The sequence below is a fragment of the Nostoc sp. JL34 genome (genome assembly GCF_017114945.1).
Taxonomy (GTDB): domain Bacteria; phylum Cyanobacteriota; class Cyanobacteriia; order Cyanobacteriales; family Nostocaceae; genus Nostoc.
Window position 1 is genome coordinate 1 of the sequence record NZ_JABXKQ010000066.1, and the last position, 115,343, is coordinate 115,343.

The window sequence follows — 115,343 nt, forward strand, 5'->3', positions numbered from 1 at the left end:
AGGTAGCCGTTCTTGAACCCAATTAAATACCCTTGCTAAGTTAAACTCTTAGTAACTAATTATACTCTCATGAGAGTAATAAAAGAGCGCTAACAGATGTAGCTCCTAATTTTTTGAGTTTGATGGAGGTTAGAAGCTTGAAGAACATTGCAATGTTCGTAGAATAATTACCGTTCATTTATGCACTGAGAGTACAGTTTCCTAAAACTTCAATAATGCAGGGTTCCTGATTGGAATATACTCGCCTTTTTCCTCGAAATCGAACAGGCATCACTTTGTTCTTAATTGACCCAAGCTCTAACTCTAAAACATCTTCAACAAGTTGACTCATCTTCAGATAATACACTGCCCATAGCCATGCTTTTGGTAAAAATAATCTCGGTTCTTTTTGAAGCTTTGCCCACAGTTCTGGAAAAATTCCTTTTTTAACTTCTACTGTATGGTTGTATGGTGCAGTGATTTGAGTAGTAGGAAAGAACCGTCCGATATCTTTAGGAAGTGCTTCTCCTAGCAACATTTGACGAATACGCAATTCAGCGATTTCGTCAGCACTGTAGTTATTGAAATTTGCCTCCAATATAAAGCTACTATTCTGCGATCGCTGAATTGGTTTAAGCGTAATGTTAAAGCTGGTTTTTCCCGCCAAGGACTCAGATAACACAGACGAAACTTCCATAATGCCAGCATCGTGCTGATCAGCATAAGTAATCTGCTTTTTATTGTGGAACTCTCCTGGATGAAGAGATTTCAACTCAGCAACCTGTTCCATATTCTTTGGTGACAGTTGAATAATAATGCTTCGATCTGGTTGAGTAGCACTCGATTTAGTTTGGAAAAATTTATCATTCAGCATGACCCAATCTCCTGAGTTTTTCACAGTTCCAGTGCTTCGGGAAGTGCTACTTTTTGAGGTAGGAGTTTTTCGAGGTGTTGCAGATGTGTTATTTGCTGATGTTATTTTCTTGCGATCGCTAGCTACAGGTGAAGATTCAGATTCTGTTTTCACTTCTGGTTTCTTCTTAGTTTGTTTCTTAGCGGCAGTAAGAGGTTGGGACGCTGCATTTGGATACTGGTTTAGCCAAAGAGTTAAATGCTCTCGCAATTGATCGCGAAAGTTAGCAGGAGTTTTATATTCCCGAAATAACCCTTTGCCTCGAAACTTAGCTTTAAACTCCAGCGCCTCTTCCCGTTGTCTCAATTGCTCCTTTGTAGTAAGGTGAGCTGGTGCTTCACGAAAGTAGAACCAAACCTGTGGTTTTCCTTTACGCATTAAACTTCTGACTGCTCGTGCAAACTCTTCTGCCGTTCCAGATTTGGCACGTGGAGTCGGTGTTCCAATCCGATTCCACATAATGCCGATAAAGAGCTCATACTCTTGCATCTTGCCAATTTGTTCATTAAGTATGGCTTGACCATCTTTACCGTAACTGGGAAAAGCGTTTGCTGAACTAACAACTTCAAGCACAATTCCCTTATTTGCCGCAACGGTTCGGTTAATCTCCTCTTTTAGTTTTTCCACATGACGACGCTCTGTAGCAACATCACCTGGCGAGGCGAGAAAAATTTTTATAACGATTCTCACTTGCGGCATTTTCAAAAACACGGGCTATTCAAGGAAGTGGGCAAGATTCTGACTGTTACTATTGTGACAAATAGCTGTAACTCAGATCCTGCTTTACTAAGTTATAACCCATACCTTTGTACTGGTAAGTGGTTAGATTTAAGAAAAAATCAGAGCGCAATTGCGATCGCGCTACTTGCCAATTAGTGTCGTCTTACGGTTTTGTAATTGCATCGGTCTGCAATGTTAATGCATCGGTCTGTTATGCCAATACATTGACCTGTTATACCAATACATCGGTCTGTTATGCCAATACATCGACCTGTTATACCAATACATCGGTCTGTTATGCCAATACATCGACCTGTTATCTTAAACCACCCTTTCTAACCTTGCCCTATCTGAAAATTTCATCTTACTGATAACTTTTTTTGTTGTAATGGGCACATTAAATATACAATTTACTAAGTATGCATGTATGCCTCCCCAAAATACAACAAACCGTTTGCGCCCTCAACTGATTAGTCAAGATATTGACTCATTCCACGGTTTGCAAACCATCAGCACCTACAATACGACTCGTGCTGATGCCTCAACTGCTAAGTTACAGGAAGTTTATCAGGCGATGTTGATTTCTCAACAAACCGAAACCGAGAAACTAGCTTTATACCGTGCTGCTTCTGATGCTGCTCGATTAGCAGAGTGGGAATTTCATAATGCTGTATTGGCAATGAAAGAAGTTGTGCGCGGGCAATATGGTTCAGATAGCGATCAGGCTCAAGCTGTGGGACTGAAGAAAAAATCAGAGCGCAAGCGTCCTTCCCGCAAAAAGCCAGATGCGATCGCAAGTTGATCGACTTAATTGAGTTTGGAAATTAGCGATCGCCGCCCGTGTAATGAGCTTTCATCGTCTCGGCGATCGCAAATTTATCTACAGCAGCTTGTCTAAGGTAATTGGCAAATCACGGACGCGCTTACCTGTGGCATGATAGACAGCATTAGCGATCGCTGCCGCAGTGCCAGTAATTCCAATTTCACCAATTCCTTTGACACCAAGCGGGTTGATATGTGGATCGTCTTCATCCACAAACAACACCTCAATATCAGGAACGTCTGCATTCACTGGTACGTGATATTCAGCCAGATCATGGTTGACAACGCGTCCTCGGTTCGGGTCTGTTATGGTGTCTTCCATTAACGCCATGCCGATGCCATAAATAATCCCACCGATCAGCTGACTGTTGGCTGTTTTAGCGTTGAGGATGCGTCCCCCGCCAAAAGTTCCTACCCAGCGTGATACTCGCACTTCACCCAAATCAGGCTCAACGCGAACTTCGGCAAACTGCGCTCCAAATGAATGCATTGAGAACTTCTTTTGTTCGTCTCCAGGCTTGGCATCTCCACGCGCTTCGAGCATTTTCATTCCATGCCGTGCCAAGATTGCCTCATAAGTTTCGCTGGCGGAAGATTTATTTTTTAAGAAAAAGCTGCCATCTCGCGCAATCACATCCTCAGCCTTTGAACTATAAAGCGGTGATTTTTGATCGGCAAGTGCTAGTTGCAAAAGCTGACTGCGTGCTTGATTTCCCGCTAAATGCACGGCTGAACTGACACTGGCGGCGGTTTGTGAACCACCAGAAACGGGCGTTTCTGGCATCTTGGTATCGCCTAGTTCAAAGCGGACTTTGCTAACTGGTAGACCGAGTGCCTCAGCTGCAACTTGAGTCATGACAGTATAAGTTCCGGTGCCAATATCTTGGGAACCGCTCAATACAACGGCTGTACCGTCTGCCATAATTCGAGCGATCGCTGATGCTGGAGAACGATTGGTAGGATAAGTAGCTGTCGCCATACCCCAACCAATCAAATAATTACCGTCGCGCATTGAACGAGGCTTGGGATTGCGCTTTTGCCAGCCAAACTTTTCTGCCCCCAATTTGTAACACTCTCTTAGTGACTTACTCGACCAAGGCAGTTTTTTACTAGGATCGACTTCAGCATAGTTACGTAGACGCAGTTCCACCGGATCGATATTGAGCGCATAAGCTAGTTCATCCATTGCTGATTCTAAAGCAAACGACCCAGAAGCTTCGCCTGGGGCCCGCATAAAGGTTGGTGTTCCTTCATCGAGTTGAACCAGACGGTGGCTAGTTTCGATATGCGGGCAAGCGTAAATCATCCGGGCGCTTTTACCAACAGGTTCGATAAATTCATCAAAAGTTGAAGTCTGGGAAGTGCCGGCGTGTCGCAAAGCAGTCAATTTGCCATCGCGGGTTGCACCGAGAGAAACCTGTTGAATTGTCTCCGGTCGAAAGCCGACAGGCCCATACATCTGTATACGTCCCAAAACTAATTTTACTGGGCGATTAACCTGCCGTGCTGCCATCGCAGCTATTGGCACATGCGACCAAGCCGACCCTTTGCAACCGAAGCCACCGCCCACAAAGTAAGACATAACGCGGACTTTCTCAGGCTCAATTCCTAATACCCCTGCAACTTTTTGTTGAACCTGAAAGATTCCCTGAGTTGCGTCATACAGCAGCAGCTCATCCCCTTGCGAAACTGCTGTTGTGGCATGAGGCTCCATCGGATTGTGATTTTCTACTGGGGTGGTATAGGTTTGCTCGACGCGGACAGCCGCCGCCGCTAGTCCCTGGCTGACATTGCCATGCGCGGAATCTGGCGGCTCTTCTCTAGGGATTTTACCTTTAGGTAAGTATGCCTTAGCGAGGTTTTCCCGCATATTGATGGTTGGTTTCTCTTCGTCATAGCGAACTTGCACCAGCGAGGCAGCATACATCGCTCGTTCAAAGGTATCGGCAACGACGACACCAATGTGCTGACCGCTATACAGGATAACGTTATCTTGCAGGACTTGTAGCTTGCGACCGCCGCCCTTTTCTCCAGAAGCTTTGGGCGCGTTAAGGTGGGTAATTACTGCTAATACACCCGGTACTTTTTCCGCCGCCTTGGTATCAATTTGGGCAATCTTCCCTTTGGCGATCGCACTTTGAATTGTCACGCCATAAGTCATTTTTGCTACCGGAAACTCAGCCGCATAGCGGGCGCCGCCAGTTACCTTAAGCCGTCCATCAACTCGATTTAACGGTTTGCCGACAACTATATTTTTATCCCCTGTATTCATGCCATCCCTCCCACCGTTGTCAGCGCCTTAACAATTGTGCGTTTAGCCAGTTCGACCTTAAACCCGTTGTATTTTTGAGGTTTAGCTCCGGCGATCGCAGCCAATGCTGCTGCTTGAAATGTTGCCTGGTTTGCCGGCTTGTTCAGAAGCACTTTTTCCGCTTCAAAGGCGCGCCAAGGCTTTGTTCCGACGCCACCAAGGGCAATCCGTGCCGAGCGAATGATGCCATTTTGAATATCTAATGCCGCCGCAACCGATGTCATCGCAAAAGCATAGGAGGCGCGATCGCGGACTTTTAAATAGTGCGATCGCTTTCCAAAGGTTGAAGCAGGTAAGTCAACGGCAACAATTAACTCTCCGTGTTCTAGAACTGTTTCCCTTTCTGGCGTTTCGCCAGGTAGAAGATGAAAATCTACAAGGGGAATACTACGCTCTCCCCTCGGCCCGCGTGTTTGCACAACGGCATCGAGTGCGATCATTGCCACCGCCATATCAGAAGGATGGGTGGCAATACAGCGATCGCTACCGCCAAGAATCGCATGAATGCGGTTATAACCCTCGATTGCCGGACAACCTGAACCAGGAACGCGCTTATTGCAGGGGAAGGCGGTGTCGCGGAAGTAGTAGCAGCGGGTACGTTGCAGTAAATTTCCGCCCACACTTGCCATGTTTCGCAGTTGCGGTGATGCCCCAGACAGCAAAGCCTCTGACAGCACGGGGTAACGCTCCTGAATGAGCGGATTATAAGCAACGTCGCTATTGCTTGCCATTGCTCCAATCCGCACGCCATTACCCTGTACTTCTATCTTGGTTAACGGTAGTGGATTAATGTCAACTAACTGTTTTGGCGTTTGTACATTCAGCTTCATCAAATCAATTAAGCTTGTACCCCCTGCCAAGTAAGCAGCTTGCACCTCTGGAGTAACCAAAGCCACGGCATTCTCTGCTTGTCCTGCTTTGTTATAGCTAAACGGCTGCATCTTTTTTTCCCTCTAAGACATCGCGGACAGCAGCCACGATATTTGGATAAGCGCCACAACGGCAGATATTGCCGCTCATCAGTTCACGAATGTCGGCATCCGATTTAGCGTGTCCCTCGTTCACCAAACCCACCGCCGAACAAATCTGTCCTGGCGTGCAGTAGCCGCACTGAAACGCATCGCGGGACAGAAACGCGGCTTGCATCGGGTGCAGATTGTTTCCTTGCTCCAACCCTTCAATAGTTGTAATTTTTGCATCAGTATGCATAATCGCAAATGTCAGGCACGAATTAATCCGTTGCCCATCAACCAGCACCGTGCAAGCACCGCACTGACCATGATCGCAACCTTTTTTAGTACCAATTAGTCCTAGATATTCTCGAAGTGCGTCAAGTAAGGTCACACGTGGTTCAATTTGCAAACTATGTGCTGTTCCATTCACTTGCAGCGTCACCTTCACAGTTTCAGGTGTCGAAGTTGCCAGCATGGGAGTAGTTTTTTTGACTGGAGTTTGTGCTACAGCTTTCTCTACAAAATTAGCGATCGTAGCCGCTACTGTGCTGACAATCATCAGTTGACCCAACTTACGGCGTCTTAGGAAAAACTTCATTTATTTACTCCATTCTGTTTTTGTTGAGTAATAATATTGAGTAATTCTCTCTGAATCAATTTATTTATATAAAACCACTTTTTATTTCAAGCATTTTCCTCAAAATGACATTGTTAACAGAATACAATTTCATCTTGTTATCGTCTCTCTATCAGAAGTTTTATGCCATAAGTATCATCTATAACTTTTATTATGTTTTATAATAAGAATGCTTTTCCTAGATAAAACAGTTAAATTTTAGAGTAATTATTCAATTAATCTTCTCTACTAATTATGTCTGGAGCTTCAGTAAATAGGATGTTAAAAATACTTAATAAAAGTTCAAAATGCTGACTTTAGACTTGATTTACTAGCATTTATAAAACTTTTAACTATCTTGAAAAATTTAGCCTTTATTTGATGAAAGAAAAGGTTATTAGTCTCTAAACAAATTAGTATAGTTGCCATCTTGTATTGCAGAAGATTGGATTGGCTCAATCCAGATTATCAGCTATTACATAAAATCTGCTAATACTTTTTAGAAAACAGTAGTCCCAGTCATGAAAAAGTAAATTAAAAACTCTTACTCTTTGTCGTCAACATGGCACATTTGCATGAACTTTTGGTTACAGAATGGCTTAATAAAAACACGCCAGAAAGCTCTCTTTTAAAAGAGTAACATCCTATGTAAACTAGTTATAATTATTACCTCAGGATAAATATATTCCTATGTGATCCTGCTACTATAGCGGTTCCCATTCAGATGCGGTACAAAATTATATCGCGAATTGTAGGGGCACGGCAGTGCCGTGCCCCTACGGGTGTACTTCGCTAGATCGGGAAACGCTATAACAAAACAATAGCGGTTTTAAATACAAAGTATAAAACCCCTGAACTGACAATCAATGCAGATATTTATCAAATCATCAGCTACGCCAACACAACAAAATGTAAGCCTTTTTGATATATCCTAAAGACTTGAGACAGCCACTAGATATTAAAGGTGATCAAATCCGAGTCCGCAGCCTCACCTTTTCCCTAGATAAAAATAATAATCTCGATCGCGCAGTTAAAAAATCTTTTTCTTTTCTCCTAATCCCCTCAGAACTCATATCAGGTTTGGTTAAATACTTATAACATCTGTAGGTTGGGTTGAGGAACGAAACCCAACGCTTGATGCTTGTTCATGTTGGGTTTCACTGCCGTTCAACCCAACCTACACTGATAAATTTTATTATTAGTAATCACCCGAACTTGATATCACACTAATTAGTAAAGGGGATAGATGACATTCGCTTACTGCGAAGCACCCATCCCCGAATAGCTGCCCAGATGATCAACCTGGAATCTATAGTCCGGTATCTAATCATCCCAGTATCGGCCGAGATATGGCGATTGTCACTGGGATAGATACTGATTTAGATAGATATATACGAAAAGATAGTTACACAATTACTCTTTTTCACCCCTTCTTCCATCCCTCCATTGCTAACAACGCTGTGCCATAAGCAGCTTCTGTGTACACTGATGCTACGACAGGAACCTGCAAATGACGCGCCCTAATTGCAGTCCAAGTTTTATTCGCCGCGCCACCGCCAGCGGTATAAACACGGCTCAATTTGTCTGCACCCATTTCTTGTAATAATTCATACCCTCGTGCTTCGATGCGGGCAATACTTTCTAATAAGCCATGCAAAAATTCCGTCGGGTGATCTGGGCGTGGTTCCAATCGTGGGGGTAGATTGGGATCATTAATAGGAAAGCGATCGCCTACCTTCAACAACGGATAATAATCTAACTCGCTGGCAATTGAAGCATCAATCTCACAGCTAAGGCTTTCTAACTCAGCATTTGTGAAAAATTGCTTAAGTACTGCACCACCAGTATTAGAAGCACCACCAGTCAGCCACAAATCACCCAAGCGATGGCTGTAAATCCCGTATCGCGCATCTTCTACACGGGTACGGCTTAACAACTTTAGTACCAACGTTGAACCAAGGGAAGTAACGGCTTCACCAGGTAATTTTGCCCCACTGGCAAGAAAAGCGGCAATACTATCAGTTGTACCAGCACACATCAAACAATCACTGCGTAAACCGAACTTATCCGCAATTTCAGGGCGCAATTGGGCAATTGGAGTCCCAGGTGGTAAAACTTTGGGTAGCTGAATCGGTATTTGCAGCAATTCTAGCCATTCTGGGTATTTCAACTCCTCCACGTCATAACCCAGCTTTAAAGCATTATGGTAATCGCTAATACCTAAATACCCATGTAGGAGAAACGCCAGCCAATCTGCTTGATGCAAGAAATATCTAGCTTCATTAAAAGCAGGTAATTGCCTCATCCACATTAGTTTGGCCAGGCTGGAGGTGGCACTCAACACGGTATGATTAGGAGGGGCGATACTCCTCAAATGCTCTAGCACCAATGATCCCCGCGCATCGTTGTACAACAGTGGTGCATCTACAGGATTGCCAGCAGCATCAACCAGCAAGACGGTGGAAGAAGTACCGTTAATTGCGATCGCTTTAATTTCTCGCCGCAACTCTTCAGGTATTTGTTCCACCAGCATAAACAAAGCCTCCTGCCAAATTTTTGGCGTAACAGCCGCTAGAGCATCGTTAAAGGGATATCGCACCTCAGCCTGAATATAGGAAGCTTCCTCGTCAATCACCACGCCGCGTGCGCCAGATGTGCCGAAGTCGATACCCAGATATAAATTCATAATTTTTATAAATTTTTTTAATGGAGAATAACTAAGGACTACTGACTAATAACTGCTTTTGTTGCATCTTGTAACAAGATATTCCACAATCTTGGCAAAACAAGGAAAAGTAGTAAACGAACTGTTCAAAATCTATTCAGGTTAGGAGGTTTTCAGCCATGCCTATCTTAGATACTCTGTATATCGCTCAGATATCTTCCATCTCAGATACTCAAGTCTACATCGCTCTAGTTGTGGCGCTGATCCCAGGAGTTCTAGCTTGGCGATTAGCCACAGAACTTTACAAATAACGCTCCGATGTGACACAGTTGAAAAGCTAATAATCCTGGCAGTACGGGGTGCAATTTCTAGAGGCTTGTGGCTTCATGCCATAAGTAGCTATAAATCTTGCACTTACGTAAGCCAGGTTATTTTTTAACTAGTGCAACACTTGTAGCTATTTCAAAAAAATGAAGTAATATGACAGCTAAATCAAGCATTTAGGAGTGCTGTTAGCAGGGCGTTGAGCCTGTGCTGAGTGCCCAGGAAGAAGTAATGAGTAAAAAGTAGTACTTATGAATCTTCTCACTTTAAGCCAAGGCACTCGCTACTCTGAACTGATTTGATGCTGAGTGCGATTAGTGATTTTTTTACTCAGCACTCAGCACTCGAAACTCAGCACTCTTCATAGTGCTTCCCTTCACTAAGCGAGGTTATCTTTTAGCATCATGAACGCGATTCAACCATCCAGACCACCGTCACAACCTATACAAAAACGTCGGGTTATTCCTCGACCAAAGCGGCATCTTCGTCAACGTTCTTACCAGGTGATGGCACTGGAAAGCACAGCCAAAATAGCAGTTAATCTTGTGATTACAGCGGTTGCAGCCTCTGCCTTAGCACAACTTTTGCCTTATCACTGGTCACAGCAAGAAAAGTTGCGAGAAATTAGTACTGAAGTCAAGCTAATGGAAGAACATGTCAATAGCTTACAGGCAGAATTTAGCCGTAACTTCGATCCTCAGCAAGCTAAAACTATTAGACAACAACAAGGATACCGATTTGATCCCAGCCAGCGGCGGGTGGTGTTGATGAATCAGGATCGCCGAGAAGATGAACAAACAGAGTCATCACCTTAAGATAAATGGCGAATTTGGGATTATTTAGGCTTCTTGTGATTCAAGTTACGTATAAACCGGGTGTTAATTTATATTATTGCTAATAAATAATGGTTAATAGCTAATTTTTGAATAGCTATATAGTTATCATCTATTAGTCATTAGCGATACAGCGTCGCTCCAATTCAAAATTCAAAATGAAGAATCTACTTTTTGAATCTTGAATTTGCAAAAAGAACTAATCTACCAACTAGGACGCTGATTCCGAGAGCAACTCGTTGAGCCGATTTTCGAGTTGTAAACGCAACCGATAACCAGTAAGATCCTTACTGTTGCCCTGAGAGGGCAGTTGAGTGAGGGCGCGACGATAATCAGCGATCGCACAATTCCAGTCGCCCCAAAGATGGTAAGTCCTGCCGCGTTCAGCCCAGATATGACCTTCTAGTTGACCGAAAAGCAGTGCTACCTCAAAATTCTCAATTGCCTCTTCATATTGCCCCAAGTCACGCCAGGTAATGCCTCGGTTAATCCACGCCCGGACATGGCGAGGATTCAAATCAATGGCTTGATCGTAATCGGCAAGTGCTACTGCTAATTCTCCACAAGTCGCGTAGTAATTTGCCCGATTATTATAAGCACTAGCTAAATAGGGATTAAATTTGAGAGCGGTGTTGTAGTCGGAAAGCGCTTTTTGCCTTTCACCACTTTGGTAATAAATCAGCCCCCGGTTGTTGTAATCAACGGCATTGTGGGGATGGCGGGAGATTAGTTGGTTTAAAAGTGCGATCGCCTCAGTATAGTTTCCTTGTTGAGCCAACCTCAAAGCACAAGAACGTAAGTAGCTATCCCCGAAAGTAGATTCGTTGCGATGGCTTGTCCTCTCCTCTTTGACTTTATTTGTATTATTTAACACGTAATTATATTGCTTACTTTGCTGGTCATCATCAGCTAAAAATGAGTGAATATTCATTTTTCCCTGCCTGAAATCCCTGCTTTGTGAAATCAAATTCTAGTTTTTTCCGCTGGTGGTTCTACCACTGTCTCTATATTATTAAGGTATTTATGGTTACTTTCAAGCCATCTCAAGACTGAATTTAAACTACTCACACCAGTAGAAATCTACGCCCTAAAAAAACAATTGCCCCTCAAACCTAATCATGGATACTTGATTCTGAAGGTGAATTCCAGAAATAGCAGATGTCAATCTCAAAGACTAGTCAAGTAGTGAGAGCGACAAATTGGTAGAATGCCAACAAGCCGTTCGTTAGAGAGAGGATTGGGGACTGGAGACTGGGGACTTGGAACTGGGAACTGGGAACTGGGAAGAATAACTCCCCCATCTCCTTTGTTTCTTCATCCATGCCCAATCCCCAATCCCCAGATTTAATTTTTAATTTTTGAGAAATTTTCCGATGACAACTGCAATTTCCTATCCCAATGCCCCTGATTTAGCAACCGATGACTATATTGTTATCGGCTTGGCAACCTGCTTCGTCAAAGAAGATGGAGAAGTTTATCAAATCGAAGTTATAGAACCGATTCCCTCTGCGGCTTTGGAAGCGCTGTTAAAAGGCATTCCTACCTCCTATAAGCTGGCTCATGCCACAACTTTGGGAGCTGTGCTGGATGGCGATTCACAACTCCTGCCAGATGGCTTCCCAGAGTCGGCTCAGTTTGGAGAGGAATTTGTCCCACGGGCATTTGCAGCAGCTCGCACCTACAAGCGTCGTGAATCTGCCAAATCCCTGATTCCCTTAGGTACAAACTACACTGATTTTAAGTATTCTATTGAGCGCAAGCGGGTGTTAAACGCCGCTAGAGTTGTCACCAAAGAAGACAACGTTAAACAGCATTCTCACACTCACAAAGTTCTTTAAGTAATTATGCTAAAACTTTATGGCGGTGTTCGTAGTCGAGCGTCAATTGTTCTCTGGTACTTAGAGGAACTAGAAATTCCCTACGAATTTGTCAAGCTTGATATGCAAGCGGGTGAACATCTCAAGCCTGAATATTTGGCAATTAACCCAGTTGGTAAAGTTCCAGCAATTGTTGATGGGGATTTTCAGCTTTGGGAATCTGGGGCAATTTTGCTATATCTTGCCGATAAGTACGCTAAAACTCCACTTTCACTCCAAGAACGGGCTGTATTTTCCCAATGGGTGTCGTTTGCCAATGCTACCCTTGGGCCAGGGATTTTTGTAGAAGCAAGTCGGGAGCGGGAAATGCCCCGCTTGTTGACTCCGTTAAATGAAATTTTCAGTAAGCAACCTTTTTTACTTGGCAATGAGTTCACTGTTGCTGATGTGGCAGTGGGGTCTATTCTGAATTACATTCCCGTCATGCTGAAGCTAGACCTAAGTTCTTACCCAGCCGTTTTGAACTATATGAAGCAGTTATCTGAGCGTCCGGCATTTCAAAAAAGTATTGGCGGACAGGCTTAATTGTAGTCAATTTAAGCGAAGAAGAAGGTCATTCTCGGCTACACAGAAGAGGAAATTAAGGTTTTTTAACCCGCGCGGGCGGGTAAAGCCTTGTGTAAACAAGCCAGCGCTGTGCAGGGGTTTCCCCAATTGCTCGCGCAGCGTCTCCCCTTCTCCCAAAGGGAGAGGCGACTGGCGTGCGGTTTCTAACTGCCTTTTGAGAATTAAGTTGACTACCGTGTATTACATCCAAACAGAAAATCTTCACACAACGTAGTTTGGATAGGCAATGCCGACTATATAAATCTTTTAACGATAATTTGTAAATTGCAAAGCAACTGGGTAGTCTTCTTGTTTCAACCGCTGCATGACTACTTGTAAGTCATCTTTAGATTTGGCAGAAACCCGTACAGCATCCCCTTGAATTGAGGCTTGTACCTTTTTGAATTCGTCGCGAATCAATTTGGAAATTTGTTTGGCGATTTCCTGACTAATGCCTTTTTTGAGTTTAATTTCTTGACGCACGCGATTACCACTAGCTGATTCAACCTTGCCAAAATCAAAGATTTTCTGGGAGAGGTTACGCTTGGCAGCTTTTTCCCGCAGAATGTCGTGTACAGAATCTAAGGTAAACTCGCTGTCAGTACTAACGTTAATGCTTTCTTCGACTAACTCGACAGTAGTTTGAGTGTCTTTGAGGTCATAACGACCTTTGATGTCTCGTATAACTTGATCGACAGCGTTAACCAACTCTTGTCGGTCAAAGTCGCTCACAATGTCAAAGGAAAAAGTAGAAGCCATAAAACATTTTGGATTTTAGATTTTAGATTTTAGATTTTGGATTGGGTGTTGGATATCTGGATATTAGGAAAACCTTTCCTCAGTCCTTAATATCCAGTTCCCAGTCCCCAGTCTCCACTCCCCACTTAACTAGTAGCTTGGATGATGCTCAAGAAAAAGAGAATAGCACAGCCAAGGATGCCCCAAACATGAGCGAGCCTTTTTCAGAGGAGCTACGCTAGCGCAAAAGGGGTATATTCAAAATATAAAAAATTGAGTATAGGAAACGGGCCACCACAAAGGCGATCGCAGCTATTTGTCCTGTCAAATAATTTACACCAGTTAGGTATGCCATCAATGCGGCTGCGGCAAATATCAAAAACGCTTCAAAGGTGTTCTGATGTGCCCAAGTAGCTCGTTGGGCATCAGGTGGCAATTTATCAAACATAGCGCCAGGAGTAGAAAACATTTCATACCCAATACGCCCACGGACATAAGCTACTAGCAAAAATGGCACATAAATTAGAATGGCAGCAGCAGCGATCGAGTACAAAAAAATTATCATTACTTATTAGTCATTGGTTATTAGTCATCAGTCATCGGTCATCAGTCATCAGTGAAATACAAATGACAAAAGACAAATGACAAATGACTAATCAAAGTAGAACAAGGTCACTACTTTTCTTTGTTCTTCTGCGTCTTGACAAGTTTGCAATAAAGTGCGGCTGTCGTGAAACGCAAAGCATATCAGTTGTTGGCAACGAGAGACAATTTCCTTGTTGCACAGGTAACTAGCTTCAGCAAGAGACAGATTATCATTACTGGGATTTTCCACCAGATGCATTACCTGTTCTAGTTGCTGGCGCGATTCTAAAGGCTGGCGTTCCAGACTTTGGGGGAGAATCACCGTTAGCAAATTCGGATCAGCCCGCGTTGCTCCCTTGATGGCAGCGGAATTTGTACCTGTAGCACCAGAAGTAATGATGCGATTACCCGATAGAACTAGGGCATATGTCATCATTTCAATAAGACTCTGATGCGTAATCGGGACGTGACGAGAACCCAGCAAGGCAATTCTTTTAGAACCTGTTTGCTGGATTGTCGCTAGTTCTTGGGCTAATGTATCGAGGTTAATAAGGTCTGTTGATTGGCTCAAAGATGGACATAATCCGATTAAACGACCCAGATATTTTACCAAACAGCGTGTAGGTGCGAGAAAAACTTGAGTTAGACATTGCAACAATTTTTCGATTTGTTTGGTTCATTGAAGGAGGCAGGAGGTTTTATCTCAGTTGGGGATTCAGACTCCTTCTGAATAAGAGCCACCAAATTTTTAATTTGGTGGGATTCTTAGGTTTAAGACCCTTTCGGTGGCGACAGAGAGCAGGAAACAGTATTCCTCCAGCAAGAACTGCCCTCAGCCTTTCTTGATAACTCAATTACGGGGTGGAGGGAGACAGCACGCGATCGCCTGGGAGGTGATAGCGTGCCGACTTGGCCCTCGCTAGCAATACAGCCTCCTAACTGATAACTGAGCATAGATGCCCTTAATTGTTTAAGTTGATGAATCTAAGACAATGCCGCTGCGGGAGTCAAACCCAGTTTGGATAACAGACGGTCAATGTCAAAATGCTCAGACATCAACTGGCGAATGCATTGAACCTTAATCGGCTCATGGAGACGGACTTGCCCGAAAGTGCGGTCAACAATTTCTACAGTGGTGAGGGTGTCTAAGTCAACAGATAAAATGGGGATTTCTAGTTCTTCAGCGCGACTGAGAATAAACGGCGGCGGGGGTAGTTGCCCGGTGAGAATTAAACATTGGGTGGAAGTTTCCAAAGCAGCTTGCTGAATTTCCACGCGATCGCCTCCTGTTACCACTGCCATATTCCGGCGTTTACGGAAATACTTGACAGCGGAGTTGACATTCATCGCTCCAATTGCCAGACTTTCCACCAATAAATCCAGGCGATCGTTGCGACAGAGAACATCAGCCTTTAACTGTTTGACTAGTTCACCAACACTGACGCTGCGGAGCAAATCGCTGTTCGGCAGCATTGCTAGCACCGGAATCCCCTGCTGTTCCAAAAATGGACGCAAGAGAGTGTCAACTGCTTCTAGTTGGGTGACAGGGATATCATTGATCACAACTCCAATCAAGCGATCGCCTACACGCCCTTTAGCAGCCAATAGCGCCTCAACCGAAAGCAATGACTTATAGCGGCTTACTAACAGCACACCAGCATCCAATACTTCAGCCATTTGCAGCAAAGACAAGTCAAACAAATTGCCTTCAGAAAAATCACCAGGCCCCTCCAGTAATACCAAATCTCCTTGGGACATTTGTAAATATTGCTGTATTAAGGACTGCTGATAATCGGTTTTGTCTTCCCCTCGTAAACGCTTTTGCACATTGAGTTCATCCAAAGCCAGCATTGTAGGTACAATACGGTTTTCCGGCAAATTGAGGCTAAGAGCGATGAATTGGACATCTTCCTCAATTACGGTTCCACTAGACGAATTCAAACACGTACCGAGCGGTTTACCGTAGCTAATATCTAGTCCTTTTTGCTGTAGCTGATGAGACAAACCCAGAACAGTTGCAGATTTACCGCTGTAAGTCTCGGTTGATCCAATCAGCAAATATTTAGGGGATTTTGGCACACATGCACTCCTAATTTCAAAATTCAGAAGAACCCAGCTAGGTGTTTACTAATTCTAGTTCCTTCTGGCAAAAGCCTCTCGCTCTCACAAATTAAGGTTTCCCAGAATTACCTTCTGAATAAGCATGAGAGCCTCTAATGGGTAGGTTTTTCAGATTAGACCAATTTTTTGGGTTTTAGAACCAATAAAACCTTAAAACTACATTAAATGCCTTCTAGAGTTTCTAGCTGTTCCAGTTCCCGACTCCGGGAGGTTGCGATGTGCTGTGCTACTAAAGTGGTGGCTTATCCCAAACGCTCTGCTTCTAAAGTTACGTTAAATCGAATTATTAACAGTAGTAATTTAATTTGCTAAAATTACATCATAAATACGGATAGAAAGCAATATTAGTCCTGAAAATTACCCATAATTAAGATAGAAAACTTTTCTTAATTAAGTAATATTTATGTTAAAAAAAGAGGTATTAATATGAACGCCAACTTAGAAGATTTTTCATATCTTTGGGATGGATTGAACTCTGATTGGGCGCTCTTAAAATTCAAGGCTTCACCTTCATAAAAAGAACCAAGATATGTAATTGTAAACACAAAAACTAAACAGGGTTTGATAATTGAAGATGATCATCTCTATCAGTATCTCAAAGAAACAATGTGTGAGAAAGGAGTTCGGATTGTCTCAGGCTTATGATGTTGTATAAATAAAAATCAATTATTCGTTGACTAAAAAAATATCCTGAAACAAAATGAAATACATAAATACAATATCTCTCTCATTAAATACTTCTAAGTGTAGATGACTGGGTGATGGGTAAAGGGATAATGCTGAAAGAGTTGATTTTCTCTGACCAATTACTGACTAGGAGATTATTTGATGAAAACCAGAAAACTAGGAAAACTTGGGTTAGAAGTTTCAACTATCGGACTAGGTTGCATGGGAATGTCTGAGTTTTATAGTGGTCGTGATGAAAATGAGGCGATCGCGACAATTCATCGAGCATTGGAACTTGGAGTTAATTTTCTTGATACTGCTGATATGTATGGGCCTTTTACTAATGAGCAACTAGTAGGCAAAGCAATTAAAGATCGTCGAGATCAAGTAGTATTAGCAACCAAATTTGGCAATGTCCGTACTGAAGATGGTGGTTGGAAAGGGATTAGTGGCAAACCAGAATATGTCCATCAAGCTTGCGATGCCTCACTAAAACGTCTGGGAGTGGAAGTGATTGACCTCTATTATCAACATCGGGTAGATTCAACCGTACCCATTGAGGATACTGTAGGAGCAATGGCGGAGTTAGTAAAGCTGGGGAAAGTGCGTTATTTAGGGCTTTCAGAGGCTGCTCCTGCTACGATTCGGCGGGCTGTGGCAGTTCACCCAATTGCGGCACTCCAAACAGAATACTCTCTTTGGAGTCGAGAGCCAGAGGATGAAATTTTACCTACTGTGCGGGAATTAGGAATTGGGTTTGTTCCCTATAGCCCATTAGGAAGAGGGTTTTTATCAGGGGCGATCGCTAGCCCTGACGATCTAGCACCTGATGACTATCGCAGAAATGCGCCTCGCTTTCAAGGTGAGAATTTTTATAAAAACCTGCAATTAGTCGAGCAAGTGAAGGCAATTGCCACTGAAAAAGGAGTAACTGCTAGTCAGCTTGCACTAGCATGGCTATTCGCTCAAGGAGAAGATATTGTGCCAATTCCTGGTACAAAACGTCGTACCTACTTAGAGGAGAATGTTGCGGCTACCGAAATTACCCTGACTGAAGAAGAGTTGAATCGACTGGAAGCAGTTGCACCAAAAGGTATAGCAGCAGGTGAGCGCTACCCTGATATGAGTACTGTGAACCGTTGATCCATTAACGAAGTGTAACCAGATTTGTACCGATTGTTCCCAGTAGTGCGAAAGCAGGTGAAAAGCATTCAGAATTTTCCTCAAAAGCCCAACACCTGCATTGATTTTTCAAGTACTTCTTTGGGTCGAAATGGTTTTGTTAGATATAAATCTGCACCAACCTCAATTCCTTTTTGTTTATCAAATTCCTGTCCTTTAGCTGTCAAGATCACAATGTAGATGTCGGTCATTTGTAGGTCGTGTTTAACAATGTGGCAGACTTGCAGACCGTTCATTTTAGGCATCATCACATCAAGAAAAACTAGATTTGGTTTTTCAGTTTTAATAGTTTCTAGAGCTTCTTCTCCATTTCTAGCAGTTAGAAGTTCAACACCCTCGTCTTCTAATGCTTCTAAGGCTTGTTCCATCAAAATCAAGATATTGGGTTCATCGTCAACAATTAGAATTTTCTGGGTCATAGGGATTGGGGACTGGGGATTGGGTATTGGGGACTGGGGATTGGGGACTTGTACTAAGCTTTCGCGTAGCGTCTCGTAGAAAAGCCTTTAGCACAGCTTCCCCAAGAGTTGTATTAGGAACTGGGGATTAGGAATTGGGGATTAGATTATATAGTAAGGTTCCACTAAATTTTTCCAGTACCCAGTCCCCAATCCCCAGTCCCCACTCCCTAGTAATTACTGTTCAGACAGCATAATAAAAAATACATTTTCCAACTCCTTCTCAAACCGGAGGGTTTTCACCAAATCGGCTTCTTGAGAGAAGATAGAATCAATGATGATCATGTCAGGTTTGGCTGACAGGGCTTTATAAATGCATTCTTGCGGATCGGAGGCTTCAATTACGCTGTATCCCTGAGCTTGTAATACATCTGATAAAGTTTTTAAGGCTGATGCATTTTTATCTACAACCAATACCTTTTTACTAGAAATGCCTTGGTAAAGTAGTGAGCCAATTTCGTTGAGGAGTTTTTCTGTATCAATGGGCTTGGTGAGATAGCGATCGATGCCAATATGGTAGCCCCGTTCTTTGTTTTCAATAATCGATAGAATGATAATTGGAATGTCTGCGGTCTGAGGATCGTTTTTGAGAACGGCTGCCACATCGAAGCCGTTGATTTGCGGCATCATCACGTCCAAGAGAATCAGATCGGGACGGGCTGTTTTGATTTGATGAATTGCATCCATGCCGTCTTTAGCTTCGCGAACATTGTAGCCTTCGTTTTCCAGTTGTTGACGCAGCAGTTCCCGAATGTTAGCGTCATCATCTACAACCAAAATGGTTTTACGGTTTTGGTTCAGCACAGCGCTTTTGGTGATGACGTGTTCTTTGAGTTGTTTGACAAGCGTATCCAAATTCAAATTAGCAGTGGTTTTTTGATCGCTAGCGTAGGTGGGAATGATGAACGAGAATATGCTGCCTTTACCTGGTTCACTTTCAACCCAGATTCTACCGCCGTGATGATCGACAATTTGTTTACAGATGGGCAGTCCTAACCCAGTGCCTTTGGGTTTGTCGGTGAGGGTGTCACCAACTTGGCGGAATTTCTCGAACACTTTTGGCTGATCTTCAGGTGCAATCCCAATGCCTGTGTCGATGACGCTGATGCAAACACCGTCGTTTCCTTGTTTGACGCGGCAGGTGACACAACCAGATTCGGTAAACTTAACAGCATTGGAAATCAGGTTGATTAGAACTTGCAGCAAACGGTTGCGATCGCCTACTATCTGAGGCAGTCCAGGTTCAATCTCGCACACCAACTGCAAGCCATTGGTTTCAAATAACCCAGCAGTAGAATTGGTTGCCCAATCCAGTAATTCGCTGGGATCGATCGGCTGCATCTGCCATTCCACCTTACCTGCTTCCATCTTGGCGATGTCCAGGACATCGTTAATCAAAGACGTGAGCCGTTCTGCTTCCGACACAATAATGTTGAGATTGTCAGCCACCCGCTTAATCGTTTTTTGCAGCTTACGGTCTTCGGTAGAAATCATTGGGAACACATCGGTTTCCAGCTTTTCTTGAATGATGGACGCAAAACCGAGGACAGAAGTTAGTGGCGTCCGCAGCTCGTGGGAAACTGTTGAGATGAAGTCGGTCTTCATTTGGTCGATTTCCTTTTCTGCCGTCACATCCCGAATCAGCAGTGCAGAACCGAAGCAGGTAGCGGGTTCTGGGTCTGCTGTCTTTTTGAAAATGGCGGTTGCCACTGCTTGACCAATGCGTTCTTTGGTCAGTGCAACTTCGGCAGAGAACACCTCACCGGGATGAGACTGAGTTCGTGCAACCAGTTCTGCTAAACCAGATATGGGCAATTCTCGGTAGTGACCATTGAGGGCGGTAGCTGTCAATTCATACATGGCTAAAAAGGCAGGATTGAAGTGGGTAATTTGTCCTGCGGTGTTTGCCACTAACAAACCATCTGCTAAGTTATCTAAAATGGCATTTAATCCCTGTGCTTCTGCTAGGGTATTTTGCAGGGCAGCTGTCCGCTCGACAACTCTGCCTTCCAGTTCTTGATTTAGTTGCCGCAGAGCGATTTCTGCTTGTTTACGGGCAGTGATGTCAGTATTGATTTCCAGTACCGCGCAAGGCTGATGGTCGATGTCCCGTTGCAACGTCCATCGGCTCTGGACGGTAATCAGTTTGCCTTTGGTGAGATGTTCCACTTCTCCTTCCCAATTACCTTGCTCTAATAACTCTGCGACAATTTCTTCCTTTGGCTTTAGAAAGGTTTTTTTGATAAAAGCCTGAATGCATTGGTCTTTCACTTCTTCACGCGTCCAACCGTAGAGTCTTTCGGCACCCTGATTCCAGTGAGAGATTTTGTCGCTCATGTCGCGGACGATGATGGCATCGCTGGAATGATTCAACATATCCAATAAACGTTGATTTTCAGCTTCTGCCTGCTTGCGATCGTGAATATCAGCACACGTGCCAATCCATTCCCGAATGCTCCCGTCTTCTTCCAAGACTGGGGCACCACAGACAGAGAAGTAGCGGTATGTGCCGTCCTTGCCACGAAGCCGATATTCAGTTTGGTAGATACCTCGGTTTGCCACAGCAGCATTCCAAACTTCTGTGGAGCTAGCACGGTCATCGGGGTGAATTGGATCAATCCAACCCCAACCCTCAACTTCAGCCTCGCTCTGCCCCGTATAGACCATCCAGGTAAGCATTTCACTGCTTATTCCTAGTCCTTCTGGGGTAGCTCCCCAGATGATTTGTGAAGTAGCAGTTACTAACGAGCGATATCGTTCTTTAAGACGCTGATTTTCGGCTTCTGCCAGCTTGCGATCGTGAATATCAGTGCAGGTGCCAATCCACTCTCGGACGCTACCATCATCTTCGATGACGGGGGCACCCCAGACCCAAAAGTAGCGATAATTGCCATCCTTGCCACGAATTCGGTATTCAATTTGATACATACTCAAATTTGCCACGGCAGCACCCCAGACTTCTCCGGTGTAGGCGCGATCGTCAGGATGAACGGCATCAATCCAGCCCCCATTTTCTGCTTCAGCTAGACTTTGACCTGTATAAGCTATCCAGCTTGCCAGTTCAAAGCAAATTCCATCTGGTGTGCTTACCCAGACAATTTGTGTATTAGCAGTTACCAAAGAGCGGTATCGGGCTTCACTCTGTTTCAGGATTTGTTCGTGATGTTGGCGTTCCTGTTGAACGCATCGAAGGTCGCTGATCTCCTCCACACTAGACCAGATTAATTGCTCCCCATCCTTCTCAATCATCACTCCAGATAACCTTACCGGAACCAGATGCCCGCCTTTGTGAATGTACTCCTTCTCATAAGGCCCATAGCGACCAGTTCGTTCCAAGTCTTCTAGGCTAGATTGCTCTGTAGCAGCATATTTTTCTGGGGTAATCTGCCAGTAGGTAAGATTCAGGGTTTCTGGAACAGTGCGCCCTAAAATGGCAGCATAAGCGGGGTTGATGTTAATTAGTGTTCCATCTGTTCGGCATAGTGCTAGCCCAACAGGACATAGTTCAAATAGCTGACTATTGTATTCATCAAGTTGGTTAAACATGGTTGAGGTTTCTTTAGTGGCGTATTTGGGTAGGGTTAGAACAACAGAACCAAGACAACAAAGTGGCGTAAAGCTTTAACGAAATTGGGTGGCGTTGGAACATCTGGTAAATTTGATCGGGTGATGCACCTTCTACATCTGGATTGTGCTGTGAAAGTCGCTGGATCAGTTGAGTATGGCGGATCAGCAAATCCGTCGGTTTGAGCATTGGAGTTGTTGATCGAATAAAGCCGTCGGTATCAGGAATGGAGGATGATTTCGTTGTGGGAATTGGCGAGGCAGAGGTACAATTCTGTTCTTCAGTAGCGTCCACCAATGCACAATTTAACGGAATCTGAATCCAGAATTCTGTGCCTTCACCTGGTTGAGAACGACATTTGAGCATTCCCCCATGTTTGTCTACAACAATTTGGTAGCTGATTGCCATGCCTAACCCGGTTCCCTTACCAACATCTTTCGTGGTGAAGAAGGGATCGTAAATGCGGCGGATTACCTCCTCCTTCATGCCTGGGCCGTTGTCGGCAATGCGAATTACAACGCACTGTTGGTCAATAGCTCTGGTACGAATAGTTATTTGGGGACTACTTCTGACTCCTGAATTTTCCATCCCTTCTTCCAAAGCATCAATGGCATTTGCCAGGATGTTCATAAACACCTGATTCAACTGTCCGGGATAGCATTCAATGAGGGGGAGTTTTGCATAGTCTTTAAAGATTTCAATTGCCGGACGATGAACATTTGCTTTCACGCGATGGTGAAGAATCATTAAGGTTCCGTCGATGCCATCGTGGATGTTGACGGCTTTCATTTCAGCTTCGTCATGGCGGGAGAAGTTTTTCAGGGATTGGACAATTTCGACGATGCGACCTGTGCCCAGTTTCATCGAATCTAGCAGTTTGGGGAAATCCTGCATGATAAATTCCAGGTCTATATTGTCTAACTCTGATTCCAGTTCTGGAGGAGCAACAGGTAGAAATTTCTGATATTTTTCCAGCAAGTGCAACAAGTCTTGGGCGTATTCGGCAACATACTTTAAATTGCCGCAAATAAAATTAACCGGGTTGTTGATTTCGTGGGCAACTCCGGCAATGAGTTGCCCAAGACTGGACATCTTTTCGCTTTGGATTAACTGAGTTTGAGCTAATTGCAACTCATGGAGAGCTTGCTGAAGCTTCTGTGTCTGGGCTTTCGCCTGGAGGGCTGCTTGAGTGCTTTGCTCGTAAAGCACCGCTTTATCAATGGCGATCGCTGTTTGAGAGGCAAAGATGCTCACCAGTTTCAGGTGTTCAGCCTTGTATGAGTCAGTTTTGGCCGTTCCAATAGCGATCGCTCCCAGTACCCGCTCCTTGGCTCGCAACGGTACACAAATCATGGCATTAACGTTTTTTTGCCCTTCTAACCGCGGATCGGCTTGCACATCATTGACAAGTTCTGCTCGGTTGGATTGCACAATGTTGCCAATAATTCCTTTACCTGGTTCCGGCTGATTGTGGTCAAAAAACACTCCAAATTCGGCAATGATTTCAAACGCAGTTGCATCTGGACTCAAAAGCAGAATCATCCCCGCAGACGATTCAATTAGTTGACTCAATTCTTGAAGCACAAGTTGGGCAATCTGTCGCGTATCTAAACTTGTTGTCAGTTGAGTCGAGATATCGTCAAACAAATCAATTTCTTGATATCGCTCCAGCAATTCTTTGGCGAGTACTTTCTTCTCAGCTTCCTGTTTTGCCAGAAATGAGAGCAAAGTTGCAAGTATAGTTGCCTGTTCTGTCCCAACAACCCAACCGATAATTTCTCCTGAAACCTCGATTGGATAACGGTTTTCTATAGTTTGCTCTCCAATGCTAATCAGTTTTGTGCCGTCTACCAGTTCAACATCAATGGCGACGTTGAACTGGTAGATTAAGTTATGAAGGAGAGATGGCAACTCTTTTTTGTTGAGCATCTTTCTGAGGCTAACTGCGGACATGAAACACCTCATCTAGAGCAGGTTGCGAATTTCTGGCAATTAGTCTAAATGTGTTCGTGTAGCGTCTCGCAGAGAAACCTACACCGTATTCCAACCTTCTGCCTCCTACCTCCTGCTTCCTGCCTTCTTCACCGTAGCTATCCGTACCCCTTCGGATAAGCAAGCTACGCCCAGCATCTCCAGAAAAGAGAGGAATTGTCATAAAAATCTAGGAATATAATAATTTACTAATTAAGACTAGTTTTCCCAAAAATATTGGCGATATAACAGCGAAGTTGAGGGGTAGCAAATACCTTTACACTCCCTACCAGAGGCATCCTTTCGTCTGTGTAAATTGCTTACTTTTTGATGAGTTTTATAAAATATAAGTAAAAATTTTACTTATCAAACAATCTATAGGTTTAAATTATAATTAGTTGATGTCTCTTATTACTACTATTCGTAAATTGGGAATCAGCTTTTTTGAATATGTGGGTGAGCGCATTGATGAGATTGGAATAACCATCTCTAGTGTATAAAAAGAAGCTGCGATCGCAGCTTCTTTTTATACTTTTTAAAAATATTTAGGTAAGCGGTAGCTTCAGTTAAATCCGAGAGTAGCGAAAACGAAGTCTGAGTAACCGAAGCCAGCGTAACCAGAATTGTGCAGGTTGTTCAAAGAATGTGAAAATATCACCGAAACCTAAATTAGTTCTGTGATGATGTAACCAGTGCCTCTCAGGAGTAGTAATAAATAGAATTTGGCATAAAATATTTACAGGCTTTGGAGTTTGCCAACCCAGTACACTTATGTGTCTCCACCATACATGTAACTGACCAAGCAGTAATCCAGAAATCACGCCAATCGGAGAAAAAGACCACAGGACTACTGCTATGAATACATAAGGCAAAGCTCCCAAGATACCATCTAAAAGAACCTGGGGATTAAAAGTCAAAATAGCGTAGTGGCGGAAGTCCTTCTTCCAGGAGTGGTGCGTTTTTAAATGAAGGCTACCAAAAACGTGCTCGGGTACGTGGTAAAAGAATGTAGATAGAAAATCACCAAAAAACAGTAATAACCAAGCAACAGCGATAGCCTCAAGCATTTGTACTCCTCAAGAATAGTTAAGAAAACTCCACAGAAAATATGCAAATGTCATGCTGTCGGCATAGACACCTAGTTTTTAGCTATGCAAGCAGCATCTGTGCGTCTCATGGGTCTACGCTCCAGTTAATTTGGCTCAAAGTATATGTAATTGGGTCAGTTGCAGTTTCATGAATCTCCGATCCTTAATGCAGTAAATGCAACTCGTAATAACCTCCAATTTGACTTCTAGCTCTGGGTTAATGGTAGCAATACATCTAAATTCCGACTGGAATACAGTACTATGTTGTAGCTACTACACAATCTTCTTACTAAGGCATACAGCGTAAGCAAAGGTTGAGTTAAAGTTAGTACAAATTTAGGTTAAGGCTTTCTTCAATATTGTGAATGATAAATTGATTGCAATTAAACAGAAATGACGAATCTAATTAAAATGATAAAAATAGGTATATAACAGATGTGATTCAAGAACTCATTCGAGCTTTGCTATTGACGAAATAAAACTATATTAGCCAAATATTTTATCTTAGTTAATTCTCAAAATATAAGCATTAAAATTTGGTTTAATTGGAAATGTAAAATTAATGGGTGGTAATTTTTTGTGATGATTGAGAGGAAAAATTTAGTGAAGGTGTGCTACGCCCGCCATCAGCGAGTGCAGCACACCGAAAACAAAATGACGTGATAACTATTATTGAGTTGCACGATGAGGAGTGAGAGACTGTTTCTCTGGTTCGGCTACTATCCTTATTCTGTCGTTGCTTTGAGCAAAGAATAATTTCTAACCCTTGTTTTTTAGTATTTTCGTAACAACCAATAGTATTGAAATAGCAAATATCTAATCGTGAGGGTTTAATCTATAGAGTCTAATCTATGATTACCACTTGTCAAGTTGAAAACCTGTGTCTAAATCTGCACCACCTTCTACTTTAGCTATGACTCTTCTATACTGGGGATTTTCACACCAAGTTTGAAAAGTCAGGTCAAGGCAAGGCTTGAATGAGTTCCCGAATCACATCTATTGCTGGTCTACCTGTCTGTTCACAATACTTTTCAAGGTTTTGAGCTTCATCTGATGTCAAGTTTAAGGTAATTCGCTTAAGCGCCCTTTTTTTACTAGAGGTTGTCAAACGGGGAAATTTAAGTGCAGCAGTTTTATTCATTGATTGATAGGCTAGATATATACAAACTTTCTTTATCAAGATTGCCAATTTCCAACTGTCTTTACCAGTGAAAATCGAGATTTTGAGATTGAACTTAAGCTTTAAGCCCCAAACATCTTACTGAAAACTCAGGGTATTAAATAACTGTTAATACACGTAATAAATCTGGCATTACTCAAGTCAAGAAGCTTTCGGCTGAAGAGTCAATGTCAGGAATGCCCCACATACCAGATTGTCTGTTGAGCAAGCGATGTTGAATTACCGAGACGAGTGGACTGCCAAAGGTGGTTTCATCAGTAGATATTTTGGTAATATACCTGTTTTAAATCCTCTGCAACATGAGATTATTCGTTTGTTATGGCTATCACCTCATATCTATAACAACCTAGTAGATAATTCCTTTTAATCAAAGGTGATTACACGAACAGTGAGTTAATACATGACTTTACAAAATTGGAGACGCAAGCGTGGTGTTGCACTTACTACCAAGGGGTTACAAAAAATTAAGGAAGCAAAGTATCAGTCAGAAGCAAAGGAAAATTTTGGAAACAGGTACACTCTTGAAGAAATGAGTGCCCGCTCTGGGTTATATTCTGCTACCATCTCGAAAGTATTGAATCGGGAAGGTGGAGTTGACAAACAGACTATTGAGAAGCTTTTTTCCGCTTTTCACTTAAAAATAGATAAAAGTGACTATTCAAGCTCAAATACTCGTCTAGATTGGGGTGAAGCTATCTTTAACTCAGTTTTTTATGGACGTATAGAAGAACTTAATACGCTAGAACAATGGATTCTCAATGAGCACTGCCAATTGGTCGCACTATTGGGAATAGGAGGCATTGGTAAAACCGCACTGTCTGTAAAGCTTGCTCAAAAAATTCAGGACAACTTTGAATATGTGATTTGGCGATCGCTCCGAGAAGCTCCACCTGTAAAAATTATTCTAGGTAATCTCATCCAATTTCTATCTGATGAACACCAAACAGAAGGTGACTTACCAGAAAGCTTTAGCGATAGGGTATCGCGACTATTATATTTTTTACAAAATAATCGCTGTTTGGTAATCCTTGATAATGCAGAGTCAATTCTTCGTAGTAGTAGCCGCGCCGGACTTTATCGAGAAGGATATGAGGAATATGCTGAGCTTTTAAGACGGGTAGGAGAAGCAACTCACCAAAGCTGCTTAGTGCTGACTAGTCGTGAAAAACCTAAAGAAATAGCACTATTGGAAGGACAAGCACAACCTGTTCGCTCATTACTACTGAGTGGCTTAAAAGTGGCAGAAGGGCAAGAAATCTTAAAACTCAAAGGGCTATCGGCGGCAGAGGATGAATGGAAAGTAATGATTGAACGTTATGCAGGCAATCCATTAGCCTTAAAGATAGTTGCCACGACCATCCAAGATATCTTTGATGGTAATATGACCGACTTTTTGCAACAAGAGACGGCTGTTTTTGGAGATATTCGCGATATTTTAGAGCAGCAGTTTGAGCGCTTGTCAGATTTAGAAAAAGACATAATGTACTGGCTAGCGATTAATCGGGAGTCAATTACACTCGCAGAATTGCGAGAAGATATCGTATCACCAGTACCACCAGCAAAATTACTAGAGGCTGTGGAATCTTTAGGAAGGCGATCGCTAATCGAGAAAGCTACATCTACGCTCATTGAAAAAACTGGATCACTTTTTACCCTCCAGCCTGTGGTTATAGAATATGTGACTAATAGCTTGATAGAACAGGTTTGTAAAGAGATTCTCACTCAGAATATTGATTTATTCAGAAGTAAAGCTTTGATCAAAGCAACGACAAAAGAATATGTTAGGGATACTCAAATTCGCCTTATTATAAAACCAGTTATAGATGGGCTGCTTACTGTCTTTAGAAGTAAAAAAACCTTAGAAAATCACTTAGCTCAAATTTTAGCAAATCTACGAGAGATATCTCCTCTAGAACAAAGTTATACGGCAGGAAATGTTTTTAACTTGCTTTGTCATTTAGAAACTGATCTCAACGGTTATGATTTTTCTTATCTAACTATTCTGCAAGCCGACTTGCAGAATGTAAAGTTGTATAATGCAAATTTTGCTCACGCCCATCTAGCTAAGTCTGTTTTTGTTGAAACCTTTGGTGGTATTTTTTCAGTAGCTTTTAGCCCTAATGGTAAACTTTTAGCTACTGGTGATACCAATGGAGAAATTCGCTTGTACGAAGTTGCTAATAGTCAGCAACTTATGACTTGTAAGGGTCATGCTGGTTGGGTTTGGTCAGTTTCCTTTAGTCCCGATGGTCAGGTTCTTGCTAGTGGCGGTAATGATCAAACAATAAAGCTGTGGGATGTCAGTACTGGTCAGTGTTTCAAAACTTTAGAAGGTCATAGTGGTGGAGTTCGTTCAGTCACTTTTAGTCCCGATGGTCAGGTTCTTGCTAGTGGCAGTGATGACCAAACAGTGAAGCTGTGGAATATCACTACAGGCAAATGTCTCAAAAGCTTACAGGAAGTTGGTTGTAGTGTATGGTCTGTTGCCTTCAGTCCAAAAGATTACATGTTGGCAAGTGGAAATGATGACTATACTGTAAGGCTGTGGGATATTAACAGCAGTTCATGTATTCACACCTTAGAGGGTCACACTCAGCGAGTATACTCAGTCACTTTCAGCCCTGACGGTAATACACTAGCTAGTGGGAGCCATGATCAAACAGTGAAACTTTGGGACATCAGTAGTGCTCAATGTTTTAAAACTTTGCAGGGGCATACTGACTTAGTACATTCAGTTACCTTTAGCCTAGATGGTAGTGCTCTTGTTAGTTGCGGTGATGACCAAACAGTTAGGGTATGGGATTTCGTTACTGGTGAATGCCTTAAAACTCTACAGGGACATAGAAGTAGGGTATGGTCGCTAGCGGTATGTATAAATAGCAATATATGTGCTAGTAGTAGTGATGACCAAACAGTAAAGTTATGGAATATCAGCACTGGTAAATGTATTAAGACTTTGCAGAGTTTCAACAATGGGATATGGTCAGTCGTTGTCAGCCCAGACGGTAAGATTATTGCTAGTGGTAGTTACGATCAAACAGTGACATTGTGGGATGCTACTACTGGTAAGTGTCTAAAAACTTTGAAGGGACATACTAATCGAGTTACATCAGTCACTTTCAGTGCTGATAGTCAAATCCTTGCCAGTGGCAGCGAAGATCGAACAATAAGAGTGTGGGATCTTAGTACTGGCCAATCTCTAAAAATTTTGAGGGGACATACTAATCGAGTTACATCAGTCACTTTCAGGGCCGATAGTCAAATTCTTGCCAGTGGCAGCGATGACCAAACAATAAAAGTGTGGGATATAAACACTGGTCAATGCCTCAATACTCTACGAGAACATAGTGGTAGAACATGGTCAATCACCTTCAGTCCTGACAGTCATACATTAGCCAGTGGTAGTCATGACCTAACAGTGAAACTCTGGGATGCCACTTTAGATCAATGCTTGAAGACTTTACAGGGTCATACAGAGTGGGTTTGGGCAGTTGGCTTCAGCTCAGATGGTCGGATACTAGCTAGCGGCAGTGGAGACCAAACTATAAAACTCTGGGATGTCAGTAGTGGTAAGTGTCTTAGAACTTTGGAAGGACATACTAATAGCGTATACTCAGTTGCCTTTAGTGCAGATGGTTGTATCCTAGCTAGTGGTAGTGGCGATCAAACAGTGAAGTTGTGGGATATTTGCACTGGTAGCTGCTTAAGAACTTTATCAGGACATACTAGGTGGGTTTGGTCGGTTGGCTTTAGTCCCGATGGTAAGACTGTGGTCAGTTGTAGTGAAGATGAGACAATTAAGATTTGGGATGTAGAAACAGGTGAATGCTTGAAAACTTTGAGAAGCAAAAGCCCTTATGAGGGAATGAATATCACTAGCATAACTGGGTTAACTGAGTCTCAAAAAGATACTTTAAAAGCTTTAGGAGCAATTGAGTATTAAATAAAGCTTAATACTAGAGTGATAATACATAATCAATCTGGATTGTAATCAACCGCTAATTCAGTTGGGGATTTTGCGTTTCAGTAGCGAAACTGCACCTAAAACGCTGTATGCTAATATCCCTAATTCAGGAGATGGTTCAGGCACTGGTACTGGCTTAAGTGCTGAGAATGCTAATTCTCCAATTAGTTTATGAGTAGTAGTTGTAGGATGAACTTCGTCCCAAAACAAAAATTTTTCAGGGTTACATAGAACTTGTTGTGTGGGAACATCTATGGGGACTACTGATAAGTCTTTGCTAATACAAGAGTTGGTCGCATTTGTAAAACCGAATTCATCTGGAGCAGCAATAATCCTATCAAATAAGGAATTAACATTCAGTTCTATAATGTTGATATCGGGACTTAATTGTTGCCTCAAAGATTTAAGTGTCGTGTTTAAGCTAGAGTTATGTGTGCTGCTGAATGTGTTGAATAAGTTAGAACGTTGACTATCGAAATTTGCAAAAGGCAATTTTCCCAAATCTGGCAAGTTGACCACCATGATATCTCTAGCGCCATCAGTAACAAGCGATGTCAATGCTGCTGATAAATTTCCCACTGTATTGGTAGGATTGGGATCACCATCGAAAAAGTAACTTAGATAGTCATTAGTACCAGCCCAAATAATATATAGAGCATTAGGATCAGCGGCTTTATTTGCTGATACAAAACTATTTATCTCTTGCTGCAATCCTGGTAAGCCAGGTAAACCAATATTCTCTGCTCCTGTAGTCGCACCACCAAAAGCAAAGTTATTTTTCAGATTTAATGTTAATCCTAGATCAGAGGCAAGATAATCAATCCAAATTGGGCCATTAGAAAAACGCCCATTAGAGTAGGTTGGACTTGGAGGAATGATTCCGTTAGTGGCATTAAATACATTACCAGTATCAGAAAAACTGTCTCCAAAGACGTAAATATTGTCATAATTCTTTGCTAATACTTTGAGTGGAAATATCACAGATAACAGCAAAAATCCTGTTGTTATAACTTGTCTTTGCACAGTTAATTCCCTAATCTAGTTTTAACCTTGTAAAAATTTCCTTAAAAAGAAATTTCACTCTTTTCTTGAGAGCTTTTTTTTGCTGATTTAGAGCTTTCAAGAGGGTCAGAACCTAGCGCTACATTGCCCCAGCGCATCACGTTTGCAGCAATAGCACCAGCTGCACCGAAGCCATAGACGAGAACCAGATCATTTTCGCGAATCTTGCCCAATTTTGCAGCATAGTACATATTGACCACAGTAAGTACTGGCCCAATGTTTGCATATTTAGAATAGAGATTGATCGTCCGTTCTGGGTCAATGCCCAGAACGCGGATGCAGAAGCTTGCAAACCAAGCAGTAGATGTATTGAAAATAAAAAAGTCTATTTGCTTGAGTGTAACACCGGCCGCGACCATAGCACCCTCACAGCATGTACGCAGAAACCCCACGGCTGTTTCACGAGTCACCTTGTTCGCTTCTTTGCATAGCTTCATGCGAAGCTGTGGATTGCCTTGCGCGTCCGTCGTCAGTTTAGGAAAAACTACATTACACAACTCACCAGCATGAATGGTCTTTGTGCCAAGGATTCCCTGATTCAATTCTAGTGAACCAACCACGAAAGCTCCGGCACCATCACTAAGGAACCATGACATAGTATCGTCCTCGTCGAAAAAGCGAGAGTATGTACATGAGATAACTACCAACACGTTACGGTACTCTCCTGCTCTTACCAGGGCACAGGCGGTTTGAAGCGCAATAGGTGTACTGCCGCATGTTGCATCAAGATTCCATGCAGCACCTTCTAGGCTAAGTTGACGGGCAAGGAAAGCTGCATCACCAAGTCCGATTTGTTCAGGCCATACAGAAGCGACAATCATGAGATCAACGTCTTTGGCGGAGAGCTTCGCTGCTTCGAGGGCATCCCTTGCTGCGCGTTCCTCTAAGGTCAGTGAAGACTCACCACTACCAAGTACCCATCGCTCAACAGTGCCACGAAAGGGGTCTGACAGATATGGCATCATTTCTAAGTCAAACTCGTTGCTGGGAGTGGAGCCTGCGAGCGAAAACATCCTCGCCAAGCTTTTTTGCTCTGCTTGAGCAATTAACTCAGGGTATTTTTCTCTATAATAATCGTTAGTCCGTCTAACACTCGGAAAACTCAGTGCAATTGAGCGAATACCTACTGGGTAATCTACCATAACTTATCTCCTCTCAATAATTCGTAGCACCTTGCCAAATCAGACTATCGAGACGGTTTCCTATTGGTGCAGGGCTGGTAGATTCGATGAGTACATCAACAACAAACGGACTAGGCGATGTCATAGCTTTCTCTAGCGCCGCTTGAATGTCGTACTCCCTTTCAATACGGATACCATCAGCTCCCATCCCTTGAGCAACCTTGGCGAAATCCACCTGGGGAATCGTTGCATCTACGCCCTGGAAGCCTAGATACATCATCCCATGTTCGCACATATTGTAGCGCCCGTCGTTGAGTACAACCCAGACGGCAGGAGCTTGATATTTGACCGCAGTGTTTACCTCATTAAGCATGAGCATAGCACCATCTCCAACAATGGCGACGGCTTTACCTCGGCGTGCTAACGCAGCACCAACGACACCAGTGGTAGTATGACCCATAGCCGCAAACCCTGTGCTGGCACGAAAACGTCCTGGTTTTGCAAATTGCAGTAAGTTAATTGCCCAAGCAAATGAGTTTCCACCCTCAGCCATCACCAATGCATCACTTCCTTCAACGATTAACTGTTGAATTACATTCATCAATATATTGGGTAGGACTCGATCACCCATGCGTCGATGAACGACATTATGTACGGGTCTCGGTAGTGACAGGGGTGTTGACAGACTAAGACCCTCTGGAAAACATCTCAGTAGCGCCTTCACAAAAAGTCTCACATCGGAGTGCACGGCAAACGTCTCAACAGATGGATATGCGGTTCCTGGTACCTTTGGGTCTATGTCAACATGCAAAAAGCCGCGCCTGGGGATCATCACAGGGTTCCAGAATGAGGTAAATTCACCAAGGCGTGTTCCTAGCACCAGCACGCGTCTTGGACGCTGCTCCTGCATGTACCTCAAAACCGACTCATGCCCACCAAAGCCGGTGACGCCTACAAACTGAGGATGGTCTTCAGGAAAGATGCCCTTACCTCGCGGTGAGCACATTACGGCAGCCCCTGTCTTCTCGGCAAGCTGGCGAATCTCTTTTGCAGCACCCCGTGCCCCGAAACCAACCCAAATGGCAAACGGCCCCTCAGAGAGTAACCGGACACATTCTGCGATTGTTTCCTCAGTTACTGTTGCTACACTGTGAGACAGAGTTACTCGTGGCAATGATGTTTTTAGTGAACTTGTCTGGATATTTGTAGGAATACTTATATGAGCTACGAATCCTCCTGGTTGTTCTAGTCCAAGGGCAAGCCTTCGAGAAACCTCTGTGAGTTCATCGCTGGATTCGAGGGTTGTTGCATAATGGAATATTTGCCCCGAAGTGAAAATACCTGCGCTCGGCATTGTGTAGGTGCTAGTTTCTTGGCAAGCCCACCGGCCCCGCTGTGGTGCTGAGGTGGAAGCTGACACGAAAATCACCTTAGCACCCTCCCAACGGGCAGCTAACAACCCTGTCAAAGCATTGGTGATCCCCGGCCCTGTAGTAGTGAATACCACAACTGGGCGATCGCTAGCAAAATACGCCTCAATCGCTGCAAAAGCTGCGCCAGCTTCGTGGCGAAAGTGCAGCACCTGGATGGAACTTTGGTGTAACGCAGCCCACACTGGGGCGAGCGCGCCTCCAGATACACCAAAGGCATACTGCACTCCCATATCTCCCAGGATTTTTACCACTGCCTCTGCTACCGAAAAAGTTACAGATGGCTTGCTATCAAGTAACCGTTTAGTTGAATTTGATTGTTCAGTGGTATTTGCTTGTGTATCCTGAAACTTAACATCCATACAAACTATACTTAGGAATGATTTCCCCTGTGGGATAATATTATCCCACACGCTAAACCTAGCAATATCAATTTTTTTGGATAACGCCCATATAACTTCGGTTAGCACTGCTCTCTAACGCAGGTGGTAACGGGAAAACGACCCTCGCGGTTCACCTTGGCAATTTTTTAGCAGCCGATAAGTTCCGCGTTGCTCTGATCTAGAAGGTTCAGAGACTTCAAGAACAGCGGATGTAGCAATGCCTGCGGCGGCCTGCGCCAACGCAGATGGGTGAACCCATATTTTAGTTTGTGAAAACTGAACACTATTAATCAAGCTCTGGAGTATAAAAAAGTGATTGAACTAAATCAATATAAGGCTTTAACATTTGATTGTTACGGAACCCTGATTGATTGGGAAAATGGCATCTTGGGGGTGCTAAAGCCACTGCTGCTGACACACAACACTAATTTAGATGACAAGCAAATTCTCGAAATTTTTGCTGAGTTTGAAGCAGAACTTGAAAAAGGAGAATATATCAAATATCGAGAAGTTTTGAAGAGAGTAGTCCAGAAATTTGGTGAGCGATTTGGCTTTGAGCCAACTGCTGACGAACTCAATTTACTTGCGGATTCTATTCAGTATTGGCTGCCTTTCCCCGACACAGTTGAGGCACTTAGAGTTTTAAAGCAAAAGTTTAAGCTGGCAATTATCTCAAATGTAGATGACGATCTCTTTGCTTTCTCCGCAAAGCACTTGGAGGTAAAATTTGACCAGATAATCACAGCAGAACAGGCAAAAAGCTACAAACCTTCTTTAAACAACTTCAGACTGGCTATTAAGAGAATTGATTTGCCGCTAAAGCAGATATTACACGTTGCTGCTAGTGTATATCACGATATCGTTACAGCCAAATCTCTGGGACTATCAACAGTTTGGGTAAACCGGAGAGCAGACTCAAAATTAAATACCACAGAGTCGGCAGTAAGTCAACCAGACTTAGAAGCACCTGATTTAAAAACTCTCGCTGCTTTGAGTTCACCGAAACAATACTGAGCAATAAGTGCTGAGTTTCCAAGACTGTTTCCATAAGGATCTCTCGTTAGAAAATGAAATAGGGATTGCAACATAGATTCATTCTGTCTTACTCTAGAAAAGCTACTATGCCAGTTTGAAAGCGACGCATAAGGAACGGGTGACGCTCGTACCAACGCTTTGCTTCTGGCTCCCCAGGATCAAGCGCCCTGCCGTTGAAGGAGGCAAGAGGCAGAAAACAGCAGGCAAAAGGAGCACTTCTAGTTGGGAATTCAACCCCGGATAATTTGGAACCACTGACAAATCTGTACCCTGTGGGAAGCTGACGCAACAGTGGTAGTCTTAAACCGCAAGCTCGCTAGCGATCGCTTTACTGAAGCAGAGAGCAGTTTTCCGTAAGCTCGAACTGCTTTTCTGGATAAACTTGTTTAATAAAACACTTTGATAGCCTAAAACGATGAAAGCATCTGCTAATTTCGACTTTGAAGACGATAAATTCAATGCACCGCCTTCTCAAGTCATCCCTTGGTGTCAGATGATTAATCCTCGGTATGGCACAGATGGTATGCAATCCCACGGTTTGGCGATTAAGCTAGATAATGCTAATGCTGTCGGCTTTGTGCCAGATGATAATTGGCAGCAAGTGGAGCATGAATTTAGCTCTGGAGTCGAAACGGTCTTTATTAGCACTACCCCACACTTGGTTTTAGTGCGTCGGGGGCCATTGTCTGTCAAAGACCGGGAAAGTGGTCTAAAACTGGGTACACTCAAAGAGAATTATGATGCTTTTTTAGCAGACAAACTTAAATTTAAAACCTTTACTCGCTATCTAATTTTTATAGTGGGTGAGAATAAAAAGTTTTTACATGAATCACCATTACAACTAACTCTTAATGGTGCCGCAGGAGCGAGTTTCAGCAAAACCTACAGTGAAAATCAACAAGGCAAAGTAGTTAGTGGATTCGTTGCTGAACTAGAAAAAGCTTATGCTGTATACCGCAAGCAACCCTTGACACCAAAAGGCCCTTTATTCCATGCTCACGGGATTTTCTGCCCCATAATTGAGTGTGAAGAAAGAGGTATTGAACCAAATACAGTTTTAGTAGCTTCAACTGTGGACTACAAACATCCTACGGTAGGGACTTTAACACAATACTTAATTGCTTCCGATTCTCTTGAGTCTGCAATGATTTGTAAGACTTTTGAAGAATACAAAGATTTTGGGAAGGAACCTGTAAAATCAGAAACACCTAAATTGGCAATGGCAGGAGTTTCCAACTCTTACGTTTATGCTGATGAAGATGATTTTGCTTATCCGCCGTATTAGGTGGGATTGGGGATTGGGGATTGGGGATTGGGGAGTAGAGGGGAAAGAAAGAGGTAATTTTAATTCTCCCCCTTGCTCCCTGCCCCCTGCCCCTCTGCCTCTTCTGCCTCTTCTGCCCAATAACTATTCTTTGAGCAGCAAATAATATAGTGAACCATTACCGCCTGTGATGCCAGCGCGATCGCCTGCTAGTTTACCAGACCCCATGAAATAATCCACCCGTCCCGGGCCTTTGATGGCACTTCCGGTATCCTGATCAAGCACAAAGCGGCTGACGGTACGATTCTCTAGTTTGCCACCACTGGCAGGATAGGGAAATGAGTTGTAAATCAGTGCTAGCGCTCCCGGTGGCATGAGAGACTTATCTGTAGCAATGGATCGCTCTGCTGTCACTGGCACATGAATACTGCCTCTAGCTCCGGTACCGCCAGTTTCTTGGAAGAAAATAAATCGTTCCCAGCGCGGCAGATAATTGTTCAACTCCTGCGGCTTTCCTCGGAAGTAACTAATCATCCGTGGCATAGTCAATCCTGACAGTGGCAGTTTGCCATCTTTCGCTAGTTCTTTGCCGATGCTAGTCCAAGGGTAATCAGTTCCACCTGCATAGCCAACTGATGTTGTTTTGCCATTAGTTAATTTAATTTGGGCAGAACCTTGGATATGTACCATGTATGCGTCAAAGCGATCGCGAAACCAAAGCAGTTCTAAACCGCGCAACTTGCTCTTATTCCCTTTTAAACCATCCTTCCCTTCCAAATCAATTCGTTTTGGGTGGGGTTTAGTCCATTGGCTGAAATCAGGTGGTAGCCGATAAAGAGGATACTTGTATACTGAAGTTCTGACCCGGCTAGCGGTGTAAACAGGTTCGTAGTAAGCAGTGAATTTAACAGTACCCTTGCCATCGTTGCCCACAGACTGGTAGAAGACAAACTCACGGCGGACAGCGGCTTGTAGTTGCGCTGGTGACTTAGAACTGACAACCAGTTGGCGGAAACGCAGCAAACTCCGACGGACGCGATCGAGAGTGATTTCCTTAACTGGATAATTTTGATATGCTGCGATCGCCTCACCCTTTGTTAGGTAAAGCAGACTGTTATCAATGGAAGCCAACAACGCATTGCGATCGCCTGTTTTACCTCTTTGACCCCAAATTTGCTCATCCCAACCCAAGCAACTCTGCCGGAGCGCACAATCGCTTCCTATGGCGATTGGTTTTAGCGGCGGCGTGATTTCAGGAGTGATTGGTACTGGCAAAGGCGGGAGATCAGGAGAAGTCGGTACTGGCAACGGCAGTAAGTTAGGAACCTGAGCAACAGCCGACCAGAGAGGGTTTACGAGGGCAATTCCTAGACTCAAGGAAAGCAAAGCAAGGGTTTTTCTCATCATTTAGTTGAATCTTTCAACACTGGAACTAAAAATGGGTTCTACCCGGATTGCCACGATCCGAGAAGGGCGTACTACCATATATTCCCCTTGAATATTTTTGATCGGCACGCTAATAAAGTCATTAGAAGCAGATTTTGGCACAAGTTCGCCGCTATACCATTTCTGAAACTCTTGAATAGTAGGAAAACGTACTTCTTCTCGGTGGCCGCTTTCCAGTAGGATGTATACGGCATATTCATTTGCGGTTCTAGCCATAAAGTTGAATCATTTAAAAAAACATTCAACCCATTGTTAACCACGTAACCCCCGAATGAAAAGGGTAAGCATACGGGAGGTTAAGAGCAGGGGAGCAGGGGAAGCAGGGAAAAAAAACTATTGATTATTGCCCAGTCCCTAGTCCCCAGTCCCAAATCCCCAATCTCCAATGACTCTTCACTTTAGACGCCTAATCCTTTAACCAGTTCCTTAAAAAGTGTAACTTTACATTAGCTCTTGCATAACTCTCCAATCAACCTCTGATAACTCATTGCAATCGTTGAACAACAGTTATTCAGGAAGCGAAAATTATGAAACTTTACTATCGTGGTCTGAGCTATGAATACGATCTAAACAAAGTTAGCAGCAAAAAAACAGAACAGCCATTTCGACCAGTTCCTCAGATTGGGCCAGCTTATAATCTGATGTACCGTGGTGTTAACTATCATGTTGATCCAAATTCTAAATCGGCTCAAGTTCCTCTACCAGTAGCTTATAAATTGAGCTTTCGGGGAATCACTTACTTTGTAAATAAAACTCCACTAGGAGAAGTTAGCGCAGTCTCTCAACCAACAACTACTTCAAAAGTTGAGGTACTGCCGATTTCTGAGGAATTAAAGCTTCAACAATAATATGGCTGCAAGCCGATTTTGAGTCTACTGAGTCATAAACTTATAGCACAATCCTCAAACCTTGAGATTTTAGCATTACCTACCTACTTTCTGTCTCAACAAACCTTGCTAAAGCTGGTAGTTGTGCCAAGATTAATTTGAGGACTTAAGGCTTGTGACACAATGTTAGGACAATTATTAGATGGACGTTACCAAGTCCTCCAAGTTTTAGGTGGAGGTGGATTCGGTCAAACCTACATAGCCCAAGATACTCATCGGCCAGGTTTCCCGAAATGCGTTGTCAAACACCTTAAGCCCGTCACTCGTAGCCCTGAATTTCTCGAAACTGCTAGACGGCTATTTAGCAGTGAGGCAGAAACACTAGAACAACTGGGCAACCATGACCAAATTCCTCGGCTTTTAGCCTATTTTGAAGACAACCAAGAGTTCTTCTTGGTACAAGAGTTCATTGAAGGGCATACTCTGAAAGCGGAACTGTTCCCTAATCAACCTTGGACAGAAGATCGAGTAATTGAACTTCTCCAACAGGTTTTGGGTATTCTGCAATTTATTCACAGCCACAACGTTATCCATCGAGATATCAAGCCGGACAATATAATCAGGCGGCAACAAGATGGCAAGTTAGTTCTGATTGACTTTGGTGCTGTCAAACAAGTCCAAACTCAACTGCTGACAATTCCAGGGCACACGGGGGCTACTATTATTATTGGCACCCCAGGATATATGTCTACAGAACAGGGGCAAGGTAAGCCCCGCCCCAATAGCGATATTTATTCTTTGGGGATTATTGGTATTCAATCACTAACGGGGCTACATCCTATAAACTTTGAGGAAGACCCAGATACAGGAGAAATTTCTTGGCAGCATCAAGCTAACGTCAGTTCTGAGTTGGCATCTGTGCTATCTAAGATGGTGCTACACCACTTTAAACAGCGCTATCAGTCTGCGGGTGAAGTTCTCCAGGTGCTTAAGCATCTCGATACTAAAGTTGAAGCGCAATCACTTCAACTACTATCTTTTACACAACCGTCTCAAGCTTCACTTTCTCAACAAAACTCAATTGGGTATCCGCCTGCTTTTATCCTGTCTGCGGAAAATTACAACCGCTTGGAAACGATTCTTTTAGAATTTGTCGGCCCAGTTGCCTCAAGATTACTACGACAAGTTGCAGCATCAGCGCTCAATTTTGAAGAATTAATTAGTCAATTGGCCTTTCATCTTCGAGGAAATCAACAAATTGATTTTAAGAAGAAAACAATGTTTCTCTTAGAGAAACCTACTCTACTACAAGAATTCACTACTAAGTCGGAAATTAAGTTAAATAATTTACCAAGCCTAGAACCTCAAGTAATCAGTGATAGCTTTGTGCATCAGTGTGAATGGGAATTAGCTAATTTAATTGGGCCAATAGCTAAGTTTCTAGTCCAAAAAGCTGTTAAATCTTCTGGACAAATTTCTCGTGCAGAATTTGTGAAAATTTTAGCATCACAAATTCCCGAACCTCAGAAAGCTTTACAATTTCAGCAACGCCTCCTCTCTTGATTTTTTAACTTACGACTCCTTGATAATCCCAAATATAAAATAGTATTAGTTTTGGTTATTCAGCATCTCCATAGCTATTCTTAAGCTAGCTTTCATCCGATTAAATGCTTCTGCTAAACCGCCAATTTCATCATTGGAACTTTCTTCAAAATCAGCGCTCATATCACCAATGCTAACTTTTTGGGCTATTTTTTCTATTTTTCTGATCCGCTGAATTACATATTTTTTGATTAAGAAGTTAATTAAGAAAACTACGATCGCAAAAATAGTAATTAAAAGTCCCATTATCAATATCCAAGTCCGTTTTGCATTGGCAAAAATATCTTCAGAAGGAACAGAGATTATTTGGGCAGAAACAATCTGATTGAGTTGCCAGCCAAAACCATTTTCCGAACCATAATTTACCAACTGAGTCTTAGGAGCCTGATCTGGTGTAGAATGACATCGCAGACATTTCTGTTGTGTAATTTTTAGTGGTCGCGCAATGTAAAATACTTCGCTTTCTGACAAGTTACGAAAGCCTGTAATTTCTATAGTCTTGGGTTCGTTGCGAAAACGCTCGACAAGTTTAGTTTCAAAATTATCAGCTTTATCCGCTAAATTAGTTGGATTAAGTGTTGCATCTTTATGAAAAAAGTTTTTAAATTCCGGCTTTTTCCGAAAATTCTCAAAAACCTCTTTAGAGGAAAAAGTTGGTACTACTTCAGGCATGAATGTTGGGTTAGTATCTAGTCTAGGTTCTAATAGGGGATCTATGCGATTTTGTGTATAATCTCTAACTGCGTTCACCATTTGGATCAAAATCTGCGCTTGAGAAGTTACTTCATTTTGCGCTCTCCCCTGAAGTACACTGGATAAGGCAATGCCACTTCCTAAAATACTGACTATGAAAACTAATATTAAAAGTAAGTTAAATTTAGCACCTATTTTTAAGTTTTTTAACGTAATGTTGTTCAACATAACCTAAGCAAGGAAGGTGGTATCTGAGTTTGTCTAATATTTATTTATACCTGTTAGAAAGCATCTCAACAATATTTAAATAAATATTAATTGTTTGCTGTAATATAACCTACTTAGGTAGCAGTCTAACTTATCTCAATTAGTCCTGAAAGCCAAGTTACTTTCTTAACCATAATAAGTGATGTTTTTGCGATTTCCCCGTCGTTTATTTCTGTTTAATCTGCTAGGTTTGACATTTGCTGCTTGCCAACCACGAAAAGAGTTTGAGGGCGCGTTAACTATTGGTGTTATCAACTATGGTGGAGGCGAACAGATAATTAACCAATATGCTAAATTTAATAACTACTTGGGTGAAAAGACAAATGCATATATTCAGCTAGAGCCTGCTTTTAACGAAAATAGAGCGGTTGAGCGCCTTGAGGCTCGTGCTTGGTCATTGGTATTTGCTCCACCTGGTTTAGCGGCTATTGCGATCGCACGCTACCAATATATTCCCCTATTTCCTTTAATAGGGATTAATAATTTGCGTTCAATTTTCGTTGTTCGCAAAGAAAGTCCAATAACCGACTTGAAACAGTTACAAGGTCAAATAGTGGCTTTAGGTCAGTTAGGTTCAGCAACAGGATATTATTTTCCTCTTTACAATCTTTATGGTACAACACTAGCTGACATCCTGTTTGCACCCACACCTAAAGCCGCACTGGAATCGGTCGCACAAGGAAAAGCGATCGCCTGTGCTGTCTCGGAGGCGGAATTGAGTCTCTACGGTTCCCAGTTGGCCCCAACTGAATTCCGCGTACTATTTAAAGACCCTCACTATGTACCATTAGGTGTGGTTTTGATTGGGCCAAATGTAGAACGTAATCGTCAAGAGTTTATCCGCAAAGTGATGAGTGATTCGCCTTCAGGTTTAGCTCAAGAAGTGGGGTATGTACCCAATGGACAAGTACCAGATTACAAATACATGATTTCTGTGGTTGATCGGGTAAGCTCGATTAGTTCCAAACTGCAAACTAAACCTGTTCGTTTATTTTAATCAACTTGAAGTATTACTCTAAGTATTCTAAACATTATTCACATCCCCTTACCTGTACTCTCAGAGGTTGTTTGAAAAGTTGTAAAGTATACTCAAAACCCCGCTTCCATTCCTCTCCCCGAAAGGTCAAGAGGCTTTGAAACCCCCCTTCCCTTGTAGGGAATGGGGGCTGGGGGGTTAGGTTTTCGAGGCTTAGATGTTACCAATAGATCAGGATAGAAAGAAATAATTCCAAAAAACTCTAAACATAAAAAGCTCTGAATAGCAAGTCTAAAAATAGAGTTTGCAGTTTCAGAGCCTCAATGAGGCGACTCTCACGAATGTTTTAGGAGTGCTAGAGTTGGATTTTTGGTAAATAATATTATCTTGCTCAAAAAAACAATTTGAATCGTGCTAGCTGATTTTCAATCGTTCCTGTCAGAATTTTATTCAGTTCTGTGGTGTCTTGGAATTGCAAAATTTGCTGTGTGGGTAAGTCGAAGGAAAATTGCCCTTCAAATTCTGGGCGTTGCATTTGCGCTAGTAAAATCTGTTCAGACCGCTTACTTTGGATAGCATAGCCAATCTCAATACAGACACTTGGACTGGGAATTAATTGGGGGGTTTCTTTACCATCAATACTAGCAATGGGCGTGGTATCAGCGATAAATAACAAACTCTTACGGATTTTTCGCAGGATCGTGCGGTTAATTCGTAGAGGCGCACCACTGGGACGAGAGGATTCTATTAATGTTAGGGGAAGGCGCGATCGCAAGTTCAAACTATCCAAACTTTTTCGCAGTTCTTCTTTAAGAACATTTCTCGCTGCGGCATACTCAGTTTGATATGATAAAAAAATCGTTGGTTCTAACTGAGCCAACACCGCCTGCTTGGTGAAATAAATTTCATGACTAATTAAGTCAATATTAGAGACGCAATAACCACCACTACCTTCAATATAAAATTCAATATTTTCCCCTTCCAGATAGCGCCCAAACCAAGTTGATTTCTTAACCTCATCACTCTCTTCCAAAAAGTCTGCTCGCAATGCTGATTTCAGCAGACTTTTTTTGCTTAAGCGAATGTCTGGCGGACGTTTTTCCAGTTCTGGAATCGGCTCATAATCCTGTAGATACCACGCTCTGAGCGCAATAATTGACATAAGGCGCTATTTAAACTGTTTCTCGCTATTCAACTTAGTATAATCTTACACCCAGAGGAGTCACAATTTCAGACTTCTCTTTAAACACAACAACACCCAAACCTCTACTCGCTGAACTATCTCCTCTCCTTGTTTATCCGAGTCGGGGATGTACTAACTTTCATCGCTTGTCTAAACAAGTCATGAAAATGAGTTACAGCGCCCCCTAATCTTCCATATTTGAGGAAATAGCAGTTTTCGCGTTGGGTGTTGCTGTGTTTTCACGAGACAGATGTAAATTAAACAGCGTCTTTTACCTCTTACTACATTCCAACCAAATGCAGCTGTTATATCTGCCAGGGAAGCTTATTTAGTAGCTTCATCTATTAAATTATCACTTCTAGATGGGAGAGATTTTGTTTGCAACTAAACTTTACCATGCTTGCTGAGGGTAAATTCACTAGAACCCCTTTGATTCATCAATCCTACGGATTTTTGTCTAAATGAGCGCTTGCACGATATTTGGACAGTTGTGGGAGTGTCAATTGTGCAAACTTTAGCTAATAATCAGGTTGTGATTGTTGAACAGAGGAGATTCGCGCATTCCCTGTTTCCTGCCCACGCAAGTAAATTCAGGAATCAAATGGAATTGCTATAGGATGAGATAATGACTCTGTGGAACTGGAATATTGGTCACAGTTCAATAACCAAAAGACCTGACCGATTTGATAATGCGATGAATCTTGCTTGTGTCACAGATTGAACAGAGGTAATTATTGTGGCACTAAAAGCTCGAATGGCTGTCGTTGTTAGATTTTAAGTTGATAAGCAATCCATAATCCACTGATGCTATATAGACGATTTGGACGTACAGAATTACAGATGCCAGTGTTTTCCTGCGGTGGCATGAGATATCAGTTCAAATGGCAGGATGTTCCCAATAACGAAATTCCTGCTGATAACCAGGCGAATCTCGAAGCGACTATTAGAAGGGCAATTGAGGTTGGGATTAATCATATTGAAACTGCTCGTGGTTATGGTACTTCCGAAATGCAATTGGGAAGAGTTCTACCCCAATTTCCCCGCGAAAAGTTGATTGTTCAGACCAAAATCAACCCCAAGGCAGATGCGAAAGAATTCCGTGAGACATTTGAACAATCATTGAAAAATCTTCAGCTAGATTATGTTGATCTTTTAGGGTTGCACGGCATCAATCATGCTGAGTCTTTAGATTACAGTATTCGTCCTGGAGGCTGTTTAGAAGTAGCGCAGCAGTTGCAAGCTGAAGGAAAAGTCAGATTTATTGGCTTTTCTACACATGGTTCAACCGAGTTAATTGTGCAGACAATTAATACCAATCAATTTGATTATGTGAACCTGCATTGGTACTACATTAATCAATGGAATTGGGCGGCAATTGAAGCAGCTAAACGCCACGATATGGGGGTGTTTATCATTAGCCCATCTAATAAAGGAGGTTTATTGTATGAACCTCCACAAAAATTAGTAAATCTTTGCGCCCCTTTGAGTCCAATGGTGTTTAATGATTTGTTTTGTCTGAGTCACCCAGAGGTGCATACTCTCAGCTTGGGAGCAGCCAAACCACAAGATTTTGATGAACACCTGAAGACTTTAGAATTACTAGATCGAGCATCGTCAATTTTGCCACCAATTTTAGCAAGGTTGGAAGAAGAAGCGATCGCTACTTTGGGAGAAGATTGGGTAAAATCTTGGCAGACAAATCTACCAACCTTTAACGAAATCCCTGGTGAGATCAATATTCGGGTGATTTTGTGGCTGCGGAATCTAGCGATCGCTTACGACTTGGTAGAGTATGCTAAAATGCGCTACAACCTGCTGGGTAATGGCAATGATTGGTTTCCTGGCAACAAAGCTGATCGGCTAGACGAATTAGACTTGCGGCAATCTCTTGCCTGCAATCCCCACGCCGATAAAATACCAAAAGTTTTGGCACAAGCCCATCAGATGTTGGTGGGTGAAGAAGTGCGGCGTTTATCTCAGCAATAAGTGTGAAGTTTTAGATAGAGTAATTAAGCAATTTTTTACTCTATCTGCTGGCTATGCTATGAGATGTCGAAGAATAAAAGACCTTGTGCGATCGCTACTGGTAGGAGCTAAATTTAAGTAGGAAGAGTTTTGGAGTTGATCATGCTTAAGCAACTCATCTTAGAAAATTGGAAAAGTTTCCGTTATGCCGAGCTTCCACTTGACCCGTTGACTGTTCTGATTGGGACAAATGCAAGTGGTAAATCTAATGTGGTTGAAGCTTTGGAATTTTTACAAAGAATTGCTAGGGGTGAAAATATTGAAGCAGCTTTAGCAGGAGATAAAATACTTCCATCTATTCGTGGTGGTGTGGAATGGGCTGCACTTAAACCTGAAACTCAGTTTACATTAAAAGCCTTAATTCAGGGAGAGAATGAAAATACTGATTACCTTTATAGCATTACAGTACAAACCAAACCTATCACTCAGATTTTGATGGAAGATATAATAGAGCCTCAAGAGGAAATTAATAAAAATAACAATAAACAGGATTTTGATAAAAAATATATTTCTAATAAATCTTTGCTACCAATCATTAAAAAAGAGTTAGTTACTTCCAATGAATTGAAAAATGAAATTAATCAAACAAAAAATCATATTAATTCAGAGTTTACAAAAATTATTGATAATTCTTCATTATTAAAAAGCTTAAATGATAGTGAGATAGAAATATTAAAAAAATTTGCTAATGGAGAATCACTAATTGCATCTACCAACCAAAATATTCAACTAATAGAAGATGTCAAATCAAGACTTATAGAGCATTTTAATAATAGAGAGAAAGAAATTGATTCATTGATTAATCCATTACTGAAAGAATATGAATTTGTTGTTAATAGGCTTGAAAATATTTTTGTTGTAAATCCAATTCCTTCTAAAATGCGGGATTATTCATTAATCTCTGATGTCTTTGAAAGTGACGCATCAAATATAGCTGGTGTACTCACTGCATTACCTGATGAGCGTAAAGCAGAAGTAGAAGCAACGCTATCTGCCTATGTCAAGAATTTACCAGAAGGCGATATTAGAAAAGTATTTGCAGAACCAGTTGGAAGACTTAAAACTGATGCGATGCTTTACTGTGAAGAAGAATGGAAACCTGGAGAGATCAAACTAATAGATGCTACAACTATTTCAGATGGAACTCTCCGCTTTATAGCAATTCTCACAGCACTACTCACTAGACCAGAAGGTAGTCAATTAGTAATTGAAGAAATAGATAATGGTCTTCATCCGTCGCGTGCAGAATTACTTGTAAGAATACTGCGAGAGATTGGCAGCAAAAGAAAAATTGATATTTTAATTACTACCCATAACCCAGCTTTGCTTGATGCTTTAGGCCCGGAGATAGTTCCTTTTGTGGTTGTCGCACACCGCGATAAAGAAACTGGAGAAAGCAAACTTACTCTTTTAGAAGATATTGAAAATCTTCCTCTTTTGTTAGCATCGGGGACTTTAGGTAAACTAGCAACTAAAGGTGCAATTGAAAAGAGCCTTTCTGATAATAAGTAAAGTTAAATATGAGAAAGGTTTTGATTATTGATACATCCATACTTTGCGTTTATTTAGGTGTACCTGGTAAAGAGACTTGTGGTTTTGATAAAGATAAATGGGATAAAAAAAGAGTTGAAGCCCGTTTTCAGGCAGAAGAAAAACAAGGTGCAAAGTTTATACTACCAATAGCAACAATTATAGAAACTGGTAATCACATTGCACAAGCTAACTCTAAGCGATATGAAATTGCTCAAGCTTTCGGTAATATTTTAGTGAAAGTAGCAGATGGAGTTATACCTTGGGGAGTTTTTGAAACTCAAGTGGGTGAACTTTGGAATTCAGAGCAATTGAAACAACTGGCTATTGAATGGCCTACTCTAGCATCTAGAAAATTTTCTATAGGAGATGCGACAATTAAGACGGTGGCTGAATATTACGCCAAAACCAGTAGTACATTCCAAGTAGAAATTTTTACGGGCGATGGGGGACTCAAGGCTTATGAACCAGCTACCCCAGCACCTACGCGTCGAAGTACTCGCAAAAAAACCTAGAGCAATTACTATTCACCCAAAAGAGAGGTTTTTTAACTAATTTATCATGAATTAAGTTCGACAGGAATTGTAATAATAAATTCTGTTCCTTCTTTTACAGTAGATATACATTGCAGTTGACCACAATGTTTTTCCACAACAATTTGATAGCTGATGGATAATCCCAATCCAGTACCTTTACCAACGGGTTTAGTGGTGAAGAAGGGGTCAAATAATCGCTTTTGTATATCCTTGGGAATTCCAGTACCATTATCGGCAATGCGAATAACTACTTGCTGATTATCTGTGACTTCAGTCCGAATACGAATTAAAGGTGATTTTAGATTTGAATAAGGTGATTCAAAACCCTCGAATATAGCATCAATTGCATTTGCTAGAATATTCATAAATACTTGATTTATTAATCCAGCGTAGCATTCTACTAAAGGGAGATTTCCATAATCTTTATCAATAGTAATTATCTGACCTGTTTGCTGATTTATGAGACGGCTTTGTAATATTATTAGAGTACTATCAATCCCTTCATGAATATCAACTACCTTTTTCTCAGATTCATCGAGGCGAGAGAAATTGCGTAAAGAAAGAACTATCTCTTGGATACGCTCAGTACCAAATTTCATAGAATTAAGAAGCTTGAGGAAATCAGCAGTTAAAAATTCTAGTTCAAGTTCTGCGATCGCAGTTTTAATTTCTGCCACTGGTCTAGGATAATGGTGTTGGTATAGGCTAATTAATTTCAGTAAATCTTGAGTGTATTTGAGCGCATAAACAAGGTTGCCAGCAATAAAGTTGACAGGGTTATTGATTTCGTGGGCAATACCGGCAACGAGTTGTCCTAAAGCCGCCATTTTTTCATTCTGAATTAATCGAGTATAGTTATTCTTCAGGGTACGAAAACCTACTTTGGCGATTCTAGATTGTTCTTCTACTTGCTCTAGTTGAGCTAATGTTAAAATATGAATTTGGGAATAAGCTAAAAGTAACTGATGGAAATCGAGTAGCTTATAGCTGCCTAATTGAGTTTCTATTAAAATCGGCTCATATACAAATTGAGATACTCGCTGCAAGGCTACTTGAGTTGCTTCTACAATCAGCCTTTCTTCAGAAATTACACACACCTCTGGTTGCAGAAATTTAATCAGATTTCTCACAGGCCGTTTAGAAAATAATGGGTAACTATAAGGACGGCTCATGTGTTCAAAAAATCTTTGTCGAGAAATCATTCCCAGGTAGTTATGATTTTTTACTAGGATAATTCCTGGCAGTAAAGGCTCTTGCTTAAATAGTATATTCAAATCATTTGTTGGACTATCTGCCTCGACGTAAACAGACCAAAGTGGTAATTCTTGCAAAGTAGACTCTAATCGCAAGTTCAGATTATTAGCATTTGTCATGCTATGTATAGCCAACATACTTTCAATCCTTAACCTGGAAGTAACATTTCTGGTAACACCCCGAACAAGCATTGCGATAATTGCAAAGTTAATCAAACTTATATTTCCCTGATTACTGCTGAAAATCACAGTTATGCTGCATAACTGCTGGTATTAGGTCATCCCATACTTTTATATACTGGATAATTGATACCAATTAGGAATTAGGTAAAAATCGCCAAAAAGCCGAATTTATCAATTCATAGAGTTATCCAGAACCCTTGTAGAGATGTATCACTGCTAAGTCTCTATTTTTCACAGATGCCTAAATAACACAGCATGGTTGTTCAGATAAAGGTAAAATATCTTTGAGCTATAGGCGTAGCCCGCCGCAGGCATCGCCATTCATCTCTAACATCAAGCTATCATCGGATATTGTGGAATTTCCGTGCGTAACTCAATAGCATCTATGACCGCTTCTCACTCTGAAACTCCATCTACCAAACCCGACGCCAGTACTTTTATTTCCGACCATCAACAGGTAGACCGCAGCAAGCTAAGTCAAATGTACCTGCACTATGTCGAAACGAAGGATAAATATCCTCATGCCGTATTGCTGTATCGGGTAGGAGATTTCTTTGAATGCTATTTCCAAGATGCTGTAAAACTAGCGCAAGAATTGGAATTAGTCCTCACTAGTAAGCAAGCTGGAGAACAGGGACGAGTGGCGATGTCTGGTGTTCCGCATCACGCTTGGGAACGCTACGCGACGATGTTGGTAGAAAAAGGCTATGCAGTAGTAATTTGCGACCAAGTGGAAGATGCTTCTGAAGCTGCTGGGAGATTGGTGCGACGGGAGGTAACGCGCATCCTGACTCCTGGGACTTTGCTAGAAGAAGGAATGCTCAAATCCAGTCGCAATAATTACTTAGCAGCAGTAGTAATTGCCGCAAATCATTGGGGTTTAGCTTATGCAGATATATCTACAGGGGAATTTCTTACCACTCAAGGTAGTGATTTAGAACACTTGACACAAGAATTAATGCGCTTGCAACCTTCAGAGGTGTTAGTTCCGACAAATGCACCCGATTTAGGGAGTTTGCTGCGTCCGGGAGAAACTTCACCACATCTGCCGGAGTGTTTGCCACCATCATTTTGTTATAGTTTGCGATCGCAACTTCCCTTTTCCCAAGGTGAAGCTAGACCTAGATTATTGCAGAAATTTAAGGTGCGATCGCTCGAAGGACTCGGTTGCGATCATCTTCCCCTCGCTGTTCGTGCGGCTGGTGGTCTTCTAGAATACTTGGAAGATACCCAAAAAGAAAACCCTGTCACCCTCCAGAGACTCCGCAGCTACAGTGTCACCGATTACCTAATTGTTGATAATCAAACCCGCCGTAACTTAGAAATTACCCAAACCGTTCGGGATGGCACTTTTCACGGTTCCCTACTTTGGGCGTTAGATAAAACTAGTACAGCAATGGGTGGGCGGGCTTTACGGCGGTGGTTGTTGCAACCACTACTCGATATTAAAGGCATTCGGGCGCGGCAAGACACCATCCAAGAATTGATGGAAAATACACCTCTGCGTCAAGATTTGCGGCATTTGTTAAGGCAAATTTACGATTTGGAACGACTCACAGGAAGGGCTGGTTCTGGTACAGCGAATGCTAGAGATTTAGTAGCTTTGGCAGATTCCCTCTCACGCTTACCGGAATTATCCAACTTAGTAGTTGAAACCCGTTCTCCCTTCCTCAAAGCTTTGCAAAAAGTCCCAACTGTGTTGGAAGAATTGGCACAAAAGTTACACGCACATCTTGTAGAGTCACCACCCATCCAAATCAAGGAAGGCGGATTAATTCGTCCTAGTGTAAATCCCCTGTTGGATGAAAGGAAGGCGACTGTAGAAGCAGACCAGCAATGGATTGCCAACTTGGAAGTTGATGAGAGGGCTAAGACGGGAATTTCCACACTGAAGGTAGGATTTAACAAAACCTTTGGTTATTACATCAGTATTTCTCGCACCAAAGCTGACCAAGTACCCGCTAGCTATATCCGCAAGCAAACTCTGACCAATGAGGAACGTTACATAACCCCAGATTTAAAAGAACGAGAAGCCCGGATTCTCACAGCGCGGGATGATTTAAATCAGTTGGAATATGAGATTTTTACGGTGTTGCGGGAAGAGGTAGCGCAAGAGGCGGAAGTAATTCGCAATTTATCTCGCGCAGTAGCGGCGGCGGATGTGTTGTGTGGTTTGGCTGAATTGGCAGTGCATCAAGGTTACTGTCGTCCCGAAATTTTGCCAGGAAGGGAGATAAACATTGTTGATGGTCGTCATCCGGTAGTGGAACAGTCTTTGCCTGCGGGGTTCTTTGTGCCGAATTCGACGCAATTGGGAAGAGAGGAAACGAACCACAGAGGCGCAGAGGAGAAGGAGAAGAGTTTCCCCGCACCTGACTTAATTATTCTTACCGGGCCAAATGCGAGTGGCAAAAGTTGTTATTTGCGTCAGGTGGGATTGATTCAGTTAATGGCGCAGATTGGTAGTTTTGTACCAGCTAAATTTGCTAGATTGGGAATATGCGATCGCATTTTTACCCGTGTCGGTGCAGTAGACGATTTAGCGACTGGTCAATCTACCTTCATGGTGGAGATGAATGAAACCGCAAATATTCTCAACCATGCCACATCTAGGTCGCTGGTACTATTAGATGAAATTGGTCGCGGGACAGCAACATTTGATGGTCTTTCCATAGCTTGGGCAGTGGCGGAATATATAGCAGTAGATATTCGGTCACGGACAATTTTTGCCACCCATTACCATGAATTGAATGAACTGGCTAGCATTATCCCGAATGTGGCTAACTATCAGGTGACAGTGAAAGAATTACCCGACCAAATTATCTTTTTGCACCAAGTCCAACCAGGAGGTGCTGATAAGTCTTATGGAATTGAAGCGGGAAGATTGGCGGGTTTACCAGCCGTAGTTATTCAACGGGCAAAACAAGTGATGGGGCAAATTGAAAAACACAGTAAGATTGCGATGGGACTGCAAAATCTTGATGGATAAACAAGTTTGTAGTAAGCACTTTAGTCCTTATTTTCTAAGCACTAAAGTGCTTACTACAAACCGAGGTGTTAATTACTGCCGAAAAATTTCTACTTTTTGTAACACCACTTCTTGATTCGGACGATCTCTAGTTGTAGGCACATTAGCGATCTTGTTGACTATATCTAAACCTTGGACAACTTCACCAAAAACACTGTGTTTGTTGTCAAGGTGAGGCGTTGCTGCTTCTGTAATAAACCATTGCGAACCATTAGTACCGCGTCCGGCATTAGCCATCGATAGGATACCTGCACCAGTGTGTCTCAATTCAGGATGAAACTCATCTTCAAATTGATATCCTGGGCCACCAGTACCCCATCGGTTGGCTGTATCTAGATAACGACTCAGAGGATCGCCACACTGAATCATAAAATCAGGGATGACCCGGTGAAAGCGAACCCCATCGTAAGCTGGAGTTCCCTTACCAGATTCACCAGTTTTAGGGTCTTTCCAGTCGATTGTTCCGGTTGCTAGACCGACAAAATTTTTGACGGTGTTGGGGGTTCGCTCTTCTTCCAAACGAACTACAATTTCACCCAAGGAAGTAATTAAACGAGCGTGCAGCTTGCCATTACCGGGAATATTAATTTCTGGAAAGTTCATTAGATATCCTACTTTTAACAAGTGCCAGTATTTGACCTATATAAGTCTATCAGCATTCAAGTTACCCCCTTTAGACATGACAAAAAACCTGAAGTAAGGAAACTTGAGCCAACAAATATTTTACTCAGGTAAATTTATCGCTGGATTCCGGCTAAAGAATCCTCTAGGGACTAGCTTAAAGCCAACTCGGTGAACAGGCATCACAGGCCAATCTTCTGATCGCGGAATATGAGTTACGCCCATTGTGTACCACAGTACGATATCTTCACCCATCAAGGCTTCATCGTCTGCAATATATTTTGGTAAGCCCTGTCCTGGTTGAGTTTGGTTGGGATAATCTCCCCCAGCATAAAGTTCAGTAGGTTTATATTTTGTTACCCAAACGTGATGAGTCGCAAATTCTGCCCTTTCCCGGATTTTTGAGCCTTCCACAGGGAAAAATATGGAGTTTCCTCCAGGCATCAGCATATATCCAGGTGCAGCGCCGAGAGCATTCTTTTTGTCTGCGCTAACAATCATCCACTCCCGACTGCTTTTCAGATCCAAATCGCGCACCGCAGAGGTTTCTTTGGCTAGTGGGATTTCTGAAAGTGCGATCGCATTTCCTAAAGGATTTTTCTCATCCATCGGCAAAGCTTTCACATTCATTTCCATCACAGAATTAGCCTGACCATCAACATCTAAATCTAGGCGATAGTTGAAAAAATGCTGGTGATTTACTCCGAAGATATTCTTGGCAATTAACCTACCGTGGGAATCATCATCAGATTGCTTTTGAGCAGCCGTTCCCTGCGCCAATACGATACCCGTTAATTCATTTTGGACTTCCAAAGTCCCATCTTGGTGAAAGATCCAATTGATGCTGTAATCATAGTTATCAATGGCTACCGTCATAGTCATGACTAATTCTCGACTGCGACGGACATCATTCCGCTGAGTATTATACTCATAATGTTTCCACAGCATTCCATTATCGCGTTCGTAGATACCGATAACCCCTGGTATTTTATAAGGTTCTCCCTGCTCATTAGCAAATACAGCATTTAGCAACAAGCCATTTTCAGGAATTTCTTTACCTAATTCCATCGTATTTGCTAGTAAACCTAAGTTGTATTCTCCAACATCAAAGGCATTTCTAAATGACCAAGTAGGCTCAGGATCGCCATAAGGTACTACCATTTCTGATAGGCTAGCGCGGTATAAAACTGGTCGGATATTTTCGCCGTCCTTGTACGTCAATTGGTACAGCATTAATCCATTTCGAGGATGCATTGAATAGCGAAACTTCCAACCTTGCCAGCTAATTTCATTATCTTTAATCTGGAAATTTGCACCATGAGGTTCGAGAATCTTCAATACTTTAAGTGGTGACAGTAATTTGCCCAAGGACTTCACATCGTAATTCCAGTTTTCTTGAGAAAAAGGTACGTTTCCTCTGTCAATAAAACTGGCGATTTTACCCGTATTCAAATTGACTGTTGCTATGACTCCTTCAATCGGACTACCGTAATAGTTCCAGCCTTTGCCTTTGTAGTAAGATAAGCCCCGACAAAGACGATTACCTGTTGCTTCTTCCTGTTGATTCTGGATTCCAGGTGCCCACCAACTAATTTTGACTTGCTCAAAATCGGTAATTCCCCGCTTTTGCATTGCTTTTTGCCATCGCAGATCGGCTTTAACTACCTGAGTTGCTAGTTCATATTCTGAATTAACAATCGCAGGTTGAACAAAGGGTATTTCTTTCCAAGAACTTAAGGTTTTGCTTCTCAGATCAACAATTCCTTCAAAGGTTTTGTTTTGCGATCGCTCATAGATTACCAAAAAAACTTTTCGCTGGAAGACTTTACCAGGTGTAAAATTTATAACTTCTTCTTTATCTGGTTCTTGTAAAGTAATTAGTGGAAAAGCTGCCATTTCGCTCAAAGTTTTTTCTTTTTGGATGATCGAAACAGCTGTGCTAATTTCTACCTCAGTTAGCGAAGTGAGAGGATGGGAAATCGAAGGCTGTTGAGCCGTCAATATTTCCATTAATCCGATTGAGATAGAAATGACGGAAATGATCGCAATAGATAGCCATAAAAAACGCTTTAGCCGCTTAATCATCTTTTACATTTTTACAAAAGACTTATAGTTATCTATTTCCAACCCTAAGATGGAAAACCGATAAATTAAGAGGCTAAAGCTAAATTAATTTGTTAATAAGTTGGGGAGTGGGGAACAAGCAAGGGAGCAACGAAGAAAGAAGAGTTTTCCCCCCTCTGCCTCTTTTCAATGCCCAATGCCCCATCCCCAATGCCCCATGTACAATTTAGGCCGAAACCAAACGGCGTAAAGATTCAGCCCGACGTTTAGCAATAGAGTTATTTGGAGCCAATTTGAGTGCTTCTTCGTAAGTTTGTAACGCCTGAGTAGTTAATTTTTTCTTCTCGTAGGCGTGAGCGAGATTATTCAATCCTGTCACGTAGTCTGGTTTAGATTTGAGAGCTTCTTTGTACTGACGAATTGCTAAGTCATATTGCTCTTGAGTAAAATAAATATAGCCCAACCCGTTGTAAATGGGGGCGATATCTTCTTCTTCCTCTTCTTCAGCAGCTTTGAGAGCTTTTTGAAATAGCGCGATCGCTTGAGAGTACATTTTTTTTTCTGAATAAATACTGCCTAACTCATAATATTCTTGAGTCGTACCTTTTTCTTTCTCTAACTTCTTTCGCAATCTTGCAAAAGAGCCTTCAACCTTGCGAGTTTTGAAAATCTGGCGAAACACACTCACGGCTGCAATTGTGAGTATAACCACCAAAATTGAGAGATAAACAACGGCTAGACTGTTATCCATTGCTGCAAATACAAATATTATAAAGTTTGTTATTTGTCCTACCCTGCGGGAAGCCGCTGGCGCGTCTATGTCATTTGTCCTACCCTGCGGGAAGCCGCTGGCGCGTCTATGTCATTTGTTATTTGTTATTTACTAATGACTAATGACTAATGACTAATGACTAATTTACGGTAAACCCCAATATTGAGCGCGTTGCTGGAGCCAACCTTGTTCTAAGTAACGAGCGATCGCTTGATTCACATTTCGTCTTAACTCATCATATTGCAATCCCTTGGGCGTTACTACAGACAAGGGTTCAGTTGATAGCTTGGTTGGCAGTAGCCGATATTGGGGATATTGTTGCACCCAACCGCTCAGAACGCTAGCATCTGCGGCAAAGGCGGCGGCGGCACTATTTTCTATTCCCTCTCGCGCTTCTTCATAAGAATTCACTCCTACTAACTCGGCGCTTGGCACATAGTACCGCACTTGAGCAATGGTGCTGGAGTTGTTGAGTACGGCAATTTTTTGTTTTGCCAAATCACTTAACTGCTGCACAGAAGTATCTTTTGTAACTAATACAGTGCCATCCAAATAGTAGGGAACACTGAAACTAACTATGCGGGCGCGTGACTCGGTTGCTGTGACTCTAGCGATCACAAAATCAACTTTCTTGTCTAAGACTACAGACAGGCGATCGCGATTCGCCACAGGTTGAAATTTTACAGCTTCGGCTTTCCCAACCAAGTCAACTGCCAAACGCTTTGCTAAGTCAATTTCTAAGCCTTGCAAATTCCCGTTGTCATCTTTAAATCCCAAGGGACGCAAGTTATCTTTAACGGCAATATTTAAATAGCCCCGCTGCTGAATTTCTGACATTTCGGCAGCAGATGCAGTTAATCCCGTCCCCACGATGGAAAAACAAAAAAGCCAAAAGATAGTAGCGGATAATACCAGATGTAACCGAGTAATTACTTGCCATTTGTTACATCTGTTATACATCCCTTACCACCTTTATCCTTTAGCTTGATTTGCCAATTCCGCAACTTTGCCGAAGCTAGCTGGATCGAGGACTGCCAATTGTGCCAACATCTTGCGATTTAGCAGGATATCAGCTTTTTTCAAGTTGCCGATCAACTGGCTGTAACTCAAGCCGTGTTGCCTGGAAGCAGCGTTGATGCGGGTGATCCAGAGGCGACGAAAATCGCGCTTTTTCTTTTTGCGATCGCGGTAGGCACTCCGTAGCGCCTTCATCACTTGTTGGTTGGCAGTTCTAAACAGAGTTGAATGGGAACCGCGAAAACCTTTAGCTAGTTTGAGAATTTTATTGCGGCGCTTCCGAGCTACATTACCGCGTTTTACCCGAGTCATAACTTATTTCCTAAAATACTTACAAATATGGGAGCATCAAGCGCACGTTAAGTTCATCGCGTTCATGTACAAGCGCACTATGGCGCATACTACGCTTTTTGTCAGAAGATTTGTGCTCTAAAAGGTGGCTTTTGAACGCTTTACGACGGACGATTTTGCCGGTACCGGTGGCACGGAATCGCTTTGCCGCAGCTTTACGAGTCTTTAGTTTAGGCATGGTCTAGCTTTGATTCGACACGATCCACAATTATATACTATGAGAATTCGATTAAACAAACTATAGAGCAAGCAACAGCAGTCTCTAGATGCTGCGAAAAGGTTTTTTCAACCCAGGCGATAACGATAGCGCAGCTATATCGAGAAAAGAGAGCATCGTTACCAGGCTCACTCTATAGCGCAGCTAAACCTTGTCTCGCCTGCGTTACGCTGCCCGTAATTTAGATAAGTTTAAACTTCCAAAAAAAAGTCACATATTGCAAAAAATCAGTTATGGATTTTGCTGATTCAGTATGATACATGTGTTTAATTATTGTAAACAAAAGTAAAATCACTGATAAAATACTTGATTGATCAATCAAGTAACCGTATTATCAATTTCAGCGAATTCAAAAAAGCATTCGCATTAAAAAACAGTTCCAACTGTGATTTGACAAGAAGCAACATCTAAAAATCCAACGTCAAATTTAAAAGCATACTGGGATGAAAACTGTACTCAGTAAACTGATGAGTGATAAGTGTTGGATAGTCATGCTTGAGTTGAAGAATGTAGTCAATTTAATGTTTTTTAGAAACACTGACAAGAAATTAAATTAGTTGTATCTAAAAGAGGTAAGTCATGTCTAATAATGAAGCAATCTTCTTTGAAGGAAAGAACTATCAGGGTAATGCTCATTCATATTTGAAGGATCAAGGAGATCAGACTACTTGTAATGGTGGTTCTGGGTCACTTAATGATAAATTTTTGTCTGTTAAAGTTGGAGAATTAATTAAAGTTCTAGCTTGGCAGCATTGTAATGCAACTGGCATATATGAAGAGTGGAACACAGATAACCCGGATCTTTCTAGTATAGGAGGTCTCTCTACATTCAAAGTTGTTGACACTAGCAATTCAGTAGTGGCATTTCGCTTAGTCGATCAATCTGGAGCCAACAAAAGTTTATCTTTGAAATGTCAGACAGATCAGGTCGGAGAATCAACAGATCGTACAGATGATGGAAATAATGAATATCATATTATAGGGTCTCTGCCGACAAATCAGCCCAATTTTCCACCACTAACAACTGGAATTTATTTACGTTTAGAAGAACCTGACTACAGTTATTTGTCTACAGGTACTGTCTACATCAAATGGAATAATGACCAAAATCAAGCTGAACTTACTTACCAAGAAGAAACTAAACCACCAGGATTTAAATTTGAGCAAACGGCTCCAGGAACATTTGACTTTATTTGGCTTGGTAAGTGAATTAGGGTTAAGTCGCTAATAAAAGCAAAAAAGAGGCCCAGTTTGTAGAGAGCTACAATTACCTCTTACCTTGTTCAAAGCTGGTAGTTTCCAACTAGTTTTTAGCAAGGTAAGAATTTATTAATTCTTGACGTGAATTTTGGGAGCGCAATTTATTTTGCAACTAGGCGGATGCGCGTCGAAAGCATCCGCCTAGTTGCAAAAACCTTTGATAGCCCTCATCCCCTAACCCCTTCTTATAAGCATGGGAGAAGGGGAACTAGAGTCTATTTTTCTCTAATGACAATCTTCTCCTATGGTCGTCGCTACGCGAAAGATGCAATTTTTATGCGTAACAGCTTATTTAACTTTTTTCAGTGGCGTTGACTTTGGGATCTAAAATTATTTGTGAATTGGATTTATTCACATGGTAAGTCCAAGATTCCTCTTTAACCTTGACAATCACTTTCCAGCCTTCCACGGGATCGTACTGCTGGGTGCAGACTTCGCCAAAGTTGAATTTGCAGAGATTTCCAAAGGTTTTTGGTGTAGCTTGAGTAATTTTTAAATCAGCAATTCCTACCCCAGAACGGCTTGAAGCATCGCTCAAAATTGCATCTGCGATCGCTTTGTGCAACGTTTGTAAAGTACTCACTTTAGGATCTAAAAGGATTTGCTTTCCAGATTTATCTACATGGTAAGTCCACAAATCTTGGCGGACTCTGACGACTACTTCCCAGCCTTCAATGGGGTTGTATTCCCTAGTACAAACTTCTCCAAAATTAAACTCACAGGGATTACCAAAGGTTTTCGATGTGACTTGGGTAATCTGTAATTCCCGTCTAGGTACACCGGAACTCTTGGAAGCATCCTGTAAAATTTTATTAGCGATCGCCTTCGGTAACTCGTTTGCTTGCGATTGGGATAATTGAGTGCTGTGTGGGCGAGGAATAGCCCCAGCAGAATTGTTTTCAATGAGTCCAAATCCACAGGATAGCAAGTTTGTCAACGCCAGCGTCAAGAAAACTCCTCTGGGTGACTGGAAGGTGCTTTTAATTACGGCAGATGCTTGGATGATTGATTTCATATATTATATTTTTTTGAAAATTGACCGGATATAGCGGTTCCCATTCAGATGCAGTACAACATTATATCGCGGGGTGTAGGGGCACGGCAGTGCCCATTGGTGTCAACTTAAGCTAGAAATAGCATACTGATTGGGTGTTGTTCACCCGCCAGGGAATATAATTCCCTGACTAATTGCTCAAGTCTACTGAAGTAGACTGAAAATTTTCGCGCTATTTAGTCCTCTTCAGAGGACTTTAGTTATGAGACAGGGATTTACAATCCCTGGCGGACGTGCGGTTTCACGTTAAGTTGATACCAATGGGCAGTGCCGTGCCCCTACAGGTATACTCACGCAAACGAGAAGCGCTATAATATCGCAATTGCTCTCAATCCAGTTTTTTGTCAAGAGTGGGGACAAGAGGAACAACGAAGATTTCTTCCCAATGCCCAATGTCCCATCCCTTATGCTTGTTTAGTCATTGCCGCCAAATTCACCACATATTCAGGGAATTGGCGTTTTAATGCAGGAAAAACCGGACAAGGCGCTTGTTCTTGTAAATTGTCAGGTTTACTCCAAGTAAAGGGGGCTTTCTGTGCCGCAGACATCCACAACAGAAGCTTTGCTCGTGTCATGGCAACATAAAGTAAACGGTACTCTTCAGATGTTTTCAAATTCTTTGCCACTTCCCATGCCTGACTCACATCTGGTATGGTAGATTCTTCGTGGAGAGTAGCGCGAATTTGGGCGCGGGCTACTTCTGATAAGGTAAAGTCACCTAAGAACTGGCTTTGGGGAGGAACCCAAAATCTGCCAGGAATCAAGTTTTCGTGGAGAAAGGGAAGAAATACATAGTCCCAATCTAACCCTTTGGCTTTGTGCATGGTAATAATCGTTAGTTGACCGCGACGGGTGTAACGTTCTTCCGAATCCTCGGTTTCCACTGGTTCAAACCGTTCAGAACTAACGATTTCACTTAAAGCTGACAGCATTCCTCCCATCGAACTATTGCCAGCTATCTGCTGGTTAACCCGTTCTGCGAGTTTGTCAGCAGTTGCTAATTCTGCCTGGTCATAATTTAAGGTCAAGGCGAGAAAGGAAATTAGCTGGTACAGAGGCAATTCCAAACGAGCGCGAAGTAAGCTGCGACACAAGCGGGCAGCTTTTTGGACTGTTTCTGGCTGGGGTGCTGCTAGAGGGCCAGGATACAAAAAGTCTTCTGGTAGACTAGCAAGAGCGTTGAGGTCTTGGGTAGGAATTAATTGGCGCTGTACTAATGCTTCTAGGGCAGCTTTGAGGTAATCGGGGGAGTGGGGGCGATCGCAAAATTGCAATAATGCCAAAATTTCTTGGGGGACATGGGAACGGCGATCGCGTTCTCCCACATCGTAAAGTATAATTTTATGCTCTTTGCACACAGATGTCAGAGCCTCGCCTAACCATCTTCCTTGGCGATTTTCTCGGACTAAAATCGCGGCACTATTTTGTGTTGGGTCTTCGCCAAATAACTCAATCACCCTTTGAGATAACAATTCAACGGTATGATAAATATCACGCGGTGTATAAAGTTCTAATCCTCGTCCTACGGGTGCGGGGTTGGCGTTAGGTTGTGGATCACCAACTTCCACAGGGCGAATTGTCTGCAAGCGAAATGGTACTTGTCGGTTGTCAGGAGTTTGTTGTTTGTTGTTGGTTGTTGCTAACCACTGACTATTGATCCATTTGAGGGCAAAGTTAGCAGCTTCGATAATAATTCTAGTACTGCGACCGGCTTGATCCATCGTTGCCAATCGTTCGATGCGATCGCACTCTTCGCAAAATTGCCGAAAATAAATCGGATCGGCTGGGGTAAATGTGGAGTTAATCGCCTGGTTGGGATCGCCAACTCGTACCAAGTTGAGTGAAGAGTTAGGAGAGACGCGATTCATCGCGTCTTTTAGGAGTGAAGAATTATCTCCCGCATCACTTGCCAAAATTTCCAACAGCTGCGTCTGTAGGGGGCTAGAATCTTGGGCTTCGTCTTCAAAGACAGCGAATACTTGATTTTGCTCAATGCGACGGGCACTGTCATTTTCTAAAACGCGCAGTGCGGCTAAAATCATATCGTCGTAGTCGATGAAGTCACGCGATCGCATTAAGTTTTGATATTGCTCGTACAATCCCGCCGCTACGCTCAAAATTGCATATTCGTCTGTGGTTTGTTTACTCCACTCCCGCAACAATTCTGGCGATATCCCAGAACTTTTTGCTTCATGAATTACCGTATTAGCCAATTCCGGCAATACTTCTGTTCGCAGCACCGATTGGCGACGCAACCTTTCTGTCTCTTCTCCGTCAAATTGATGACCTTCTAATAACCGTAAATATCGCTCTGGATTATTTCCAATCCATTGTTCTACAGCATTTCTGATAAAGCGGTGACTTTGGGTTGGTGTAATTAATGTGACATTTTCTAACTGCAAACCCGATAAATCAGAATGGCGGTTGGCAATGTTCAATGCTAAACCATGTAGGGTATAGACAAAAAAGCCCGTTTGAGGCAAAGATAATTTCTTTAAGTCTTTGCGAATCTTCGCTTTAATATTGGCAGCAGCAGAGCGAGTGAAAGTAACGACTACCAAGTGACGACGGAAGGATGAACGCTCATATTGACGGGCGATCGCGATCGCTGCGGCCGCCGCCATACCAGTAGATTTGCCTGCACCAGGAACGGCAGAAATAGCCAAAGGGCCAGATTGCCAATCAGCCATTTGCTGTTGTCCAGGGCGGAGACTGTTGCGAATTGCGAGAATCTTGTCTTGCAGAGAAATAATAGGCGATCGCTCAGACAATTCTGAGTCTAGTAATTCTTGAGGTGCAGTAGCAGTAAATTTAAAGTCTGACATATCAAATTTTATATTTTGAAGAAGAATTCTCCCAGCCAGAATTCAGAACTCAGCAATTTTTTAGTGGAGGATTCAAACCCGTAACTTTTTTCTTGACCACTAAACCTACATCTTAATGTTAGATTAGATTATCCTAATTTGATGTCTTGATTAGTGGCAACTAACTAGAATAATAAATAAATATGAAAATTAAACAACTAATTACAGAAGCACTTAGCTTACCTAATGATGCTATTTCCTATCATGTTAGTCAGGAGTTAGCCGCTCTTTATCCTAAAAAAGCATTGCTGGAAAGTAATGATAGTTCGTTCCATTTAGAAAAATACGCTGAGGCAAATCTCTGCAAAATTAAATATGATGCTCATATCCATAACTAGACGCTCACTGGTTGAAATGGTATGGAAAACCAGATTTATAAATATACTGAAAATGCCAGTTTTCAAGTTTCATAGCAGGGAAATAAACTTGATATCCTTTTAATGAGTTGGCACGAAGGATATTGTAAAACTCGCTATTTTTGGATTTTGGCGAATAGCACAGAATTAGCTCAAAACTTTTTTGCCGCAGATTGTGATTGGAATTCACAAATTCGTAATGAACTTTTAGTTTTTGAAGATGGCTACTAGGATAAAAATACTGACCTATTTGAATCTATTCAAAGCGCAACTTTTGGCAATCTCATCTTGCATAAAACTCTTAAAGAAGACATTCAAGATGACTTAATAAACTTCTTTGCATCGCGCGAAGCTTACGCAACTTAGGGACTTCCAAATAAAAAAATACTCAACTACTTATTGTAGGGTGGGCGTCTCGCCATAGGTGTCAAGTTAAGCTCAAACTTCCTATGTCAATAAGCATTTATGCTTAACAATTTGGTTTGAAAGGGACAAAAAACGAACTTTTTCAGGGACTATTAATGCTTTGTTTATTAGCATCACTCCCAGCTTGCGTATAAAAGTCAGAAAAAAGTTCAACTTTATACTTCGTTCCTAACAAAACCTATCATTGACAAATGGGTTTTAACCTTAAGTTGACACTAATGGCGTCTCGCCCGCCCTACCTATATGGGCGGGCAAGATGCCCACCCCACAAGATTGGGTAATTTATTTGTTGGAAGTCCCTTACAGTGTCCCTTGGAAACGTGGTATTTTATTTATTGGCTCACCAGAAAATGGTAAAACGCATACAGTTAAAGCATTGATGAATCAAATGCAGCAGCCTTGCTTATACGTTAAAAGCTTTAAGTCTGAGTATGCTACTGATAGCGAAACGATGGGCTTGTTTGAGCAGGGAGTGAGTCAGATAGTTGCATTAACGGAAGGCTTTTCTTTTGCCTACCTCAAAGAACTATTTCTATCATCAATGATTCCTTGGATGGGAGACATGGAAACTGGCGCACTAGAGAAAATTATGATTTCTCAAGTTGCAATTTTGCGAGAACAAATGAGCAGTACAACTGTTAGCGCTAAGGATTTAGAAAAGTAAAATTAAATGTCTCATACAGAACTGGATTCTGAATTCTGAATTATTCTTCAATCCAAAATCCAAAATCCAAAGTCTAATTATTCATCAATCTGCCAGGAATCCTTAGTTAATTCTTCATCCAAAATTTTCTTAGGACGAACGATGATGATAATTTGTCCTAGTAGAGGAATTTCTGGCTCAGTTTCAAACCATTGAAACTCTAATTCACCACCATTTTCAACGACAAAATAGCTGGAGACATCCCATTCTCGTTTGGCACGATCTACCACAACTACAACGGGCCCTATTTGGCTTTGGGTTTGGATGGGGAAGCGATCGCTATTCGCTAAAATCACTACTGGATCTTCTGCCGCCAACAGCACTTGCCAACCCGGTAATGGCACCCAAGCTTGCTCTCCAGAAAACTTGACCAGGCGAAATGGTTCAATTTCTGTCAAAATCGGCACAGCTTGCAAGTCTTGCCGTGACAATGGCAACTCGCCGACTACGGGCAAAATACGAGGTAATTGTTCTTCAAATTCCAGGCGATAAAAGGGTAAAATTGGCGCTGGACGCTGAGGAACGGTAGTAAAATCAGTTAGTAGCTGTTCGATTTGTTTCCTGGCTGCTGGCGTGTGAGCAAAACGCAAACCCTTGGCTATGAGGCGCGATCGCTGTTGTAAGTCTGTATTTTGGCGTGCCAGTTTCCAAACTTGGTGAGCAACAGCATCCCCAGGATGAGCAGAAAACCCTTCTGGCAAAGTGCGGTAATAAGAGAACTCTTTAATTGCTTTTGCTACTTCCTTCACTTCATCGGCATCGATTTTGTGCAAGAAGATCAGTTGGGCGGCGGCGGCGCGTTCTTCTTGGGTGAGCAAACGCAGTTCGTATAAAACATCGCTGCCACGGATGGCGTAATGCGATCGCGTTTCTTCCGATACTCCAGAGTTTTCCAAAGAATTGTAAACTTGAGAACCAACAACCACCTGATTTTGTTGAATTGGCTCAAATCCAGTCGCCTCAAAAATTTCTTGGGGATTGTAACCGGCTTTTAGCAACGAGGCGATCGCTGTTCCCCATTCCACCCAGTTGCCTTGTTTTTGCCTCAGCCTTCGCAGTAACTCTTGTGCTACATCGTTGGTAGCATTTTCTTCGGGATTCTGAGCGTTGGGTGGTAGATCAGTCATAATCGGAGTGCGAGCTTCAACTTGAGAGGTTAATTAACACCTCATGAGCAAGTCTTATTCTAATCTATGAACTACCCAGACCTACGCTTTGAGTTCATCTGTGGAAACTTATAAGAGAAGGCAATTCTTGCTGTAGGAAAGAATTACACAGCAAACTTGCTCTGTAGCGCTCACTCTTAGCGTTCTAAAATATGCAAAATAACTCCGTATAAACCCTTGGCGATTTTCAGCTATTCTCAACTAAACTTGGTATGGAATATAACAAGAGAGTGAATATTTAAAGGAAATATCTTATGGATAATCCCAGTGTCGAAATTGATAAAGTCCAATATCAAGTAATGACTCTCGAACGACCAAAAAAGCTGAAAATCCTGGTAGTTGATGATGAGCCAGATAATCTCGATCTGCTTTATCGCACCTTTCGACGCGACTTTAATGTTCTCAAAGCTGATAGTGGGGTGAACGCTTTACAAGTTTTGGCCGCAGAAGGGGAGGTAGCGGTGATTATCTCCGATCAACGGATGCCAGAAATGAAAGGAACTGAGTTTCTCAGCAAGACTGTACCTCAGTTTCCCGATACGGTAAGAATAATTCTCACCGGATTTACTGATATTGAAGACTTGGTAGAGGCGATTAATGCTGGGCAAGTATACAAATATATCACCAAGCCTTGGGACCCAGGGGAACTGAAGGCAGTAGTGCAAAGAGCAGCAGAAACCTACGACTTGCTCAAGCAACGGACAGAAGAATTACGCCGCGCTCATGCTCAAATGGCGCTGCTGAGTGTTTTGGTACAGGTAACTCAAGCAGCTTCTAGCTTAGAAGAAACTCTCGCTCCCATTGCTAGGGCTGTAAGTGAGACTTTTGGGGCAGAAGGCTGTATCCTGCAACTTACAGATGGAAATACTCTGGTTGCGACTCAAGGAACTTACAGTGATACAGGTACAATAGAGAATTGGTTATCTCAAGACCCACTAACAAGGGAAGCGATTGCCACTGGGCAAATGCAAGTATCTTTAAATGTACTAAAAGACACTAAATTAGCTGGTGCTATCTACTACCAAGATACGGGTGTACAAGCACATTTAGTGATCCCAATTAGCTATCGGCATCAACTTTTGGGCGTATTGTCCCTACAGTGGAAACAACCCTGCACTTTGCGAGAAGATGAATTAATGCTAATTAATTTATCAGCACAACTAGTGGCGATCGCTCTGACTAGTAGTCGCTGCCATCAAACCATTGTGTAATTGTCCTTTGTCATTTGTCCTTTATCCTTTATTCTTGGCAAATGACGAATGACTAATGACTTATTGACCAATGACTAACGAAATTCAGTCCATTTTTAACCGTATTGCTCCAGTTTATGACCAGTTGAACGATTGGTTGAGTCTGGGACAGCATCGAATCTGGAAGGAAATGGCAGTAAAATGGAGTGCAGCTAAACCAGGAGATACTGCATTAGATTTATGTTGCGGTAGTGGTGATTTAGCCTTCCGTTTGGCACGGCGCGTGGGAGCAACAGGTAAGGTATACGGAGTGGATTTTTCCCCAAACCTGCTAGAAACTGCTTCATTACGCTCCCAAAGGCAGTACCCCCAACCTGCTATCACCTGGGTAGAAGCTGATGTGCTCAATTTACCCTTTGACGACAACCAATTTGATGCCGCAACAATGGGCTATGGTTTAAGAAATGTTAAAGATATTCCCCGCAGTCTCCAAGAGCTATACCGTGTTTTGCAGCCGGGTGCTCAAGCCGCAATTTTAGACTTTCATCGACCAAGTAATTTTCACCTCCGTACCTTTCAGCAGTGGTATCTGGACGGTTTCGTGGTGCCAGTTGCCAATTATTTAGGCTTAAAAGAAGAATATGCTTACATCAGTCCCAGCTTAGACCGCTTTCCCATTGGCAAAGAACAAATAGAGTTAGCCCGTCAAGTTGGTTTTGCTGTTGCCACACACTACCCCATTGCGAACGGTATGATGGGAGTGCTGGTAGTCAGCAAATTTTAGCTTTTAGATTTGCAATTTTGGATTGGGGACTGCGGAATAGGTAATGGGTAATGGAGAATCCTTAGTGGTTAGTAAAAAAGCAACTAACAATTAATAACCGCCAAATACCAATTACCAATACTCAATCCCTAATTTATAATCTAAAATCCAGAATCCAAAATCCAAAATCCAAAATCCTGTGGACTGGTCTCATCTTTGGCTTTATGTGTCTCCCCCGGTACTGGGTGGAATTATTGGTTATTTCACAAATGATATAGCCATCAAAATGTTGTTCCGTCCTTACCGAGCAATTTATATTGCTGGACGAAGAGTACCCTTCACCCCTGGATTGATTCCCCGCAACCAGGAACGTCTAGCTAAAAACATTTCCAATACAATCATGGGGTCACTACTGACGCCAGAAGAATTGCAAAATCTGGCACGGCGTCTGTTGCAAACAGAACGCGTGCAAGCAGCAATTCTCTGGTTGTTGCGGCTGGCGATTGAACAAATCAAAACAGATAAAAACCAGAAAAGTGCCAAAATTGTAGCGGGAATTTTGCGGGATTTGCTAGGGGAATCCTTACCACGGTTACTTAAGGTTCTGGCGCGACGGGAAGACTTTTTGGAAGCGCAGATCAATCAAATTTTTGACCAGATATTGCTGGAATTTCAACTGAGTGAAGAACAAGCTACGCGGCTTGCTGATTGGTTATTGCAAGTAGTTTTACCGCCGGATCTGCTGCGCCAAGCCATAGTTGATTTTTTGACCGATCGCACGATTCAAATTATCGATGAAGGCTTTCGCGAAAAAACCAGTGGGACTTATTGGGTAGTAGCAAATTTATTTGGTTTACGTAATACTCTTACACGGCTACGGACTTTTTGCTTGGATGAAAAAGAGGCTACCAATACTCGCTTGCAGGAATTGACTCAAGATTTGCAAATGCGCGATCGCATTCGCAAATTACTGCAAAATTCATCATTACAAAACTTGCCAATGGGGACGGTGCGCCAACTACGAAAGACCACCCGCGAAAGTGTCCGCCATTACCTGCAAAACAGTGGTAGCGATTTTTTACAAGGATTAACTGATTCTGTTGATTGGGAAAATATTGCTGTAGTCCTACTGAATCGTCTTAGTACTTCACCTGTTGTAAGTACTTCTTTAGAAGTAATGAGTCAAGAGTTAGCTCTAATTTTAGAGAAGTATTTGGAAAAAGATTTAGAAGCAATTGTATCGCAGGCGATTCCGATTTTGTCGATAGATGAAGTGATAGTTGACCGGGTGAAATCAACCTCTCCAGCTGATTTAGAAGCTGCAATTGAGGGAATTGTCAAAAATGAATTGCAGGCGATTGTTACTTTAGGTGGTGTTTTGGGTTTTGTTATAGGTTTATTGCAGACAGTGTTTTTAATATTAAGTCAATATTAATTTTTGATTTTTGACTGGAGATCTTTATCAAATTATAATTGCAAGTTACCTAGATTCAGAAATGAGTGGAATTAAGCGATCGCCTTTTGAGAAGAAGTGAGAGTCAGAAGCGTAGGCGTAGCCCGTCGTAGACATCGCTCTAATTTTTATTCAGAGCCACCCGGCATCCGCAGCGTAATAATTAAGAATTACGAATTAGGTTGACTCATCTTCTATCTGTGTTTCCAGCAATTGTACATCTTCAATGGATAACCCAGTTAATTTTGCCACTTCCTCCAAGCACAAAAATACTTCTGTCGGCTGTTCCCATAGTCGAACTACCTCGAAACCAGAGTTCAATAGCTGGGATAACAATGGAAGTTTTTCAACTTACGACAATTGTTGATGCATCGGGACATTTGCATCTTGATATTTCAACATAGCTAGCGCTTGGACAGGTAAATATTGTGGTTGTTCTGAATCCTTGGGTAAAGACGCGATGAATAGCGTCTCTACAAATGGTCTATTTATCGCATTCTTTTTTCAAATTGGTATTACAATGCGATTGTTTCGACTTACAAAATTAATCCACTCTATAAGTTGTGCGAGCAAATTTACAATTAGGTAAAGCTAGTTTTAGTATCATGCCACCCGTGCAAAATCGGCATAGTAAACAATCCCCACGCTAAACCCGTAATTAACCCAAAAGGCGTAACCACATAATTATTAAAACTCCACAAACCGAAAATCTGCGCTGCCAATTCTAAAGGATAAGCCATCATCAGCACACTTGCTAACGCTACACCACTCCAGCCATACTGACTTAACCAGTAAAATCCCTTACCACCAGTTACGCCATACAACAGCCGAGTAATCAGCAAACCCGTGACAGTGCCGTAGCAGCGCATACACACAGCCATAAGAAACGGTGGTGCTAAATCTAACCCCATATTTGGTTGCGGACAGACATGATTACCCATGAAATAAATGATGTCCGCAATCCCAGGAAGCAAAGACACTCCAGACGCAGCCAAAAAGGGAGCGATAAGCGGGCCGAATACCATCCCTACCAACAAGAAATCAGCTATAAAACTGACCCAATTAATCTGCAACTCTTCACTGAAAGCTACTCTTGTCATCTCTCTTTGTCTGCGTCCTCTGTGGTTCGTCTCTTAACTTATATTTTGCATCAGGCGACTAGAAGTCACTGCTAGACAAGGCTTTACCCGCCTAGGCGGGTTGAAAATTTCGATTTTATCTTTGTTTGTATAGCCGCAATTTCTAATCGCTAGGGCTAGATGCAAGATGTGAGTTAACCTACCTTATTTACATAAGGACTTGTCAACTTATCCAACTGCTGAATCAACAGACTGAGGAATAATCCTACATCCGTCACCACACCCACCGATTCTACAGAACCGCGATCGCTTAACTTAGTCACCACAGCTGGATTAATATCTACACACACCATTTTCACACCAGCCGGAGTCATATTCCCCACGCCAATTGAGTGCAGCATTGATGACAGCATCAAAATCATCTCTGCACCTTCTAGGTGTTTGGCATATTCCTCCTGTGCTTTAATCAAATCCATTTGGGTATCAGGTAAAGGCCCGTCATCCCGAATGGAACCCGCAAGTATAAAAGGCACATTATTGTGGACACACTCATACATCACGCCACTTTTAATTGCCCCCGCCTCCACAGCTTTGGGAATGCTGCCATAACGGCGGATACTATTAATTACCTTCAGGTGATGGCGGTGTCCACCGTGTACGGCCACACCCCGCTTCATGTCTACACCCAAGGAAGTGCCCATGATATTTTGCTCGATGTCGTGAACTGCGATCGCATTCCCACCGAGCAACGCCTGTACATATCCTTCTCGAACCAATTGCGCCAGGTGTTCACCGCCACCAGTGTGAATCACCACCGGGCCAGCCGTGACAACTACTTTACCACCAGCATCGCGGATTTTCCGCAATTCCCAAGCTACTTGTTCAACGACCAATTCCACGCGCCGTTCGCTGGAAACGCCCGCCGACATAAAGCTAAATTCTTGAGTGCTGCGGAGTTCCCGCGATTCAGTTTTGCGGATGGTGCGGATACCTAACACGTCTACAATTACCTGTTCACCAACTTTTAAATCGCGCAGTATTTTACACCGAGCAACTAAGCCATTGGGAGTTTGAGTAATAGCGATCGCGCCATCCATCCGTTGATTTTCTACTTTCACCCACTGACCATTAATTCGCACTTCGGTGGGATAAATCGTACTGACGTAGAAATCATCTGGGGCTACACCATCTTGGATGACCGGCTCCAGTTTGGCATCTCGCTCATCATGCGGTAAATCTACAGCACCCAAATCAATCAATCGGGAGATGATTTCTTCCATCACTTCGTGGGATGGTGCTGATACCCTCACCTCGGCGGCTGAGGTACTTTGCCGTTGTTCTCCCAAATTGAAATTCAGGACTTTGAAACTTCCCCCGGCATCTATAATCAAATCCAAAGCGCGGTTAATTAAACCAGCGTCCAGCAAGTGTCCTTCCATCCGAATGACGCGGCTTTCTACCGAGACATTGGCATGAATTTCGTCTCTAACTGGTTCTGTTACGCGCAGAGTCAAGCATTTAGCCGCACCACCAGCTTTGAGAAATTCGGTAAGTGGCGTTTCTAAAACTTGGAAACCTGCATCCCCAAGACGGGTTTTCAAAGCATCACTCGTCTTGTTCATGATGACGATACTATCCACATTCACCGCATTACAAGCGAAGTTGACTGCATCGGCTTCGGCAATTGCGATCCGCTTTTCTGGTGCGACTCGCATTTCGATTAAGCGGTTGGAGTAAGAATCAAAAGCGCCGGGATAGTACAGTAAATAGCCATTTGCTAGGGGACAAAAGCAGGTATCCAGGTGATAGAAACGTTCATCTATGAGTCGCAGGGATAGCACCTCAATATCCAGCCACTTAGCTAAATAAGGGTGAGAATCTAATTCCGAGCGGAAACCGTATCCCGCCCATAACCAGCGTCCTTCTCGATCCAGCAGTGCGTCTCCTGCTCCCTCAAAGGGCAAATCTTTGGGAAGTTCATTGACTGTATAACCATTTGCCTCAAACCATTGTTTGAAGAAAGGTTCCTCTCCCTGACGTTCTTTGTGCAAAAAGCGACTGAGGACGACGTTATCCCCCAGTACTAAGCCAGCGTTGGCAGTAAAAACCAAATCAGGCCAACCTTTTTCAGGTGGTACTAAGTCTACAATGGCGTGTTGTTTAAGAATCTGGTGTAGTTCCTGCCACTGTTCCACGGCGCGATCGCGCGATGATTTGTGAATATTCCCTTCCATCCAAGGATTAATCACATAGTCCACGTCGTAGTGGTCAGGAGCACACATTAAAAAGCGAATCCGGGAAGTCATAAAAATCTTACAAGCGTTTTATATGCTACAAGCTTACTTTGAATACAGATTTTCGTTTTTCTACATTTAGTAAAATCTGCAACTAGAGCTTCTATCTTTTGTTAGTTGAAGGCTTTACAAAGGCTTCGTTATTAATTCTATTACTGGAAGATGGTAATAAGTACAGAAGGTGGCAAAATGCCAATAACGCTAGTTGCTTCAACTCTGGTTCCTAAAGTTGAGGCAACTGGCGTTATTGGGCAAAGCTTTTAAAAAAGTGGGGCAAAAAAACACCATTATAAGCAGCAAATATTTGGTGGCGATCGCTCTCTTCTTTTTCCTTATCCTTTATAAGACAAGGGATGGGAAAAACTTGTCTCCCTCTTGTCCCCTTCTATTCTTCCCAGTCCCCAATCCCCAGTCTCTAATGTCAAGCAGTCACTATATAAGACGAGTTGATTGCTGCTACACGACCAGCATCTACCAAAGTTTGATACACTATCGCCGCTACCTCACCGCGTGTAGCATCGCGGGTAGGATTGAGTTGTTTCAGGTTCGGGTAATTGACGATAATTTCCTTGTCTATAGCTTTTCGCACCTCATCTTTGGCATATTCAGGAATCTTTGCTTGGTCATCGAAAATTTTGATCGTTGCTGTACCATCGCTAGATAACCCCAATCCATTTACCAGAGAGACAATCACTTGTACACGCTGGATATTTTTGTTGGGGCTAAAGGTATTGTCGGGAAAACCAGAGAGAAATAAACCTTGATATGCCTGCTGAATTACCTTAGATGCCCAAAAGTCTGCTGGTACATCTTTGAATTTGATCGTCGGGCGGTTTGGCGATGGGTTGAAAGCTTTTACCAGTAATGCCGCGAATTGCGCCCGTGTCATTGTCGCATCGGGTTTAAATGTGCGATCGGGAAAACCATTAACTATCCCCAATTTGACTAATTCCCGAATAAACCCACCTGCCCAATGATTACTGATATCGGTTAATTCGACAGTTGGAGTTGGAGTTGGAGTTGGCGTTGGAGTTGGCGTTGGAGTTGGAGTTGGCGTTGGAGTTGGCGTTGGAGTTGGAGTTGGAGTTGGTGTGGGCGTTGGCGTTGGTGTGGGCGTTGGAGTTGGAGTTGGAGTTGGTGTGGGCGTTGGAGTTGGCGTGGGCGTTGGACTATCTGCAAACTCTACGTTTCCGGTGACTTTAGACGCATCTATTTTATTTCCTAGAGAAACCAGTTTGTTGGAACTGGCATTTTGCAAATCAAATTTACCGTTATTGCGTAGAGTATTGCCACCTGGATTATTGTTACTGCCGATATCTGGTAGAGCAGTTCCGATCACTGTGATCCCATCATCAGTGTTATTTTCACTGACATTATTACGTAATACGGGACGGGCACTACCAGAGATGACAATCCCAGAACGGTTTTCAGAAATTCTGTTATCTCGAAGGATGGGTGATGCAGTATCACTAATCGCAATGCCAAAACCTGTTTTGAAGTAGGTGTTATTTTCAATTTGACCTTTAGAATTTTTAGCGATCGCAATTCCATTAGCTGCATTCTCACTGAACACATTACCTAGAATCACTGGGTTAGCATCGCCTGTAGCAAATACTCCCTCCCGCTTATTGTTAGTGAAGGTGCTATTAGCAACAGTAGGGGCAGTTGATTCAATCCAGACACCACTACCACGGCTAGCCAAATTTGTTACAGTCACTCCTCGCAGTTCCGCTTTATCCAGCAACACAAAAGTGACATTCTGACCAGCAAAAGTACGGCTCAGATAACTACCACTCCCTTCAATCAAAATACCATTGCCTTTATTGGTTTCATTACCCACCACTATTACGCCAGATGGAATCGTTAACGGAAAGACTTCACCGCTAGCAGCATTGTAATTACCATCTGCTAGTTGAATCTTGGTATCAACAGTAGCTACCTTGAGGGCTTGAGTAATAGTTTTGAAGGGGGCTTGTTGGCTACCTGAGTTGGCATCGCTGCCTGCTACTGAATTTACGTAAAAAGTTTGAGCCATATTTATACTTTAATAAAATACATAGCTATCCTAGCGCTAACCATGAAGCTAAGTAGCGTTTGATGCATTAAGTAACTTAAAGTACTTCTCACTGCAAAGTTAAAAAATTATGCAGATGCTTTTGGGTTTCATTAGTACTTGACTAATTCAAAAGGGTGGGGAGTTAGAAGTTTGAGTATCTAAGGTCAGTAGAACGGCGTAAATAATAAAGTTTTAGAGTGTTCGCATAGCGTCTCTACTAGACGCTATGCGAACAAAAAAGGGCTAGAGACGCTTACTAGGAACTCAATTACAATAATTTTACATTGCAAAACACATAATTTGATTTATTTTTGCCGACTTACTTAGGTGTTTTGCTTGCTTTTTCAAATCACTGTATTTTCTGTAGCTTTGGTAATAGATAGCAGGATTGACTCAAAATCTTGACGAATTCCAGTAAGTTGTTTTACCCAAGTGTTAGAAGCCGCGATCGCACCTTCTTCTTGTTGACGTGCGGCTGCAATTTGCTTATCAATATCGCCGTAAACTTCTAATTCTACTTCTGCAAGGAGATTTTCTATTTGATTTTCAATATTTTTCGCAATAGCAATAAACTGGCTTGTAATATTTTGACGTTCTTCAGCCATTTTATCTTGTCTTTCTGCTTATTGTTGCATGGAATGAGCATCTAAACCAGCACCAACCACTGACAGTATTGGCCCGAGAACGATAGTAAAATTAGCAAGATCCTTAGCAATACCAACAGCTTGCCAAGGTTTGAAATCCACACCAATAAATTTTCCTACACCATAAACTACATGATGGAGATTGCTACCTGCTACATTCGTGGCATTTACAAAACCTTGACCACTAGCAGCAACTCTACCAGCAGTAAATTTATCCCAAGGGACTCCTAACACATCGCCAATTTTTTGTAGCGCCTCAACTTGACTTTGCAGCCGTTCACCACTTATATTATTATCAATATTCTTAGCAGATACTTTTTGAGTATTTTCTAAGCAAGTGATAAATGTTTTTGCAAGGTTGCTTTGTAAAACTTTTTTAACTTCTTGGCTAATCTCTTCAACTGCCTTGTCTACAACTGTTTTAAGTTCTTCTATAGCAGTCTCATAATGGTTTTGCACATTTAGAGCAATTTGCTTGTTCAGTGTTTCAAAATCTTCCTCAGTCGTAGTTCCTACAGAATTTGCTAGCTTAATTCCCTCTTTAGCGATCGCAGAGGACATTTCTAAGCCTATACCATTAAATTTTGTTCGCAAGCGTTCTCTTTCCTTACGCACTGTTCGAGATAATCGTGTCAGTACTTCTAAAAAAGTGGCATCTTGATCAGAATTGCGCGTAAAGCTTAATTGGGCTTCATCTACAGAAGCTAAAACAATTCGTACTGGTGTATCAAAACGAGTAAGTGCAGCGCGGCGTTCGACAAAATTATTTAAGGCATCAATAAAAGTTTGAAACCGACTGATTTCAATGAGAAAATCATCATCTTGATCTATACCGTCACAATAATCTTTTGCATCGATAAAGCAGACTGGAAATTCATCAAGACTGTAGGGCTTAAGGGGCTTAAGGGCATCTGTACTGTCGGACTTAAGTGCATCTGCTAAACTTTTGCGATAATTAGCAATTTTTTGCGCTTCCTCTCCTGCTTCATCAGACATTTTATTGATGAGCAGCATCATTTTCCAGCGATAACCCTTATCATAAGCTAGCTTCTGGAAATTTTCTATTGTGATTGAATCAAAAAGCATATAAGTAAGGTTGAAAACTAATAAATCAGCTTTATTAATTGCCTCATAGGTAATTTCATCATGGTCTTGACGGTCTGTAAATAGTCCTGGCGTATCTATTACTTTGATACTATTCCAATCATAGGTAGCAGTTACATCAGTTGCAATATCAGAATCGATTTTAATATCTCGTCGTCCTGTAAGTGCAGAGATAGTTGTAGATTTACCCGCGTTATATTGACCAACAAAAGCTACTGTCAGAATCCCATTTTTACTATATTCTTTGACTTCATCACGTAGCTTATGACGAATAGCTACAAATTCAGGATGATTGGCTTGAGCTAAAATTTTATCAAACTTGATACAGATATTTTTGAATTTGGTAGCAATTTCAGCAGCTTTAAATATTTGTTGCTGATTCATTTTTTATTTCCTCTAATTATTTTTATATTTAGCTTTTTATTAACATTTACTTAATAGATTTTTCTGGTGGAATGATAAAAACATCTTCTTGTAAAACTCTGTTAATTGTTTCCTGGTATTTTCTAAGCTTCAATTCAGATTTAGTTTGAATTGTTATGCTTCGTCCAAAATCTCGTTCTACTTTATCAATAGTTTTGATAATCCCTTCATCTGTTAATGGTTCGTATTTATCAAAACACCAATCGATAATGCGCTTGGCATAAACATGATTAAGATCATTAGCAGAGCTATATAATTGACTTTCAGCTTTTACAAGTTGCTTATTTATTTTTTCTATACCCTGAATCAATTCATCAAAGTAATTATTAATATTAAGGTTTATAGCATCACAATGCTTACTAAATTATTCTTTGGCTTTTGCTAGAGTTTGTCGCTGATACTCTTCTAATTGATTGTTCAAAGATTGGCTAATCTTTTTTACTGCTTCAAGTTGCTTCTCTTTTTGAGATTTAAAAAAATTAGTAAATGTACTAATAACAGTACCAATTGCCATAATAATCCCAAGTGGAGGTACTGCGAAAAGCATTGTAATACTTGTTGTAACGGCTATTACAGTAGAGCCAATACGCAACATATCTTTAAAACTAATATTACTTTGCTTATTAAAATTGAAATTTCTTTCTCCTAACTTAGCGATCAATTGTAATTCATTACCAATTTATTTTAGTAAGTGTTCAACTTCATCATTGAAATTTTTTCCACTTTTTTCAAAAACATTATTTAATCTATCTTGAAAATTTAATATTTTTAGCCTATTTTACCACCTAGATTTCAAATTATTTTCATCAGTATCCCAATTTTCTTCTGCAAAATCTTGAATTGCATCGAATGCGTCTTTAAAAACTGCCTTAATTTGCTGTTGTAAATATTTTTGACTATTTCTAGATTCTTTTTTGATTCCCTCTCGAAATTTATCATGCATATTTTTCAAGTGGTTAGTCAAGTTTTGATAAGCTTCTAATTCCTTAGTCACCCATTTGTTAGGTTCTTCAATTGCACCAACTGTAGAACCAAGTAAGGTTTGAGAACGTCTAATTACTCCATAATCAACTAAAGACACCCGAATAGCATCAAGAAAATCCTGTATGCGGCTTGCTTTAAATAGTTCATCTTTATGTTCTTGATGTTCAGCTTCCCGTGACATTTGTGCAGCCAAAAGCATCACAGGAATAACATCAAAGTAGTCGTTAGCATAATGCTGTTTGGCGTAGCGCCGGATTAGTTCAATATGTCCACCTAAACCGTTTGTACTATTCATTACAAATAATTTATCTGAGTCTTTTAAAAAATGTTCTAATCTTCTAGAATCCCGGAGATTATTTTTAACATTAAGTAATACAATCAGGGGTTTAGCTTTTTCTTTTAAAAGTTGTAAAAATTTAAATTCGGTTTCTTGAATGCTGTCATTTGTGACTACATAACAAATAATATCAGATTCTTCGATAATACTCTCAGCAATTTCTTCATCACTTTTACCACCAGGCGCACCAATCCCAGGAGTATCGATAATCCGAATATTTTTCCACTCATAAACCCGATTAAAACGAGTGGTACGCTGTTTACCTACACCAATAGCATCCCAGCCATCACCTGTAATAATCGCGTGGAGAGTGCTTTTTCCTGCTTTAGTTTTACCTATGAAAGCTATACTAAAATGCTTTAAAGCACGTTGTTTTGCACGCAGTGATTCACTTACCCTGTCAAGCTCTTCTAAAGCCTCAAACGTCAGATATTTTCTGGTACTATCAAGCTGTTTCGCTACTTCTTTCGCCGTATTTGCTTGTCCTTTACTACTTGTTTTTTGCTGTATTTGCTTAGTATATATTTCAAGATTTTTAGCTAAATCTGCAAGAGTAGAACAAGCACTTTGGAGAGAATTTTCTGCATACTTGTAATCTTCGTTTGCTATGACTGTACATCGCTGGATTGCATCGTCATATCCAGGCCCCGCTAGTAATATTTCTTTCCGTAGTTTATCAATTTTATGCCCAATATTTTCAGGGGCAACTTTTGCTAAATCTACTAATGCACGAGATAAAACTGAATCTATTCCCTTTAAAAGACGCGCACCAACAGAGATTCTGATTTATCTTTATTGTGACTAGCGAATTTAACTGTGTTAAAATTTTCGGTTTCTTAAAGCAATGTTTCAATTTTTGAATTAGACCAGTTCCAAATTTTTGCAATATGCTTTACCATCTCCCGTTCTAATGGTGAAAAATAACCATCAATATAGGCAATAGCTATCATCTGTCGCATTGCCTCACTTTGCTCACCCTGTTGGATTTTACGTGCTACATTCTCAACAGATACAAAGTTTTCATTTTGACTCAATATTTTCTCCATCTCTTCGATGGTGTATGTTCCCAAATTCGTTTTCTGTGCTAACTTTCGTAGCGCCTTTGCTTCTTCGCTGTGAATCTGTTCATCAGCACACATGATATGTGTAAGCAGTAAAAATTGGTAGTTTATTTGCTCAGAGGTTAGCTGCGACATTATTACCCTAAGTGCGAATTCTAGACTAAGGATAAGAAATAACGCTTACTTAAAACCTCAGAAAATAGACCGAGATTATTTTTGAATACTTACACAAGCTACTTCTAAAAAATAAATTATTCAATAAGACAAGAGCATATTTTATCTTAAATAGCTAACTTTTAATTCGACATCATCGATTCTTTTCAAGAGTGCGTGAATTTCATCTAAAGTACTGTCATAAGCTTGAGTTAGCAGTACGTTAATATCTTTAATTAACTGTTCTCTTTCGTGTGCTGATTTCATTTTTAATTATCCGAGCGTGGTTTGACTTTTTTTGTCACCATCTCTAGTTTCGCCTAAATATTATCTTATTCTCAATAAGACCCACTTTTTAAATGAGTTAGAGAATCTCTTCTGCGTAAGTTATAAAAAAGGGAGAAGCAGGGAGAAGAGTTTCCCCTCTGCTTCTTTCCCCTCATCTGCTTTTAATAAGGCCACTTCCAATCGCGAATTTCCGGCACATCGTCGCCGTACTTCTCAATGTAGTGCTTGTGTTCGATCAGCTTATCTTGCATGTGCTGTTTGACATAAGCTGCCTTAGATCCTAGTTTGGGTACGCGATCGATTACATCCATTACTAAATGGAAGCGATCTAAATCGTTGAGAACAACCATATCAAAGGGGGTGGTGGTAGTTCCCTCTTCCTTGTAGCCACGCACATGGAGATTTTTATGATTAGTGTGGCGGTAGGTTAGGCGATGAATTAGCCAAGGATAGCCATGAAAGGCAAAAAGGATTGGTTTATCGGTGGTGAAAATTGTGTCAAAATCTTTTTCACTTAAACCGTGGGGATGTTCGGTTTTTGGCTGTAGTGTCATCAAATCGACTACGTTCACTACCCGCACTTTTAAATCCGAGAAGTGCTGACGCAGGATGTCTACAGCCGCCAAGGTTTCTAAGGTGGGAATATCCCCAGCACAAGCCAGGACTACATCTGGTTCGCCACCTTCATCGTTACTTGCCCATTCCCAAATGCCGATGCCTTTGGTGCAGTGCTTAATGGCTGCATCTATGTTGAGATATTGCAATGCTGGCTGTTTTCCAGCAATGATGACGTTGACATAGTTGCGGCTTTTGAGACAATGGTCAGTTACTGACAACAGAGTGTTGGCATCGGGGGGCAAATACACGCGAACGATCTCGGCTTTTTTGTTAAGTACATGGTCGATAAAACCAGGATCTTGGTGCGAAAAGCCGTTATGGTCTTGTCTCCAAACGTGAGAGGTGAGTAGGTAATTGAGAGAAGCAATTGGTCTACGCCAGGGAATATGTTTGGTGGTTTTTAACCATTTGGCGTGTTGGTTGAACATGGAGTCAATGATGTGGATGAATGCTTCGTAGCAAGTGAAAAATCCGTGACGCCCGGTGAGGAGGTAGCCTTCCAACCATCCTTGGCAAGAAGTTTCGCTGAGAACTTCCATTATCCGACCATCGGGGGAAAGGTGGTCATCTTCGGGGTAAATCTCAGCTACCGAAACTCTGTCCGTAACTTCCAGTACAGGATCTAAACGATTCGATGCTAATTCGTCGGGGGCGAAGATGCGGAAATTGCGACTTTCTTGGTTAAGTTGCATAACATCCCGCAGGAATTTGCCGGTCACTTTGGTAGCTTCCGCGATCGCCTTTCCTGGTTCAAGAACATCTACAGCATAGTCTTGAAAATTGGGCATCTTCAGGTCGCACAGTAAGATACCGCCGTTAGCGTGGGGATTGTCACCCATGCGTCGATGCTTTTTGGGGGCTAGTTCTGCTAGTTCGGGAATCAGCTTACCGTTGCTGTCGAAGAGTTCTTCTGGTTTGTAACTCTTCATCCAATCTTCTAGAAGTTTCAGGTGTTCTGGCTGTTTGGATATGTTCCCAAAAGGAACTTGGTGCGATCGCCAATAACCTTCAGTTTTTTTGCCATCGACTTCCTTGGGCCCTGTCCAACCTTTGGGGGTTCTCATGACAATCATCGGCCACTGGGGACGTTCGGTGAAACCATGTACGCGGGCTTCCCTTTGGATACTTTGAATTTCGGCGATCGCTATATCTAGAGTCGCTGCCATCTGCTGGTGGACATCTGCGGGATCGTCACCTTCTACAAAGTATGGCTTGTAGCCGTAGCCTACAAATAAACTTTCTAATTCCTCATGGCTGATCCGTGCTAGTACTGTTGGATTAGCAATTTTATATCCATTCAGGTGCAGGATCGGCAGTACAGCCCCATCATGCACAGGGTTAAGAAACTTGTTGGAATGCCAGCTAGTCGCTAAAGCACCTGTTTCAGCTTCGCCGTCACCCACAACAGCAGCAACGATCAAGTCAGGGTTATCAAAGGCAGCACCGAAAGCGTGGACGAGGGCATAACCTAATTCCCCCCCTTCGTGGATCGAACCAGGGGTTTCCGGTGCAACGTGGCTGGGAATACCACCAGGGAAAGAGAACTGTTTGAAGAGTTTCTGGATTCCTTCAGTATCCTGGGAGATGTTGTGATAATACTTGGTGTAAGTGCCTTCTAAGTAGGTGTTGGCTACCAGTCCAGGGCCTCCATGACCAGGCCCAGCAATGTAGATTGTATTGAGGTCATATTTTTTAATGACCCGATTCAGGTGAACATATATCAAATTCAGTCCTGGCGTTGTTCCCCAGTGCCCCAAAAGTCTGGGTTTTACGTGTTCCAGCTTTAGCGGTTCTCTGAGCAGCGGATTGTCGAGTAGATATATTTGCCCAACGGAAAGATAGTTAGCTGCACGCCAGTAGGCGTTTATCTTATGTAATTCTTCATCTGTTAAAGGCTTTGTTTGTGGAGGACTGGCTAATGTCATTTCGACACTCCATTACAAAATAATTTTGACGGATTCACCAGTATGTAATCTTACTTGTTTTCCAGATGATGGCCATCTAACCCATGACAAATTTTCTCAGCCTTTGTAACTAAATTCCTTGGCTCTTGGCACAGGATGGAAAGCAATGTTTACAACGTGCTATTACGTAATAACCTAACTATTAATTTCTAATAACCCAGGTGGCGGTGTAATTTCAATGCGACGAGATTGTAAGTCTACTAGTGGTGCGATCGCTTCCACAAATGGAATCAAAACAGTCTTTTGCTTTTTGTCATTTGTCATTTGTCCTTTGTCAGTAGTAAATGATTCATGTAACCTTACTTCTAACAAATCATTGCCAGCAGGGATGATGTCTACCACCGTACCTACGAGTTCACCAGATGCTTGCATGAAGACTTCCAAGCCAATCAAATCAAGGACATGATATTCATCTTCGGCTAATTGGGGGCGATCGCTCACTGGCACCATTAACTTACAACCACGCAATGCCTCTGCCTGATCGCAAGTTTCCACACCAGTTAATTTGATCACATACAAGTTTTTGTTACTGATATAACGTCCTGTCAATAATTCGATTGGTTGTGGTTCTGTTCCATCTAAACGCAACAACCAACGTTTTCCCGGCACCTCAAATCTTTCGGGAAAGTCAGATACAGGATAAACCTTTAATTCTCCAGACAATCCTTGAGGAGAAACAATCTTACCAATTTCTAACCAATTATCGAGATTGGGGACTGGGGATTGGGGATTGGGGAAGGTGGGGCCCCCTCTGGGGATAAGGGGTAATGGGGACTGGGGATTGGGCACTGGGGATTGGGCATTTTGAATTTTTGAATTTCCTCCTACTCTCTTGCCCTTTTGCTTCTCTGCCCTTTTGCTTCTCTGCCCTTTTGCTTCTCTGCCTCCAATCTCTTTATTAGCTTCAGCTTCTTCGTGTTTCATTTCCATTTTTCCTACTAGTACAACACGGCGGAAATAAACCACCCCTGACGCTCGATGACTCGCTAACGCTGCGCTAACGGGTTCGGCAGTTCCTCATGGGGGGAACCCCCATCGCCTTTGGCGTCTCCCCTTGGGAGAAGACCGGACTACCTCACCATTCCAAATCAATGAAATGCTTACGCTGTATTCATTTTTAATTTTTAATTTTTAATTTTTAATTCTGCCTTGCGGTACTAGGCAGTCACCGCCGCACCTTTATAAGCTTCTTCAGCCACTTTTGCTAAACGTTGCATAGCAGTGGCTATCTCTTCATTTGTACCTGTAAGGCTGATGCGGAAACATTGGTGCTTGTGCGCCCATTCTTCCTCTAAACCAGGGAAGAAGGTACTTCCAGGGACAATGATCACACCTACTTGCTTTAATTGTTGGTAAAATTCCCAATCACTGATGGGTAAATCCTCTAACCACAACCAAGCAAAAATTGCTCCTTCACCGCGATGCAGGAACCAAGGTAAATCTTTGGCCATCGCTTCTTCTAAGCTGGTTTCTAAAACGGTAAACTTATTTTGGTAGAAGGGACGAATGACAGTGTGAGAAATTTCCACTAAGCGGCCAGAATTAATTGCAAGAGCTGCGATCGCTTGGCCGTAACGTGAAGAATGGAGACTCATATTTGCCTGGAAACACTCCAACACTTCAATCCACTTTTCATCCCCAATGGCAATACCAATCCTTTCTCCTGGTAATCCGGCTTTTGATAAACTCATGCAGTGAAGGATGTTATCACCAAACACTGGTGTCATTTCGGTAAAGTTTAATGCCGGGAAAGGAGGCGCATAAGCCGAGTCAATTAACACGGGTAGATTGTAAGGCGCAGCTAGGGCAGCAATCTTTTTCACTTCATCATCAGTGAGGACATTACCAGTAGGATTACAGGGGCGAGAGAAGAGGACACAACCCGTATTTTCTGTAATCGACAGTTGGCTGAAGTCGGGGCGATATTTAAATCGGTGGGCGGCTGCATCAATATCGAGAGTTGGTTTGTAGGCGATTAGGGCTTTTGGAACCAAGCAGATACCGCCGTAACCTGTGTAGTCAGGACTAAGGGGTAAAACGATTTGTTTTAACTCGCCGCTGGGGGTGTAGCCACCGAAGCTATTGACAGCGTAGAAGTAAAGGCTTTGACTACCGGGAGTGATGAGGATATTGCGATCGCTTAAGTTTAACCCGTAGCGTTTGTTAAAATCGTTAGTGATCGCTTCAATTAATGGTGCATAGCCTTGACTTGAGCCGTAGCGACAAACCACCTCACCATATTCTGGGCTAGCCAAAAGCTGTGCAGTACAATCCCGCCATAATTGCTCTACCTCTGGCAAAATCAACGGATTACCAGCACTCAAATTAATAAATTGCTGCCCTGCACCCGCTCGTAATGTTTCGATAATATCCTTCATGATTGCTCTGACGCCAGTCAGGTTGGACATTTGAGCGCCAATTTGAGTTAGGGCAGGGTTCATAAGCTGTGACAAAATATATTAATTTAGGGGTGGACAAATTATTTGAGGTTTGCTGCTGACATCCAGTTTACATCGTTGCCAAAACAGCTGTTGCCGCCTTTAACCAATCTAGCTAGAGAATGACATTTTAACAAAGGTAATAATATTTATCGTTATAGCCGCGATCGTGCTTAGTAAATATGATGAAGTGATACAAGAGTGTATCATACGCTCAATGCCTATGAGGAAACTGGGGAGTAAACAAGAGAATAGAGTACAGGGTACAGATTATTCCCTATCACCTGTCACCTCATCCCCTAATCCCAATGCCCAATGCCCAATGACAAATAACAAATGACAAAACTATACAGGAGCGCTGACATTGCAAGTTAAAGCAGCAGTAGCTTACAGCGCAGGTAAGCCGTTGACGATTGAAACCGTTCAACTATCGGGGCCACAAGCCGGCGAAGTGTTAGTTGAGATTAAAGCAAGCGGGATTTGTCATACCGACGCTTTTACCCTATCTGGTGACGATCCCGAAGGTTTGTTTCCGGCAATTTTAGGACATGAAGGTGCTGGTGTGGTAATGGAAGTAGGCGCTGGCGTCACCAGCTTGAAACCAGGGGATCATGTGATTCCCCTATACACTCCCGAATGTCGCCAGTGCGAATATTGTCTGAGTTTCAAAACTAATCTCTGTCAAGCCATTCGCCTAACTCAAGGACGCGGTGTTATGCCCGATGGCACCAGTCGCTTTAGTATGGATGGGCAGATGATTCATCATTACATGGGTACATCCACTTTTGCCAACTATACGGTGCTGCCGGAAATCGCCTTGGCAAAAATTCGGGAAGACGCCCCATTTGATAAGGTTTGTTACATTGGCTGCGGTGTTACTACTGGTATTGGTGCAGTCATCAATACTGCCAAGGTGGAACCGGGAGCAAATGTCGTGGTTTTCGGCTTGGGTGGTATTGGCTTAAATGTTATCCAGGCGGCGCGGATGGTGGGAGCTAATATGATTGTCGGGGTGGATCTTAATTCCAACAAACGCGCCTTGGCGGAAAAGTTTGGGATGACGCACTTTGTTAATCCCCAAGAAGTAGAGGGTGATTTGGTTCCCTATTTGGTTGATTTAACAAAAGGCGGTGCTGATTACAGTTTTGAATGTATCGGTAATGTCAAAATTATGCGCCAAGCATTAGAATGCTGCCACAAAGGTTGGGGCGTCAGTGTGATTATCGGTGTTGCTGGTGCTGGACAAGAAATCAGTACTCGTCCTTTTCAACTAGTAACTGGGCGCGTTTGGAAAGGTTCAGCATTCGGTGGTGCTAGAGGACGTACAGATCTGCCAAAAATTGTTGATTGGTATATGCAAGGTAAGATAAATATTGATGATTTGATTACCCATGTAATGCCCATTGAGCAAATTAATGATGCTTTTGAACTGATGCACAAGGGTGAATCAATTCGCAGTGTGGTGACTTTCTAATTCGTAATTCGTAATTCGTAATTTGTGACTGATGCTTAGGGACTTCCAGAAAATAAATTATCCAAATTTAATTAGATAAGATTTTTCTTTCTCCCCCTGCTCCCTGCTCCCTGCCCCCCTGCCTCCACAGCGATAGGATATTTTTTTAGTTGGAAGTCCCTTATGCAGACAGTGCTGTTTCAAATAAGCTTTAAATCTCTATCTGAAACATAATTATGAATTATGAATTTTTCGCTCTACCAAAGCTATGGGGAATTTTGATTCCAGTTCCTTTGTCACAATATTAAAAGGTACAAGATAGTTATCCTAATTACAGCAGTTTTTATGTATTTGAACCACATCTGTCGTAAGGGCACAGCAATGCTGTGCCCCTACCGCGTGGTCTATTTACCTGAAAATATCAGAACACTGCAAAATTTCATCCAGTTTTTTAGCTTGATTAAAATACAAGTGCATAAGCTTCTCTTTTGAGTTACCTAGTTCCCCTAAAAAATATTAGTCAGATCGCTTTTATCTGAGTGAGCCTGTGACAGATGATTTAATGGGATAAAAGCGATATCTACGACAGGCTACGCTTACGCACTCATAAGAAAGTATCGATCAATTTCTGCTGTAAGTATTTCAAAGTCCACAGGCTTGGTCAAGTGGCATTTGAAACCAGCCTGAAGCGCCAGATCCCGATCCTCCTGGCTACCGTAGCCGGTGAGCGCAATCAAAATTGAGCGAGTAAATTTGGAATCTTGACTCAGTTCTTGTGCAACGGCGAATCCATCCATCTCAGGAAGTCCGATGTCACAAATAATTACATGAGGCTCAAGCTTCCTTGCAGTTTCTACCCCTAAAAATCCATTCTTGGCAATGGAAACCTCATGTCCAAAATGCTCAAGTACTGCTTGTAATGATACCGCTGAATCCTCATTATCTTCGATGACTAAAATCTTCAACGATTTTTTCGTCTCCTCTGTAATCTCCAGGTCGTTGTCCAAGGGTGGAATCTCTTCGCATACAGGGAGAGTGACTTTGAATTCTGCTCCTAAATTGATCCCTCTACTTGAGGCTTCAACATTACCACCATGAAGTTCGACAAGACTTTTGACTACCGAGAGTCCCAGACCTAGCCCACCTCTAGAACGGTCTAAACTGCGATCGGCCTGGGTAAATGGCTCGAAGAGTTCTGATAAGATTGTTGGGTCTATCCCCATGCCTGAGTCTCTTACAGATAAGACCGCTACACTACCTGAGCCATTCTCACCTCGAATAAATGAGAGATCCACCCAGATTATCCCATCTGGTTTTGAGAATTTTAAGGCGTTATCAAGAAGGTTTCCAAATACTTGGAAGAAGCGGGTGGAGTCAACATAAGCCCATACAGGCGTGCTTGGCAGGTCTTTTACTAAGGTAAGGTTCGATTTCTGTATCGCTTGTGCATGGTCATTGAGACTCTGGCGAACCAAATCTACCAGATTAAACTTTTCGAGGTTTAATGAAATCTTCCCGTAGGTAATGGACGATATGTCAAGTAGCTCATCAATCAATTTCGAGAGATGCTTAATCTGGTGTTGCATCATTAAAACTGTTTCTCCGACTGCACCAGTCTCGCCTACCTTTAATTTTAGAAGCTGAACCCCATTCGAGATGGGGGCAACGGGATTTCTCAGCTCGTGAGCTAGCATCGCAATGAATTGGTCTTTAAGGGCGTTTTGGTTCGTAAGTTTCTGGAAAAGTTGAACGTTGGCGATCGCAACTGCCGTAGTGTCGGTCAAAATCTCAAGCAATCCTATCTCTTCGGGCGTGGCTCGGTGTGGTGTACTCCAGTAGGCTCCGATCGCACCCAGTGGATCAGAAACCCGAATGGGAACCATCACTAAACTTTTGACAAAAGTTACCTTATAGGCCTCAAGGGGAATTCGAGCATCCTGGTAAATGTCTTCAATCACGGCTGCTTGTTTATTAAGCATTGCCCAACCGGAGATGCAAGACTTGAGTGGAAAACGCATACCTTTCCAAAGTGGCCCAATGGCGTTTTCATCAACATAGTGGCAACATTCACCATCCCGCAGTACAAAAGTTACTCCATCAGCGTTCGTGAGATCCCGAGCTGCCAAACGCACAATCTCAATTATTTCCTCAATAGTCCGCACACAAGCTAAATCCTTCACAACCGAAAGCAGCCGATTGTAAGAAGAAATGTTATAGCTCTGATGTGAATTCTGTTCTTGAGAGATTGAGGTTTGTAATGTATTTTTCATAAAAAACTCCGAACAAAAGGGATGTCTGTTTAAAAACTCAGGTAAAGCGGGTAGGTTTCAGCAGACACCTACTCTTAATCGTAATCTCAACTTTATTTTAAGAGTACAAACTGTTGCCGCATTTTTTGCCCGTTCATTTACGAGTATAAATATATTTATTAGTCTGAGTAATTATTCAGTATGCGTCATCAGGGCTAATACAACTTGTGGTATTTAATATAACGTGAGTCTCCAACGGAGGCGCACGTTAATAACTGGGGAAATGTAGTTGATATCGCTATTTACGCGTGTATCAGTGAGAATGGAGGATGCGGCACCTAACAGCCCGTCATAGACAGACAAATTATTTGGCGATCGACAGATAATACTCAAATCGCTTCCGAAGTTGTTCAACTGTCAAATTTTGAGTCCAGTACTCCACTAGGGCGTGACCAAATGCCCAGGCGTTACAGTCGGGTGAAGCGGAGTTTTCCAGCAGTAGCGGCCAGAGGGACAGCAATTCAAAGTTGAGTGGGTTAGGGTTACCTGTATTCAAGAGCGAGAAAAGCTCATATCCCATTTGGAGTTTGCCAATCACAATCGGCAACTGTTCCACGGGAATTTGCTCCGCCAGCATATAGGCTAGGGCTGGAGATCCAGTTGAGAGCCTAGAAACGAACTGGAGAACGGGACTTTTGAGCAATGCCGTTAATCCCTGTGTTGTCGTCATCTGGAAAGTGTAGTGGTCGATGATTTTGGCAGCAGCGATGATCCGGGCTTCTAGGTTACGCAAAAAGCGGGCGAGACGCAGCTGCTTACTAGGTGCGATCGCATCGACTAATCCCAACGATAGCGGCTCTACTCCCCAGGCGGTTCGACTTGTTTTGCTATCACCTGTAACCACGGGTAAAACTAGATTACAGAAGTGTCCCAGCAGTTTGGCGCGATACTCAGTGGCTTCGCGAATGGCAACTTCTTTAGGGCGATCGCCCCATTCCCAATCATAAGGCGGTTGCCATTCGCGGATGGGACGCAGACGATCTACCTGAGTAACAATTGCGATCGCAGGTAAATCTGCAACTTCTGCTTTGATGTCTTGCAAAAAGTCCACATCCATTTGCAGCGCAGGATCGAGAGCAGGGGTGGCTAACAGCAGCAAATCTGCGTTAATGGCATAATCAAGCACCAGATTTCTAAGATCGGCACGGTTGACTTGTTCATAACCAGGTGTGTCCCAGAGTGTCAGAGTTTCTCCGCTTTCAGTCTGCCATTGATAATTCTGAATGCGATCGGTACTGGGCAAAACATCAACGGCTGCGAGATCCGCCTGAAATAGCGTGTTAATCAGGCTACTTTTTCCCGATCCCGTGCGCCCCACCAGCAGAATATTCACGGGTTTTTGCTTAACCACCTCGGCTGGTTGAGCTTGAGTCAAGATTTCTCGGAGTGTCTGGGTTTTTGCCGTGGGTAAAGTTGATGTCGGTGAAGATACTAAAACTGGTAGTTTGCTACCTCCGTAGAGAGCGATCGCCTGTCGGCATAAATTCCTCAGAGCAGCTTCCCGAAATAACTGGCTTAAATTCCCCAATAATTGCTGAGTTGCTTGATTACTAGAACCCTGAGTGGCTTGTTTGGCCACCGCCGCCACCGGATTTAAAACCCACTGTGCCCAGTTCCAAGCTTTCCAGAATTTCCGAGCCGAAGGCTCCAATTTCCGGTAGACCTCGTATCCTTGATATGCTTGTCCAACCGTTACCTGATTGAGGACTGGGGATAACTTTTGCATCCACTGATCCATATCATCCACCGTTCCCCGAATCAGCCCGTAAGCTTGGGGGACGTAAATGTTCAGCAGAGGATATTGAATTTGAGGATTGTAGATATGAGCGATCGCCACCACCAAATCCTGGCATCGCGTCCAAAAAGTTTGCCAGTCTTCCCAAATCGGGCGATCGCTTTGTGCCGCTTGGAGAATTTCTTGGAGTGCGGTTTCTGCAAGCTTTGTGGTGTCACTTCCCACTGGTAGCCCGACTGTATCCTCTGCTGTCGATTCTAGTTCTTCGCGGACTTGGGCTAATACAGCTTCCACTTGGTTAACAGCAGGTAGAGTCCATTTGACTAGCAGCCAACGCCAACCAACGAATAAAAGGGTGAATACACCCCAGATCCAACTAATACCCCACGCATGAATTTGCGAACCGGCGGATATCAGTAAAAAAATGATGATAAACGCGATTGGGATTGCCAAAACGACCCACTGCCACGGTTTTAATCGCACCATTGCCCTATACCTGCTTTGAAATGTTGGAAAATTCGAGTTTTTGCAAAAATCACTCTTATAAAAAGTCTATCGTCTCCTATCTAGGCAGGATATTTGATATTCTTGGATTAATCCTAGACTACTAACAACTTGACTTTCATACCAATCAAATTCGGTATCATACTGTAGATATCCCAAAGTTTCATGTTTGATGTTGGGGAAATTCACGTATTTGCCAATGCTAAAAGGTACTAATTAATTGAGAAAAAGTTTCCAATTGCTAATAAATGCAGTCTAGATTAGCACCATTCGTAAGCTGATGAGAATTTAAGTTATATAGCTGGGATCTGAGGTGCAATAATCTTTGACACGCTCTGCGATCGCAAGCAACAATCAAGATAGCGATCGCTTGCCATAAAACCTAAAATACTAGTAACTTCAATCGAATAACAGGAGGCTGTTGTCTTACTGTTAGCATCTGGTGATTTAGGGCGTGAATAATTTACTGAATGGCTCAGGCTAAATCTTAGAACTATTTAAACACCTTCTCATAATGAAACGAGATTTGAATTGAATAATAAGGTGATTGTCTCCGACACGCTCCACAAAAACAAGAATAAAAATAGCGATTGACAAGATTTTTTATTGTCGATGAAACTTACATCAGAAACTTGGGAATAATAAATCATGCTTGAGAAATATTAAAAATTAATCTCAGCAGATTAGGTGTGTTTTCTCATCGGCAATTCAAGGAGCAATTTGCTAATGAAAGTGAGTTCATCAGGGATTAAGCTAGGTTGTGCAGTTGTTAGCAGCAGTTGTTTAGCAGCAGTGACAATCGCTTTAAGTGGAGCAAGTGCTTTTGCCGCTCAATTCATCACAATTGAAAGTACTGGTACGTTATCAGGAACTATTGAGCTTCCCAGAAATAATCCCAATTTCAATAACAGTATTACTCGTATTGATACGGATGACACTGGAACTTATTATCGGAACTTAGGTACTAATAATAATCCTAATTATGTTCCTGTATACCAGTCAGACTATTTACAGGTAGAAACACGCTCTGATGGAAGTCTGCATTACTTTGTTGACTTTAAAGGTATTCCCTTCGTCTCATTCGATGGTGTTCTCACGTCGCCGGTTCTCTCTGGTGGTCAGTTGACACCCTATAAATACCAAGGACAATTGGCAGGAACCACATTTCAAGGAGTAGTTCAGGATGAATTTAATTTCATCAAAGCCTTATATACTGGTACTGTCATCGATCCAAACACCGGAAAGCAGTATCAAGGTACTTTTGAAGTGACTGGATATGGAGAGCGATACAGCGATCGCAATGGTAATTTAACTCCCACAGTATTTGATTTCCAGTCCGATATCCCCGGTTTGCCAACTGTAACATCCTTGACCATAACTAACGCTACCTTGGCAAATTTAAGAATCAAAGTCCCTATAGATGAAACTTCTATTCCAGAACCCGCTAGCGTTATCGGAACCCTGATGGTAGCTGGTTTTGGTATCGTTTTGAAACGAAAAAAAGACATCTCTCCTAAGAAGATGTTTTAAAAGGGTTAAGCGAGTATAATTTGCCGATCAATAAGTATAATCCACATCCGTGGACTAATACAAAATCAAGGGTTTGCTAACCTGCGGAGGTAGGTTTTGTCTTTGTAGCCCAGGTGAGTCATAAATTAGACTTTACAAACAGCCGAACTTGCAAAAGTTCGGCTGAATTTAATCAATCGTCTATACGCAATAGCTTGCGATAAAACGGTTGTGAAAAATCGGTTATGCGATAACGTTTATAGTTGTCCATAAGTTCAATTAAAAAATTAATAAACTCGAAACTAGCCATCATCAGTTCATAACTCAGATCAGCGTTGCCATCAAACTGGATTCGACAACGGGTTAAGTCTGAGGGTAAAGTAGCAACATTCCAGGAGGCGACAAAGGGGACATGTTCACTGGCTTCTATCTTCCGGTGTCCCTCCAAGACCCCTTTTTGATAAAGACTGATGGCATAGGGTAAGAAATTGCGCCTAGTGCCCTGAACGTAAGGTAAGTAAACACTGGCTTGTTGTTGAGTGGCAGGCTGGAGTTGCTCAATAGACATTGTTAAATATTGCTCAAGTTAGTTAGCAACTGGGGATATTAGTGGCTGTTAGTAGTATTCCCAAAAGATATGTCTAAAGCACATAGCAAAAGTGGAGACGCTCTCACGCGGAGATTTTTTTGATCAGCAATTAGACAGATTGATATGACACTGGACACTTGTAGTGAGTGTTGCCGTTGGTGCAGCCTCTTCAATAGTTGTATTGGGCATTGGGTTTAGTAGTCTCCCTCCTCCCCACTCCTAACTAAACTGTTGGGCATAAAACCGCGCATAGCGATGCTCTAGGGCTAATAATTCTTCATGGGTTCCCGATTCGACAATTTGTCCCTGTTCGAGAACTAAAATGCGATCGCACCTTCTCACGGTCGATAAACGGTGAGCAATAATAAATACTGTCCGTTTCTCCATTAATCTTTCCAGCGCTTCCTGTACCAGTGCTTCTGATTCAGAATCCAATGCTGATGTCGCCTCATCAAGAATCAAGATTTGGGGATTGAGGAGAACAGCACGAGCGATCGCAATTCTTTGTCTTTGTCCACCTGATAAGTTTACCCCACGTTCACCCACCCAAGTCTTATAACCCTCTGGCAGTTGGCTAATAAACTGATGGGCATTAGCAATTTTTGCCGCTTCTTTAACTGCTTTTATATCAAAAATATCTTGTCCAAAAGCGATATTTTGGGCAATTGTCCCCGAAAACATGATGGTTTCTTGAGGAACAATCCCAATTTGTCGCCGCAGACTATGCAGCTTGACATCTCGAATATCAACACCGTCAATGAATATTTGCCCAACTTCGGGGTCGTAAAAACGCGGGAGGAGATTCACAAATGTGGTTTTACCAGCACCAGAAGCACCCACAAGTGCGATCGCTTCACCTGGTGATACCAATAAACTGATATCTTTTAATACAGGTTCACCTGGCTTATAGGCGAAGGAAATATGACGATATTCTACCTTGCCGTTGACAGGGGGGAGAGCGATCGCATTTGTCTTTTCGATCACCGTTGGCTGAATTGCCATCAATTCAAAAACGCGATCAACAGATGCTTCACCCTGCTTAAATTCGTTGTAGTTGTTAGTAGTATGACCAATGGGATCAATTAACAGCGCCGCCGCCGCCAGATAGCTGAAAAAATTCGCCACTGTCAAGTTATTTTGGGAAATTTGCCAAGCTCCCACAATCAGTAACGATAACGCACTTAAGGCTTCTAGAAACCCGATGATGGGAATCTGAATTGCTTTCAGGCGTTCGGCTGAGTATTTGGCTTTGAGACTGCGTTCTGCTTCATGGCCAAAGCGGGCGATTTCGTAATTTTCGGCAGCAAAAGCCTGTACCAAACGAATACCGTTGAAAACTTCCGCGAGGATGGCTGATAAACCCGACACGCGATTTTGACTTTTTAAGGAATACTTGCGTAACCGTTCACCAAACCAGCCGACTAAAATACCCATTAGCGGCGCAACTATCACCGTTGCTAGTGTCAGTTGCCAATTTAGGTAAATCATGTAAATCGGAATTGCTAGCAACTGCAAAATGCAGGGGATAAAGTCGTGAAATCCTTTATTTACGACTTCGCCAACCCGGTCAACATCTTCCGTGAGGCGGTAAGATAAATCACCTGCTTTTGCCGTTTCAAAATAGCTGAGATTTAGCTTCTGAAGATGGGCGTAGACTTGCTGACGGAGATGGAAAGCAACTCTCAAAGCAGCTTTTGCCATGTACATATCTTGTATAGACTGAAACAAGCCTCTGACAAGAAATACTAAAGCACAACTGCCAGTTATTTGAGCGATCGCTACTACATTACCTTGGGCAAAGGGAGTTGCCAATTTCCCGGCGAGATTGATCAACACTAATGTCGCCAGTACGTATCCCAAGATACCAATAAGTCCCTTGGTGATGGTTTGCCACTGGAGTCGGATATAAGGCAGTAGTTGCCAGTAATTAGAACGGGTTTTCAAGCTCAAAGATCCACAACGATATTTTACTTTGTTTGACGCTAGCAGTTTTTGGCGAGTTTCTGAACAGTTAACTAATTAGTTACAGACTGTTTTAGCGTTGATCCTAGAGTTAATTAGTTCATAAGTACTAGTAGTCTGTCAAGAACTAATTGATATCAAGTCCGGTTAATTACTTATGATTACCGCATCCGTGCAAAAATCAGGAAAATCTCTTTCTCCCTGCTCCCTGCACCCCTGCGGTCTAAATGATAAGTCTTTACCCGAACATCATATGACAGATAAATTCCTTGTAGAGACGGCGATAAATCGCCGTCTCTCTAACCGTCAAAATAAATTTGACAGACTACTAGATAGATCCATTTAATTGCGGTGTGACAGTTCTGGGTGCGAAATCCCGGATTTAATCTTGTTTTGAATATCGCACCGCCCTCATTACCAACGCCGTCACAAGTAAAATAGATGTGCGCCAAGTCCCCATCCGCTAACCCCAGAACCCACCATGACACAAATCACTCTTTCCGATCTCCCCGAAACCATCCAAACCCTACTCAACCAAGCCCAAAAAACAGGCGAACCCCTCACTATTACCCAAAACGGTATCCCCTTCGCCATCATTTCCCCCATCAAGAAAAAATCTCTCCTGGAAACCCTTTCCACCCTTGAACCACTAGAGGAAGATTTTGCCGACGTGGACGAAGGATTATTACCCTTAGATGATATTGAGTTTTCAAAATGAGTTATTTATACTTGTTAGATACAAACATCATTTCAGAACTAATTAAAAATCCCAGAGGAGTGGTATTTTCAAAAATTCAAGATGTCGGAGAAGACAAAATTTGTACAAGTATTATAGTAGCTTGTGAATCAAGATTTGGAGCTAGAAAAAAGAACTCTCAAAAGCTCATAGAAAAACTTGAAATAATTTTGGATAGTATTGAAATACTACCCCTAACTCATCCTGTAGAGCAATATTACGCAGAAATTCGCACTGATTTAGAACAACAAGGTAAACTGATTGGAGCTAATGACTTATTAATTGCTGCCCATTCTTTAACCCTTGATCTAACTCTCGTTACCGCCAATATTCGTGAATTTTCCCGTGTTCCTAATTTAAAAGTACAAAACTGGCTCGAACCTCGCTAAAAAATTAGCCCTCTCCTTGTAAGTAAGGAAAAGGCTGAATTAATCTTAAAATACCTCGTAATTTTCCGGTTGAATTACGAACTACGAATTACGAATTACGAATTAATATCCGCCTTCTTCTTCGTATTCCGGCTGTCTTTCCTTGACTTTCTTAGGAATATTCACAGGCTTCGGCGCATCTTCCCAAGCATCGCCCTCTACGTCGTCATAATCATCGTATTCGTCAACATAAGGCTTGCTATAAGGCTGGGCTTCATATTTTAGCGGTTGCGGTTGTTGATACCTGTCGTTGCCCGTTGCTTCGCTCCAGTTATCTTCTTCCTCGTCTTCTTCGTATTGAATAGATTCATATTGCCGCGCCTTCATTACCTGACGCTGTGGCCTTTCTTCTTCCACATAGTCTTCATTCCATTCTTCTTCCCGCGCTACGGGTTCGGGGGCGCGAACTTTTTGCCTAGGTGGCTGCAATGGCACTCCACTAGGCAGTTGATTGGCTGGTGCAACTTGGCGCGGTGGAGTATAGCCGTATTCTTCTTCTGCATCGCGCTCCCACGGCGCTTTGCCGATACCCAAGCGCTCTAGTAAACCAACTGTCAACTGGTTTACTCGTTCTTCGGCTCCCTCAAACACAATCAACCGATTGGGGCCAGTGCTGACAATCTCATCTACTGAGAACTCGTAAGTACTCACAAATTGATCGGGAATTTGGGGCAATCCTAAAGAAGCAATGACTATGGAGTTAAGCTTGCCGGTTTCGCCGTTGAACTTGAAGCCCCGAACTTTGCCTAATACTTCACCTGTTTCTGTAATTACTTCCCAGTTAATCAAATTACTGAGAGATTCAACTTCAATATCTTCAATTACATCTTCGTTATCAACCAGGATGACATCACCAATCTGGCTGATGTTGTTGAGGTACATATAGCGCGGTATGCCCGAAATGGAGATCAGGCTGTCTCGCAAACCAAGAGCCACAACCTCTCGTTGATCGATATCAACCCAGACTTGACTGATGATGCCTAGCCGCTTGCCGTTGTCGCGGGTAATCACCTGGGTATTTAATATGTCGGAACGCCTAATTATCTGTTCGGAGGTCATTCTATACCGAGTCCTGATCTCGAATCCGGTTTATCTATACACTATTATTAACAAAAACTCAAGCAGATGTATTGGATGATTGTAACTTAATCCCCAAAACTTGAGTGTAAGCTCCTCGTGCTTGAGTTACGCCAATTGTGCGTTCGGCTGATTCTATCATCGGACGACGCAAACTCACAACTATAAATTGCGCTTGTTGTGACTGTTGTTTAATCATTCTAGCTAATCGCTCTACGTTTGCTCCATCTAGGAACATATCTACTTCGTCAAAGGCGTAAAATGGCGATGGGCGGTAGCGTTGCAGGGCAAAGATAAAACTCAAGGCTGTGAGTGATTTTTCTCCCCCAGACATGGATGCTAGGCGCTGTACTGGTTTGCCTTTGGGATGTGCAACTAAATTCAGACCGCTGCTAAAGGGATCTTCGGGATTTTCGAGTTGCAAGAAGCCGTCGCCGTCGGAAAGAATGGCAAAAATTGATTGAAAGTTTTCGTTGACAGCATCGAAAGCTTCTTTAAAGGCAAGTTGCCGCAATGTGGTAAAGTTTTCAATCCGCAAAAGTAATTCGGTGCGTTCTCCTTCTAATGTCTCTAATTTTTGCGTGAGTTCTTGGAGGCGGTTTTGAGTGCGTTCGTATTCTTCCAACGCCAGCATATTAACAGGTTCCATTGCCTGTAAGCGTTTGGTAAGCGATCGCAATTCTTTCTGCAATTCTTCCAAGTCTACCTGATCTGGAACTTCCGGCAAGGGATTTGGTAATTCTGCTCCCACATCTCGCAATTGAGTTTGCAGTGCAATTAGTTCCTCCCGCCGCTTCTCTTGGGTTTCTTGGAGTTTTTGGATTTCCCATTCTAATTGTTGTTGACGCAAAAGGTGCGATCGCACTTCCAGTTCTGTAGCGTCACGTTTTTGTTTCTCTTCACCCAAATTCTGCTCCATAAGGCTGAGGTTGGCGCGGGTTTGGGTGATTTGCTCGTCTATCGTTGTGATTTGTGTGGAGACGCGATGAATCGCTTCTCTACAAGAGATTTGTTGGGTTTCATATTCGGTGATTCGCGTTTCACCTTCTTGGATTTTTTCTTGCAAACGTTGTTGCTGATTTTCTAAATTTTTTAATCTTTGTTCAGCTTCGCGTAACGCTGTTTCACGTTGTTGCAATTGTTGCTCTTGGATTTTAATGGTTGCCTGGATTTGTTGCCATTCACTGGGGGTTTTAGACGCTTCCAACTCTGCTAAGGCGTGTCGCAATTGTTGCAACTCATTTTCTTGCCCAGGTAATTCCCGCTCTAAAATTTCCAATCGGGATTGAGCAGTGGCTAACTTTTGGCTGTTTTGGGCGAGTTGCGATCGCGTTCCCTCTAACTGCGTTGTTAAATTCTTAATGTCTTTCTGCAACTGTTCCAATTGCAACTGCTGTTCGCGCCGCGCCTGACGCGCTTCTGTGAGTTCCTGGGTGAGTTTTTTGGCTTTGGTTGACAAAGTGGCGATCGCTTCCGTACAACGCTCTAAAACCCGTTCAATATCCACCAAGCGACTTCTTAAAGCGATCGCTTCATCAGATTCCGCCGCTTCTGCATTGCCAAACCGCAACGCTGAACGATTGCTGTTACTACCACCAGTCATTGCACCGCTGGTTTCTAACAATTCCCCGTCTAAGGTGACGATGCGATACAGCCCTAAATTTTTCCGCGCCGCCTCCAGGCTAGAAAAAACTACCGTATTACCGAAAACATAGCTGAATACATCTTTGTAACGGCGATCGCAATCAACTAAGTTCACAGCATAGTTAACGAAGCCGCTAGCAAAACGCAGCGTTGCATCTTGAGTAAATTTGGGAGCGTGAATTTTATTCAGTGGTAAAAAAGTCGCTCTCCCTGCACGTTTCTGTTTGAGCAATTCAATACCCGCTGCGGCAATACTGTCATCTTCCACCACAATATGTCCCAAGCGTCCCCCAGCAGCCATTTCCAAAGCTAGCTGATGGCGGGGTTCCACTTTTCCTAACTGCACAACTAAGCCACAAAGTCCAGGTATGCCCGATTGTAAAATGACCTTACTCGCTTGGGTTCCTTGGACTTCTTGCTGTGCTTGCGTTTGCGCCTCGATTTTATCCAATTGGCGTTGTTTTTCTCGTTGTTCAAAAAGTAACCGTTTTTGGGTTTCCTGTTGAATTTGCAGTTCTTGTTCTGTAGCTGAGAGATTTTGGGCTAAATTTTGGATGGGTTCGCTAGAGGCGTTAAATTCCGTTTCAACTCGATTACACTCAGTTTGTTTTTCTGCTAACAGAGGTTCATCGCGTTCAATTAACTGAGTTTGCTCTTGGATTAACTGCTGTAACTGATTATTGCGTTCCCTGAGTTGGGCTTGTTCGGTGCGTTGCGGTTCTAGGGTGTGCAGCAAAGTTTCAATTTGACGGTTGAATGCCGTTTGTTGCTGCACCCACGCTTCTGATGCTGAGGCGATTTCTGCGGCGGCTTCACGGGAGGTTTCTAGAGCTTGCTGTGCTTCATCCCTTTGTTGCTGGGAAGACGCGATGAATCGCGTCTCTACAATGTGTGTTTCGGCAATTTCTTCTAGGGAATGGCGATGTTTTTGAATTTCTTGTTGAGTTTGAGCTAGACGTTTGGCAGTTTCTTGGGAAGCTGTTTGTAATTCGGTTAGCTGACGCTGGAGTTGTTTACGTTCTGCTTCTTGGGTGGCGAGGGTAGATTGTACCGCCAGAAGTTCGTCTTCTCCCAATGCTTTCACATGGGCATTGAGATGTTCCAGTTCCGCAGTTTTTTGGACGATTTGGGAATTTAGGTTTGTGAGTTGGGTAGTCAGCTCAGTAAAATTGCGATCGCCTGTTTGAATTTCATGAACTAACTTTTCTTGTTGTGCTTGTAGCGATCGCCATGATAAAACAGCTTCCCAGGATTGTTTTGCCAGAAATTCTGTGCGGAGTTTTTGATATTTCTCAGCTTTCGCCCGATCTTGGGAAAGGCGATCGCGCTGTGCAGTTAATTCCGTTTCAATAATCCGACAGCTATCTTCCTTTTCCTTCACCTCATCTAAAGTTGATTTGGCTTGGACAATTTTGCGATCGAACGCCGCCACTCCAGCCAATTCATCAATAATTTCCCGCCGTTCTCGCGCATTCATCGAGATAATGCTGGTGACATCCCCTTGAAGCACCACATTGTAGCCTTCAGGATAAACCCGTAGATTACTTAGTTCCCCATGCAACTCTGTTAATGTGCAAGGTACACCATTAATATAGTAATTCGATGTGTAAGTCCCTTGGTGAGTGACTCGTAGCCTTCTAGTAACACTCCACTCTCCCGATTTTGGATTTTGGATTTTGGATTTTAGATTTTCTTCCCCTGCTTCCCCTGCTTCCCCTACTTCCCCTACTTCCCCTACTTCCTCTACTTCCTGCCTTTGTGTCTTTGTGTCTTTGTGTGAAATTTCATCCGACAAATCAAATGTCACCGTGACGCTAGCCTCAATCGAAGCACGTCCTTTAGCCGTTTGAGTATTATTTACCAAATCCGGCAAGCGTTCGGCTCGCATTCCCTTAGAACTGGAGAGTCCCAGGCAAAAGAGCAGTGCATCTAAGATATTGGACTTACCCGAACCATTTGGCCCAGATATGACAGTACACCCCGGTAGCAAAGGGACAGAAGTAGTGCCACCGAAGGATTTGAAGTTCGTAAGTTCCACGCGCTTGATGTGCACCATAGGCGCTGGTTCCCTGGGCTAATGAAGAACAAGTGTATCAACTAATTAAGAATTCGCAAGAGGGTAAGGGGGAGAATTGGAAATTATAGTAGACGCGTTGCGGTGAGCCTGCAAGTTTCACCCAAAAGGCTTACCGCAGGCGACGCTCAGTGTACGGCAAAATTTTTGATGTCGCAAACTGACCATCAAATTTTCCCAGAGCAGACAGATAATATCATGTCCGACTAATTACTTGTAATTCAAAAATTTGAAATAGGATCAAGGCATTCTGATACAGTAATATGAGTTGCTAAGTAACAGGGGGAGGAAGTGAAAAAAGCAACTCACCCCAATGTTAGAGGGTATTAAAAGCACTAAATGAATTTATAATATAGTAATCTTTACAATTGAAAAAACGTAGAAAGAAAGTCATCTTTACTACCTCAATCTGTTGTCTGTGATATGGTTCTTAACCCAAAATATTTGTAGAACTTAGTAATGAAGAGATTAATTAAAGGTCTGCGCGAATTTAAATCTAGCTATTTTTCGACACATCAACAATTGTTTGAGCAACTTTCACAGGGTCAAAAGCCCAGAGTATTATTTATTACCTGTTCTGATTCGCGTCTCGATCCAAATTTAATTACACAAGCCCAAGTTGGTGAATTATTTGTCATTCGCAATGCAGGTAACATTATTCCACCGTATGGGGCAAGTAATGGCGGTGAAGGCGCGACAATTGAATATGCTGTTCAAGCTTTAGATATTCGCCAAATTATTATTTGTGGTCACTCTCATTGCGGTGCAATGAAAGGATTAATGAAGTTACACAATCTCAGCGATGAAATGCCGCTTGTACATGATTGGCTTAAATATGCAGAGGCAACTAGAAGGCTAGTTATAGACCACTACAGTCACTACGGCGAAGAAGAACTGCTAGAGATTATGATTGCCGAAAATGTTCTTACTCAAATTGAGAATTTGCGGACGTATCCAGTGATTCACTCTAAGCTTTATCAGGGAGAACTTAGCATTTATGCTTGGATTTATCACATTGAAACAGGAGAAGTTTTCGCATACGATCCCCAGAAGCACGCTTATGTTTTGCCTCAAACTCAGCTTGCAGATTTGGAGATAGATGAGTCGTTTAGAGGTCAGGTTTCAAATACCAATGTAGTAGTGCGTTACCCTCAAAACCCGCAAGATGATGTTCAACCTTATGAGAAACAGTCTGTTTCTCCATTTGAGTGGTTTCCAATGAGACAACTTTCTCCAGAGCAGATGGAGCGAATTTATCGAGGTTCAAATAATGGAAGTTGAAAGATGAAAATATAGAATTTCAAACATCTCTTAGAGGGTTAGAGGTGGGATTTTGTACCTTACAGCTATTTCAGGTAAGGGAACTCCAAGAAATAAATTATCCAATATTGGACTGGGCGGGCAAGATGCCATTGGTGTCAAGTTAAGCTCAAACTTCCTATGTCAATAAGCATTTAGGCTTAAAAATTCGGTTTTCAAGGGACAAAAAACGAACTTTTTCATGGACTATTAATGCTTTGTTTATTAGCATCACTACCAGCTTGCGTATAAAAGTCAGAAAAAAGTTCACCTTTATACTTCGTTCCTAACAAAACCTATCGTTGACAAATGGGTTTTAACCTTAAGTTGACACTAATGGCAAGATGCCCACCCCACAAGAGTTAATTGAATATTTTTTTATTTGGAAGTCCCTAAATAGACCACACGGTAGGCGCACAACATTGCTCATTGGTGTCAACTTAAGCTGAAAGCCTTTCAAATCTCGTTTCCAGCCCAGAGGCTGGAAATGCAACTCAAAAGCGGTTCTGCCGCCAGCAAGGGAGGCGGAGCCTCTAGGAAAGCATTCTCCGTCGGAGACTGGGAACGAGACAATGAGACAGCTCGTTCTAGGCTGGCTTTACCTTAAGTTGACACCAATGGGTATGCCGTGCCCTTACGACAGATGTGGTTCAAATACATGAAAATTGCTGTATTTAACCGAGAACAGCTATATAAAGTTACTCAAGTGGTATCAACTACCTATTCCTTACTTCTATTTAAGGAAGTAAAAAATAGAGACTTACACAGATGTAAGTCTCTATTTGGCTTTCATACCGATGCGAACTGAAAGCTTCAGTTATTCTTTTATGGTTTTTTCACAGTTTCAACTTTTGCTTCTACCTTCACTGTTTTCACACCTTGAACTTCTTTAACCAAGGTTTCAGCTTTTTTGAGTTCTTCAGCAGAAGTCGCTGTGCCTTTGAGGATAATTTCACCCTCTTTGTTTTCAACTTGTAACTTATTACCTGGTAAGCCTTTGTTCAACTTTTGACTAACTTCGGTTTTTAAATCACCCTTGGTTTTTGTTGCTGCGGTTTTTTCAGCACTAGTTTTAACTTTAGTGCTTGTACTAGCTGCTACAGGAGTCGTTTCTGTTCCTGGAACTTTGGCAGTTTGATTTGTCTGAGAAGCTGGTTTTGCTGGTGCTTGAGCTGCTTCATTAGTAGTGCTAGGAGTTTCCGAACCAGTTTTAGGAGCCTCTTGACAGCCAAAAGTACCAACTACCAAAATGCTACTAACTAGTAATGGAATTAGCTTTTTCATTATCATCTCCGAATTGAGTCCTTGAAGCAATTAATTGAGGTGTGTGTCATGGTGAGGAGCAGATGTTAAAAAACAATTAAATGTGGAGCAACAAAAGCACCCAAGCAGGCACTCAGGTTACTGAAAATTGAAATTTGGACAATTTCTTGAGGCTAAGATTTTACAGCCACTTTTTAAAAGCGCCAATTCAATTTTCTTGACTGTTACTGACCAGTATAGGTCTGCATACAGTCTGTGGTTATCTGTCAATTTAACGCAGATGCTAAGGGGCTTTATAAAGCTGAGACTGTGCCGCTTTACAGTGGTGAGTCGATATTATCAGATTTGAGCCAATTTGGCGATGTCTATAACGGGCATAGCTGCAACAACTAAAAACTTCAGCGTTTTTGCAATCCTGTGTCAGCAGACTTACAAACAAAATGTTACTTTATAAAACTATGGCTTACTTACAATGCCCTAAATAATCAGGAAATATTAACCAATGCCCTACCTTACTTCCGCCAGCGAAATTCGTGCCATTATCGCTGAATATACCAATGCTAAAACGCTGTGGATAGATACAGAAGTCGCTGACTATAAAAGTCGTAATCCCCGACTATCGCTGATTCAGGTATTAGATAATCCTCAAGATATGAGTGGCGATCGCGTCTATCTTTTAGATGTCCTAGATCAGCCTAATATTATAGCTGAATTTATTGAAGAAATTATGATAAAGGCTGCCATTGAAAAAGTTTTTCACAATGCTAGTTATGATATCAAGCTTCTCGGTAACAAGAAAGCCAAAAATATAACCTGCACTTTGGAAATGGCAAAAAAAATTCCCTACTATCTTTTACCATTACCCAACTACCAACTCAAGACTATAGCTACTGCACTTTGTAGCTTTAACAATATCGACAAACAAGAACAAAAAAGCGATTGGGGAAAACGTCCCCTAACTGAAGAACAGATAGAGTATGCTTACTTAGATTGTATTTATCTTGCTCAAATCCACTTAAACTTGTTAGGATTACAAGCCCAAGCCAGCCCCGAACCCGCAACTGAAGACTTAATATCACTAAGTACCAGATACTCGCAACTTGAGCAGCAATGGAAGTTGTTGAATTCAGAATTTGAGCATTTGCAAGAACGGATGAAAAAAGCTATGCAAGCTCAGAATATATCTGAAACTTCTGATTATAAGCTGACTAGTTATGAGCGCACTACAGTCAAAGCTACTTTTACAGAATTGGCAAGGCTAGCACAAACTCAAGGTATTAATTTAGATTTTCCAATCACACTAACCCAGAAACTCCAAAAAGATTTAGGGCAAAATCTAGAACAACTTTCTGTGGATATTGACAAAACCACCTCTTGGCGGCTAAATACCAAAACTCAAGAGAGTCAAACTGAGGATGAGTAAATTGTTCATCAGGCTACAAATACCAGATTTTATAGAGTTATTGTAAAGAATAAATCTGGAAATTTTATCATTCCTGCCTCCGGCTTTTTCTTATAAATCTATAAAATATCAGGGAACTTTGTCAATTGACTTTAAACGTTTATCAAAAGTTAGAATAATTATTGAGTTAAAGAATTAAAATCTAGATTTTGGTATTAATTCCATTCAGGTGTTATGGCAGTTTATATTAACTTATGAGACGGCGTTTATTTGGGCAAAAGCGAACAAGGGTAAATACTTTATTTACCATAGCTATTTTTACTACATTGACTGCAATTAGCAGCGTTTCTTGTAGTAAGAATGACAATGTATTGGTGACAGAAATAGGAGTTAGTCAACCTAGTCGTCGTTCAGCTACAACTTCTAAAGGTGGAGAATTCTATATTCAGGGAAAGAATCAGCATTTAAATGGTGACTTGCAAGCTGCGATCGCTTCTTATGGTAAGGCAATTAGTCAAAATTCTCAGTATGGGGCTGCCTACAACGGTCGAGGACTAGCCTACTTTGATCTGGGAGACAAAGAAAAAGCGATCGCAGATTACAATCAAGCCCTTCGCATCAATCCTAACGACGCTGAAGCCTACAATAACTTAGGAAATGCCCGCGCTTCACTAGGAGGTAACAGAGAAGCGGTTAAAGATTACAGTGAAGCGATTCGCCTCAATCCCAACTATGCCGAAGCCTATAATAACCGGGGAAATGCCCGCGCCACCAATGGAGACAAAAAAGGGGCAATAGACGATCTTGACCAGGCGATTCTCCTCAACCCCAAATATGCGATCGCTTATAATAACCGAGGAAATGCCCGTGCTGCCAATGGAGATCCCCAGGGGGCGATCGAAGATTATAATGAAGCTATTCGCATCAATCGTAACTTTGCCCCTGCCTACAATAACCGGGGAAATGCCCGCGCTACTAATGGAGACAAACAGGGGGCACTCAAAGACTTACAACAAGCAGCAAGCATTTTTCAAAGTCAGGGTAACAACGACTTATACCAACAAGTGATGAATAATATCAAAGAACTTGGACAGTAGGCAAAAGTAGAGCCAACATGAAAAGGGCGGTTAGAAACCGCGTCTACACGAGGCTTTACCCACCTACGTGGGTTAAAAAAACCTCATTTTTCATTAGTCCGCGCAGGCGGACTTTGTTTGTGTAGCCGCGTTCACGCAGTGTGCCGCAGGCAATTCCATTCGCTAAGGCTTAAGTTTACTTGTTTATGCCTTGACAAAATCACATCCCAGAACCAATGTGAATTCGATCCTCAACTTCCGCAAATTTTTCCTGTGCCTGCTGTTCAGTACTCAATAGGGAAACGACAATTGCCACAATAAACGCCAGTGGGATACTAATTAATCCAGGATTTTTCAGCGGGAAAGGTGCAGAAGCGTGCTTGAGAATCGTTACCTGAATAGTCGGTGAGAAATAAATCAGCACTAAAGAGGAGATAGTACCTACTAACATACTCGCAACTGCACCATTGGTAGTGAAGCGTCGCCAAAGCATTGATAAGAGCAATGCTGGGAAGTTTGCACTAGCAGCGATCGCAAATGCTAAACCTACCATATAAGCCACATTTTGCCCTTTAAACAAGATGCCCAGGAATATCGCCACTAACCCCAAAACCATTGTCGCACCACGAGCCACTTTCAGTTGTTCTGACTCGTCAGCATGACCCGATCGCACTACGTTCACCCACAAATCGTGGGACAATGCAGCCGCACCTGAGAGTGTCAACCCAGCAACAACTGCCAAAATCGTCGCAAAAGAAACAGCGGCGATAAAACCTAAGAAAGCATCACCACCGAGAAATTCTGCCAACATTGGCGCAGCCATGTTACCACCAGTACCAATTTTCTCGATGGCATCTTTACCTACCAGTACCATCGCTCCAAAGCCCAGGATGAAGGTAAGGAGATAAAAAACGCCAATAATAGCTGTAGCGTAAGTAACAGAGAGCCGCGCTGCTTTGGCGTCGGGTACTGTATAGAAACGCATTAGGATGTGAGGTAATCCAGCAGTGCCGAACATCAACGACATCCCTAAAGAGATAGCATCCAAGGGGTTAGAAACCAGTTTGCCCGGAGCTAATACACCTGTATACTTCTGGGATGCAGCGGCGAAAAGAGCAAGTGGGTTAAAGCCAAATTGTGCCAGTACCAAGATAGCTAGTAAGATAGTTCCGCCGAGCAACAGAACTGCTTTGATAATTTGTACCCAAGTGGTGGCAATCATCCCGCCAAAAATCACATAAGCCATCATCACGCAACCGACGATAACCACAGCTAATTCATAATCAAAGCCAAACAACAGTTTGATTAGCTCTCCAGCGCCTACCATTTGGGCAATTAAGTAAAAGCTAATCACTACCAGCGTTCCGATCGCAGATGCGATCCGTACAGGTTTTTGCTGCAAGCGATAAGCCACTACATCGGCAAAAGTGTATTTACCTAAGTTACGTAGTGGTTCGGCAATTAGGAACATGACAATCGGCCAACCCACCAGGAAGCCGATAGAATAAATTAAGCCGTCAAAACCGTTGAGTGCCACCAGCCCAGCAATACCTAAAAAGCTAGCTGCACTCATAAAGTCTCCTGCTAGGGCCAGCCCATTTTGGAAACCGCTGATTTTACCGCCAGCTGTATAGAACTGTGCCGTATTTTTGGTCAGCTTTGCTGCCCAATAGGTAATGCCTAAAGAACTGACAACAAACAGAAAAAAGAAAGCGATCGCCAACGGGTTAAACTTACCAAGATTGGTAATATCCGCCGCTAATAGCGGATCGAACCACACACTATTCATGCTTTTTTGGTTTAGGATTTTGGATTTGGGACTAGAAATTGCTAATAGCTAATTTACTTACGTGTCAGCCTTGCGATTTGGTCGTCATAACTACTATTTGCCCAACGCACGTAGATAAAAATTAATACCCATGCTGAGACAATTACCAACGCCCCTAGTAAAATTCCGAGGCTAAGGCCAGGAAATACTAATGACCCCAGCAGAGGCTTATTGAACGCGATTAATAGGATAAAGCCGAAGTAAATAAACATCATGGCTCCACTGAGAATCAGGGATACCCGCCAACGTTCAGCGGCGAGAGCCTGGAGAGCCTTTGTGCGATCGTTCATGTCTTCCTTTAGGTTGAGAAGATTAGGTCAGATTGTCTCATTGAAGTTGATTTCTGCGTAATTTTCTTAAAGATTATTAGTAAATCTATTGCTATGTCAGGTAATAAAATTAACTTTGCAGAGCGATATATCAAAATAAAAAGAGAATAGTAGCTCTGTTTTGAGTCAGAGACACATAACTATAGATGCAGTTAGATACAAATAAACTGATCTATCTGTAAGTTGTAATTTTATGTGCTAAAAGTGCTGAATTATACTAAAAACATAGTCGAGAGATCAAAAAAATTAAAATAAATACGTACATCAATAAGAATTTAAAGATAATTTACTTTAGCCTTTTTTTGTTATTGTCTTTACAGATTATAGTGAGTGTTATTTTTTTAATGTCTTCATCCAAAAGTTCAATTTCTTCTACAATTAGTCCAAAGTCTAGCTGTATTTTAGGAAATCTCTAATAATAATAATTACCATTATAACAATCTTTAATCACTCGCAATAAATAAGAACCCTAACTTATTAAATAAGTCGGGGTTCTGCGGGTTGCAATTCTCACGAATCAAATAGAATTGCTATATATAATCTAACTATCTATACACACAGAAGTAAGTTTGCTATAAAATTCAGTCTTGGTATAGATGCTGATTATACTATCACCAACTGCAAAAAAAGTACCTTCTTGCTCATATTTAGAAAATTGCAAATTAGGGTATTTAGCAGCAGCTTCATCAGCACTCATGGCTTTTGCTTCAATTTTATTTGGCAATAGTCCAGTAGAACCAATGTAAAATACCAAGGGAGAGATTTTATCTTGGTAGATATTTTCTACATATTGTTCTAGCTTTTTATTAGCCGCTGTTAAAGCTGTAACCATTTCTTCTTTACTAATCTGCTTACCAGCTTGTTTATCCGGCAATAACTGCGCCAAACTATCAGCACCAACTTTCTTAAGAATACGTCCAACAATACCATTTTGCTCAAGTCCAAGAAAATCATCAAAAATTGGTTTCATCAACTCGTCAACTTTTGTAATCTTGGTGCGTGATGACAATAACCTCTGCCTAACTGCAAGATTCTGATTAAATGCCATCTCAAAACTCGGCTTCATGATAATTTCTCCAGTTTCTTTGTCATAAAGACGATAGATTCTATTGAGAAACCTGTTAGCAGAAGGGAACTTATTCAGGTTCAGGATATCTTGACTGCCGATATCAATTTTATAGCTAAATCTTGAGTCAATAGTTCCATTAACTAAAGCTTCGTTGATATCAGCATATTCGTTAGTTGTCGGAAAGTTAATGTAAATATTCTTGGACAGATAGTGCTTTTTAAACTCATCTAACTGCGCCTCGATAAATACATCTGACTCCTTTTTCAAGTGAGCGCAAATAATACTAGTCAGTACTTTAATTTCTGCTAATTCATTGAATAGTCCATCAATACTACTGTAACGACTATTAGCACCTACAAGCGGCAAGTTATCTAACTGAATGGTATATTCAGCCCTGAAGTCAAATTCTTCTGTATCCAGAATGCCTTTTACTTTTAGTAAGTCAAAGACTTTTTTACTGCTGATTTTTACTTGTAAGGACTTCACATTTATTTTTCCGTCACTTACAAGCGTGTAATTATTAAAGGTGTTGAGGTCATTTACTAGCAAACCTGCTACCTCAAGAGTGGGAGTTTGGTCTTCAAATTTGGCAAGTTTGACTTTCCGTTTAACAAGCATGTTGATAGTAGCAGTATTGCGGTTAAACTGAAACTCACCCATACCAACATATTCAGCATTATCGATATATTCTGTTCGCAACCAAGGTTGGAGCAGTTCTCCATTTTCGTTTCTAACACCTCTAACACGCTTGATACCTGTTCTTTGATAATGCTCTTGCAGGTGCTTGATATTGACAATAATATTGTGGCGATATTGGGCAAAAATTTGGATTAGTTCTACTAGAGAAATTTTCTGATTCGTCATCTTACTATCTTCCATTTTCAAGCTACGGTTACTGAAGTCTATTCTTCTTCCCAAATAAGCTGTTATAATCTGCTAAAATTTAAGTACAAAAACACAATAATTTGATGCCAAATAAATGCTAAAATTGGCATATCCTACACAAATATTGTGCGCTCATAATTAGATCCACGAACTAGCTATTATGGGCGTTCAGTTACTACAAACTTTGAGCATCGCCTGGTAAACTGTGCGTTGCATACTCACCAGATATTCTTACTTTTATAGTACAATTGTATCATATAAATGCCAAGTTGTGTAGGCGCAGCCTGTGATAAACATCGCTCTGCAATGAGGTTTTATATCAAGTCCGGTTAATTACTTATGATTACCGCAAAAGTCAGGAAAACCTCTTTCTCCCTGCTCCCTGCCCCCTGCACCCCTGCGGTCTAAATGATAAGTCTTTACCCGAACATGATATTATGAGGCTACCGATGATTTATGCCATACTGCGGAATAACGCCAGAATAGATGCTTCCTTACCCTTGCGCCTCTAAGTCAGTTCGGATAAATTCGTTGTGTTTGCGATAGGAGCAGATACTTGTCTGTGCAAAGATGCTCTATGATTGTGGCGATCGCTTAATAGGTCAAAATCATTACGAGTTATTTTGAGTCCACATTTAGGCTCCGGGTTTGAAATAATCAAAGAGGCGATCGCCTGAATCGGCGCGAATCAATGCCACAACTACATCTGGTAAGGTGGCTAAACTGGGGTAAACCAAATAACGTGGTTCCCAACGGGGGCGGAACTTCTCTTTGTAGGCGTGTAATCCCTGGAAATTGTAGAAGCGATTCAAATGCCCGTAAAGATAGTGCAATACTTTCTCCAAGCGGCGCGATTCTGGGTTATCTCCAACTCCCGCAAGGGCAGAAAGACCGAAATTAAAGCTGTCGTAACCACAATCTTTAAAATGTTGCAGCAGGGAAATAAATAGAAAGTCCATTGTGCCATTTTCAAGAGACGGGCGGTGTCGCATCATGTCAATAGTGGCTTCGTTGAGTTGGTACTCCCGGAGAATGTTGGCAAAGGCGCTAATCTCACCTTCAGGATTATGCACCACAGCAATCTCGCACTCTCGCAGGTAAGCTTCGTCAAACCAACCCAAAGAAAAGTGTTTTTCCGAACCTTGTACCATTTTCAGCCATTCATCACTCACAGGTTTGAGGAGGTGCAATAAATTATTGGCTATCGGTGGTTGGTAAAATTCGATTCGGTATCCTAGCTTAGTTAAACGACTGATTGATGGTCTAAAGTTTTTACCGGCTTTTCCTTGTAAGGTAAAACTCTTCAGGTCAACGATCGCTTCTTCTCCAATCTTGAGTACCTTAAACCCTAATGACTTGTAAAGCTGAACATCATCGGGCATAGTTTGGTAAAAGCCAGGATACCAGTCATTGCGCTGGCAAAACTGCCAGAAAGCAATAATTGTCTCTTTGCGGTCTTCAATGGGGCCTATGGGGTCTCCTAATGCGATCGCACCCCGTCCCTTAGGAACATAAGCAATTACACTATTACCCGAAGGACTGAAATAATAACTTTTATCATTTAAAAGCGTCAACGCTGCTAAAGAAGAATATCCATATTGCTCGACAATTTCTTTTGCTCTTTGCCGCTCATTTAGAGTTGCTAGATTTCGCCAAAACACAGGTTGCAATAGCATTACTATTGCATAAGTAATAGTGACTGCGGCAATAATATAGATAGAATTAGCAAAAAATTCTCCAAATCGGCTTTTTGGTTGCAGTCCCCAATTATCCTCAGTGAAGAACATCGATAAAGTCTGAAGTACAGCTTCACGCCAATTAAAGTTTTCTGAAAACTTGCCGTCTAACAAGTAAAATCCAATAGTTCCGTATGCCAGCGTAAATAATAAAGCGCTGATCAGCACTCGAACTCCCCGTGCAATCGAAGGACGGTCTGATTGCGCCGTGAAAAAAGGGCGCATCAAGATTAATTGCACTAGTAAAACTCCAGAGAGTAGACTTTCTTCATAGTCAAGTCCCTTCAGCAAGTGGCTGAAAATGGAAATCACTAGTAAAGCAATGGTAAGTAACCAGGCTATTCTTTTTCGGCGTAATAAATTAGTAGCAACTGTTAGTAAAACAAACCCAGTCAACGCTGAAAATATATGACCACTGGCACGAATTTCAAATGGTAAAAGTTCCTTTAACCAGTGATTTCGCTCATATAAGTTAGGTGTCACTGCTGACAACAAATTTACTACTCCGACTAAACCTGTTAGGAAAGTTGCACTCCAAAGTCCAATCTGAGTTTTTAAATTATTAGTCATTAGTCTAATAGTATTAATTAGAAGGAAATAAGTTATAAGTTAGGAGTTTTGGCTCTAGCAATCTTTTTATGGACTAACGGAATAAACAAACTAGGCTTATAGGCTGTGTTACCTTATACAGATGAAGTTTTAATATTTAGAATTTTATCTATAATACCTTAATTTTAATCCTGTAACACCAGGGCAGCGTAGAACCTGAATTTTAAAATTTTAACTCTTGACTTTTTTAAACTGTTCACCTACATAGGAGAGCGAATCTTTGAGATGTTTGTGAAAGTAGTTCCAGCCTACATTTGCACCAGACAAACCATGACCTCCAGGAAATGCATAAAATACGTGAGCAATGCCTAATTTATTTAAGGTTTCGTTGAAGGCTTTAGTAGAAGCCAGCAAATTAGTATCGTTCAGACCTGCATCCAGGTAAACACGCAATCGCTTCCTATCTTCAACTGGTAGCTGTTGCACAATTTCTTGGGGACTATTTTGGGAACCGCTGCTATCAGTAAAGTAACCGCTATGGCTAAACAAAATCTGGAAGTTGTTGAGATAGCGTAACCCAATATTAAAAGCCCCCCATCCACCAGAAGACAGACCTCCTAGCGCCCAAAACTGAGGTTCTTCTAAAGTGCGGTAGCGCGACTTGACAACTTGTACTAATTCTGAGCCAATTAAAGTCCCTACTTTGCCATTTGGCCCATCAAAATAATTGGGGTCGTATAAAGGACTGGAACCGCGATTATCATTACCATCAGGTGTAATCACAATCGATGGCGGTAATTTTCCACTTTGATAAAGTTCATGCAGTACGTCTAAGACTGCATATTTATCAGCATAAGCACGGGCATCATCATGACCACCGTGTAGCAAGAATATCACGGGGTAGCGCTTTTGCGGATTTTTGTTATAACTAGGGGGCAAAATCACACCGTAGTTACGGACTGCACCCATTGCTTGGGAGTTGAAGCTTGCTAATTGAAACTTTAGCCCAGTATTTGCCTTTTTGTGGGGTGGGTCTAGTTGTGGCGCACCTAAGATGAATACATAATAATAACCAGCGGTAGTGAGAAGTGCGATCGCTCCCACCAAGCTAATTAAAAGTTTAGAAATCTTCATATTATTTTAGCATTAAAAAAATCACCTCCATCAGAACTTAATATAGTTAATCTGCTGACAAATGGCAGCAGGGTTTTCCACATTGACGTTTAAATATCAGCAGTTTTGCAAAATAAGATTATTTTTTCACTGCTAATTTTTTTGAGTATTTTTATTCTGATTAATACCTAAATTACTAGCCCTGTGTGCTATTTCAGCAGATCGGAATTGCTCACCGACAAAAGTCAATGAATCTGCTAAATGTTCCCGCCAGTATTGCCAAGTGTGACTGCCAGGAAACTGACGAAATAAATTATAAATTTTGAGTTTGTTTAGTACTTGAGTAAATTGTTCAGCTTGGTGAATTTCTTCAATATCTGATGTACCCGAATCCAGGTAAATTTTCAACTTTTTTTGAGATTGTTGGGGAACGGTTTTAATATAAGTTATTGGGCTATTTATGGGGCCGCTTTTATCATGAAAATAACCACTATGACTAAATAAAATCGAGAAATGATTCGGGTTGTGTAATCCCACATTCATTGCTCCCCAACCACCAGAAGATAAACCACCTATTGCCCAAAAATCTGGATTAGTTCGGGTACGATAACGGCTTTGTACAACTTTTACTAACTCATCTCCCACGGCTGTGGAGACTTTACCGTTTGGGCCATCGATATATTCAGGATCTCGGTAGGGACTAGAGCCACGTTTGTCGTTGCCATCTGGTGTAATGATGATGCTGGGTGGCAACTTACCTGTAATATAAAGTTGTTCCACAGTCTTGAGAGCTTCTCCCTTGTTCTGAATCAGCCAATCAGTGGGGTTCCCATGTCCACCGTGGAGGAGAAAGATTACAGGATAACTTTGTTTTGGATTTTGCTCATAGCCAGGAGGTAAAGAAACACCGTAAGTGCGACTTGCGCCCATCACTTGACTATGGTAGGTTTCAATTTTGTAGGTTAGGAGAGGAGCAGATTTGCTAGTATTACGCTGGGTTGGAAGAACGGAAGGCGTTGTTTGTAAATTCTGCTGTTGCGGTGGTTTTGCTACCACACTTTGGGATAAATTACAGCCAACTAGGGATAATACTGATAATAGCAATAGAATTTCCGATAGTTTGTAGTTCATCTTTGAAGACTAATTATAAACTTACTTTTTAACCAATTGGCGATCGCGTGATTAACCAACTCTGCCATTACCATTTGTCAATGCTGTGTCAAGGTGATGGAAAGTTTGCGACTGGTTGTCAAGTCAAAAGGACTTTTAAATGCTTGAAAAGCTGCGACTCAATATCAGCACACTGTTTGGCTTGCTGCTGCTGGTACTTTCTTTGTGGGCGATCGCTAGCGAATTGCGTGCGTATAATTATCGTGATATCCTCAACTCTCTAGCTGCTATTCCCAAAAGTCGCTTAAGTTGGGCAATTTGGCTGACAGCTTTGGGCTATCTGGTGATGATTGGGTACGATATCTTAGGTTTTAACTACATTAATCGTTCCCTAAGCTGGAATAAGATAGCTTTCACTAACTTTATTAGCTCTGCATTTAGCAATACTATAGGTTTTGCCTTGCTAACTGGCAGTGCTATCCGTTATCGATTTTATGCTAATTGGGGAGTGTCAGCAGTTGCGATCGCTCAAGTAATTGCCTTCGCCAATTTTACCTTTTGGTTGGGGATGTTTGCCGTTGCCGGTTTATTGTTCCTCATCAATCCCCTCAAAATTCCCACTCAACTACATTTACCTTTTGCTACTGTGCGCCCCATCGGCGTAATTTTTCTGCTATTGGTTGCGGTTTATTTACTAGGAAGTATTCTTCTTAAACAACCATTAATAATTCGTGGGCATGAATTTCGATTTCCTTCTTTTAAAATCTCCCTGGCTCAAATAGCAATTTCTAGTTTTGACTGGATTCTTGCGGCGGCGGTTCTTTATGCTTTACTTCCTAGCAATATATCTTTGTCATATCTAGACTTTTTGGGAATTTATTTACTAGCGATGTTTGCAGGTGTGGTTAGTAATGTCCCCGGTGGTTTGGGAGTATTTGAAACTATAATTTTGCTGATTCTCTCCTCAAAAGTTTCGGCGGCGGCAGTTTTGGGTTCAATGTTAGCTTATCGGGGAATCTATTATTTCTTACCTTTGCTAGTAGCGACAGGTTTGCTAGGACTTTATGAAATTCGATTTAGAGCAGGGAACTTACAAAAATGAATAACCTGTAAAGTCAAGTTTCAGTATGAATACTAACAGATAGATCCCCGATTTCTTGAAGAAGTTTGGGATCTAATAATTTCAAGTAAGTAAAATCGATAAGTACTGCTAATTTTAAAGGCGATATCTTCACAACTAGCGGTGAAAAATCATAATTTTTGCTGAGGCGATCGCTAAACAAATCCCACAAAAATAGTAACAAGTTAGTTGCAAATTTTGAAGTAGATTTCCATAAATCATTATCAAAATTTGGTTTTACTGTTTGTGGAGAGGAATAGTCATGAAAAACAAAGTATTGTTTGGTGCCATATTTATGGCAACTTGGGTAGGAACATTAATTCCTAGCGCTTTTGCGGCTTCACCCTGTTCTGTGGGACAAAAGGCTGAAGTTCTTTGGAAGCAAGCATGGTATCCGGCAACGGTACTTAAGGTTAATGATGATAAGTGCTATATTACCTACGATGGTTACAGCAGTTCCTGGAATGAATGGGTTGGCGCTACACGCTTTCGGGCATCATTTGAAGTTGGAGATGCAGTGAGAATTTTGTGGAAGGGAAAATGGTATCAAGGGCAGATTTTAGAACTTAGTAACGATCTTTATAAAATTACTTATGATGGCTACGATAGCTCTTGGGATGAGTGGGTTGAACCTTCCAGAGTAAGCAGATAGGGAATATTTCACTTTTATAAGTTTAAAGGGACGATTTCACTTGTTGAAGTCGTCCCTTTAAATTTAAAAGGGCGGTTATAAACCGCAGCTACACAGACAAAACCCACCTCCGTGGGTTTCAAACCCTCAATTTTCCTTAGTCCGCAGAGGCGGACTTTGTTTGTGTAGCCGCGAATTCCATTCGCCTTGGCTCTGTTAAACTGAGAACCATAAATAAAATCTCGTATACTTTGGCAAACTTATGGAGCCAG

Annotated in this window: 97 protein-coding genes and 1 pseudogene (1 of these 98 running past the window's edge); 36 read left to right on the plus strand and 62 right to left on the minus strand. The window is 42.1% G+C overall.

Going from position 1 to position 115,343, the window contains the following annotated elements:
* Window positions 1–178 precede the first annotated feature (178 nt).
* Complete coding sequence (locus HWQ44_RS13600) at window positions 179–1,582, minus strand: hypothetical protein (RefSeq protein ID WP_292719313.1); 1,404 nt, start codon at window positions 1,580–1,582, stop codon at window positions 179–181.
* Window positions 1,583–2,039: 457 nt separating this feature from the next.
* Between HWQ44_RS13600 and HWQ44_RS13605 the strand changes: the two genes are divergently transcribed.
* Window positions 2,040–2,414, plus strand: coding sequence for a hypothetical protein (locus tag HWQ44_RS13605; RefSeq protein WP_292719315.1), 375 nt, complete (start codon window positions 2,040–2,042; stop codon window positions 2,412–2,414).
* Window positions 2,415–2,492: 78 nt separating this feature from the next.
* Here HWQ44_RS13605 and HWQ44_RS13610 read toward each other — a convergent pair whose 3' ends face one another.
* From HWQ44_RS13610 to HWQ44_RS13625, 4 genes are all read right to left on the minus strand, one after another.
* Window positions 2,493–4,706, minus strand: coding sequence for a xanthine dehydrogenase family protein molybdopterin-binding subunit (locus tag HWQ44_RS13610; protein WP_292719317.1), 2,214 nt, complete (start codon window positions 4,704–4,706; stop codon window positions 2,493–2,495).
* On the minus strand, window positions 4,703–5,686 hold the full coding sequence (locus HWQ44_RS13615; RefSeq protein ID WP_292719319.1) for a xanthine dehydrogenase family protein subunit M: 984 nt from the start codon (window positions 5,684–5,686) through the stop codon (window positions 4,703–4,705). Before HWQ44_RS13615 ends, HWQ44_RS13610 begins: the two co-directional genes overlap by 4 nt.
* On the minus strand, window positions 5,673–6,296 hold the full coding sequence (locus tag HWQ44_RS13620; RefSeq protein WP_292719321.1) for a 2Fe-2S iron-sulfur cluster-binding protein: 624 nt from the start codon (window positions 6,294–6,296) through the stop codon (window positions 5,673–5,675). Before HWQ44_RS13620 ends, HWQ44_RS13615 begins: the two co-directional genes overlap by 14 nt.
* A gap of 1,441 nt (window positions 6,297–7,737) precedes the next feature.
* Window positions 7,738–9,000 carry an FGGY-family carbohydrate kinase gene (locus tag HWQ44_RS13625; RefSeq protein ID WP_292719323.1) on the minus strand — a complete coding sequence of 421 codons (1,263 nt, stop codon included), beginning with the start codon at window positions 8,998–9,000 and terminating at the stop codon, window positions 7,738–7,740.
* A 200-nt stretch (window positions 9,001–9,200) separates the two neighbouring features.
* On the opposite strand from HWQ44_RS13625, the gene psaM reads away from it, so the two are divergent.
* On the plus strand, window positions 9,201–9,290 hold the full coding sequence (psaM, locus tag HWQ44_RS13630; RefSeq protein WP_040630342.1) for a photosystem I reaction center subunit XII: 90 nt from the start codon (window positions 9,201–9,203) through the stop codon (window positions 9,288–9,290).
* Window positions 9,291–9,707: 417 nt separating this feature from the next.
* Window positions 9,708–10,118, plus strand: coding sequence for a hypothetical protein (locus HWQ44_RS13635; protein WP_292719325.1), 411 nt, complete (start codon window positions 9,708–9,710; stop codon window positions 10,116–10,118).
* Window positions 10,119–10,347: 229 nt separating this feature from the next.
* Here the strand turns inward: HWQ44_RS13635 and HWQ44_RS13640 are convergent, their stop codons facing one another.
* Window positions 10,348–11,067 carry a tetratricopeptide repeat protein gene (locus HWQ44_RS13640; RefSeq protein WP_292719327.1) on the minus strand — a complete coding sequence of 240 codons (720 nt, stop codon included), beginning with the start codon at window positions 11,065–11,067 and terminating at the stop codon, window positions 10,348–10,350.
* A 247-nt stretch (window positions 11,068–11,314) separates the two neighbouring features.
* Window positions 11,315–11,458 carry a hypothetical protein gene (locus HWQ44_RS13645; protein ID WP_292719329.1) on the minus strand — a complete coding sequence of 48 codons (144 nt, stop codon included), beginning with the start codon at window positions 11,456–11,458 and terminating at the stop codon, window positions 11,315–11,317.
* Window positions 11,459–11,509: 51 nt separating this feature from the next.
* Here HWQ44_RS13645 and HWQ44_RS13650 point away from each other — a divergent pair, with 51 nt between their 5' ends.
* Entirely contained in the window at window positions 11,510–11,974 is a 465-nt protein-coding gene (locus tag HWQ44_RS13650) for a hypothetical protein (protein ID WP_292719331.1), read from the plus strand.
* Window positions 11,975–11,980: 6 nt separating this feature from the next.
* Window positions 11,981–12,538 (plus strand): glutathione S-transferase family protein, encoded by a 558-nt coding sequence (locus tag HWQ44_RS13655; protein ID WP_292719333.1) that lies wholly within the window; start codon window positions 11,981–11,983, stop codon window positions 12,536–12,538.
* A gap of 288 nt (window positions 12,539–12,826) precedes the next feature.
* Here the strand turns inward: HWQ44_RS13655 and HWQ44_RS13660 are convergent, their stop codons facing one another.
* The 4 genes and pseudogenes from HWQ44_RS13660 to HWQ44_RS13675 form a co-directional block, all read right to left on the minus strand.
* Window positions 12,827–13,318, minus strand: a complete 492-nt coding sequence (locus tag HWQ44_RS13660) for a YajQ family cyclic di-GMP-binding protein (RefSeq protein ID WP_292719335.1) — start codon at window positions 13,316–13,318, stop codon at window positions 12,827–12,829.
* 125 nt (window positions 13,319–13,443) lie between these two features.
* Window positions 13,444–13,862: pseudogene (locus HWQ44_RS13665) on the minus strand (MAPEG family protein).
* A gap of 87 nt (window positions 13,863–13,949) precedes the next feature.
* Window positions 13,950–14,453 carry a DNA recombination-mediator protein A gene (locus tag HWQ44_RS13670; protein ID WP_292719518.1) on the minus strand — a complete coding sequence of 168 codons (504 nt, stop codon included), beginning with the start codon at window positions 14,451–14,453 and terminating at the stop codon, window positions 13,950–13,952.
* A 413-nt stretch (window positions 14,454–14,866) separates the two neighbouring features.
* Window positions 14,867–15,961, minus strand: a complete 1,095-nt coding sequence (locus HWQ44_RS13675; protein WP_292719337.1) for a phosphotransacetylase family protein — start codon at window positions 15,959–15,961, stop codon at window positions 14,867–14,869.
* Between the two features lie 870 nt (window positions 15,962–16,831).
* Here HWQ44_RS13675 and HWQ44_RS13680 point away from each other — a divergent pair.
* On the plus strand, window positions 16,832–17,812 hold the full coding sequence (locus HWQ44_RS13680) for an aldo/keto reductase (protein WP_292719339.1): 981 nt from the start codon (window positions 16,832–16,834) through the stop codon (window positions 17,810–17,812).
* A gap of 80 nt (window positions 17,813–17,892) precedes the next feature.
* Here the strand turns inward: HWQ44_RS13680 and HWQ44_RS13685 are convergent, their stop codons facing one another.
* From HWQ44_RS13685 to HWQ44_RS13710, 6 genes are all read right to left on the minus strand, one after another.
* Window positions 17,893–18,270: a response regulator gene (locus HWQ44_RS13685; protein WP_190894307.1), complete on the minus strand. Its 378-nt coding sequence runs from the start codon at window positions 18,268–18,270 to the stop codon at window positions 17,893–17,895.
* A 216-nt stretch (window positions 18,271–18,486) separates the two neighbouring features.
* Complete coding sequence (locus HWQ44_RS13690; RefSeq protein WP_292719343.1) at window positions 18,487–21,855, minus strand: PAS domain S-box protein; 3,369 nt, start codon at window positions 21,853–21,855, stop codon at window positions 18,487–18,489.
* A 13-nt stretch (window positions 21,856–21,868) separates the two neighbouring features.
* Window positions 21,869–23,827, minus strand: a complete 1,959-nt coding sequence (locus tag HWQ44_RS13695; protein WP_292719345.1) for an ATP-binding protein — start codon at window positions 23,825–23,827, stop codon at window positions 21,869–21,871.
* A complete protein-coding gene (locus tag HWQ44_RS13700) occupies window positions 23,814–24,029 on the minus strand; it encodes a hypothetical protein (protein WP_292719347.1) in 216 nt (71 codons plus the stop codon). The genes HWQ44_RS13695 and HWQ44_RS13700 overlap by 14 nt, the downstream gene beginning before the upstream one ends.
* 382 nt (window positions 24,030–24,411) lie before the next feature.
* The gene (locus HWQ44_RS13705) at window positions 24,412–24,912 is read right to left on the minus strand and encodes a fatty acid hydroxylase (RefSeq protein ID WP_292719349.1); all 501 of its coding nucleotides are present in this window, start codon (window positions 24,910–24,912) and stop codon (window positions 24,412–24,414) included.
* 982 nt (window positions 24,913–25,894) lie between these two features.
* Entirely contained in the window at window positions 25,895–26,074 is a 180-nt protein-coding gene (locus tag HWQ44_RS13710; RefSeq protein ID WP_292719351.1) for a CopG family transcriptional regulator, read from the minus strand.
* A gap of 232 nt (window positions 26,075–26,306) precedes the next feature.
* Here HWQ44_RS13710 and HWQ44_RS13715 point away from each other — a divergent pair, with 232 nt between their 5' ends.
* Both HWQ44_RS13715 and HWQ44_RS13720 read left to right on the plus strand, forming a co-directional pair.
* Window positions 26,307–26,480, plus strand: a complete 174-nt coding sequence (locus HWQ44_RS13715; protein WP_292719353.1) for a hypothetical protein — start codon at window positions 26,307–26,309, stop codon at window positions 26,478–26,480.
* 33 nt (window positions 26,481–26,513) lie between these two features.
* Window positions 26,514–30,056, plus strand: coding sequence for an NB-ARC domain-containing protein (locus HWQ44_RS13720; RefSeq protein ID WP_292719355.1), 3,543 nt, complete (start codon window positions 26,514–26,516; stop codon window positions 30,054–30,056).
* 60 nt (window positions 30,057–30,116) lie between these two features.
* Here HWQ44_RS13720 and HWQ44_RS13725 read toward each other — a convergent pair whose 3' ends face one another.
* From HWQ44_RS13725 to HWQ44_RS13735, 3 genes are read right to left on the minus strand one after another with little or no spacing between them, the layout of a single operon-like run.
* On the minus strand, window positions 30,117–31,100 hold the full coding sequence (locus HWQ44_RS13725) for an SGNH/GDSL hydrolase family protein (RefSeq protein WP_292719357.1): 984 nt from the start codon (window positions 31,098–31,100) through the stop codon (window positions 30,117–30,119).
* 41 nt (window positions 31,101–31,141) lie between these two features.
* Window positions 31,142–32,281, minus strand: a complete 1,140-nt coding sequence (locus tag HWQ44_RS13730) for a 3-oxoacyl-[acyl-carrier-protein] synthase III C-terminal domain-containing protein (protein ID WP_292719359.1) — start codon at window positions 32,279–32,281, stop codon at window positions 31,142–31,144.
* Between the two features lie 13 nt (window positions 32,282–32,294).
* Window positions 32,295–34,052: a ScyA-related TPP-binding enzyme gene (locus HWQ44_RS13735; protein ID WP_292719361.1), complete on the minus strand. Its 1,758-nt coding sequence runs from the start codon at window positions 34,050–34,052 to the stop codon at window positions 32,295–32,297.
* Window positions 34,053–34,159: 107 nt separating this feature from the next.
* On the opposite strand from HWQ44_RS13735, the gene HWQ44_RS13740 reads away from it, so the two are divergent.
* From HWQ44_RS13740 to HWQ44_RS13750, 3 genes are all read left to right on the plus strand, one after another.
* Window positions 34,160–34,255, plus strand: coding sequence for a hypothetical protein (locus HWQ44_RS13740; protein WP_292719520.1), 96 nt, complete (start codon window positions 34,160–34,162; stop codon window positions 34,253–34,255).
* A 130-nt stretch (window positions 34,256–34,385) separates the two neighbouring features.
* Entirely contained in the window at window positions 34,386–35,087 is a 702-nt protein-coding gene (locus HWQ44_RS13745) for a haloacid dehalogenase type II (RefSeq protein ID WP_292719363.1), read from the plus strand.
* Window positions 35,088–35,523: 436 nt separating this feature from the next.
* On the plus strand, window positions 35,524–36,393 hold the full coding sequence (locus tag HWQ44_RS13750) for a DUF5895 domain-containing protein (RefSeq protein WP_292719365.1): 870 nt from the start codon (window positions 35,524–35,526) through the stop codon (window positions 36,391–36,393).
* A 123-nt stretch (window positions 36,394–36,516) separates the two neighbouring features.
* On the opposite strand, the gene HWQ44_RS13755 is transcribed toward HWQ44_RS13750, so the two are convergent.
* Window positions 36,517–37,776, minus strand: a complete 1,260-nt coding sequence (locus HWQ44_RS13755; protein ID WP_292719522.1) for a murein transglycosylase A — start codon at window positions 37,774–37,776, stop codon at window positions 36,517–36,519.
* A gap of 3 nt (window positions 37,777–37,779) precedes the next feature.
* A complete protein-coding gene (locus HWQ44_RS13760; RefSeq protein WP_094348386.1) occupies window positions 37,780–38,034 on the minus strand; it encodes a hypothetical protein in 255 nt (84 codons plus the stop codon).
* Between the two features lie 311 nt (window positions 38,035–38,345).
* Between HWQ44_RS13760 and HWQ44_RS13765 the strand changes: the two genes are divergently transcribed.
* Window positions 38,346–38,666, plus strand: a complete 321-nt coding sequence (locus tag HWQ44_RS13765) for a DUF4278 domain-containing protein (RefSeq protein WP_292719367.1) — start codon at window positions 38,346–38,348, stop codon at window positions 38,664–38,666.
* 162 nt (window positions 38,667–38,828) lie between these two features.
* On the plus strand, window positions 38,829–40,208 hold the full coding sequence (locus HWQ44_RS13770) for a serine/threonine-protein kinase (protein ID WP_292719369.1): 1,380 nt from the start codon (window positions 38,829–38,831) through the stop codon (window positions 40,206–40,208).
* 45 nt (window positions 40,209–40,253) lie between these two features.
* Here the strand turns inward: HWQ44_RS13770 and HWQ44_RS13775 are convergent, their stop codons facing one another.
* On the minus strand, window positions 40,254–41,168 hold the full coding sequence (locus HWQ44_RS13775; protein ID WP_292719371.1) for a DUF3365 domain-containing protein: 915 nt from the start codon (window positions 41,166–41,168) through the stop codon (window positions 40,254–40,256).
* A 181-nt stretch (window positions 41,169–41,349) separates the two neighbouring features.
* Between HWQ44_RS13775 and HWQ44_RS13780 the strand changes: the two genes are divergently transcribed.
* A complete protein-coding gene (locus tag HWQ44_RS13780; protein ID WP_292719373.1) occupies window positions 41,350–42,204 on the plus strand; it encodes a PhnD/SsuA/transferrin family substrate-binding protein in 855 nt (284 codons plus the stop codon).
* 370 nt (window positions 42,205–42,574) lie between these two features.
* Here HWQ44_RS13780 and HWQ44_RS13785 read toward each other — a convergent pair whose 3' ends face one another.
* Window positions 42,575–43,345 carry a hypothetical protein gene (locus HWQ44_RS13785; RefSeq protein ID WP_292719375.1) on the minus strand — a complete coding sequence of 257 codons (771 nt, stop codon included), beginning with the start codon at window positions 43,343–43,345 and terminating at the stop codon, window positions 42,575–42,577.
* A gap of 825 nt (window positions 43,346–44,170) precedes the next feature.
* Here HWQ44_RS13785 and HWQ44_RS13790 point away from each other — a divergent pair.
* The 3 genes from HWQ44_RS13790 (at window position 44,171) to HWQ44_RS13800 (ending at window position 47,436) form a co-directional block, all read left to right on the plus strand.
* Window positions 44,171–45,352 carry an aldo/keto reductase gene (locus HWQ44_RS13790; protein WP_292719377.1) on the plus strand — a complete coding sequence of 394 codons (1,182 nt, stop codon included), beginning with the start codon at window positions 44,171–44,173 and terminating at the stop codon, window positions 45,350–45,352.
* A gap of 141 nt (window positions 45,353–45,493) precedes the next feature.
* A complete protein-coding gene (locus HWQ44_RS13795; RefSeq protein WP_292719378.1) occupies window positions 45,494–46,903 on the plus strand; it encodes an AAA family ATPase in 1,410 nt (469 codons plus the stop codon).
* Window positions 46,904–46,911: 8 nt separating this feature from the next.
* Window positions 46,912–47,436, plus strand: coding sequence for a hypothetical protein (locus tag HWQ44_RS13800; protein ID WP_292719390.1), 525 nt, complete (start codon window positions 46,912–46,914; stop codon window positions 47,434–47,436).
* Window positions 47,437–47,480: 44 nt separating this feature from the next.
* On the opposite strand, the gene HWQ44_RS13805 is transcribed toward HWQ44_RS13800, so the two are convergent.
* Window positions 47,481–48,848: an ATP-binding protein gene (locus HWQ44_RS13805; RefSeq protein WP_292719392.1), complete on the minus strand. Its 1,368-nt coding sequence runs from the start codon at window positions 48,846–48,848 to the stop codon at window positions 47,481–47,483.
* 430 nt (window positions 48,849–49,278) lie between these two features.
* Here HWQ44_RS13805 and mutS point away from each other — a divergent pair, with 430 nt between their 5' ends.
* Window positions 49,279–51,882, plus strand: coding sequence for a DNA mismatch repair protein MutS (gene mutS / locus HWQ44_RS13810; RefSeq protein ID WP_292719394.1), 2,604 nt, complete (start codon window positions 49,279–49,281; stop codon window positions 51,880–51,882).
* A gap of 72 nt (window positions 51,883–51,954) precedes the next feature.
* Here the strand turns inward: mutS and HWQ44_RS13815 are convergent, their stop codons facing one another.
* From HWQ44_RS13815 to rpmI, 6 genes are all read right to left on the minus strand, one after another.
* The gene (locus tag HWQ44_RS13815; RefSeq protein WP_292719396.1) at window positions 51,955–52,524 is read right to left on the minus strand and encodes a peptidylprolyl isomerase; all 570 of its coding nucleotides are present in this window, start codon (window positions 52,522–52,524) and stop codon (window positions 51,955–51,957) included.
* Window positions 52,525–52,644: 120 nt separating this feature from the next.
* Window positions 52,645–54,627: a primary-amine oxidase gene (locus HWQ44_RS13820; protein WP_292719398.1), complete on the minus strand. Its 1,983-nt coding sequence runs from the start codon at window positions 54,625–54,627 to the stop codon at window positions 52,645–52,647.
* A 205-nt stretch (window positions 54,628–54,832) separates the two neighbouring features.
* On the minus strand, window positions 54,833–55,357 hold the full coding sequence (locus HWQ44_RS13825; RefSeq protein WP_292719400.1) for a tetratricopeptide repeat protein: 525 nt from the start codon (window positions 55,355–55,357) through the stop codon (window positions 54,833–54,835).
* Window positions 55,358–55,522: 165 nt separating this feature from the next.
* A complete protein-coding gene (locus HWQ44_RS13830; protein WP_292719402.1) occupies window positions 55,523–56,338 on the minus strand; it encodes a transporter substrate-binding domain-containing protein in 816 nt (271 codons plus the stop codon).
* A gap of 12 nt (window positions 56,339–56,350) precedes the next feature.
* On the minus strand, window positions 56,351–56,707 hold the full coding sequence (gene rplT / locus HWQ44_RS13835; RefSeq protein WP_292719404.1) for a 50S ribosomal protein L20: 357 nt from the start codon (window positions 56,705–56,707) through the stop codon (window positions 56,351–56,353).
* A 19-nt stretch (window positions 56,708–56,726) separates the two neighbouring features.
* A complete protein-coding gene (rpmI, locus tag HWQ44_RS13840; protein WP_292719406.1) occupies window positions 56,727–56,924 on the minus strand; it encodes a 50S ribosomal protein L35 in 198 nt (65 codons plus the stop codon).
* Between the two features lie 618 nt (window positions 56,925–57,542).
* Between rpmI and HWQ44_RS13845 the strand changes: the two genes are divergently transcribed.
* On the plus strand, window positions 57,543–58,172 hold the full coding sequence (locus HWQ44_RS13845; RefSeq protein ID WP_292719407.1) for a beta/gamma crystallin domain-containing protein: 630 nt from the start codon (window positions 57,543–57,545) through the stop codon (window positions 58,170–58,172).
* A gap of 343 nt (window positions 58,173–58,515) precedes the next feature.
* On the opposite strand, the gene HWQ44_RS13850 is transcribed toward HWQ44_RS13845, so the two are convergent.
* Window positions 58,516–59,238, minus strand: a complete 723-nt coding sequence (locus HWQ44_RS13850; RefSeq protein ID WP_292719409.1) for a hypothetical protein — start codon at window positions 59,236–59,238, stop codon at window positions 58,516–58,518.
* Window positions 59,239–59,681: 443 nt separating this feature from the next.
* On the minus strand, window positions 59,682–62,102 hold the full coding sequence (locus tag HWQ44_RS13855; RefSeq protein ID WP_292719411.1) for an ATP-dependent helicase: 2,421 nt from the start codon (window positions 62,100–62,102) through the stop codon (window positions 59,682–59,684).
* Between the two features lie 182 nt (window positions 62,103–62,284).
* Between HWQ44_RS13855 and HWQ44_RS13860 the strand changes: the two genes are divergently transcribed.
* From HWQ44_RS13860 to HWQ44_RS13870, 3 genes are all read left to right on the plus strand, one after another.
* Complete coding sequence (locus HWQ44_RS13860) at window positions 62,285–62,479, plus strand: hypothetical protein (protein ID WP_292719413.1); 195 nt, start codon at window positions 62,285–62,287, stop codon at window positions 62,477–62,479.
* A 102-nt stretch (window positions 62,480–62,581) separates the two neighbouring features.
* Window positions 62,582–62,728, plus strand: a complete 147-nt coding sequence (locus tag HWQ44_RS13865) for a hypothetical protein (protein WP_292719415.1) — start codon at window positions 62,582–62,584, stop codon at window positions 62,726–62,728.
* Window positions 62,729–63,179: 451 nt separating this feature from the next.
* Complete coding sequence (locus HWQ44_RS13870) at window positions 63,180–63,587, plus strand: hypothetical protein (RefSeq protein WP_292719417.1); 408 nt, start codon at window positions 63,180–63,182, stop codon at window positions 63,585–63,587.
* Window positions 63,588–63,664: 77 nt separating this feature from the next.
* Here HWQ44_RS13870 and HWQ44_RS13875 read toward each other — a convergent pair whose 3' ends face one another.
* A complete protein-coding gene (locus HWQ44_RS13875) occupies window positions 63,665–64,753 on the minus strand; it encodes a RuBisCO accumulation factor 1 (protein ID WP_292719419.1) in 1,089 nt (362 codons plus the stop codon).
* A gap of 293 nt (window positions 64,754–65,046) precedes the next feature.
* Between HWQ44_RS13875 and HWQ44_RS13880 the strand changes: the two genes are divergently transcribed.
* The 3 genes from HWQ44_RS13880 (at window position 65,047) to HWQ44_RS13890 (ending at window position 68,180) form a co-directional block, all read left to right on the plus strand.
* Window positions 65,047–66,003: a response regulator gene (locus tag HWQ44_RS13880; RefSeq protein WP_292719421.1), complete on the plus strand. Its 957-nt coding sequence runs from the start codon at window positions 65,047–65,049 to the stop codon at window positions 66,001–66,003.
* Window positions 66,004–66,073: 70 nt separating this feature from the next.
* Entirely contained in the window at window positions 66,074–66,766 is a 693-nt protein-coding gene (ubiE, locus tag HWQ44_RS13885) for a bifunctional demethylmenaquinone methyltransferase/2-methoxy-6-polyprenyl-1,4-benzoquinol methylase UbiE (RefSeq protein WP_292719422.1), read from the plus strand.
* 178 nt (window positions 66,767–66,944) lie between these two features.
* Window positions 66,945–68,180 carry a DUF445 domain-containing protein gene (locus HWQ44_RS13890; RefSeq protein WP_292719424.1) on the plus strand — a complete coding sequence of 412 codons (1,236 nt, stop codon included), beginning with the start codon at window positions 66,945–66,947 and terminating at the stop codon, window positions 68,178–68,180.
* 195 nt (window positions 68,181–68,375) lie between these two features.
* Here HWQ44_RS13890 and HWQ44_RS13895 read toward each other — a convergent pair whose 3' ends face one another.
* From HWQ44_RS13895 to HWQ44_RS13960, 14 genes are all read right to left on the minus strand, one after another.
* The gene (locus HWQ44_RS13895) at window positions 68,376–68,534 is read right to left on the minus strand and encodes a hypothetical protein (protein ID WP_292719426.1); all 159 of its coding nucleotides are present in this window, start codon (window positions 68,532–68,534) and stop codon (window positions 68,376–68,378) included.
* A gap of 245 nt (window positions 68,535–68,779) precedes the next feature.
* Window positions 68,780–69,298 carry a DUF2085 domain-containing protein gene (locus HWQ44_RS13900; RefSeq protein ID WP_292719428.1) on the minus strand — a complete coding sequence of 173 codons (519 nt, stop codon included), beginning with the start codon at window positions 69,296–69,298 and terminating at the stop codon, window positions 68,780–68,782.
* A gap of 173 nt (window positions 69,299–69,471) precedes the next feature.
* Entirely contained in the window at window positions 69,472–71,583 is a 2,112-nt protein-coding gene (locus HWQ44_RS13905) for a TIGR00300 family protein (protein WP_292719430.1), read from the minus strand.
* A gap of 409 nt (window positions 71,584–71,992) precedes the next feature.
* Window positions 71,993–73,606 (minus strand): DUF1565 domain-containing protein, encoded by a 1,614-nt coding sequence (locus tag HWQ44_RS13910; RefSeq protein ID WP_292719432.1) that lies wholly within the window; start codon window positions 73,604–73,606, stop codon window positions 71,993–71,995.
* Between the two features lie 365 nt (window positions 73,607–73,971).
* Complete coding sequence (locus HWQ44_RS13915) at window positions 73,972–74,232, minus strand: hypothetical protein (RefSeq protein ID WP_292719434.1); 261 nt, start codon at window positions 74,230–74,232, stop codon at window positions 73,972–73,974.
* 18 nt (window positions 74,233–74,250) lie between these two features.
* Window positions 74,251–75,759, minus strand: a complete 1,509-nt coding sequence (locus HWQ44_RS13920) for a GTPase (protein ID WP_292719436.1) — start codon at window positions 75,757–75,759, stop codon at window positions 74,251–74,253.
* A gap of 46 nt (window positions 75,760–75,805) precedes the next feature.
* Window positions 75,806–76,108 (minus strand): hypothetical protein, encoded by a 303-nt coding sequence (locus HWQ44_RS13925; protein WP_292719438.1) that lies wholly within the window; start codon window positions 76,106–76,108, stop codon window positions 75,806–75,808.
* A 54-nt stretch (window positions 76,109–76,162) separates the two neighbouring features.
* Window positions 76,163–76,459 (minus strand): hypothetical protein, encoded by a 297-nt coding sequence (locus HWQ44_RS13930; protein ID WP_292719440.1) that lies wholly within the window; start codon window positions 76,457–76,459, stop codon window positions 76,163–76,165.
* A gap of 117 nt (window positions 76,460–76,576) precedes the next feature.
* Window positions 76,577–77,905 (minus strand): GTPase, encoded by a 1,329-nt coding sequence (locus HWQ44_RS33570; RefSeq protein ID WP_366931381.1) that lies wholly within the window; start codon window positions 77,903–77,905, stop codon window positions 76,577–76,579.
* A gap of 50 nt (window positions 77,906–77,955) precedes the next feature.
* Entirely contained in the window at window positions 77,956–78,258 is a 303-nt protein-coding gene (locus tag HWQ44_RS13940) for a TerB family tellurite resistance protein (RefSeq protein ID WP_292719442.1), read from the minus strand.
* Between the two features lie 198 nt (window positions 78,259–78,456).
* Window positions 78,457–78,600, minus strand: a complete 144-nt coding sequence (locus tag HWQ44_RS13945; protein ID WP_292719524.1) for a hypothetical protein — start codon at window positions 78,598–78,600, stop codon at window positions 78,457–78,459.
* A gap of 182 nt (window positions 78,601–78,782) precedes the next feature.
* Entirely contained in the window at window positions 78,783–81,164 is a 2,382-nt protein-coding gene (locus HWQ44_RS13950) for a phosphoketolase (RefSeq protein ID WP_292719444.1), read from the minus strand.
* Window positions 81,165–81,338: 174 nt separating this feature from the next.
* Window positions 81,339–82,127: a ribosome maturation factor RimM gene (gene rimM / locus HWQ44_RS13955; protein WP_292719446.1), complete on the minus strand. Its 789-nt coding sequence runs from the start codon at window positions 82,125–82,127 to the stop codon at window positions 81,339–81,341.
* Between the two features lie 233 nt (window positions 82,128–82,360).
* Complete coding sequence (locus HWQ44_RS13960; protein WP_292719448.1) at window positions 82,361–83,644, minus strand: valine--pyruvate transaminase; 1,284 nt, start codon at window positions 83,642–83,644, stop codon at window positions 82,361–82,363.
* 361 nt (window positions 83,645–84,005) lie between these two features.
* Here HWQ44_RS13960 and HWQ44_RS13965 point away from each other — a divergent pair, with 361 nt between their 5' ends.
* Window positions 84,006–85,115: an S-(hydroxymethyl)glutathione dehydrogenase/class III alcohol dehydrogenase gene (locus HWQ44_RS13965; protein WP_292719450.1), complete on the plus strand. Its 1,110-nt coding sequence runs from the start codon at window positions 84,006–84,008 to the stop codon at window positions 85,113–85,115.
* Window positions 85,116–85,690: 575 nt separating this feature from the next.
* Here HWQ44_RS13965 and HWQ44_RS13970 read toward each other — a convergent pair.
* Both HWQ44_RS13970 and HWQ44_RS13975 read right to left on the minus strand, forming a co-directional pair.
* Entirely contained in the window at window positions 85,691–87,364 is a 1,674-nt protein-coding gene (locus HWQ44_RS13970; protein WP_292719452.1) for an ATP-binding protein, read from the minus strand.
* A 343-nt stretch (window positions 87,365–87,707) separates the two neighbouring features.
* Window positions 87,708–89,624: a GTPase family protein gene (locus tag HWQ44_RS13975; RefSeq protein WP_292719453.1), complete on the minus strand. Its 1,917-nt coding sequence runs from the start codon at window positions 89,622–89,624 to the stop codon at window positions 87,708–87,710.
* Between the two features lie 744 nt (window positions 89,625–90,368).
* Between HWQ44_RS13975 and HWQ44_RS13980 the strand changes: the two genes are divergently transcribed.
* Window positions 90,369–91,172 (plus strand): PEP-CTERM sorting domain-containing protein, encoded by an 804-nt coding sequence (locus tag HWQ44_RS13980; protein ID WP_292719455.1) that lies wholly within the window; start codon window positions 90,369–90,371, stop codon window positions 91,170–91,172.
* Window positions 91,173–91,344: 172 nt separating this feature from the next.
* Here HWQ44_RS13980 and ebsA read toward each other — a convergent pair whose 3' ends face one another.
* Both ebsA and HWQ44_RS13990 read right to left on the minus strand, forming a co-directional pair.
* Window positions 91,345–91,719 carry a type IV pilus biogenesis protein EbsA gene (gene ebsA / locus HWQ44_RS13985; RefSeq protein ID WP_292719457.1) on the minus strand — a complete coding sequence of 125 codons (375 nt, stop codon included), beginning with the start codon at window positions 91,717–91,719 and terminating at the stop codon, window positions 91,345–91,347.
* A 240-nt stretch (window positions 91,720–91,959) separates the two neighbouring features.
* Window positions 91,960–93,684 (minus strand): ABC transporter ATP-binding protein, encoded by a 1,725-nt coding sequence (locus tag HWQ44_RS13990; protein WP_292719459.1) that lies wholly within the window; start codon window positions 93,682–93,684, stop codon window positions 91,960–91,962.
* 175 nt (window positions 93,685–93,859) lie between these two features.
* On the opposite strand from HWQ44_RS13990, the gene HWQ44_RS13995 reads away from it, so the two are divergent.
* The 3 genes from HWQ44_RS13995 to HWQ44_RS14005 all read left to right on the plus strand — a co-directional run bounded on the left by HWQ44_RS13995 (window position 93,860) and on the right by HWQ44_RS14005 (window position 94,827).
* The gene (locus HWQ44_RS13995; protein WP_292719461.1) at window positions 93,860–94,048 is read left to right on the plus strand and encodes a hypothetical protein; all 189 of its coding nucleotides are present in this window, start codon (window positions 93,860–93,862) and stop codon (window positions 94,046–94,048) included.
* 135 nt (window positions 94,049–94,183) lie between these two features.
* The gene (locus HWQ44_RS14000; protein ID WP_292719463.1) at window positions 94,184–94,420 is read left to right on the plus strand and encodes a type II toxin-antitoxin system Phd/YefM family antitoxin; all 237 of its coding nucleotides are present in this window, start codon (window positions 94,184–94,186) and stop codon (window positions 94,418–94,420) included.
* Window positions 94,417–94,827 (plus strand): type II toxin-antitoxin system VapC family toxin, encoded by a 411-nt coding sequence (locus tag HWQ44_RS14005; RefSeq protein WP_292719464.1) that lies wholly within the window; start codon window positions 94,417–94,419, stop codon window positions 94,825–94,827. The genes HWQ44_RS14000 and HWQ44_RS14005 overlap by 4 nt, the downstream gene beginning before the upstream one ends.
* Before the next feature lie 102 nt (window positions 94,828–94,929).
* Here HWQ44_RS14005 and HWQ44_RS14010 read toward each other — a convergent pair whose 3' ends face one another.
* Together HWQ44_RS14010 and smc are read right to left on the minus strand one after the other, a co-directional pair.
* The gene (locus HWQ44_RS14010) at window positions 94,930–95,925 is read right to left on the minus strand and encodes a PRC-barrel domain-containing protein (RefSeq protein ID WP_292719466.1); all 996 of its coding nucleotides are present in this window, start codon (window positions 95,923–95,925) and stop codon (window positions 94,930–94,932) included.
* 58 nt (window positions 95,926–95,983) lie between these two features.
* Complete coding sequence (gene smc, locus HWQ44_RS14015) at window positions 95,984–99,643, minus strand: chromosome segregation protein SMC (protein WP_292719468.1); 3,660 nt, start codon at window positions 99,641–99,643, stop codon at window positions 95,984–95,986.
* Between the two features lie 477 nt (window positions 99,644–100,120).
* Between smc and HWQ44_RS14020 the strand changes: the two genes are divergently transcribed.
* Entirely contained in the window at window positions 100,121–100,942 is an 822-nt protein-coding gene (locus HWQ44_RS14020; RefSeq protein WP_292719469.1) for a carbonic anhydrase, read from the plus strand.
* An 843-nt stretch (window positions 100,943–101,785) separates the two neighbouring features.
* Here the strand turns inward: HWQ44_RS14020 and HWQ44_RS14025 are convergent.
* Complete coding sequence (locus HWQ44_RS14025) at window positions 101,786–102,244, minus strand: BON domain-containing protein (protein WP_292719471.1); 459 nt, start codon at window positions 102,242–102,244, stop codon at window positions 101,786–101,788.
* A 481-nt stretch (window positions 102,245–102,725) separates the two neighbouring features.
* Between HWQ44_RS14025 and HWQ44_RS14030 the strand changes: the two genes are divergently transcribed.
* Together HWQ44_RS14030 and HWQ44_RS14035 are read left to right on the plus strand one after the other, a co-directional pair.
* A complete protein-coding gene (locus tag HWQ44_RS14030; RefSeq protein ID WP_292719473.1) occupies window positions 102,726–103,646 on the plus strand; it encodes a ribonuclease D in 921 nt (306 codons plus the stop codon).
* A gap of 233 nt (window positions 103,647–103,879) precedes the next feature.
* A complete protein-coding gene (locus tag HWQ44_RS14035; protein WP_292719475.1) occupies window positions 103,880–104,722 on the plus strand; it encodes a tetratricopeptide repeat protein in 843 nt (280 codons plus the stop codon).
* 199 nt (window positions 104,723–104,921) lie between these two features.
* Here HWQ44_RS14035 and HWQ44_RS14040 read toward each other — a convergent pair whose 3' ends face one another.
* The 6 genes from HWQ44_RS14040 to HWQ44_RS14065 form a co-directional block, all read right to left on the minus strand.
* Window positions 104,922–106,490: a sodium/solute symporter gene (locus HWQ44_RS14040; RefSeq protein ID WP_292719477.1), complete on the minus strand. Its 1,569-nt coding sequence runs from the start codon at window positions 106,488–106,490 to the stop codon at window positions 104,922–104,924.
* A gap of 53 nt (window positions 106,491–106,543) precedes the next feature.
* On the minus strand, window positions 106,544–106,819 hold the full coding sequence (locus tag HWQ44_RS14045) for a DUF485 domain-containing protein (RefSeq protein ID WP_292719479.1): 276 nt from the start codon (window positions 106,817–106,819) through the stop codon (window positions 106,544–106,546).
* A gap of 580 nt (window positions 106,820–107,399) precedes the next feature.
* The gene (locus tag HWQ44_RS14050) at window positions 107,400–108,791 is read right to left on the minus strand and encodes a hypothetical protein (RefSeq protein ID WP_292719481.1); all 1,392 of its coding nucleotides are present in this window, start codon (window positions 108,789–108,791) and stop codon (window positions 107,400–107,402) included.
* A 656-nt stretch (window positions 108,792–109,447) separates the two neighbouring features.
* Window positions 109,448–111,118, minus strand: a complete 1,671-nt coding sequence (locus HWQ44_RS14055) for a phosphatidylglycerol lysyltransferase domain-containing protein (RefSeq protein ID WP_292719483.1) — start codon at window positions 111,116–111,118, stop codon at window positions 109,448–109,450.
* A 210-nt stretch (window positions 111,119–111,328) separates the two neighbouring features.
* Window positions 111,329–112,231, minus strand: a complete 903-nt coding sequence (locus HWQ44_RS14060) for an alpha/beta hydrolase-fold protein (protein ID WP_292719484.1) — start codon at window positions 112,229–112,231, stop codon at window positions 111,329–111,331.
* A gap of 132 nt (window positions 112,232–112,363) precedes the next feature.
* Window positions 112,364–113,341 carry an alpha/beta hydrolase-fold protein gene (locus HWQ44_RS14065; protein ID WP_292719486.1) on the minus strand — a complete coding sequence of 326 codons (978 nt, stop codon included), beginning with the start codon at window positions 113,339–113,341 and terminating at the stop codon, window positions 112,364–112,366.
* A gap of 139 nt (window positions 113,342–113,480) precedes the next feature.
* Between HWQ44_RS14065 and HWQ44_RS14070 the strand changes: the two genes are divergently transcribed.
* Window positions 113,481–114,422, plus strand: a complete 942-nt coding sequence (locus HWQ44_RS14070; RefSeq protein ID WP_292719488.1) for a lysylphosphatidylglycerol synthase domain-containing protein — start codon at window positions 113,481–113,483, stop codon at window positions 114,420–114,422.
* Between the two features lie 13 nt (window positions 114,423–114,435).
* On the opposite strand, the gene HWQ44_RS14075 is transcribed toward HWQ44_RS14070, so the two are convergent.
* Window positions 114,436–114,624, minus strand: coding sequence for a hypothetical protein (locus HWQ44_RS14075; protein WP_292719490.1), 189 nt, complete (start codon window positions 114,622–114,624; stop codon window positions 114,436–114,438).
* A gap of 78 nt (window positions 114,625–114,702) precedes the next feature.
* Between HWQ44_RS14075 and HWQ44_RS14080 the strand changes: the two genes are divergently transcribed.
* Window positions 114,703–115,092 (plus strand): agenet domain-containing protein, encoded by a 390-nt coding sequence (locus HWQ44_RS14080; RefSeq protein ID WP_292719492.1) that lies wholly within the window; start codon window positions 114,703–114,705, stop codon window positions 115,090–115,092.
* Window positions 115,093–115,333: 241 nt separating this feature from the next.
* Window positions 115,334–115,343, plus strand: the start of a protein-coding gene (locus HWQ44_RS14085; RefSeq protein ID WP_292719494.1) for a hypothetical protein. Its footprint extends 443 nt past the window's final position; 10 of the gene's 453 nt are visible here — the first part of the coding sequence; it begins with the start codon at window positions 115,334–115,336; its stop codon lies off the right edge, out of view.

Excerpts from the sequence above, each read along its gene's own strand:
- HWQ44_RS13605 (WP_292719315.1), top strand. The coding sequence starts at position 2,040 with ATGCCTCCCCAAAATACAACAAACCGTTTGCGCCCTCAACTGATTAGT.
- HWQ44_RS13610 (WP_292719317.1), bottom strand. The coding sequence starts at position 4,706 with ATGAATACAGGGGATAAAAATATAGTTGTCGGCAAACCGTTAAATCGA.
- HWQ44_RS13615 (WP_292719319.1), bottom strand. The coding sequence starts at position 5,686 with ATGCAGCCGTTTAGCTATAACAAAGCAGGACAAGCAGAGAATGCCGTG.
- HWQ44_RS13620 (WP_292719321.1), bottom strand. The coding sequence starts at position 6,296 with ATGAAGTTTTTCCTAAGACGCCGTAAGTTGGGTCAACTGATGATTGTC.
- HWQ44_RS13625 (WP_292719323.1), bottom strand. The coding sequence starts at position 9,000 with ATGAATTTATATCTGGGTATCGACTTCGGCACATCTGGCGCACGCGGC.
- HWQ44_RS13635 (WP_292719325.1), top strand. The coding sequence starts at position 9,708 with ATGAACGCGATTCAACCATCCAGACCACCGTCACAACCTATACAAAAA.
- HWQ44_RS13640 (WP_292719327.1), bottom strand. The coding sequence starts at position 11,067 with ATGAATATTCACTCATTTTTAGCTGATGATGACCAGCAAAGTAAGCAA.
- HWQ44_RS13645 (WP_292719329.1), bottom strand. The coding sequence starts at position 11,458 with ATGGATGAAGAAACAAAGGAGATGGGGGAGTTATTCTTCCCAGTTCCC.
- HWQ44_RS13650 (WP_292719331.1), top strand. The coding sequence starts at position 11,510 with ATGACAACTGCAATTTCCTATCCCAATGCCCCTGATTTAGCAACCGAT.
- HWQ44_RS13655 (WP_292719333.1), top strand. The coding sequence starts at position 11,981 with ATGCTAAAACTTTATGGCGGTGTTCGTAGTCGAGCGTCAATTGTTCTC.
- HWQ44_RS13660 (WP_292719335.1), bottom strand. The coding sequence starts at position 13,318 with ATGGCTTCTACTTTTTCCTTTGACATTGTGAGCGACTTTGACCGACAA.
- HWQ44_RS13680 (WP_292719339.1), top strand. The coding sequence starts at position 16,832 with ATGAAAACCAGAAAACTAGGAAAACTTGGGTTAGAAGTTTCAACTATC.
- HWQ44_RS13685 (WP_190894307.1), bottom strand. The coding sequence starts at position 18,270 with ATGACCCAGAAAATTCTAATTGTTGACGATGAACCCAATATCTTGATT.
- HWQ44_RS13690 (WP_292719343.1), bottom strand. The coding sequence starts at position 21,855 with ATGTTTAACCAACTTGATGAATACAATAGTCAGCTATTTGAACTATGT.
- HWQ44_RS13695 (WP_292719345.1), bottom strand. The coding sequence starts at position 23,827 with ATGTCCGCAGTTAGCCTCAGAAAGATGCTCAACAAAAAAGAGTTGCCA.
- HWQ44_RS13700 (WP_292719347.1), bottom strand. The coding sequence starts at position 24,029 with ATGACAATTCCTCTCTTTTCTGGAGATGCTGGGCGTAGCTTGCTTATC.
- HWQ44_RS13705 (WP_292719349.1), bottom strand. The coding sequence starts at position 24,912 with ATGCTTGAGGCTATCGCTGTTGCTTGGTTATTACTGTTTTTTGGTGAT.
- HWQ44_RS13710 (WP_292719351.1), bottom strand. The coding sequence starts at position 26,074 with ATGAATAAAACTGCTGCACTTAAATTTCCCCGTTTGACAACCTCTAGT.
- HWQ44_RS13720 (WP_292719355.1), top strand. The coding sequence starts at position 26,514 with ATGACTTTACAAAATTGGAGACGCAAGCGTGGTGTTGCACTTACTACC.
- HWQ44_RS13730 (WP_292719359.1), bottom strand. The coding sequence starts at position 32,281 with ATGGTAGATTACCCAGTAGGTATTCGCTCAATTGCACTGAGTTTTCCG.
- HWQ44_RS13735 (WP_292719361.1), bottom strand. The coding sequence starts at position 34,052 with ATGGATGTTAAGTTTCAGGATACACAAGCAAATACCACTGAACAATCA.
- HWQ44_RS13750 (WP_292719365.1), top strand. The coding sequence starts at position 35,524 with ATGAAAGCATCTGCTAATTTCGACTTTGAAGACGATAAATTCAATGCA.
- HWQ44_RS13755 (WP_292719522.1), bottom strand. The coding sequence starts at position 37,776 with ATGAGAAAAACCCTTGCTTTGCTTTCCTTGAGTCTAGGAATTGCCCTC.
- HWQ44_RS13760 (WP_094348386.1), bottom strand. The coding sequence starts at position 38,034 with ATGGCTAGAACCGCAAATGAATATGCCGTATACATCCTACTGGAAAGC.
- HWQ44_RS13765 (WP_292719367.1), top strand. The coding sequence starts at position 38,346 with ATGAAACTTTACTATCGTGGTCTGAGCTATGAATACGATCTAAACAAA.
- HWQ44_RS13770 (WP_292719369.1), top strand. The coding sequence starts at position 38,829 with ATGTTAGGACAATTATTAGATGGACGTTACCAAGTCCTCCAAGTTTTA.
- HWQ44_RS13775 (WP_292719371.1), bottom strand. The coding sequence starts at position 41,168 with ATGTTGAACAACATTACGTTAAAAAACTTAAAAATAGGTGCTAAATTT.
- HWQ44_RS13780 (WP_292719373.1), top strand. The coding sequence starts at position 41,350 with ATGTTTTTGCGATTTCCCCGTCGTTTATTTCTGTTTAATCTGCTAGGT.
- HWQ44_RS13785 (WP_292719375.1), bottom strand. The coding sequence starts at position 43,345 with ATGTCAATTATTGCGCTCAGAGCGTGGTATCTACAGGATTATGAGCCG.
- HWQ44_RS13790 (WP_292719377.1), top strand. The coding sequence starts at position 44,171 with ATGCTATATAGACGATTTGGACGTACAGAATTACAGATGCCAGTGTTT.
- HWQ44_RS13795 (WP_292719378.1), top strand. The coding sequence starts at position 45,494 with ATGCTTAAGCAACTCATCTTAGAAAATTGGAAAAGTTTCCGTTATGCC.
- HWQ44_RS13800 (WP_292719390.1), top strand. The coding sequence starts at position 46,912 with ATGAGAAAGGTTTTGATTATTGATACATCCATACTTTGCGTTTATTTA.
- HWQ44_RS13805 (WP_292719392.1), bottom strand. The coding sequence starts at position 48,848 with ATGTTGGCTATACATAGCATGACAAATGCTAATAATCTGAACTTGCGA.
- mutS (WP_292719394.1), top strand. The coding sequence starts at position 49,279 with ATGACCGCTTCTCACTCTGAAACTCCATCTACCAAACCCGACGCCAGT.
- HWQ44_RS13815 (WP_292719396.1), bottom strand. The coding sequence starts at position 52,524 with ATGAACTTTCCAGAAATTAATATTCCCGGTAATGGCAAGCTGCACGCT.
- HWQ44_RS13820 (WP_292719398.1), bottom strand. The coding sequence starts at position 54,627 with ATGATTAAGCGGCTAAAGCGTTTTTTATGGCTATCTATTGCGATCATT.
- HWQ44_RS13825 (WP_292719400.1), bottom strand. The coding sequence starts at position 55,357 with ATGGATAACAGTCTAGCCGTTGTTTATCTCTCAATTTTGGTGGTTATA.
- HWQ44_RS13830 (WP_292719402.1), bottom strand. The coding sequence starts at position 56,338 with ATGTATAACAGATGTAACAAATGGCAAGTAATTACTCGGTTACATCTG.
- rplT (WP_292719404.1), bottom strand. The coding sequence starts at position 56,707 with ATGACTCGGGTAAAACGCGGTAATGTAGCTCGGAAGCGCCGCAATAAA.
- rpmI (WP_292719406.1), bottom strand. The coding sequence starts at position 56,924 with ATGCCTAAACTAAAGACTCGTAAAGCTGCGGCAAAGCGATTCCGTGCC.
- HWQ44_RS13845 (WP_292719407.1), top strand. The coding sequence starts at position 57,543 with ATGTCTAATAATGAAGCAATCTTCTTTGAAGGAAAGAACTATCAGGGT.
- HWQ44_RS13850 (WP_292719409.1), bottom strand. The coding sequence starts at position 59,238 with ATGAAATCAATCATCCAAGCATCTGCCGTAATTAAAAGCACCTTCCAG.
- HWQ44_RS13855 (WP_292719411.1), bottom strand. The coding sequence starts at position 62,102 with ATGTCAGACTTTAAATTTACTGCTACTGCACCTCAAGAATTACTAGAC.
- HWQ44_RS13860 (WP_292719413.1), top strand. The coding sequence starts at position 62,285 with ATGAAAATTAAACAACTAATTACAGAAGCACTTAGCTTACCTAATGAT.
- HWQ44_RS13865 (WP_292719415.1), top strand. The coding sequence starts at position 62,582 with ATGAGTTGGCACGAAGGATATTGTAAAACTCGCTATTTTTGGATTTTG.
- HWQ44_RS13870 (WP_292719417.1), top strand. The coding sequence starts at position 63,180 with ATGCCCACCCCACAAGATTGGGTAATTTATTTGTTGGAAGTCCCTTAC.
- HWQ44_RS13875 (WP_292719419.1), bottom strand. The coding sequence starts at position 64,753 with ATGACTGATCTACCACCCAACGCTCAGAATCCCGAAGAAAATGCTACC.
- HWQ44_RS13880 (WP_292719421.1), top strand. The coding sequence starts at position 65,047 with ATGGATAATCCCAGTGTCGAAATTGATAAAGTCCAATATCAAGTAATG.
- ubiE (WP_292719422.1), top strand. The coding sequence starts at position 66,074 with ATGACTAACGAAATTCAGTCCATTTTTAACCGTATTGCTCCAGTTTAT.
- HWQ44_RS13900 (WP_292719428.1), bottom strand. The coding sequence starts at position 69,298 with ATGACAAGAGTAGCTTTCAGTGAAGAGTTGCAGATTAATTGGGTCAGT.
- HWQ44_RS13905 (WP_292719430.1), bottom strand. The coding sequence starts at position 71,583 with ATGACTTCCCGGATTCGCTTTTTAATGTGTGCTCCTGACCACTACGAC.
- HWQ44_RS13910 (WP_292719432.1), bottom strand. The coding sequence starts at position 73,606 with ATGGCTCAAACTTTTTACGTAAATTCAGTAGCAGGCAGCGATGCCAAC.
- HWQ44_RS13915 (WP_292719434.1), bottom strand. The coding sequence starts at position 74,232 with ATGGCTGAAGAACGTCAAAATATTACAAGCCAGTTTATTGCTATTGCG.
- HWQ44_RS13920 (WP_292719436.1), bottom strand. The coding sequence starts at position 75,759 with ATGAATCAGCAACAAATATTTAAAGCTGCTGAAATTGCTACCAAATTC.
- HWQ44_RS13940 (WP_292719442.1), bottom strand. The coding sequence starts at position 78,258 with ATGTGTGCTGATGAACAGATTCACAGCGAAGAAGCAAAGGCGCTACGA.
- HWQ44_RS13945 (WP_292719524.1), bottom strand. The coding sequence starts at position 78,600 with ATGAAATCAGCACACGAAAGAGAACAGTTAATTAAAGATATTAACGTA.
- HWQ44_RS13950 (WP_292719444.1), bottom strand. The coding sequence starts at position 81,164 with ATGACATTAGCCAGTCCTCCACAAACAAAGCCTTTAACAGATGAAGAA.
- rimM (WP_292719446.1), bottom strand. The coding sequence starts at position 82,127 with ATGAAACACGAAGAAGCTGAAGCTAATAAAGAGATTGGAGGCAGAGAA.
- HWQ44_RS13960 (WP_292719448.1), bottom strand. The coding sequence starts at position 83,644 with ATGAACCCTGCCCTAACTCAAATTGGCGCTCAAATGTCCAACCTGACT.
- HWQ44_RS13970 (WP_292719452.1), bottom strand. The coding sequence starts at position 87,364 with ATGAAAAATACATTACAAACCTCAATCTCTCAAGAACAGAATTCACAT.
- HWQ44_RS13975 (WP_292719453.1), bottom strand. The coding sequence starts at position 89,624 with ATGGTGCGATTAAAACCGTGGCAGTGGGTCGTTTTGGCAATCCCAATC.
- HWQ44_RS13980 (WP_292719455.1), top strand. The coding sequence starts at position 90,369 with ATGAAAGTGAGTTCATCAGGGATTAAGCTAGGTTGTGCAGTTGTTAGC.
- ebsA (WP_292719457.1), bottom strand. The coding sequence starts at position 91,719 with ATGTCTATTGAGCAACTCCAGCCTGCCACTCAACAACAAGCCAGTGTT.
- HWQ44_RS13995 (WP_292719461.1), top strand. The coding sequence starts at position 93,860 with ATGATTACCGCATCCGTGCAAAAATCAGGAAAATCTCTTTCTCCCTGC.
- HWQ44_RS14000 (WP_292719463.1), top strand. The coding sequence starts at position 94,184 with ATGACACAAATCACTCTTTCCGATCTCCCCGAAACCATCCAAACCCTA.
- HWQ44_RS14005 (WP_292719464.1), top strand. The coding sequence starts at position 94,417 with ATGAGTTATTTATACTTGTTAGATACAAACATCATTTCAGAACTAATT.
- HWQ44_RS14010 (WP_292719466.1), bottom strand. The coding sequence starts at position 95,925 with ATGACCTCCGAACAGATAATTAGGCGTTCCGACATATTAAATACCCAG.
- smc (WP_292719468.1), bottom strand. The coding sequence starts at position 99,643 with ATGGTGCACATCAAGCGCGTGGAACTTACGAACTTCAAATCCTTCGGT.
- HWQ44_RS14020 (WP_292719469.1), top strand. The coding sequence starts at position 100,121 with ATGAAGAGATTAATTAAAGGTCTGCGCGAATTTAAATCTAGCTATTTT.
- HWQ44_RS14025 (WP_292719471.1), bottom strand. The coding sequence starts at position 102,244 with ATGAAAAAGCTAATTCCATTACTAGTTAGTAGCATTTTGGTAGTTGGT.
- HWQ44_RS14030 (WP_292719473.1), top strand. The coding sequence starts at position 102,726 with ATGCCCTACCTTACTTCCGCCAGCGAAATTCGTGCCATTATCGCTGAA.
- HWQ44_RS14035 (WP_292719475.1), top strand. The coding sequence starts at position 103,880 with ATGAGACGGCGTTTATTTGGGCAAAAGCGAACAAGGGTAAATACTTTA.
- HWQ44_RS14040 (WP_292719477.1), bottom strand. The coding sequence starts at position 106,490 with ATGAATAGTGTGTGGTTCGATCCGCTATTAGCGGCGGATATTACCAAT.
- HWQ44_RS14045 (WP_292719479.1), bottom strand. The coding sequence starts at position 106,819 with ATGAACGATCGCACAAAGGCTCTCCAGGCTCTCGCCGCTGAACGTTGG.
- HWQ44_RS14050 (WP_292719481.1), bottom strand. The coding sequence starts at position 108,791 with ATGACGAATCAGAAAATTTCTCTAGTAGAACTAATCCAAATTTTTGCC.
- HWQ44_RS14055 (WP_292719483.1), bottom strand. The coding sequence starts at position 111,118 with ATGACTAATAATTTAAAAACTCAGATTGGACTTTGGAGTGCAACTTTC.
- HWQ44_RS14060 (WP_292719484.1), bottom strand. The coding sequence starts at position 112,231 with ATGAAGATTTCTAAACTTTTAATTAGCTTGGTGGGAGCGATCGCACTT.
- HWQ44_RS14065 (WP_292719486.1), bottom strand. The coding sequence starts at position 113,341 with ATGAACTACAAACTATCGGAAATTCTATTGCTATTATCAGTATTATCC.
- HWQ44_RS14070 (WP_292719488.1), top strand. The coding sequence starts at position 113,481 with ATGCTTGAAAAGCTGCGACTCAATATCAGCACACTGTTTGGCTTGCTG.
- HWQ44_RS14080 (WP_292719492.1), top strand. The coding sequence starts at position 114,703 with ATGAAAAACAAAGTATTGTTTGGTGCCATATTTATGGCAACTTGGGTA.